This window comes from Cupriavidus sp. 22TCCZM01-5 (genome assembly GCF_057798915.1).
Window position 1 is genome coordinate 1 of sequence record NZ_JBYOJR010000014.1, and the last position, 115343, is coordinate 115343.

At 66.4% G+C, this 115343-nt stretch carries 90 protein-coding genes and 1 pseudogene (1 of these 91 running past the window's edge); 46 read left to right on the forward strand and 45 right to left on the reverse strand.

Annotation, left to right across the window (positions count from 1 at the left end; translation table 11 throughout):
- Positions 1 to 423: 423 nt before the first annotated feature.
- Genes AC3FNH_RS15060 through AC3FNH_RS15070 form a run of 3 tightly spaced genes read right to left on the reverse strand, consistent with a single transcriptional unit; the run spans position 424 to position 3037 of the window.
- Positions 424 to 1641 carry an MFS transporter gene (locus AC3FNH_RS15060; RefSeq protein WP_488720604.1) on the reverse strand — a complete coding sequence of 406 codons (1218 nt, stop codon included), beginning with the start codon at positions 1639 to 1641 and terminating at the stop codon, positions 424 to 426.
- 11 nt (positions 1642 to 1652) lie between these two features.
- Positions 1653 to 2270, reverse strand: coding sequence for an NADPH-dependent F420 reductase (locus AC3FNH_RS15065; RefSeq protein WP_488720605.1), 618 nt, complete (start codon positions 2268 to 2270; stop codon positions 1653 to 1655).
- A 14-nt stretch (positions 2271 to 2284) separates the two neighbouring features.
- Entirely contained in the window at positions 2285 to 3037 is a 753-nt protein-coding gene (locus tag AC3FNH_RS15070) for a 3-oxoacyl-ACP reductase family protein (RefSeq protein ID WP_488720606.1), read from the reverse strand.
- A 118-nt stretch (positions 3038 to 3155) separates the two neighbouring features.
- Here AC3FNH_RS15070 and AC3FNH_RS15075 point away from each other — a divergent pair, with 118 nt between their 5' ends.
- Positions 3156 to 4088: a LysR family transcriptional regulator gene (locus tag AC3FNH_RS15075; protein WP_488720607.1), complete on the forward strand. Its 933-nt coding sequence runs from the start codon at positions 3156 to 3158 to the stop codon at positions 4086 to 4088.
- Positions 4089 to 4191: 103 nt separating this feature from the next.
- Positions 4192 to 5361, forward strand: coding sequence for a transposase (locus AC3FNH_RS15080; protein ID WP_488720608.1), 1170 nt, complete (start codon positions 4192 to 4194; stop codon positions 5359 to 5361).
- A gap of 385 nt (positions 5362 to 5746) precedes the next feature.
- Here AC3FNH_RS15080 and AC3FNH_RS15085 read toward each other — a convergent pair whose 3' ends face one another.
- Complete coding sequence (locus AC3FNH_RS15085) at positions 5747 to 7060, reverse strand: Bug family tripartite tricarboxylate transporter substrate binding protein (RefSeq protein ID WP_488720609.1); 1314 nt, start codon at positions 7058 to 7060, stop codon at positions 5747 to 5749.
- A 141-nt stretch (positions 7061 to 7201) separates the two neighbouring features.
- Here AC3FNH_RS15085 and AC3FNH_RS15090 point away from each other — a divergent pair, with 141 nt between their 5' ends.
- Positions 7202 to 12403 carry a trifunctional serine/threonine-protein kinase/ATP-binding protein/sensor histidine kinase gene (locus AC3FNH_RS15090; protein WP_488720610.1) on the forward strand — a complete coding sequence of 1734 codons (5202 nt, stop codon included), beginning with the start codon at positions 7202 to 7204 and terminating at the stop codon, positions 12401 to 12403.
- A gap of 508 nt (positions 12404 to 12911) precedes the next feature.
- Here the strand turns inward: AC3FNH_RS15090 and AC3FNH_RS15095 are convergent.
- The 3 genes from AC3FNH_RS15095 to AC3FNH_RS15105 form a co-directional block, all read right to left on the reverse strand.
- On the reverse strand, positions 12912 to 13535 hold the full coding sequence (locus tag AC3FNH_RS15095; protein ID WP_488720611.1) for a tyrosine-type recombinase/integrase: 624 nt from the start codon (positions 13533 to 13535) through the stop codon (positions 12912 to 12914).
- 357 nt (positions 13536 to 13892) lie between these two features.
- Complete coding sequence (locus tag AC3FNH_RS15100) at positions 13893 to 14345, reverse strand: enoyl-CoA hydratase/isomerase family protein (RefSeq protein ID WP_488720612.1); 453 nt, start codon at positions 14343 to 14345, stop codon at positions 13893 to 13895.
- Positions 14269 to 15102: a FadR/GntR family transcriptional regulator gene (locus tag AC3FNH_RS15105; RefSeq protein ID WP_276101174.1), complete on the reverse strand. Its 834-nt coding sequence runs from the start codon at positions 15100 to 15102 to the stop codon at positions 14269 to 14271. Before AC3FNH_RS15105 ends, AC3FNH_RS15100 begins: the two co-directional genes overlap by 77 nt.
- A gap of 474 nt (positions 15103 to 15576) precedes the next feature.
- Here AC3FNH_RS15105 and AC3FNH_RS15110 point away from each other — a divergent pair, with 474 nt between their 5' ends.
- From AC3FNH_RS15110 to AC3FNH_RS15140, 7 genes are all read left to right on the forward strand, one after another.
- Positions 15577 to 16779, forward strand: coding sequence for an ABC transporter substrate-binding protein (locus AC3FNH_RS15110; protein ID WP_276101175.1), 1203 nt, complete (start codon positions 15577 to 15579; stop codon positions 16777 to 16779).
- A 113-nt stretch (positions 16780 to 16892) separates the two neighbouring features.
- Positions 16893 to 17750 (forward strand): branched-chain amino acid ABC transporter permease, encoded by an 858-nt coding sequence (locus AC3FNH_RS15115; protein WP_276101176.1) that lies wholly within the window; start codon positions 16893 to 16895, stop codon positions 17748 to 17750.
- Positions 17750 to 18745: a branched-chain amino acid ABC transporter permease gene (locus AC3FNH_RS15120; RefSeq protein WP_488720613.1), complete on the forward strand. Its 996-nt coding sequence runs from the start codon at positions 17750 to 17752 to the stop codon at positions 18743 to 18745. Before AC3FNH_RS15115 ends, AC3FNH_RS15120 begins: the two co-directional genes overlap by 1 nt.
- Positions 18742 to 19521 (forward strand): ABC transporter ATP-binding protein, encoded by a 780-nt coding sequence (locus AC3FNH_RS15125; RefSeq protein ID WP_488720614.1) that lies wholly within the window; start codon positions 18742 to 18744, stop codon positions 19519 to 19521. The genes AC3FNH_RS15120 and AC3FNH_RS15125 overlap by 4 nt, the downstream gene beginning before the upstream one ends.
- The gene (locus AC3FNH_RS15130; protein ID WP_276101178.1) at positions 19518 to 20222 is read left to right on the forward strand and encodes an ABC transporter ATP-binding protein; all 705 of its coding nucleotides are present in this window, start codon (positions 19518 to 19520) and stop codon (positions 20220 to 20222) included. Before AC3FNH_RS15125 ends, AC3FNH_RS15130 begins: the two co-directional genes overlap by 4 nt.
- A gap of 58 nt (positions 20223 to 20280) precedes the next feature.
- Complete coding sequence (locus AC3FNH_RS15135) at positions 20281 to 21555, forward strand: Zn-dependent hydrolase (protein ID WP_488720677.1); 1275 nt, start codon at positions 20281 to 20283, stop codon at positions 21553 to 21555.
- Between the two features lie 19 nt (positions 21556 to 21574).
- Positions 21575 to 23056 carry a M81 family metallopeptidase gene (locus tag AC3FNH_RS15140; RefSeq protein ID WP_488720615.1) on the forward strand — a complete coding sequence of 494 codons (1482 nt, stop codon included), beginning with the start codon at positions 21575 to 21577 and terminating at the stop codon, positions 23054 to 23056.
- Positions 23057 to 23116: 60 nt separating this feature from the next.
- On the opposite strand, the gene AC3FNH_RS15145 is transcribed toward AC3FNH_RS15140, so the two are convergent.
- Positions 23117 to 24070: a LysR family transcriptional regulator gene (locus tag AC3FNH_RS15145; protein ID WP_276101181.1), complete on the reverse strand. Its 954-nt coding sequence runs from the start codon at positions 24068 to 24070 to the stop codon at positions 23117 to 23119.
- A 127-nt stretch (positions 24071 to 24197) separates the two neighbouring features.
- Here AC3FNH_RS15145 and aptA point away from each other — a divergent pair, with 127 nt between their 5' ends.
- Complete coding sequence (aptA, locus tag AC3FNH_RS15150; RefSeq protein ID WP_488720616.1) at positions 24198 to 25553, forward strand: omega-aminotransferase AptA; 1356 nt, start codon at positions 24198 to 24200, stop codon at positions 25551 to 25553.
- A gap of 24 nt (positions 25554 to 25577) precedes the next feature.
- Here aptA and AC3FNH_RS15155 read toward each other — a convergent pair whose 3' ends face one another.
- The 7 genes from AC3FNH_RS15155 to AC3FNH_RS15185 all read right to left on the reverse strand — a co-directional run bounded on the left by AC3FNH_RS15155 (position 25578) and on the right by AC3FNH_RS15185 (position 33425).
- A complete protein-coding gene (locus AC3FNH_RS15155; protein WP_488720617.1) occupies positions 25578 to 27683 on the reverse strand; it encodes an acetate--CoA ligase family protein in 2106 nt (701 codons plus the stop codon).
- A 31-nt stretch (positions 27684 to 27714) separates the two neighbouring features.
- The gene (locus AC3FNH_RS15160) at positions 27715 to 28701 is read right to left on the reverse strand and encodes a tripartite tricarboxylate transporter substrate binding protein (RefSeq protein WP_488720618.1); all 987 of its coding nucleotides are present in this window, start codon (positions 28699 to 28701) and stop codon (positions 27715 to 27717) included.
- 69 nt (positions 28702 to 28770) lie between these two features.
- Positions 28771 to 29124, reverse strand: coding sequence for a Zn-ribbon domain-containing OB-fold protein (locus AC3FNH_RS15165; protein ID WP_488720619.1), 354 nt, complete (start codon positions 29122 to 29124; stop codon positions 28771 to 28773).
- A complete protein-coding gene (locus AC3FNH_RS15170; protein ID WP_488720620.1) occupies positions 29121 to 30266 on the reverse strand; it encodes a thiolase family protein in 1146 nt (381 codons plus the stop codon). The genes AC3FNH_RS15165 and AC3FNH_RS15170 overlap by 4 nt, the downstream gene beginning before the upstream one ends.
- Position 30267: 1 nt before the next feature.
- Positions 30268 to 31509 (reverse strand): ABC transporter substrate-binding protein, encoded by a 1242-nt coding sequence (locus tag AC3FNH_RS15175; RefSeq protein WP_488720621.1) that lies wholly within the window; start codon positions 31507 to 31509, stop codon positions 30268 to 30270.
- 40 nt (positions 31510 to 31549) lie between these two features.
- Positions 31550 to 32605, reverse strand: coding sequence for a cyclase family protein (locus tag AC3FNH_RS15180; RefSeq protein ID WP_488720622.1), 1056 nt, complete (start codon positions 32603 to 32605; stop codon positions 31550 to 31552).
- Position 32606: 1 nt separating this feature from the next.
- Positions 32607 to 33425 (reverse strand): IclR family transcriptional regulator, encoded by an 819-nt coding sequence (locus AC3FNH_RS15185; protein WP_488720623.1) that lies wholly within the window; start codon positions 33423 to 33425, stop codon positions 32607 to 32609.
- 442 nt (positions 33426 to 33867) lie between these two features.
- Here AC3FNH_RS15185 and AC3FNH_RS15190 point away from each other — a divergent pair, with 442 nt between their 5' ends.
- From AC3FNH_RS15190 to AC3FNH_RS15200, 3 genes are all read left to right on the forward strand, one after another.
- A complete protein-coding gene (locus AC3FNH_RS15190; protein ID WP_488720624.1) occupies positions 33868 to 35979 on the forward strand; it encodes a 3-hydroxyacyl-CoA dehydrogenase NAD-binding domain-containing protein in 2112 nt (703 codons plus the stop codon).
- An 87-nt stretch (positions 35980 to 36066) separates the two neighbouring features.
- The gene (locus AC3FNH_RS15195; RefSeq protein ID WP_276101191.1) at positions 36067 to 37317 is read left to right on the forward strand and encodes a CaiB/BaiF CoA transferase family protein; all 1251 of its coding nucleotides are present in this window, start codon (positions 36067 to 36069) and stop codon (positions 37315 to 37317) included.
- Between the two features lie 121 nt (positions 37318 to 37438).
- Positions 37439 to 38416, forward strand: coding sequence for a Bug family tripartite tricarboxylate transporter substrate binding protein (locus tag AC3FNH_RS15200; RefSeq protein WP_276101192.1), 978 nt, complete (start codon positions 37439 to 37441; stop codon positions 38414 to 38416).
- A 99-nt stretch (positions 38417 to 38515) separates the two neighbouring features.
- Here the strand turns inward: AC3FNH_RS15200 and tssE are convergent, their stop codons facing one another.
- The 8 genes from tssE to tssB form a co-directional block, all read right to left on the reverse strand.
- Positions 38516 to 38950: a type VI secretion system baseplate subunit TssE gene (tssE, locus tag AC3FNH_RS15205; RefSeq protein ID WP_488720625.1), complete on the reverse strand. Its 435-nt coding sequence runs from the start codon at positions 38948 to 38950 to the stop codon at positions 38516 to 38518.
- On the reverse strand, positions 38947 to 41652 hold the full coding sequence (gene tssH / locus AC3FNH_RS15210; protein ID WP_488720626.1) for a type VI secretion system ATPase TssH: 2706 nt from the start codon (positions 41650 to 41652) through the stop codon (positions 38947 to 38949). Before tssH ends, tssE begins: the two co-directional genes overlap by 4 nt.
- A gap of 92 nt (positions 41653 to 41744) precedes the next feature.
- Complete coding sequence (locus AC3FNH_RS15215) at positions 41745 to 42230, reverse strand: Hcp family type VI secretion system effector (protein WP_276101196.1); 486 nt, start codon at positions 42228 to 42230, stop codon at positions 41745 to 41747.
- 6 nt (positions 42231 to 42236) lie between these two features.
- Positions 42237 to 43976: an OmpA family protein gene (locus tag AC3FNH_RS15220; protein WP_488720627.1), complete on the reverse strand. Its 1740-nt coding sequence runs from the start codon at positions 43974 to 43976 to the stop codon at positions 42237 to 42239.
- 10 nt (positions 43977 to 43986) lie between these two features.
- Positions 43987 to 44622 (reverse strand): DotU/TssL family secretion system protein, encoded by a 636-nt coding sequence (locus tag AC3FNH_RS15225; protein WP_488720628.1) that lies wholly within the window; start codon positions 44620 to 44622, stop codon positions 43987 to 43989.
- Between the two features lie 11 nt (positions 44623 to 44633).
- The gene (tssK, locus tag AC3FNH_RS15230) at positions 44634 to 45980 is read right to left on the reverse strand and encodes a type VI secretion system baseplate subunit TssK (protein ID WP_488720629.1); all 1347 of its coding nucleotides are present in this window, start codon (positions 45978 to 45980) and stop codon (positions 44634 to 44636) included.
- Between the two features lie 120 nt (positions 45981 to 46100).
- A complete protein-coding gene (tssC, locus tag AC3FNH_RS15235) occupies positions 46101 to 47648 on the reverse strand; it encodes a type VI secretion system contractile sheath large subunit (RefSeq protein WP_488720630.1) in 1548 nt (515 codons plus the stop codon).
- Positions 47649 to 47679: 31 nt separating this feature from the next.
- Positions 47680 to 48195 carry a type VI secretion system contractile sheath small subunit gene (gene tssB / locus AC3FNH_RS15240; protein ID WP_276101200.1) on the reverse strand — a complete coding sequence of 172 codons (516 nt, stop codon included), beginning with the start codon at positions 48193 to 48195 and terminating at the stop codon, positions 47680 to 47682.
- Positions 48196 to 48478: 283 nt separating this feature from the next.
- Here tssB and AC3FNH_RS15245 point away from each other — a divergent pair, with 283 nt between their 5' ends.
- The 9 genes and pseudogenes from AC3FNH_RS15245 to tssJ all read left to right on the forward strand — a co-directional run bounded on the left by AC3FNH_RS15245 (position 48479) and on the right by tssJ (position 63411).
- Positions 48479 to 50944 carry a type VI secretion system Vgr family protein gene (locus AC3FNH_RS15245; RefSeq protein WP_488720631.1) on the forward strand — a complete coding sequence of 822 codons (2466 nt, stop codon included), beginning with the start codon at positions 48479 to 48481 and terminating at the stop codon, positions 50942 to 50944.
- A gap of 29 nt (positions 50945 to 50973) precedes the next feature.
- The gene (locus tag AC3FNH_RS15250) at positions 50974 to 52767 is read left to right on the forward strand and encodes a lipase family protein (RefSeq protein ID WP_488720632.1); all 1794 of its coding nucleotides are present in this window, start codon (positions 50974 to 50976) and stop codon (positions 52765 to 52767) included.
- Positions 52764 to 53660, forward strand: coding sequence for a T6SS immunity protein Tli4 family protein (locus AC3FNH_RS15255; RefSeq protein ID WP_276101203.1), 897 nt, complete (start codon positions 52764 to 52766; stop codon positions 53658 to 53660). The genes AC3FNH_RS15250 and AC3FNH_RS15255 overlap by 4 nt, the downstream gene beginning before the upstream one ends.
- Before the next feature lie 257 nt (positions 53661 to 53917).
- Complete coding sequence (locus AC3FNH_RS15260; protein WP_488720633.1) at positions 53918 to 55183, forward strand: hypothetical protein; 1266 nt, start codon at positions 53918 to 53920, stop codon at positions 55181 to 55183.
- A 181-nt stretch (positions 55184 to 55364) separates the two neighbouring features.
- The gene (locus AC3FNH_RS15265; protein WP_488720634.1) at positions 55365 to 58880 is read left to right on the forward strand and encodes an ImcF-related family protein; all 3516 of its coding nucleotides are present in this window, start codon (positions 55365 to 55367) and stop codon (positions 58878 to 58880) included.
- Between the two features lie 26 nt (positions 58881 to 58906).
- The gene (gene tssA, locus AC3FNH_RS15270) at positions 58907 to 60496 is read left to right on the forward strand and encodes a type VI secretion system protein TssA (RefSeq protein ID WP_488720635.1); all 1590 of its coding nucleotides are present in this window, start codon (positions 58907 to 58909) and stop codon (positions 60494 to 60496) included.
- A gap of 50 nt (positions 60497 to 60546) precedes the next feature.
- Positions 60547 to 62370: a type VI secretion system baseplate subunit TssF gene (gene tssF / locus AC3FNH_RS15275; protein ID WP_488720636.1), complete on the forward strand. Its 1824-nt coding sequence runs from the start codon at positions 60547 to 60549 to the stop codon at positions 62368 to 62370.
- Between the two features lie 66 nt (positions 62371 to 62436).
- A pseudogene (locus tag AC3FNH_RS15280) lies at positions 62437 to 62802 on the forward strand (type VI secretion system baseplate subunit TssG); the annotation flags it as partial.
- Between the two features lie 75 nt (positions 62803 to 62877).
- Positions 62878 to 63411, forward strand: a complete 534-nt coding sequence (gene tssJ, locus AC3FNH_RS15285; protein ID WP_488720637.1) for a type VI secretion system lipoprotein TssJ — start codon at positions 62878 to 62880, stop codon at positions 63409 to 63411.
- A gap of 16 nt (positions 63412 to 63427) precedes the next feature.
- On the opposite strand, the gene AC3FNH_RS15290 is transcribed toward tssJ, so the two are convergent.
- Entirely contained in the window at positions 63428 to 65194 is a 1767-nt protein-coding gene (locus AC3FNH_RS15290) for a sigma-54 interaction domain-containing protein (protein WP_488720638.1), read from the reverse strand.
- A 139-nt stretch (positions 65195 to 65333) separates the two neighbouring features.
- Between AC3FNH_RS15290 and AC3FNH_RS15295 the strand changes: the two genes are divergently transcribed.
- From AC3FNH_RS15295 to AC3FNH_RS15310, 4 genes are all read left to right on the forward strand, one after another.
- On the forward strand, positions 65334 to 66881 hold the full coding sequence (locus tag AC3FNH_RS15295) for an acyl-CoA carboxylase subunit beta (protein ID WP_488720639.1): 1548 nt from the start codon (positions 65334 to 65336) through the stop codon (positions 66879 to 66881).
- Positions 66882 to 66989: 108 nt separating this feature from the next.
- Positions 66990 to 70307, forward strand: a complete 3318-nt coding sequence (locus tag AC3FNH_RS15300; protein ID WP_488720640.1) for an acetyl-CoA carboxylase family protein — start codon at positions 66990 to 66992, stop codon at positions 70305 to 70307.
- Positions 70308 to 70349: 42 nt separating this feature from the next.
- Entirely contained in the window at positions 70350 to 72812 is a 2463-nt protein-coding gene (locus tag AC3FNH_RS15305; protein WP_488720641.1) for a CaiB/BaiF CoA-transferase family protein, read from the forward strand.
- A 45-nt stretch (positions 72813 to 72857) separates the two neighbouring features.
- A complete protein-coding gene (locus tag AC3FNH_RS15310; RefSeq protein ID WP_276101212.1) occupies positions 72858 to 73880 on the forward strand; it encodes a Bug family tripartite tricarboxylate transporter substrate binding protein in 1023 nt (340 codons plus the stop codon).
- A gap of 47 nt (positions 73881 to 73927) precedes the next feature.
- Here AC3FNH_RS15310 and AC3FNH_RS15315 read toward each other — a convergent pair whose 3' ends face one another.
- The 5 genes from AC3FNH_RS15315 to AC3FNH_RS15335 all read right to left on the reverse strand — a co-directional run bounded on the left by AC3FNH_RS15315 (position 73928) and on the right by AC3FNH_RS15335 (position 81064).
- Positions 73928 to 74590, reverse strand: a complete 663-nt coding sequence (locus tag AC3FNH_RS15315) for a DUF2894 domain-containing protein (RefSeq protein WP_276101213.1) — start codon at positions 74588 to 74590, stop codon at positions 73928 to 73930.
- Positions 74583 to 75233: an OmpA family protein gene (locus AC3FNH_RS15320; RefSeq protein WP_276101214.1), complete on the reverse strand. Its 651-nt coding sequence runs from the start codon at positions 75231 to 75233 to the stop codon at positions 74583 to 74585. The genes AC3FNH_RS15315 and AC3FNH_RS15320 overlap by 8 nt, the downstream gene beginning before the upstream one ends.
- Positions 75230 to 78367: a DUF802 domain-containing protein gene (locus AC3FNH_RS15325; RefSeq protein ID WP_488720642.1), complete on the reverse strand. Its 3138-nt coding sequence runs from the start codon at positions 78365 to 78367 to the stop codon at positions 75230 to 75232. Before AC3FNH_RS15325 ends, AC3FNH_RS15320 begins: the two co-directional genes overlap by 4 nt.
- A 10-nt stretch (positions 78368 to 78377) precedes the next feature.
- Positions 78378 to 79094: a DUF3348 domain-containing protein gene (locus tag AC3FNH_RS15330; RefSeq protein ID WP_488720643.1), complete on the reverse strand. Its 717-nt coding sequence runs from the start codon at positions 79092 to 79094 to the stop codon at positions 78378 to 78380.
- A 179-nt stretch (positions 79095 to 79273) separates the two neighbouring features.
- Positions 79274 to 81064 carry a cytochrome c biogenesis protein DipZ gene (locus AC3FNH_RS15335; protein WP_276101217.1) on the reverse strand — a complete coding sequence of 597 codons (1791 nt, stop codon included), beginning with the start codon at positions 81062 to 81064 and terminating at the stop codon, positions 79274 to 79276.
- Between the two features lie 206 nt (positions 81065 to 81270).
- Between AC3FNH_RS15335 and AC3FNH_RS15340 the strand changes: the two genes are divergently transcribed.
- From AC3FNH_RS15340 to AC3FNH_RS15360, 5 genes are all read left to right on the forward strand, one after another.
- Complete coding sequence (locus tag AC3FNH_RS15340; protein WP_488720644.1) at positions 81271 to 82014, forward strand: response regulator; 744 nt, start codon at positions 81271 to 81273, stop codon at positions 82012 to 82014.
- Between the two features lie 35 nt (positions 82015 to 82049).
- Positions 82050 to 83318 carry an ATP-binding protein gene (locus AC3FNH_RS15345; RefSeq protein ID WP_276103205.1) on the forward strand — a complete coding sequence of 423 codons (1269 nt, stop codon included), beginning with the start codon at positions 82050 to 82052 and terminating at the stop codon, positions 83316 to 83318.
- Positions 83319 to 84094: 776 nt separating this feature from the next.
- Positions 84095 to 84691, forward strand: coding sequence for a thioredoxin family protein (locus AC3FNH_RS15350; RefSeq protein WP_488720645.1), 597 nt, complete (start codon positions 84095 to 84097; stop codon positions 84689 to 84691).
- 51 nt (positions 84692 to 84742) lie between these two features.
- Positions 84743 to 84877 (forward strand): hypothetical protein, encoded by a 135-nt coding sequence (locus AC3FNH_RS15355; RefSeq protein WP_276101220.1) that lies wholly within the window; start codon positions 84743 to 84745, stop codon positions 84875 to 84877.
- 120 nt (positions 84878 to 84997) lie between these two features.
- The gene (locus tag AC3FNH_RS15360) at positions 84998 to 86014 is read left to right on the forward strand and encodes a zinc-binding alcohol dehydrogenase family protein (RefSeq protein ID WP_488720646.1); all 1017 of its coding nucleotides are present in this window, start codon (positions 84998 to 85000) and stop codon (positions 86012 to 86014) included.
- A 92-nt stretch (positions 86015 to 86106) separates the two neighbouring features.
- Here AC3FNH_RS15360 and AC3FNH_RS15365 read toward each other — a convergent pair whose 3' ends face one another.
- The 5 genes from AC3FNH_RS15365 to AC3FNH_RS15385 all read right to left on the reverse strand — a co-directional run bounded on the left by AC3FNH_RS15365 (position 86107) and on the right by AC3FNH_RS15385 (position 89548).
- Positions 86107 to 86400, reverse strand: coding sequence for a GYD domain-containing protein (locus tag AC3FNH_RS15365; protein WP_276101222.1), 294 nt, complete (start codon positions 86398 to 86400; stop codon positions 86107 to 86109).
- 289 nt (positions 86401 to 86689) lie between these two features.
- A complete protein-coding gene (locus AC3FNH_RS15370) occupies positions 86690 to 87202 on the reverse strand; it encodes a MarR family winged helix-turn-helix transcriptional regulator (protein ID WP_488720647.1) in 513 nt (170 codons plus the stop codon).
- Between the two features lie 291 nt (positions 87203 to 87493).
- Complete coding sequence (locus AC3FNH_RS15375) at positions 87494 to 87817, reverse strand: DUF2917 domain-containing protein (protein WP_488720648.1); 324 nt, start codon at positions 87815 to 87817, stop codon at positions 87494 to 87496.
- A gap of 16 nt (positions 87818 to 87833) precedes the next feature.
- Complete coding sequence (locus tag AC3FNH_RS15380; RefSeq protein ID WP_276101225.1) at positions 87834 to 88802, reverse strand: alpha/beta fold hydrolase; 969 nt, start codon at positions 88800 to 88802, stop codon at positions 87834 to 87836.
- Between the two features lie 137 nt (positions 88803 to 88939).
- The gene (locus AC3FNH_RS15385; protein ID WP_276101226.1) at positions 88940 to 89548 is read right to left on the reverse strand and encodes a TetR/AcrR family transcriptional regulator; all 609 of its coding nucleotides are present in this window, start codon (positions 89546 to 89548) and stop codon (positions 88940 to 88942) included.
- Positions 89549 to 89845: 297 nt separating this feature from the next.
- Between AC3FNH_RS15385 and AC3FNH_RS15390 the strand changes: the two genes are divergently transcribed.
- From AC3FNH_RS15390 to fahA, 4 genes are all read left to right on the forward strand, one after another.
- Positions 89846 to 90223 (forward strand): helix-turn-helix domain-containing protein, encoded by a 378-nt coding sequence (locus AC3FNH_RS15390; protein WP_276101227.1) that lies wholly within the window; start codon positions 89846 to 89848, stop codon positions 90221 to 90223.
- 448 nt (positions 90224 to 90671) lie between these two features.
- Entirely contained in the window at positions 90672 to 90935 is a 264-nt protein-coding gene (locus AC3FNH_RS15395) for a hypothetical protein (protein ID WP_488720649.1), read from the forward strand.
- Positions 90932 to 92251: a homogentisate 1,2-dioxygenase gene (gene hmgA / locus AC3FNH_RS15400; RefSeq protein ID WP_276101229.1), complete on the forward strand. Its 1320-nt coding sequence runs from the start codon at positions 90932 to 90934 to the stop codon at positions 92249 to 92251. Before AC3FNH_RS15395 ends, hmgA begins: the two co-directional genes overlap by 4 nt.
- Before the next feature lie 82 nt (positions 92252 to 92333).
- Positions 92334 to 93602 (forward strand): fumarylacetoacetase, encoded by a 1269-nt coding sequence (gene fahA, locus AC3FNH_RS15405; protein WP_488720650.1) that lies wholly within the window; start codon positions 92334 to 92336, stop codon positions 93600 to 93602.
- Positions 93603 to 93608: 6 nt separating this feature from the next.
- Here fahA and AC3FNH_RS15410 read toward each other — a convergent pair whose 3' ends face one another.
- The 9 genes from AC3FNH_RS15410 to AC3FNH_RS15450 are packed head-to-tail and all read right to left on the reverse strand — an operon-like array spanning position 93609 to position 103452.
- Positions 93609 to 94070 (reverse strand): ApeP family dehydratase, encoded by a 462-nt coding sequence (locus AC3FNH_RS15410; protein WP_488720651.1) that lies wholly within the window; start codon positions 94068 to 94070, stop codon positions 93609 to 93611.
- A 1-nt stretch (position 94071) separates the two neighbouring features.
- Positions 94072 to 94899, reverse strand: a complete 828-nt coding sequence (locus AC3FNH_RS15415) for a beta-ketoacyl synthase chain length factor (RefSeq protein WP_276101231.1) — start codon at positions 94897 to 94899, stop codon at positions 94072 to 94074.
- Positions 94896 to 96095: a beta-ketoacyl-[acyl-carrier-protein] synthase family protein gene (locus AC3FNH_RS15420; RefSeq protein ID WP_488720678.1), complete on the reverse strand. Its 1200-nt coding sequence runs from the start codon at positions 96093 to 96095 to the stop codon at positions 94896 to 94898. The genes AC3FNH_RS15415 and AC3FNH_RS15420 overlap by 4 nt, the downstream gene beginning before the upstream one ends.
- 40 nt (positions 96096 to 96135) lie before the next feature.
- Complete coding sequence (locus AC3FNH_RS15425; protein WP_488720652.1) at positions 96136 to 97005, reverse strand: polysaccharide deacetylase family protein; 870 nt, start codon at positions 97003 to 97005, stop codon at positions 96136 to 96138.
- A gap of 1 nt (position 97006) precedes the next feature.
- Positions 97007 to 99436 carry an MMPL family transporter gene (locus tag AC3FNH_RS15430; RefSeq protein WP_488720653.1) on the reverse strand — a complete coding sequence of 810 codons (2430 nt, stop codon included), beginning with the start codon at positions 99434 to 99436 and terminating at the stop codon, positions 97007 to 97009.
- The gene (locus AC3FNH_RS15435) at positions 99433 to 100041 is read right to left on the reverse strand and encodes a LolA-related protein (RefSeq protein ID WP_488720654.1); all 609 of its coding nucleotides are present in this window, start codon (positions 100039 to 100041) and stop codon (positions 99433 to 99435) included. Before AC3FNH_RS15435 ends, AC3FNH_RS15430 begins: the two co-directional genes overlap by 4 nt.
- Before the next feature lie 3 nt (positions 100042 to 100044).
- On the reverse strand, positions 100045 to 101016 hold the full coding sequence (locus AC3FNH_RS15440; RefSeq protein WP_276101234.1) for a lysophospholipid acyltransferase family protein: 972 nt from the start codon (positions 101014 to 101016) through the stop codon (positions 100045 to 100047).
- A complete protein-coding gene (locus AC3FNH_RS15445) occupies positions 101010 to 102731 on the reverse strand; it encodes an AMP-binding protein (RefSeq protein ID WP_488720655.1) in 1722 nt (573 codons plus the stop codon). Before AC3FNH_RS15445 ends, AC3FNH_RS15440 begins: the two co-directional genes overlap by 7 nt.
- A 13-nt stretch (positions 102732 to 102744) precedes the next feature.
- Positions 102745 to 103452, reverse strand: a complete 708-nt coding sequence (locus AC3FNH_RS15450; RefSeq protein WP_276101236.1) for a COG4648 family protein — start codon at positions 103450 to 103452, stop codon at positions 102745 to 102747.
- Positions 103453 to 103706: 254 nt separating this feature from the next.
- Between AC3FNH_RS15450 and AC3FNH_RS15455 the strand changes: the two genes are divergently transcribed.
- From AC3FNH_RS15455 to AC3FNH_RS15475, 5 genes are all read left to right on the forward strand, one after another.
- Entirely contained in the window at positions 103707 to 103967 is a 261-nt protein-coding gene (locus tag AC3FNH_RS15455; RefSeq protein WP_276101237.1) for a phosphopantetheine-binding protein, read from the forward strand.
- A 51-nt stretch (positions 103968 to 104018) separates the two neighbouring features.
- A complete protein-coding gene (gene fabG, locus AC3FNH_RS15460) occupies positions 104019 to 104768 on the forward strand; it encodes a 3-oxoacyl-ACP reductase FabG (protein ID WP_488720656.1) in 750 nt (249 codons plus the stop codon).
- 15 nt (positions 104769 to 104783) lie between these two features.
- Positions 104784 to 105584, forward strand: coding sequence for a glycosyltransferase family 2 protein (locus AC3FNH_RS15465; protein ID WP_276101239.1), 801 nt, complete (start codon positions 104784 to 104786; stop codon positions 105582 to 105584).
- 137 nt (positions 105585 to 105721) lie between these two features.
- Positions 105722 to 106225: a cupin domain-containing protein gene (locus AC3FNH_RS15470; RefSeq protein WP_276101240.1), complete on the forward strand. Its 504-nt coding sequence runs from the start codon at positions 105722 to 105724 to the stop codon at positions 106223 to 106225.
- Positions 106226 to 106493: 268 nt separating this feature from the next.
- Entirely contained in the window at positions 106494 to 107870 is a 1377-nt protein-coding gene (locus AC3FNH_RS15475; RefSeq protein ID WP_276101241.1) for an MFS transporter, read from the forward strand.
- A gap of 9 nt (positions 107871 to 107879) precedes the next feature.
- On the opposite strand, the gene AC3FNH_RS15480 is transcribed toward AC3FNH_RS15475, so the two are convergent.
- The gene (locus AC3FNH_RS15480) at positions 107880 to 109307 is read right to left on the reverse strand and encodes an aminotransferase-like domain-containing protein (protein WP_276101242.1); all 1428 of its coding nucleotides are present in this window, start codon (positions 109305 to 109307) and stop codon (positions 107880 to 107882) included.
- Positions 109308 to 109581: 274 nt separating this feature from the next.
- Between AC3FNH_RS15480 and AC3FNH_RS15485 the strand changes: the two genes are divergently transcribed.
- Genes AC3FNH_RS15485 through AC3FNH_RS15505 form a run of 5 tightly spaced genes read left to right on the forward strand, consistent with a single transcriptional unit; the run spans position 109582 to position 113618 of the window.
- A complete protein-coding gene (locus AC3FNH_RS15485; RefSeq protein WP_276101243.1) occupies positions 109582 to 111174 on the forward strand; it encodes a cbb3-type cytochrome c oxidase subunit I in 1593 nt (530 codons plus the stop codon).
- Between the two features lie 13 nt (positions 111175 to 111187).
- Positions 111188 to 111865, forward strand: coding sequence for a cbb3-type cytochrome c oxidase subunit II (locus AC3FNH_RS15490; RefSeq protein ID WP_276101244.1), 678 nt, complete (start codon positions 111188 to 111190; stop codon positions 111863 to 111865).
- Positions 111837 to 112427, forward strand: a complete 591-nt coding sequence (locus tag AC3FNH_RS15495) for a c-type cytochrome (protein ID WP_488720657.1) — start codon at positions 111837 to 111839, stop codon at positions 112425 to 112427. Before AC3FNH_RS15490 ends, AC3FNH_RS15495 begins: the two co-directional genes overlap by 29 nt.
- On the forward strand, positions 112427 to 113053 hold the full coding sequence (locus AC3FNH_RS15500; protein WP_276101246.1) for an SCO family protein: 627 nt from the start codon (positions 112427 to 112429) through the stop codon (positions 113051 to 113053). The genes AC3FNH_RS15495 and AC3FNH_RS15500 overlap by 1 nt, the downstream gene beginning before the upstream one ends.
- On the forward strand, positions 113040 to 113618 hold the full coding sequence (locus tag AC3FNH_RS15505; RefSeq protein WP_488720658.1) for a hypothetical protein: 579 nt from the start codon (positions 113040 to 113042) through the stop codon (positions 113616 to 113618). Before AC3FNH_RS15500 ends, AC3FNH_RS15505 begins: the two co-directional genes overlap by 14 nt.
- A 27-nt stretch (positions 113619 to 113645) precedes the next feature.
- Here the strand turns inward: AC3FNH_RS15505 and AC3FNH_RS15510 are convergent, their stop codons facing one another.
- Positions 113646 to 115343, reverse strand: the 3' portion of a protein-coding gene (locus AC3FNH_RS15510) for a nitrite/sulfite reductase (protein WP_276101248.1). The gene runs 9 nt beyond the window's last position; the window shows 1698 of its 1707 coding nt (coding positions 10-1707); the start codon falls outside the window, past its right edge; the stop codon is at positions 113646 to 113648.

The following is a 115343-nucleotide window of genomic DNA, read 5'->3' on the forward strand; positions in this document are numbered from 1 at the left end:
ACCGTACGTTTCTTCTTCATCGGCATATCCATGGTCATTACCTCTCATGATATGCCTCGTACACAAATTTCCGGATAGGTCCGTAGGATCTCCTGTAGCTGGCCGCAAGCCTGTTATCACTTTCCCGCACAGCAGTCAAAAGGAAGGGTCTGCTCGATGCGCTGCTTGGCTCCCGCTGGCTGTCCGTGAATTCTGTCGTTAGCTGCTTGCCCATGAAACGGGCTTCCGCATTTGCCGACGACGCGATGAAGGTGATTAGCGAGAGAGCGACTGCTGTCTACTGCGGAACGGCCATTTGAGTGCCTGCGGGCACACGCCAACGAGCGGCAGGAGATGGCCGGATTCGGCCCATGTAGTCCTTTCCCGAGTTTAGCCACCGTCGTCAAGGCATGCAGCGGCGAATCCCGCCACTGCATGCCAGTGTCAATGCGCAGCGCCTGTTGAAGCCACTGGGGACGCGTCTGTGACGCCAACAAGCAAACATGTCAGTAGCGCAGCCCCGGCTCCGAACCAGAGCGCACTCGCCACGCCAAGGTGGTCGGCAAGGCCGCCGCCGATCAGTGCACCGAACCCAAGGGCCGCTTGTGCAATCGACACGAACAAAGCAGCAATGCTCTCCATGTGCTCTGGTGCCGCACTGAACAGATAGGTCTGCATCGCGATCGGAAGCATTCCGAACGCAAAGCCCCACGCCACAACTGCGGCGCTTGCCGGCCAGGCATGTTCGCCCATCAGAATCAGCAACAGAATGGCGCTGCCCTGGATCGAACCCATCATCATCACCGCGACACGCCTGTTGCGCGCGGCAGTCCAACCGCCAAACAGATTGCCGCAGAAGCCTGCGATGCCATACCCGAGCAGCACGACACTCAGCGACGTGGCGTCGATGTGGGATACCCGAGTCAGGAAAGGCGCAATATATGTGTACGCGGAAAACTGTCCGAGGAATATCAGCACCGTGGCCAACAGGCCAACACGGGCCAGGGGACGCTTCAGGACCAACGGCACCGCACCTAGTCCGGATGACGCCTGCGGCGTGATGCGTGGTAGCAGGGCGATCAGGCCGATGACGACCAGGATTGCGATGGTCGCCGACCCGGCAAACGCCATGCGCCATCCCCACAGGTTGCCAAGCAGCGCGCCGGCAGGAACGCCTGCTACCGTACCCAGGGACACGCCCGAGAAGATCATGGCCGTTGCTTTTGGGCCTTCCACCGATGTGCGCAGACGCGGTCCGAGTGAGCCGCCGATTGTCCAAAATCCACCGACACCAATCCCGAGCAGTAGCCGGCCTACGAGCAGCATCGGGAAGTTCACGGCCGTTGCGACCAGCACATTGGAGGCTGCGAGCAACCCAAGCATAACCCAGAGGATCTTGCGGCGGTCAAAGCGCCCGGCTACCGCAATCGTCATTAGCGCGGAGAGTGCCGCAACCATGCCGGGCACACTGACCATCAACCCGGCCTGCCCTTCAGTGATGCCGACATCCCGTGCGATTTGCGGCAGCAGTCCCACGGGAAGAAATTCCGTGGTCACCAGCGCAAATGCACCCACGCCGACCGAGGCCACCGCTGCCCACGATGCCAGTGGTTGCTCGTGTCGGCCGCGGGATGCGTCCCGCCCATCGTGTTCGCCCATCATCGTCATGCTCCCTAGCTGAACTTGACGAAGTGGTGCGTGGGCAGGGGACCGCCGGGAAACTGAGCCAGCTTCCCACCTACCGCGAGCGGTCCGAGGTCCAATCCGAAGAAGCCGAGCTGATCCATCAGCGCACCGACATCGGCCTTGGCCGTCTGGTCGTCGCCGGAATAGAACAGGACGCGCCGGCCGCCATCGGCCTGCGGGTCCGAAGAAAGCAGGTGTGGCTGGAGATGGTTAAACGCCTTGACGACGCGTGCGCCAGGTACCAGGTCAGCAAAGATCTCGCTGGACAGCCGCCCAAGCAGGTCCACGGGCTTGAACAGCGGGGCTTCGATCGGATTGTTCGCGTCTATGACAATGCGGCCTCCGAAGTCGGGAAGCCCCGCCAGCGCGGTGGGGAGCTTGGACCAGTTGACGGCCACGATGACGATGTCCTCCGCGGCGGCTTCTTCCCGTGAGCCCGCCCGGATTGTGGGGGACAGGGTGGCGACGATGTCTTTTAGGCTTTCCGCCCCTCGGCTGTTCGCGATCACCGCCTGGATGCCGTGCCCGGCCAGCGCCTGTGCGATGGCCATACCAATGGCGCCCGCACCGACGATGCCGATCGACTTGTGAAATGAACTGGACATGATCTTCTCCTGATTCAGGCGGTAAAGCCGCCATCGGCCAAAATTTCGGCGCCGGTGACGAACGCGCTTTCCGGGCCTGCCAGGAACGCCACGACGCTGGCGATCTCGCTGGATTGGCCGTAGCGGCCCACCGCGATGCCCGGCCCGACGATTTCGCTGACCGGACCGCCATCGGGATTCATGTCCGTGTCGGTCGGGCCCGGATGCACCGTGTTGACGGTGATGCCGCGGGGGCCAAGATCGCGCACCAGGCCACGGCTGAACCCCGAGATGGCGCTCTTGGTCAGCGTGTACAGCGACGCGGTCGGGAAGGCCGCATAGCGCGTCATCGAGGAGCCGATGTGGATCACCCGGCCGCCGGTCTTCATGTGCCGGATGGCCTCCTGGGTGGCTACAAAGACGCCGGTGACGTTGACGGCGATCATCCGTTCGTAGGTCTCGAAGCTGAGTTCTTCGATCGCGCCGCCAGCGCCCAGCCCGGCGTTGTTGACCAGGATGTCGATGCCGCCGAACGTCTCGATGGTCGCCGCAACCGATGCGCGGACGGCGGCCGGATCGCCAGCGTCAGCCTGGATGGCAATGGCGCGGCCGCCATGGGCCTCGATGTCGCGGACCACAGAGGCGGCTTTGTCGGGGGATGCGCTATAGGTCAGCGCCACCTGGGCGCCGTCCGCTGCGAGGCGGCGGGCAATGGCGGCGCCGATGGATCGCGAGCCGCCGGTAACGAGGGCGGTTTTGCCGGCGAGGGGAAGGGTTTGCTGTTGCATGGTGATACTCCGTTGGTTGTGATGCGAAAGGTGTGAACGGAGTATGGTTGGCCTGATCTATTATGATTAGTCGTAAGTGGTTGGAATCATCTTCAAGCAATCGTGCAAACTGACCGTCATGGAAACCCTCGCCAACCTTGAATCATTTGTGCGCAGTGCCGAGACCGGCAGCTTTTCGGCAGCCGGAAGGCGACTGGCGCTGACGCCTTCGGCCGTGAGCCGGAATGTCGGGATGCTTGAGCGAAATCTCGGCGTTCGGCTATTCCAGCGATCGACGCGCAGACTGACGCTGACCGAAGCCGGCGAGCGCTTTCTGGCGGCCATCGGCGGGAATCTCGACAGCCTCCAGGCGGCCATTGCGGCCATGTCCGAGGAGGAGGGCGAACCGTCCGGCGTATTGAAGGTCAGCCTTTCCCCGGCTTTTGGGGTCAGCCACGTTTTGCCGCTGCTTCCTGCATTCCTTGAGCAATATCCGGCGATCCGACCGGAGTGGCACTTCGAGAACCGGCCCGTCGATCTCATCGGTGAGGGATACGACGTCGCGATAGGAGGCGGCTTCGAACTGGCTCCGGGGCTTGTGTCGCGGGCGCTGGCGCCTGCACACGTTGTCCCGGTCGCCTCGCCCGCCTACCTGCATGGCCGGACATTGCCCACGCATCCGTCGATGCTCGATGCCATGGCAGGGATATGCATGCGCGCAGCCCGCACCGGCCGCGTCAGGCAGTGGACGATGCGCAATGTCGCTGGAGACGAAGTCGCGGCCGTGCTGCCAGAGCGCATCGTCGTCAACGATCCGGTTGCCATGCGCGAATCAGCGCTCTTGGGATTGGGCGTGACCATGCTCGCGTTGCCCGACGTGTTGCCGTGGATCGAGCGGGGGCAACTCGTGCGGCTGATGCCTCAGTGGTACGCGGATGCCGGTGTCATCTCGCTTTATTACCCGACGCGGGCGTTGTTACCGGCGAAGACAAGGGCATTTATTGATTACGTGGTCGAAACTTTCCGACGCGAGCGGCTGGCTGAAAGACTGGCCGGCAGCCTCGGCGTATGAACGGGCGGCGTAGGCACTGAAGGAGCGTCGATTTTCGACCGAGGGTGTGTGAAAACGTCTCGATCACCTAGACTGGATCAACGCATTCAGATTGGGGGATCGGATGAAGCGATTCATAGAGGGAGAAGATCGCAAGCAAGCTACGCTGCTTCCAGAATGCCTCGATGACTTCATCGCCGAGGACAACCCCGCCAGGATCGTCGACGCGTTTGTTGAAGAGTTGGATCTCGAGTCGCTCGGGTTCGAAGGTGCCAATCCCTCGACTACAGGTCGCCCCTCATATCATCCGGCCGTCCTGTTGAAGATATACATCTATGGCTACCTGAATCGGGTCCAGTCCAGTCGCCGCCTGGAGCGCGAATGCGAGCGCAATGTTGAACTGATGTGGCTCACCGGCCGTTTGGCGCCGGACTTCAAGACGATTGCAGACTTCCGCCGGGATAACAGCACAGGCATTCGCAATGTCTGCCGTCGTTTCGTAGTTCTGTGCCGCGATTTAAAGTTGTTCTCGCAGTCGCTAGTCGCCATCGACGGCAGCAAGTTCAAAGCCGTCAACACGCGTGACCGCAATTTCACGGCGGGCAAGGTCGACAAGCGCCAGCAGCAAATCGAGGAAAGCATCCAGCGGTATCTCAGCGCCCTGGAGACTGCGGATCGCACGCAGCCGGCGGAACTGGAACTCAAGACAGCTCGACTGCGCGAGAAGATTGCGCAACTGCGCCAGCAGATGCATCGCCTTGACCAGATAAAGGCGTGCGCCGATACTGGCATCGCTGCCATCTTGCCTAAGCCCACGACATCCAGCGCGAAGGCGGGAGGTCGGTTTGATAGGGCGGACTTCATCTACATTGCCCGAGACGACGAGTATCAATGTCCCGCTGGTGAACGCGCGATATACCGCTTCACCAGAGAAGAACATGGACTGCGGCTACGCCGCTATTGGAGCAGTGCTTGTCCTCAGTGCGCCATGAGATCGCAGTGCACGCCAAGTCCCTACCGGCGCATCTCCAGATGGGAGCATGAGGAAGTGCTGGAGGCCGTCCAGCGCCGGCTCGATAAGACGCCGGATGCAATGACGGTTCGCAGGCGAACCGTCGAGCATGTCTTCGGAACCTTCAAACATTGGATGGGCTACACGCACTTCCTGACACGCAGGCTACCGAATGTAGGCACTGAAATGAGCCTGCATGTTCTGGCGTATAACCTCAAGCGCGTGCTTAGAATTCTCGGGTTCTCGAAAACAATGAAGGCAATGCGCCTGGTGGGTGCGTAAGCACCCATTTGCGCCCCAAAATGGGCTGAAGATCGCCCTCAGGGGCCCACTAGCGCTGTTCGCACCCGTTTCGACGTCGTCCCTCGACCGGATTGGCCGAAAATTCGATAAATCAGGCTCCGCCCTGGATGCGCATTGATGCGATTCGAGAGACGTTTCCACACGGCCTCGACCCACTGCCGTCATTCGGGTCGCGGCGAAGGCAACGGCCGCACTCAAAACTTCAGCGGTCACTCATGCTCATCGAACGGTGATCGGCCTATCGTCGCATCCCGTCCCAGAACAACGGGCTTTGTCATAGTCGACAGGGCCACGGGCTGGGTGTCGGTTCAGCGTCAACCGAAGGAAACGGTATTCTTTGGCCCGCCGCTGGCGGGAACTTCTTTTACCGTGGAACATTGCCGGCAACGCCGGCTTTTCCACCCTCTATCTCATCCGCAACAAGATTGCGGTCAACGATCAGCCTGCTCCAACGCGCAAGCTCCTGCTGAATAAACGCCTGGAAATCCGAAGGGCCCGCGTGCACGACTTTGAAACCGTAACCCGAGAGTACCTCGCTCTTCGACAACTCGGAAAGGACCTGCTTCACCGCTACATCAAGTTTCTCGACTCTCTCCTTCGAGGTCCCCTTGGGGGCCAGAATGCCATACCAGCCGGTGACGAACATATTTTGCAATCCGGCCTCTGCAAAGGTGGGCGTCTCGGGCGCTATCGTTAGACGCGCGTCGTTCGCAATCGCCAGTGCCCGCAACTTCCCGGACTTGACGTGTCTGAGGCTATCGGCTCCGGCGAAGACTGCGTCCACATCACCGCTAATCGCTGCCATGACCGCCTGGACGCCGCCGTGGTACGGAACATGTGTCACTCGAATCGAGGCAGATTGCGAGAGCAACTCTATGGCGAGATGGCTGGTATTTCCGTATCCAGACGATGCCACGGTAACCGGATGAGACTTCGCCCGCACGATAAGGTCGGATACAGACGTGATTCTCGAAGTGCCTCCCACATAGAGAACCAATGGTTGCTTTGCTATGAGAGAAACTGGTTGGAAATCGCTGACGGGGTCATAGCCCGCCGACCTACTCACGAGTGGCCCGATCGCGTAGGCAGCAAGGGCGAGCACGAGGGTATAGCCATCGTTCTTGGCGCGCTGTAGGTGTCGCAAGGCGATCTGTCCGCCTGCACCGGGCTTGTATTGAAGCACCACAGGCGTTCCCAAGGCCTTTTGCAGGCCATCGCTAAGTGGGCGCGCCATAAGATCCGCCGGCCCCCCCGGAGGATAAGGTATGACGATGGTGACTGGTTGGTCTGGGTAAGCTGCCCACGCTGGCTGAACGGACGTGATCATTCCTCCCAACAACAGCCATCCGCCAAACGCTGTCGCCCGTCGCACAATGGGCGCACGCTTTGGCTTGGCACGCTCCATCATGCATGTCGAGGTGCGTTCTACGATCGCGAGGACTTCGAATCGCATGATTTCTGCTAGTGTTTGCACAATAAAAAAAGAGACAACTAGGCTAGTTTGCAAGACGATTCTAGCAATCGGATCATACGCGGAAAAATTGACCTGCTCCTGACCATAGCAAATCCCGCCTTTGCCAGTCGCCTTCGTGACAGCAAAAGCATGCTGCCTTTTCAGGGCGTTGGACCGGTAGAGGTATTTAACGTGTTTACTGCGCGGCCCACCGAAGACTGACATGTGATCATGTCCAACCCAACCCAGCAGTCATCAGCCATCCACCATGTTTTGACAGGGGTGATTTGCTAAGATGTAGCCTCCCCGCTGCGCCTGCAAGCTAGGCGTTTTTTTGCACATTTGTTCCCGATAACGGTGCTTTCCATGCTTTTCCCCCAAGCAGGAGTACGCTCAGGCTTTGATTCCACATGGGAGGCAGGCGACCGGCTGTTTGGCCGCGGCTGGCTGATGCAGGACGATGGTCGCAAGGTACCCGTGCTCGGTGTCTGGCCTGCCGACAAGCATTGCACGCCGGCCGCGCTTGACCGGCTTGCTCACGAATATGCTCTTCGTGACGATCTCGATGCTACTTGGGCCGCCCGCCCGTTAAGTCTGCTGTGCGAGCGCGATACGGCAGTGCTTCTACTCGACGATCCGGGAGGTGAGCCACTCGCTCACCTGGTGGGTGGGCCGATCGACCCAGCGACGTTTCTCGACATTGCCGTGGCCATGACCACGGCCGTCAGTCATCTCCATCAACGCGGCTTGGTCCACAAAGATTTGAAGCCTTCCCATGTCCTTGTGGCTCCGGACCGGCGCCACGTCTGGTTGCTAGGCTTTGGCATCGCGTCGCGAGTGCAGCGCAGCGCCAAACCGCGAGCGGAAATCAGTGAGATCTCAGGCACGCTGGCCTATATGTCGCCAGAACAGACAGGCCGGATGAATCGCGCCATCGACGAACGAAGCGACCTGTACGCGCTTGGCGTGACCTTCTACCAGTTGCTTACTGGTGTGCTGCCCTTCGTCGCCAGCGGCCCCCTTGACTGGGTCCATGCACACCTGGCGCGCACGCCGTCCCCGCCGGCAGAGCGCACCCCGGGCGTGCCTGCGATGGTCTCGGCGCTTGTCATGAAGCTTCTGGCGAAAGCTCCTGAGGAACGTTATCAGACTGCCGCAGGGCTGGTGCGCGACCTGCAGCACTGCCGACAGGCGTTGTTGGCGCATGGGCGGATTGCATCGTTCGCGCTAGGGCAGCGCGACTTTTCGGACGCCTTTGTCATACCCGACCGCCTCTATGGTCGCGAGCAAGCCATGGCCACGTTGCTGGCAGCTTACGAGCGTGTGGCCTCCACGGGACGCAGCGAGATCGTGATGGTCTCCGGCCATTCTGGCGTCGGCAAAACGTCGGTCATGCGGACGTTTGCCCGCGCGGTTGCAGGGCGCGGCGGAATCCATGCCGCAGGCAATTCCGATGCGCCGGGTGACGTAGCGTCCGACACGCCCGTCGATGCGGGCGTACGGCTGCCCTATGCGGCGCTCGCCCGAGCGGTCAGCGGCCTGTTGCGGATCGGACTGGCTGATCACGCCGCCGGCATGGCACCTTGGCGCACTGTCATCGCGGAGGCGCTGGGGCCGAACGCCGGTGCGCTTGCGCCATTGCTGCCCGAACTGAAGACGTTACTTGGTCCGGTACCGTGGATCCGCGACACGCCGTCGCGCGAAACGCGTCCCCAAGTGCAGCTCGCGCTGCGCAACCTCGTGGCCGCTCTTGCGAAAACTGCGCGACCGCTGACGCTGTGCCTCGACGACATCCAGTGGCTCGACGACGAAAGCGTCACGCTGCTGCACCAGATGCTCACTGATCCGGGCACAGCAGACCTGCTGGTCGTCTGCGCCTATCGCAGTCACGAGGTCGGGGACGGCCAGGGCGTGATGCAACGCGTCGATGCGTTACGCGCGGATGGCGCCGCAGTGACCCAGGTCGAGCTGGGTTGCCTCGACGAACCCGACCTGCGGCAGCTCGTCGCCGACGCGCTCCATTGCGACACCGACACGGCTGCGCCGCTTGCGCGACTGGTGATGGAGAAGACGGCCGGCAACGCGTTTTTCGCCACGCAGTTCATCAGTGAACTATCCCACGAGGGGCTGCTGCACTTCGATAACGGTGCGGCACGCTGGACCTGGGATCTCGGCCAGATCGCAGCCAAGGCGCTGACCGACAACGTGGTATCGCTGATGGTTGGCCGGATCGACCGGCTGGCGGCCAGCACCCGCTCCGCACTGGCCCTGCTCGCCTGCTTTGGCAACGACACCACCGTCGACACCCTGGCGCGCAGTTGGACCGGCGACGCCGGCGAACTAGAGCCCGCAGTCCGGGAAGCCGTGCAGGCGGGGCTGGTTTCGTGCAGGGAGAATGTGCTGCGCTTCTCCCACGATCGCATCCTCGAAGCGGCCTATTCGCGCATCGCCGAGCCGACGCGGCAGGCGTTCCATTTGCGTGTTGGCCGACTGCTGCTGGAGCGCACGCCGTCCGACGAGGTTGACGCGAACGTCTTTACCATCGTCGGACAGTTGAACCGCGCAACCGACAACATCGAGGCACAGGAAGAGCGCGACAGGCTCGCGGAACTAAACCTGGCCGCTGCCCTGCGCGCCAAGTCCGCATGCGCCAACACCGCGGCGCTGCACTATCTGTCGCTAGGGCTTGCACTGCTCGGCGATGACGGCTTTTCCCGGCACGAGGCGCTCGCCTTCGCATTGACACTGCACATGGCCGAATGCGAGTTTCTCAGCGGGGACTCGGCGCGCGCCGAGCATCGGTTGGAGGCACTGGCCGCGCGCACCTCGTCGATTACCGCGCTGGCAGTCCTCACGCAGCTCCAGCTTGGCTTGCTGATGACCGGCGGGCGCCGTGCCGAAGCGGTCACGGTAGGCCTTGCCTACCTGAAGCGTACCGGGATCGAATGGGCATCGCATCCCAATGCAACGGCATTGGCGCACGAGGAGGCGCTGCTTGCCCGCCAACTCGGCGACCGCGAGATCGCCGAACTGGCCTCGCTGCCCCCGATGACGGACGCTGGCGCGCTCGCCACGATGCGCGTGCTGATTGCGCTCGTGCAGCCGGCCTGGTACACCGACGATCATTTGCGCAGGCTTGTGGTGCTGCGCATGGTCAACTTGAGCGTTTCGCATGGCAATAGCGACGAATCTGCCCTGGCCTATGCATGGGTGGCGATGCTGCGCGTGGCCGCGTCAACCCAGGAGCCGGCCGACGTCGCATTCGCGCGTCTGTCGATAGAGGTTGCGGAACGGCAGGGCATTGATCGGATACGCGCACGCGTATATCAAGTCGTCGGCGGAAATCTTCTGCACTGGTCCAAGCCGCTGCGGGTCGCGCGCTGCCTGCTACGTCAGGCATTGGAGTTGACACAGCAGATCGGCGATCTCACCTATGCCGCGTACATCCGTAGCAACCTGATGACGCATGCGTTGGCGATCGGCGATCCGCTTGGCAGTGTTCAGCGCGATGCCGACTCGGGCAGCGTGTTCGCATGGGGGCCGCGATTCACGCTTGTAGCAGACCGCCTTGCACCACAGCGCCAGCTCATACGTACGCTGCGCGGATTGACGCCGGTCTTCGGCCGCTTCGACGCCAAGGATTTCAGCGAAGCCTCGTTCGAAGCCCGGTTGCGCGGCGACGTGGGCCTGCTTCTGGTGTCATGCTGGTACTGGATACGCAAGCTTCAGGCACGCTATCTTGCTGGCGCCCCCGCAGAGGCGTTGGATGCGGCAGCGCAGGCGCACCCACTTCTGTGGACCTCGCCAGGCTATTTCGAGCAGGCCGAATACCATTTTTATGCCGCGCTCGCGCGCGCGGCGTGCTGCAATCCGGCCGTCGAAGGCGAACTGGCAGCGCACCTTCCCGCCCTAGCCGGGCACCATTGGCAGTTGGCACAATGGGCACGACGCTGTCCGGCGACGTTTGCGCACCGGGCCACGCTGGTCCAGGCGGAAATTGCCCGGCTCGAAGGACGCGACATCGAAGCGATGCATGGGTATGAGTCGGCTATCGCCTCGGCTCGTGAGAGCGACCTGATCCACATGCAGGCCCTGGCAAACGAGCTGGCGGCGCGCTTTTATCTGGATCGGGAACTGGATAACGTGGCGATGGTGTACTTGCGTCAGGCGCGTCACAGTTACATGCGTTGGGGTGCAGACGCCAAGGTCTGGCAGCTCGACATGCAATATCCCCTGCTGGCAGCCGAAGCGGGAGCCTCGCTTGCCTCAACGCCGTCGATGGGCACGATTGGCGCGCCGCTCCAGCATCTGGACCTGGCCACTGTCATCGCGATCTCGGAGGCGATTTCGGGCGAGACCGGGCTGGAGCGGCTCCTGGCGACGCTGATCCGGACCGCGATCGAGCAGGCCGGCGCGACGCGCGGGCTGCTCATCTTGCCCGAAGGCGCTGAACATCACGTGGCAGCCGAAGCTGCCGTTCGTGATGAAGCGGTCATGGTGACATTGTCCGTGCGCCCGCTTGACGCTGCCGATATGCCGATGGCGATGATCGAGCACGTGTTGGATTCTCGCGAGCACGTGGTGATAAACGATGGCTCCGCCAACGGGGCCTTCTCCGCTGACCCGTTTGTTTGCCAACGCCGCGCACGTTCGTTGCTGTGCCTGCCGCTGCTAAATCAAGGCCGGCTGGGCGGGCTGCTTTATCTTGAGAACGCACTTGCGCCAGGGGTATTCGTTCCGGCACGGATCGAAGTGATCAAGCTGCTGGCGTTCCAGGCGGCCAGTGCCATTGAGAACAGCCGGCTTTCCGAGCAACGCCGGCGCGCAGATGAATCCCTCCGCCAGGCGCAGGAGGAGTTGGCTCACGCAAGTCGCGTCATGACACTTAACGCGTTGACAGCGTCAATCGCCCATGAGGTAAGCCAACCCATTGCGGCATTGACCATCGAGGCACGCGCGGCGCTACGGTGGCTCAATCGCAAGCAACCGGACGTCGAGCAGGCGGTCGCAGCGTTTGGTGCCATTGTCGAACAAGGGGAACGTGCGGGCAGCGTTATTGCGGGCATGCGCGCGATGCTGCGCAAGACCGGGCCTCAAGCGCAGCGGATCAATCTTAACGAGATGATCGCCGAGACGCTTCCGCTCTTTGCTGGCGAACTGGAGCGCGCCAAAGTCATCCTGAAAACCGAACTCCCCCTGGTGTGGGCCGATAAGATCCAGCTCCAGCAAGTGTTGCTGAACCTCGTGATCAATGCCGTTCAGGCAATGCGCGAGATCGTCGAGCATTCACGCGAGCTCATTGTACGCACCGCGGTAAGTCCGGCGCGTGAGGTAGTGGTCACGGTCCACGACGTCGGTGTCGGCCTGCCTGGCGATACGGAGCAGGTTTTCCAGCCCTTCTATACGACCAAAGCCGAAGGTTTGGGCATGGGCCTGTCGATCTGTCGCTCGATCCTCGAGGCGCATGGCGGGCGCCTGCACGCCTGGCCGAACCGGCCGAGGGGCGCGGTATTCGGGTTCGTTTTAAAGGTCGCGGAAACTGCGCCCGAAGATAGTTGCGGAGCTTAGTCTTCCTAAAGAAATACCAATCCGGCCACTCGCTTTGAACCTTTCAGCCTTCGCCTCTTGCATCAAGGCGTGTGAGGCGACGCTCGACGCGCGGAAGGGCTGGTCGACCGGGTGAGCCAGGGCCTCGGTAGGCGCCCGCTACGCCTACAACCGCGTGTCGCCAGAGGGCCAGACAAGGTCCGACGGCGGTGAGTGGGGCGCTGCGCAGACCGTTCTGGTAAAAGAGGAGTTTGCCAGGAACTGGACAATGAACGGCATCGCCAGCTAGAACTTCGAGCCTAAGGCCGACTTACCGTAAGCGGTAGATCTCTGTTGTTCATTCCCCAAAGATGGCAGCGTTGCGGCCATCGTCGGACAATCGTACATCTGAAGAGTCTGAAACAAGCGGTGTCCGTCGATCGAACGTCCGTTTGCTGAACGATGCCGTCATGCGAATGTCTCTCGGACGCATCGGGTCAAGGTCCCTTCGTGGCCGGCAAGCGACCGCTGGCCGGCCAAGCTCACTCAGCTACACTTCCGTCTGTTCTGCCATTTCGAGCGCGTCGTCCACTTCGATACCAAGATAGCGCACAGTGCTTTCAAGCTTGGTATGCCCGAGAAGCAGTTGAACTGCACGCAGGTTCTTCGTGCGTCGATAGATCAGAGAGGCATTGGTACGCCGGATCGAATGCGTTCCATAGGCTGAATCATCCAGGCCGATAGAGGCGACCCACCGGTGGACGATCCGTGCATATTGTCGTGTCGAAAGATGCGGGGATGAATGCAGGCGACTCGGAAAGAGATAATCGGCGAGCTTCAGCCCTCGCGTTCGAATCCAGCATTGAACGCTTTCCCGTGTCTGTTCGGTGATCTCAAACTGTACGGGATGGTGCGTTTTCTGCTGCATCACCGTTGCACGGGCACCAACTTGGTTGCCGACGCAGATGTCCTGTACGCGCAGGCGAGTCAAGTCACGCGCGCGCAGCTTACTATCAATGGCAAGGTTGAACATCGCCAGCTCCCGAATGTTTGACGTGAACTGAAGTCGGGTTCGTATTGCCCATATCTCGTTCAACTTCAGCGGAGGTTTCTGGCCCGTCAACCGTCCCTTGTTCCAAGGGATCTGGCGCGTAGATTGGAGGGTGGTTTCCATGATGGCCTCCTTCCGGGTGAAGGGAAACCAAGTCTGCGCTGTCAGGTAGGGGGCCTTCCTGCCGTCGAAGAAGGTACGCCAGAGTTGGAATTGGGCAGAGCGGTCATTCGACGGTCTTCGCTCGACCCTTCTCAGGCATTGGAGGTGCCAGATCGAACATCCGCGCTGGCCGAAAAAGGGTCATTCGCCTCGGCCGCGCGTGGCGGCCCCACCGAACTCAATCGGATCGTACTTTGGTTGGCCCCCGTGATGGACATATTACGAGACGAAGCAGTTCGACCGAGGCCAAGATCAGTGAGGCAGCAGAGACCCTCAACTTTTCTAGACCAAGCCGCGAAGGTCGACGCAGCAGAAACATCAATCCCGGGTGAATCGTGGCGCACGCCGCTCTACAAAAGCCCGCACGCCTTCCTGTGCATCAGCGCTACTGGCCCGGGCTGTGAGTAGCTGATGCTCAAGTGCAAGGTGTGCCTGCAAGTCACGGGCAGGCAGGCCGCTGCACAAGGTCTTGATTCCGGCCAATGACGCGGTCGCGGCCTGCGCCAGGCGCAACGCAAGATTCTCGGCCGCACCGGCAAGCTCGGCATCAGGGTGCAGCGCATCTACCACACCATGTGCGAGGCAGCGTTGCGCGTCGATCGTTTCGCTGAGCATGAACCACTGTTGGGCCCGCACAGCGCCAACGCGGCGGGCCAGGAAGTAGGAGGTGCCGGCGCTGGCCAGCGCCGCCGGCTCATTCGGTCTCGTCGTCGTCCGCCGGCAGGATGCGGCCGCGCCGCGGCATTTCGGAGTCGAGCACCAGGCGGCCATGCACGCGGCCGTTCATGCGCGTGACGTAGTGCGTGCATTCTTCCATGTGGGCCGACATCAGCGCACGTACCGTCCCGGCGTCGCGCTGGCGCGCTGCCTCGACAATGCGCTTGTGGAAGACGACGTTGGCCGCGCCGAACTTCTCGTGCTCGCAGGCGGGGGTGTCGTTGCCGAACACCACCAGCTGGCGAATCATCTCGTTGATCAGCTCGCAGGAGAACCGCAGCATCGGGTTGGGATTGGCCGCCGCCAGGATGTCGTGGAAGGTCAGGTCTTCCTGGCGCTGGTCGAGCAACGGCGTCGCGGCCGCGGCCGATGCCGGGTCGCACAGGTCGATGGTGCGTTCCAGCGCCCTGAAGTCGTCCTCGGTCAGGTGCGGCACCGCGCCGGCCGCCAGCTCGGGTTCCAGCAGGCGGCGCACGGTATAGATGTCGGCAATGCCGACGTCCTTGAAGAACAGGTAGTTCTGCATCAGCTGGAAGGTGCGGTCCAGCGGCACTTCGACAATCGTGCCCCCGCCCGACGGCCCGGTGCTGACGCTGATCAGGCCCTGCACCTCCAGCGATTTGAGCGCCTCGCGGATCGTGCTCTTGCTGACCGAGAACATCTGCTGCAGCTTGAGCTCGTGCGGCAGCTTGTCGCCCGGGCGCAGGTTGCGCTGGGTAATCAGCCGCTTGAGTTCTTCCGCCACCAGGTCCGCGCGCTTCTGCTTGCGGATCTCGATGGCGCCGGTCTTGCCCTCCCGAAACGTCGCCATTGCCTCTTTCCTTGTCTTTCGCCACGCAGCCTGCCGGCCCGTGGGCGCCGCCATTCTAACCAGCGCCGTTGATTCCATCCGCATTGTGCGCGCACGCGGTGCCAGCGCGCTTCGCAAGCCGCCACCGGCTTGCCCCGGCTCGGTGCGTGCCGCCCGGCAACAACGCGTGCCTGCACCGTTCCTGTTACGCGTGAGCGCCGGTCCCGTACAGCGAAATACCCCGTCAGGCGCCGGTCCGGAGCGTGCGTAAACCCTGACTTTCCGTTTGTTGACAATGGTTCCGGCCGACTCCTAAGATAATTCTATTCTATTTATCATCATAAATAGAATAAACAGGTTCGATTCTTGCTCGGTCGGTATCGGAGCCGGGCGAAAGTCACCAGCATGTCGGGGAGACGGTGGAGCGCCGATGACATGGCGTTGTCCAGACTTTCGCCCCGTGCAGCCCGATCCCCACATACCGAGGAGTGAGCCTTGAATCGTCGTGACCTGCTGAAACTGGCGGCGCTGTCTGCCGTCCCCACTTCCCTGATCCATGCCCGCAGCGCCTTTGCCGCCGGCGAGGCCCTGGAGTTCGGCTGCCCCGTCCCCATGTCCGGAGCCTTTGCCGCCAACGGGAAATTCGCGGACCTGGGCATGCGTCTGGCCCTGGAGCAGTACGGCCAGGTGCTGGGCCGGCCGCTGAAGTACAGCGTGCTCGATACCGAAGGCAAGCCTGCCACCGCAGTGCGCAAGGTGCAGGAACTGGCCCAGCAGAAGTCCGCGCGCTACTTTGCCGGCGGCATCCTGTCGTCCGAGTCGCTCGCCATGGGCAAGGAGGCCGAGAAGTTCGGCGGCGTGTTCGTGACCACGGCCGGCGCTGACGAGATCACGGGCAAGGACTGTAACCGCGCCACGTTCCGCTGGTCGGTACCGACCTTCGGCGCGATCGAGCGCACCGTGCGGCCGCTGATCGAGTCGATGCCGAAGGCCAAGCGCTGGTACACGATCACGCCGCAATACGTGTTTGGCGAGGGCCTGTTATCGGCGGCGAAGACGATCTTCAAGGAAAAAGGCATCGAGCATGTCGGCAACAGCTACCACGCGCTGACCGAGAAGGAGTTCAGCGGCTATCTCACCAATGCGCTGGCGGCCAAGCCGGACGTCCTGCTGATCCTGAACTTCGGTTCGCAGTCCGCCGACACGCTGCGCCAGGCCGTCAGCTTCGGCATGAAGAAGAACACCACCATCCTGCTGGCGTGGGCGTCGGGCCTGGAGCAGTTTGAGTCGCTCGGCGCCGACCTGTGCGAGGGCGTCTACTTCGGCGCGCAGTACTGGCACGGCGTGGATACCCCGCTGAACCGCGAGCTGGTCAAGCGCAGCCAAGACAAGTTCAAGGCCAATCCCAACTACAGCCTGGCGGGCTCGTACATCTGCACCAAGATCCTGGTGGACGGCATGATCAAGGCCGGCAGCGCCGATCCGAAGGCCGTGGTCGCGGCGCTCGAAGGCATGAAGTACGAGGGCCTGACCGGTCCCGAGGAAATCCGCGCCGCCGACCACCAGGTGCTGAAGAACTACTACCTGCTCAAGGGCAAGGCCAGGTCGCGCATGAAGGACAAGGACGACTACGCCGACGTCGTCAGCGTCGGCAAGGCCTTCCTGCCGGTCGACCAGACCCAGTGCAAGATGGCCTGATGTCCTGAGGCCGTGCGGGGCAGCCGCCCCGGCGGACAGCACACCGAAGCACACAGAAGCACCATGCCGCGCGGCCGCGCGCGGCGTGGCGGCTTCCCACATTCGTACGACTCATGAACGTCTATCTGTTGCAGGTGATCAACGGCGTCGGGATCGGCATGCTCTACTTCCTGCTGGCGGTAGGGCTGTCGATCGTGTTCGGCTTGTTGCGCTTCGTCAATTTCGCCCATGGCGCGTTCTATGCGCTGGGCGCCTATCTCTGTTTCCAGGCGCTGCAGATCGGGCTGAACTTCTGGGTGGCGCTGGTCGTCGCGCCGATCGTGATCGGCGCGCTGGCCTGGCTCACCGAAAAGGTCATGCTGCGCCATGTCTATGCGCAGCCGCACGAGTTCCACATCCTGGTCACGGTCGGCCTGGCGCTGGCCGTGCAGGAACTCATCATCGTCGGCTGGGGTCCGCTCGGCGTCGACGTGCCGCCGCCGGACGCGCTGCAGGGTGTGGTGATGTGGGGCGACTTCATCTATCCCAAGTACCGCCTGTTCGTGATCGGCTTCACCGGGCTGCTGGCCATCGGCCTGTGGTGGCTGCTGGAAGGCACGCGCCTGGGCAGCGCGGTGCGCGCTGGCAGCGAATCCACCGAGATGGTGTCGCTGCTCGGCATCAATGTGTTCCGCCTGTTCAGCCTGATGTTCGCGCTGGGCGCCGCCACCGCGGCGATTGCCGGGGTGCTGGCCGCGCCGATCCGCGGCGCCGAACCCTTCATGGGGGTCGAGGCGCTGGGCGTGGCCTTCATCGTGGTCGTGGTGGGAGGCATGGGCAGCTTTACCGGGGCGCTGGTGGGCGGCCTGCTCGTCGGCGTCGTGCAGAGCCTGATGAGCACGCTGTGGCCGGAAGGCGCGCGGCTGATGATCTACGTCGCCATGGCCGCGGTGCTGCTGCTGCGTCCGCATGGCTTGCTGGGGAGGGGATGATGGCAATGGATAAACAAGGGCTCGTGCGTTACCGCTTCTGGTGGCTGGCACTCGGCGTCACGCTGCTGCTGCCGTTGACGATGCGCTCCGGCACGCTTGCCACCGAAGTGCTGGTCTACGCGATGGCGGCCATGGCGTGCAACCTGCTGCTCGGCTACACCGGCCTGCTGTCGTTCGGCCAGGGCATCTTCTTCGGCCTGGGCAGCTATGCGGTGGGGCTGGCGCTGACGCGCGCCGGACTGCCGATGCCGCTGGCGTTGCTGCTGGCGATCGTGATCGGCGCGGCCGCCGCCGCGCTGGTCGGCTGGTTCGCGATCCGGCAGCGCGGCACGTACTTCGTGATGCTGACGCTGGCGTTCGCGCAGATGTTCTACTTCCTGGCCTACACCGCGCCCGGCATTACCGGCGGCGACAACGGCCTGCTGGATATCCCGCGTCCGCCGCTGTCGGTGGCCGGTCAGGACCTGGTCTCGCTGGCCTCGCCGTGGCAGTTCTATGGCTTTGTCGCGGTGGTGTTCCTGGCTGTGTTCTTCCTGGTGCTGCGCGTGACCGAGTCCGTACTCGGCCGCACGCTGCTGGCGATCCGCGACAACGAGGAGCGCGCGCTCGCGGTCGGCTACAACATCAAGGCGTTCAAGCTGCTGGCCTTCATGGTCTCCGGCGCGGTCACCGGGCTGGCCGGCGCGCTGCACGCCATGCTGACCGGCATCGCGCCGCTGACCAATATCGACTACCACGCCAGCGAGATGATCCTGGTGATGACCGTGATCGGCGGCACCAGCAACATCTTTGCCTCGGTGCTCGGCGCCGCCTTCTATGTGCTGCTGGCGGATTGGCTGTCCACGCTCTGGCCGCGCTGGCTGATGCTGCTCGGCTTCCTGCTGATCGCGGTCAGCCTGTTCATGCAGCGCGGGCTGTGGGGGCTGGGCGCCTCGGTGTGGAATCGTCTGCGCGGCGTGCGCCGCGCTCCCGTCACGCAGGAGGAACGCGCATGAACCCCGGAAAAAAAACGCCCATTCTCGAAGCTACCGGCATCGTCAAGCAATATGGCAAGTTCATGGCCCTGGGCGGCGTCGACCTGCGCGTGATGTCCGGCACGATCCATTCGGTCATCGGCCCGAACGGCGCCGGCAAGACCACGCTGTTCCACATGCTGACCGGCACCAAGGCAGTCAGCGCCGGCCGCATCGTGTTCGACGGCAAGGACGTCACCGGCGAAACCGACTACCAGCGGGTCCAGCGCGGCATCGCCCGTTCGTTCCAGGTGACCAGTCTGTTCCCGAACCTGGCCGTGCGCGAGAACCTGCGCCTGGCCGCGCTGGGCACGTCGCCGCGCAAGGCGATGAACGGGTGGCGCCTGCCGGCCGGCGATCTGGCCTGCGCCGACGTCGTCGACCAGGTGCTGGAGCGGCTGGAGCTGACCCGGGTCGCCGACAACCCAGCGGGCGTGCTTTCGCACGGCCAGCAGCGGCGCCTGGAAGTCGGCATGGCGATTGCGGCGCGGCCGCGCGCGATTTTCCTGGACGAGCCGACTTCGGGCATGGGCGTCGACGACCTCGGCGCGATGAAGCGTTTGATCCGCGGACTCGCGCAGGACCACACCGTGGTCCTGATCGAACACAACATGGACATCGTGATGGACATCTCCGACACCGTCACCGTGATGCAGCAAGGCAAGGTGCTGATGGAAGGCGCGCCCGCGGTCGTGCGCAGCGACCCGCGCGTGCGTGCCGCCTATCTCGGCAACATGATTACCGGAGGCAAGGGATGATGCTCGACGTACAGGACATTCATGGCTATTACGACAAGAGCCATGTGCTGCAAGGCGTTTCGCTGGCGGTTGGCGAAGGCGAAGTGGTGACGCTGCTCGGCCGCAACGGCGCCGGCAAGTCGACCACGCTCAAGGCCATCGCCGGCGTGGTCCGGCCCCGGGGCGGCCGCGTCGTCTTCCGCGGCAAGGATGTCGCCGGCATGGCGCCGCACCGGATCGCCGCAGAGGGGCTGTGCCTGGTGCCCGAGCACCGCGGCATCTTCAAGCTGCTGACGGTCGAGGAAAACCTCAGGCTTGCGGCGCGCCGCGATTCGCCCTGGCAGCTGCAGGACATCTACCGCATCTTCCCGCGCCTGCGCGAGCGGCGCACCAATGGCGGCGCCCAGCTGTCCGGCGGCGAGCAGCAGATGCTGGCCATCGGCCGCGCCATGATGAACCATCCGCGCCTGCTGATGCTCGACGAGCCGGTCGAAGGCCTGGCGCCGGTGATCGTGGAAGAGATCGTCGCGCAGCTCAAGGTCATCAAGGCGGCAGGCGTGCCGATCCTGCTGGTGGAGCAGAACCTGGAGGTGTGCACGCAGCTGGCCGACCGCCACGTGATCATCGAACAGGGCAGGGTGGTCTACACCGGCAGCAACGACGCGTTCCGCGCCGATGAGGCGGTCAAGGATCGCTATCTCGGCGTCGGCCTTGCGGCCTGAACCCAATCTTGCAGGCCGGCGTGCCGGCCAACCGAATACGAGGGATTTCATGACTACCATGCAAGCCGCCCGCACGGCAGCTGCCACTGCCGGTGCGCGGGCCGACCTGCGCGTCGACGGGGACCGCCTGTGGGACACGCTGATGCGCCTGGCCACCATCGGCGCCACGCCCAAGGGCGGTGTATGCCGCCTGGCGCTGACCGACCTGGACCGGCAGGGGCGCGACTTCTTCGTCGCCGAAGCCAAAGCCGCGGGATGCGCGATCCGGGTCGATGCCATCGGCAATATCTTCGCGCGTCGCGCCGGGCGCGACGACACGCTGCCGCCGGTCATGACCGGCAGCCATATCGACACGCAGCCGACCGGCGGCAAGTTCGACGGCAACTATGGCGTGTTCGCCGGCATCGAGGTGCTGCGCACGCTGGATGACGCCGGCATTGTCACCGATGCGCCGCTCGAGGTCGCGGTGTGGACCAACGAGGAGGGCTCGCGCTTTGTCCCGGTCATGATGGGCTCGGGCGCGTTCATCGGCGAATTCGCGCTGCCCGACGTGCTGCAGCAGCTTGACCGCGACGGTATCTCCGTCGGACAGGCGCTGCAGTCCATCGGCTATGCCGGACCGGAGCCGGTCGGCGCGCGCCCCGTGGGGGCATACTTTGAAGCCCATATCGAGCAGGGCCCGGTGCTGGAAGCGAACGACACCACCATCGGCATAGTGACCGGTGCCCTCGGCCAGCGCTGGTACGACGTGGTGCTGACCGGCATGGAAGCGCATGCCGGGCCCACGCCGATGCACTTGCGCAAGGACGCGCTGCTGGCCGCATCGGAACTTGTCGGCATGGTCAACCGCATCGCGCTGGACCATCCGCCGCATGGTCGCAGCACCGTGGGCTGTCTGAGCGTGCATCCCGATTCGCGCAACGTGATTCCGGGCCGGGTCACGATGACGGTCGACCTGCGCGCCGCTGACGACACCGTGCTGTCCGCCATGGACACGGCGTTCCGTGCCGCCGCCGCGGCCCTGTCGGCACGCAGCGGTATCGCCATCGATCTGCAGCAGGTAGTGTATTTCCCGCCCCAGCCGTTCGAAGCCCGTCTGGTCGAAGCGGTACGGGACGGCGCACGCCGCCTCGGGCATTCCGCCATGGACGTGATCAGCGGTGCCGGGCACGACGCGGTCTACCTGGCCCGCGTCGCCCCGGCGGCGATGATCTTCGTGCCGTGCAAGGACGGCATCAGCCACAACGAAATCGAAGACGCACGGCCCGAGCACCTCGAAGCCGGCTGCAATGTGCTGCTGCACGCGATGCTCGATGCCGCCACGCTGCCCTGAACCCGAACGGACTGCCCCGATGAAGATCCTGATTGCCCGTCTCAACCACGAGACCAATACCTTTTCGCCGGTGCCGACGCCGCTGGCGTCGTTCGAGCCTAGCTACGGCGAAGCCGCCTATCGCGCCGCCAAAGGCACCCGTACCGCTGCGGCGGCCTTTATCGACCTGGCCGAGGCCGCAGGCGCCGAGATCGTGGTGCCGGTGATTGCCGCGGCCAACCCGAGCGGCCGCGTTGCCGCCGACGCCTACACCCACCTGTGCGACACCATCGTCGCGGCCGCAGCCGGCTGTGACGCCGTGATGCTCGACCTGCACGGCGCGATGGTGGCGGAGAACAGCGACGACGGCGAAGGGGACCTGCTGCGCCGCTTGCGCGGCGTGCTGCCGCATGCGCCGGTTGCGGTGGCCCTGGACCTGCACGGGAACATCACGCAGGCGCTGATCGACCATGCGGACATCGCGGTCAGCTTCAAGACCTACCCGCACGTCGACATGTACGAAACCGGCGCGCATGCCGGCCGCCTGCTGCTGGAGATGGTCGCCGGGCTCGTGCGGCCGGTGATGGCATGGCGGCGTCCGCCGCTGATCACGCATACCCTGCGCAGCCGGACCGACGAAGGCGCGATGCAGCGCGCCGTCGCGCTGGCGCGCGAGGCGGAGCGGGACGGCATGCTGGCGGTATCCGTGCTGGCCGGCTTTGGCCTGGCCGATATCGCCGCCCCATGCCTGAGCGTGATCGTAGTCGGCGACGGCGACCCGGCAAAGGCCGACGAGATTGCCAGCCGGATCGCGGCGCAGGCGTGGGGCGAGCGCGATGGCTTTTCGTACGAAGCGGAGCCGCTGGCCAGTTCCATCGCGCGTGCCGCGCAACTTGCCGAACGCGCTGGCGAAGGGCCGGTGCTGCTGCTCGATCACGGCGACAACTGCATGTCCGGCGGCACCTGCGACAACATGGCGGTGCTGCATGAAGCGCTGGCGCAGGGCTTGACCGGCATTGCGGTCGGGCCGGTCTGCGATCCGGAGGCGGTGGCGGCGCTGCTGGACGCGGGGGTCGGCGCCAGCATCACGCTGCCCGTGGGCGACAAGGTACCGTTGCCGCAGCTGGACGTCTATCCGCGACCGAAGCTGCTGACCGGCAAGGTGGCCGCCGTGAGCGATGGGGAGTACGTCATCAGCGGCCCCACGTACACCGGGCAGCGCATTCGCATGGGACGGACGGTGCTGCTCGATATCGGCGCGGCGCAGGTGATCGTGACCGAGACGCCGCAAGAGCACTGGGACGCGGGGATCTTCACCCACATCGGCATCGATCCGCACCGGGCGAGGTTCCTGCTGCTGAAATCGCGCATGTACTGCCGCCCGGTCTTCGTGCCGATGGCCAGGGCGGTGGTCGAGTGCGATGGGGAGGGCGTCACCAGTTCACGCTATGAGCGCTTCCCGTTCCGTCAGGTCGCGAGGCCGGTGTACCCGCTTGACGACAACACGTCCTGGGCAAGTTGATGTCCTGCGGCCGCGCCTTCGCGGGAAGGCGCGGCCCCGCGCAAACGCCACGCCGCCGGCTCACGCCTTGCCGTGCGCCTCCTGCAGGCATTGCTCGAACAGCAGCGCGACGCGCGACGGCTCCGGCGAGCGGCGCAGCAGGCTCACGAACCGGCACGCATACTGGAAGCGCCCGGGCTCGATGGCCTGCATCAGCTTCTGGCTTTCGAAATACGCCGCGTAGTGATCGGGCAGGAAGCCCAGGAACTGGCCGGACAGGATCAGTGTGGCAATCGACTCCTGGTCGAAGCCGGTCGCCTTGCGCAGCAGCTTGGCCCGATGGCTCAGTTCCATATTGGGCGAGTGATAGCCAAGCCCGGCAAACGGATACGCGCGCAGCTGGGCCCACGACAGCTTGCCGGTTGGCTTGCCGAACAGCGGATGGCGGGCGCCGCAGTAGAGCAGCATGGTCTCGTCGAACAGCTCGGTATAGGCCAGGCTGCGCGAGCTGCGGTGCACGGGGATGATGCCCACATGGAAGCGGCCTTCCATGACGCCCCGTTCCACTGCGCCAATGGTTGCCACATGCAGGTTCAGCGAGACGTCCGGCGCGGCTTCGCAGAACCGCGCGATCGCATCGCCCAGCCGCGCTTGCGGGTTGGTGGCGGTCTTGTCGAACACGGCCACGTGCAGTTCGCCGCCCATGCGGCTGTGGATGTCGTCAACGCTGCTGCGGAACGCTTCCACCGAAGCCAGCAGCCGCAACGTTTCCTCGTAGATGCCCTGGCCCTCCGGCGTCAGCGTGAAGCCGGCGCGGCCCCGGCGGCACAGCGTCAGGCCCAGCCGGGTCTCCAGGTCCTTGACGTGGCGGCTGATCGTCGAGATGCCGATATTCAGTTCCAGTTCCGCCGCGGCCATGCCGCCGCATTCGACCACCGCCTTGAAGACGCGCAGCAGCCGCAGGTCCATGTCGCTCAACTGCCCGAGCAGGGCACGGCTCTTCCGGGAGCGTGGCCCGGATACTTGCGCATTCATACAAGTAAAGATGGATATTTGAATATTCAAAAGACTAACGCCGTTGCCAATAATCGGCAACACACAAAGTTTCCTCCGCGCCCGGCGCAAAACCAGGGCGAAACCAACGCAGATCCACGCGAACACCATGACCACCTCGACGCTCCCATCTTCGCAAGACCCGGACATCCGCACCGATGCCGCCTGGCTCGATGCCCACTGGATGCCGTTCACGGGGAACCGCAAGTTCAAGGCTGACCCGCGCATGATCGTGGCGGCCAGCGGCGCCTATTACACCGATGCCGACGGGCGCAAGGTCTTCGACGGCTTGTCCGGCCTCTGGTGCTCGGGGCTGGGCCATGGGCGTCAGGAGATCACCGAGGCCATCAGCCGCCAGGCGGCGCAGCTCGACTACGCCCCGGCCTTCCAGCACGGGCACCCGCTGTCTTTCACGCTGGCCAACAAGCTGCGCGATATGACGCCGGCCGGGCTCGACTATGTGTTCTTCACCGGCTCAGGCTCCGAGGCGGCCGACACCTCGCTGAAAATGGCCCGCGCCTACTGGCGGGCCAAAGGTCAGGCCGGCAAGACCCGGCTGATCGGCCGCGAGAAGGGCTACCACGGCGTGAACTTCGGCGGCATCTCGGTAGGCGGCATCGCGCCGAACCGGAAGCTGTTCGGCCAGGGGATCGAAGCGGACTTCCTGCCCCATACGCAACTGGCGCAGAACGCGTTCTCGCGCGGCCTGCCGCCGCATGGCGCCGAGCTGGCCGACCGCCTGCTCGACCTGATCGCACTGCATGACGCCTCGACCATTGCCGCAGTGATCGTCGAGCCGTTCTCCGGATCGGCGGGCGTGGTGATCCCGCCGGCCGGCTATCTGGCGCGCCTGCGCGAGATCTGCACGGCCTACAACATCCTGCTGATCTTCGACGAGGTCATCACTGGCTTCGGCCGTGTCGGCGCGACCACCGCGGCGGAAGCGTTCGGCGTGGTGCCGGACATCATGAACGTGGCCAAGCAGGTTACCAACGGCGCGCAGCCGCTTGGCGCGGTGATCGCCAGCAAGGAGATCTACGACACTTTCATGCAGTCGGGCGGCCCCGACTACATGCTGGAGTTCCCGCACGGCTACACCTACTCCGCGCACCCGGTCGCCTGCGCCGCCGGCATCGCCGCGCTGGATGTACTGCAGAAGGAGGACATGGTCGGACGCGTGCGCGCGCTCGCGCCGATGTTCGAGGAAAGCGTGCACAGCCTGAAGGGCAGCAAGCATGTGCTGGACATCCGCAACTACGGCCTGGCCGCCGGCCTGACCATCGCGCACGCGCCCGGCGAACCGGGCCGCCGCCCTTACGAGATTGCCCAGCACTGCTGGAAGAAGGGCTTCTATGTGCGCTACGGCGGCGACACCATCCAGCTCGCGCCGCCGTTCATTGCCGACCCGCGCGAGATCGACGACCTGATTAATGCGCTGGGCGAAGCCCTGAACGCCGTCGACTGAAGCCGCTTCCAGGGCGATCGGTCGTCAACGGCCCTGACGCGGGGCTTCCGCCACCTCGAGCAGCGCATCCAACACCACCACACCGTCGGGGTTCGCCATGACCGGGTTGAGGTCGACGGAGTGAATGGCGCCACCGGCCTCGTGGACCAGCTCGCCCACCTGTACGGCCAGCCGGCACAGGGCTGCAATGTCCACGGCCGGCTCGTTGCGCACGCCCAGCAGCAGCGGGGCGATGCGCAGACCGGCCAGCGCCCGTTCTACGTCCGCCTCGCGGCAGGGGGCGAGCAGCACGGCAGTGTCGCGCAGCACCTCGACATACTTGCCGCCGTCGCCGACCACCAGCACCGCGCCGAACACCGGGTCCCAATGCGCGCCGATCATGCATTCGCGCTGGCCGCGCGCCATGCGCGCGACCACGACGCCTTCACACGTCACGCCCATCGACTGCAGCTTGCGGGTCTGTGCCGTGAAGGCGCCGGCAACCGCTTCCGGATCGTTGCAATGCAGGGCCACCAGCCCGTGCTCGCTCTTGTGCGGCACCTGCGGGGAGCTTGCCTTGACCGCCACGGGCGCGCCGATGCGTTGCCAGGCGGCCACCGCGGCATCGACGTCATGGCAGACGTAGTGCTCGACCACCGGCATGCCGGCCGCCACCAGCCGGGCGAGACTTGCGGCCTCGCTCATCGTCGTGCCTGCAGCAGCGATCGGCTGCGCGTGGCGCGCCGGCACCGGCGGCTCGCCTTCGGCGGCGATCTGCCGCAGGCGTTGCTGGTGCGAGACCAGTTGCGAGAACGCCGACAGCGCTTCGGCGCCGCTGGCGTAGGTCGGTACGCCGGCTTCGCGGAATGCCTCGGCCACCGGCGCCTGCCAGGCCGCGACCGCGATGGGCTTGCCCGCGGTGTCGGCAAACGCCGCGGCGTCGCGCGCGAAGCGCGACACGTCGTAGCCCATGCCGGAGACCGGGATGTCGAGCAGGAAAAGGTCGGCCGAAGGGTCACGCGCCACTACGGGCAGCACCTCGCCAAACAGTGCGCTGTTGGTGAGCAGCGCCGCGGTGACGTCGACCGGGTTCGTGGTCGTGGCAAAGCCGGGCAGGCGTTCGGCGAGCGCGGCCCGGGTAGTGCCGGACAGCGGCGCCAGCGTCAGTCCGAATGACTGCGCCGCGTCGGCCGCCATGACGCAGCTTGCGCCCGAGTTGCTTATCACCACCAGCCGGCGCCCGCCGGCATCCCAGCCACGCAGGTACATTGGCGCGCAGCGCGCCAGTGTGTGCGCATCGTCCACGCGCCAGATGCCATGGCGGGCAAGGAAGGCATCGACGGCGCGGTCTTCGTTGGCGATCGCGCCGGTATGCGAGGCCGCGGCGCGCTGGCCGTCCTGCGATCGTCCCGCCTTGACCGCCACGACCGGCACGTTGCGGGCCCGCGCCACGCGCGCGGCTTCGGCCAGCACCTCGGGATCGGTCAGGCTCTCCAGGTACAGCAGCACCAGCCGCACGCCGGGATCATGCGCGACGGCCAGCGCCAGTTCGCTGACCGTGACATCGGCCTGGTTGCCGGTGGCGTGCATATGTCGCACGCCGATGCCCTGTCCGCGCAGCAGCCCGTAGACCATGGCCGCCACGCCGCCGCTCTGGCTGACCACGGCCACCGGACCATCCTGCGGCGGCACCTCGATGAACATGGTGGAGAAGCTGGCGATCGCGCCGCTGCCGAAGCTGGCCAGGCCCTGGCTGTTCGGGCCCACCAGCCGCAGGCCGGCAGCGCGCGCGGCGCGCACCATCTCGTCCTGCTGGCGGAGGCCTTCCGGGCCCGCCTCGCCGAAACCGGAGGCGATCACGATGGCCGCCGCCACGCCGAGCCGCGCGCAGTCGTGCACGGCCTGCACCGCGGCCTCGCCGGCCACGATGATGATGGCCAGCTCCGGGACTTCCGGCAGCGCATCCAGCGTGGGGTAGGCGCGCAGGCCCTGGATAGCATCGCGCTGCGGATTGACGGGGTAGAGGGTACCGGCGTAGCCGTGCGTCTTCATGTAGTGGATGGGCCGGCCGCCGATCTTGTGGATATTGTCGGAGGCACCGATCACGGCAATCGAGCGAGGGGAGAGCAGGGGTTGGAGTGGGGCGGTCATGAGCAAGGCAATAAGCGGGATTCGTGAGAGTTCAGTCGATGGTGGCGCCCGAGGTCTTCACGACCCGGGCCCACTTGTCGATCTCCTGCCCGATGAAGCGGGCGGTGGCGGGGGGCTCGGTCCATTCGGCGGCGAAGCCCTGCGAGGCAAAGCGCGCGCGGACGTCCGGATCCTGCAGGACGGCCTTGAGTGCGCCGTTGAGCGTGCCGAGGACCGCGGGCGGCGTGCTGGCCGGGGCCAGCAGCGCATTCCAGGCGCTCGCCTCGTAGCCAGGCAGTCCGGCCTGCGCGATGGTCGGTGTGTCTGGCGCGGCCGGCGAGCGCGTGGCACCCGTGATGGCGAGCGCCTTGAGCTTGCCGTCGCGCACGAAGGGCATGGCCGAGAGCATGGTGTCGAACATCACCGTGGCCTGGCCGCCCATCACGTCGGTCAGTGCGGGAGCGCTACCCTTGTACGGTACGTGCGTCATGTGGATGCCCGCCATGCTGTTGAACAGTTCCGCGGCGAGATGGGTCGACTGACCGTTGCCGGAGCTGGCGAAGGTGACCTGTCCCGGCCTGGACTTGGCCAGCGCGATCAGCTCGGCCACGTTGCCGGCCGGCGTGGCTGGCGCGGTCACCAGCACCAGCGGGCCGCGCGTGAGCATGCTGACCGGCGCGAAGTCCTTGCGCGTGTCATAGCCGGGCTTGCTGAACAGCGTCATGTTGATGGCGTGCGCGGTGGTGGCGACCAGCAGCGTGTAGCCGTCCGGCGCGGCCTTGGCCACGGCTTCGGCGCCGATATTGCCGCCGGCGCCCGGCCGGTTCTCCACCACCAGCGGCTGGCCGAGTTTGTCGGTCAGCTTCTGCCCGACCACGCGGGCGACGATATCGGTGGGACCGCCGGGCGGATAGGGCACCACCAGCCGGATGGGCTTGTTCGGGAACGTTTGTGCGTGCGCCGCCGGCAAGGCCGTAGCGGACAGGGCCAGACAGGAAAGCAAGGCGAGCGCGTGCCGCCGGGATCGTTTCGGTGCCAAGGAGTACTCCGGTTGTGGATGCCGGTTGGGACGGGGCGGGCGCTTGCCGGCAAGGCGCCAAAGGTGGCGCTATTCGCGCCGGAAACGCAGCAGCGTGCCCTCGCCGAAGCGCAGGAACCTCGCCCGCACCCGGTCGCCGATGGCCACGCCGGGCTCGGCATGGCCCATCACGCGCGGGCCTTCGTCGAGCGTGGCCAGCACCAGCGTGTAGGGCGCGAGCGCGCGGAAAGCTTCGTCCGGCGCACGGCTGATCTCGGTCACGGCGTGGACTGTCGCCAGTCCGACGGCATCGCGCCAGCGTAGTTGCACGCCGCCGCAGGCGCGGCACGCGTGGCGCTCCAGCGGCTGCCATGCCCCGCAGTCGTCGCAGCACTGGTAGCGCACGACGCCGGCGTCCAGGCCGGCGGTGTAGGGATGGGTCATGGCATGGCCTCCAGCACCAGGCTGACGTGGGACGACAGCACACCGCCATCGGCGTGGAACAGCGCGCGCCGGCGTGTGCCCGCCTGGCGTGCGCCGGCACGGCCCGCGAGCTGGCGCGCGGCTTCGGCCAGGTGCATCAGGCCGCCGGCCACGCCCGAGTGCCCGAAGGCCAGCAAGCCGCCATGCGTATTGAGCGCCAGCGCGCCGTCGGAGCCGAAGTCGCCGGCGCGCAGCCGCGCATGCGCCTGCCCGCGTCCTGCCAGCCCGAGTTCTTCCAGCAGCATGACCAGCGTGATGGTGAACGAGTCGTAGATCGCCAGGTAATCGATGCCTTCCACACCGCCGCCCGCCTCGGCAAACGCGCGCCGCGCGGCGTCCGCGGCGCCAGTCTGCATGACGTCGTCGATCGCACTCAGGTGCTGGTGCCGGTGCGCCTGCCCCGCGCCGGCGATGCGCACCGGCGTGCCGGGGCCGGGCTCGGCCGACACGATCACAGCGACCGCGCCATCGGAGATCGGACAGCAATCCGACAGGCGCAGCGGCGTGGCGATGGCACGCGCTGCACGTGCATCGGCCAGCGACAACGGTTCGCGCAGATGCGCATCCGGATGGCTGGCGGCGTGCTCGCGCATCAGCACGGCAAAGTCCGACAGCGCATCGGCATCCATGCCGGCTTCATGCAGGTAGCGTGAGGCCAGCAGCGCGTAGTAGGCCGGCACCGATGCGCCATTGGGCACCTCGGCATGTGGTTCGCCGACCTGCGCCAGCGTCTGGATCGACTGGTCGCGGCTCTGGCCGCTGAGCCGGTTTTCACCGGCCGCCACCAGCACGTGGCGGCAGCGGCCGGCGTGCACCAGCTCGTGCGCGAGCATCGCCATCACGCCGCCGGTGGCGCCGCCCGCAGCCACGCCGTGCGCATAGGCCGGCGTCAGCGAGGCGTACTCGCAGAAGCGGTCGGCCAGCATCAGGTGCGGCACCGTGGTGGCATAGCCGCACAGCACGCCGTCGATGTCGGCGCGCGACAGGCCGCTGTCGGCCAGCGCGGCATCAGTGGCCTGCGCCATCAGCGTCAGCGGCGTGCTGCCCTCGATGCGGCCGAAGCGCGTGTTGCCGGTGCCGCGTACGTAGCTCTTGTTCGCCATGTCAGCGCTTGAGCAGCGGGCACTGCGACTTCGACACCGGCATGAAGGCCTGCTCTCCGGGCACCGTTGCCAGCACCTTGTAGTAGTCCCACGGATATTTCGATTCGGCCGGGCTCTTCACTTCGAACAGGTACATGTCGTGGATCATGCGGCCGTCTTCGCGGATGCGGCCATTCTTCGCAAAGAAGTCGTTGATCGGCATGGACTTCATCTTCTTCATCACCGCGGCGGTTTCGTCGGTGCCCGCGGCCTGCACGGCTTTCAGGTAGTGCATGACCGATGAATAGGCGCCCGCCTGGCTCATGTTCGGCATCTTCTTCACCTTCTCGAAGTAGCGCCGCGACCAGGCCCGCGTGGCGTCGTTCATGTCCCAGTAGAAGGCCTCGGTCAGCACCAGCCCGGCGGCCGTCTTCAGGCCGATCGCATGGATATCGTTGATGTAGAGCAGCAGGCCGGCCATGCGCTGCGCGCCGTTGCGGGTCAGGCCGAATTCAGATGCAGCCTTGATCGCGTTGACGGTGTCGCCGCCCGCATTGGCCAGGCCTACCACCTGCGCCTTGCTGGCCTGTGCCTGCAGCAGGTAGGACGCGAAGTCGCTCGCGCCGATGGGGTGGCGCGCGGCGCCCAGCACCTTGCCGCCGGCTTCGTTGATCACCGCGGTGGCCGACTCCTGCAGCGTGTGCCCGAAGGCATAGTCGGCGGTCAGGAAGAACCAGGTCTTGCCGCCACGCTGCACCATGGCGCGCGCGGTGGTATTGGCGAGCGCATAGGTGTCGTAAGCATAGTGCACCGACACCGGCGTGCACAGGTCGTTGGTGATGCGCTCGCTGCCGGGGCCTGAGAACACCACGATGTGGTTTTTCTGCTTGGCTACGTCGAGCACGGCCAGCGCCGGCGCGGATGCCGCCACGTCGAGGATGGCATCGACATGGCCCGTGTCGAACCATTCGCGCGCCTTGTTGGCGGCGATGTCCGCCTTGTTCTGGTGGTCGACCACCACCAGCTCGATCTTCTTGCCCAGCACCTTGCCGCCGAAGTCGTCGATGGCCATCTGCGCCGCGGTGGCGCTGCCGCGGCCGGTGACGTCGGCGTACAGGCCGCTCATGTCGAGCAGCATGCCGATCTTGACCATGTCGTCAGAGATTACTGCCGCTGGCTGGGCCTGCGCGGCGCCGCAGGCAAGCGCGGCAGCCATGGCGAGCGTGCCGGCGGCCTTGCGGAACATCGAATGGCGTAGCTTCATGTCGTCTCCCTGGCTCGTTGTGTAGTGTCGTGTGATGTGGTCAGACCGCGGCGATCGGTGTCACCGGCGAGCCCACCGCCCCCGGCAGGCGCAGCGGCGGCGCGGTGAGCTGGAAGCGGGTGCGGCCATTGGCGCGCAGCCAGTCGGCAAGTTCGCGCAGGTACCACAGCTCGCCCAGCGGCAGGCCCAGCTTGAACAGGCAGTGGTGGTGCAGCGGCAGCAGCGGGTGGTGCTTGTCGCCATCGGGCGCGGGGCGGGCCGGGTAGCGCTCGACCGCGTAGTTGTCGGCGGCCAGCGCGGCAATGCCGGCATCGGTGATCCATTGCAGCAGCTTGTCGTCGCGCCCGTCGAGCGCGCAGCAGCTGTGGTGCAGCACCGCTTCGTCGGGCTCGCGCTGCATCGACAGCACGATTTCGGCAAAGCCGGTGCGCAGCAGCAGCATGTCGCCGGGCTCGACCTCGGCCTTGGTGGCGTCCATGGCCTGCATCAGGTCGTCATAGCCGACGTTGCGGAAGTCCATGCCAAAGGTGTGGGCCAGGTCCACCAGCACGCCGCGGCCCTGCATGCCACTGACCGCGAAGTTCTCAATGCCCAGCGCCTGTGCAGCGCTGTGATCGTGGCCGCAGGGGTGGGCCGCGAAGTGGTCGTCCTCGGCGTAGTCAACGGGGCCGACGATATGCTCGTTGGCGCGGTAGCCGTTGTAGTAGACGCGCTCGGGCCTGCCGTCGCCGTCGGCATCGAACAGCGCGCCCACGTGTGCCAGCGAATCCCATTGCGTGCTGTACTGCAGGCACATCAGCACCTGGTCGTCGCTGAGGACATCGATGGCGGCCGGATCGATCTTCGCCAGCGGGAAATTCACATACGGGATGTCATCGCGGAAGGTCGAGCGCAGCACCGGCGGGTGGCGGCGCGGGTTGAGCTTGTTGCCGCCCGGGTAGTCGAGCGGCAGCGACAGGCAGAAGCTGAGTCCGGCCTGCACCTCGCGCGCGCCTTTCACGACCTGCTCGGGGCCGATCAGGTTGATGCGGCCGAGCTGGTCGTCGGGCCCGAAATCGCCCCAGTTGGAACCTTGCGGACGTTGCTTCCAGCGCATGTCATGCCTCCTCTCGGGCGCGTGGCCGGGCGGCCGGCCGTTCTCGTTCTGTGTCGGGGGAAGCGCCGGTGTGCGGGCGCCAGGTCTGGTCGAAGGCTTCGGCTTCACGCCGCAGCGCGCGCGCCATGGCGGCTTCGCGGTCGGTGATGCGCTCATCGAGTGCGGCGATGCTGATCGCGCCGAGCGGGTAGCCGTCGGGGCCGCGCAGCGCGATGGCGATGCCGCCCATGCGCTCTACCACCACATCCAGCAGCACCGCGTAGCCGCGTTCGCGCGTGGCCTGTATATGGCCGAGCAGCATGGGCCGGCTGAAACGCGGATAGCGGCGCATGGCCGGCGCGATGCCGTCGAGCACGGCCTCTACCTCCGCATCGGGCAGGGCGGCCAGCAGCGCCAGGCTGCCGGCGCCGATGCCCAGTGGCCGGCGGCTGCCGATCTCCAGGTAATTGGCGCGGATCGGGAAGGTGCCCAGGCGCAGCTCGATGCAGACCGATTCGCAGCCGCTGGGCACGGACAGGATGGCGCTGTCCTGGAAGGCATTGGCCAGCCGGATCAGCGCGGGCCGGACCAGCGGGCGCAGGTCGGTGCGCTGCACGGTGGTGGCATGCAGCGTCAGCCATTCCGGGCCGGGCATGAACGCCTTGGTGGCCGGGTCGCGTTGCACCATGCCTTCCGCCACCAGCGTTTCCAGCAGGCGCAGCGCCGACGCCTTGTCGACGCCGGCGGCGTTCGCGAGGTCGGTCAGGCGGCTGTTGCGGGCATCGGTCAGCGCGCGCAGCAGGCGGCAGGCCTTCTGCAGCGAGGTGCTGGGAGTGGTCACGCCGGTTGTCTCCTTTGTCAGGCTTTCATTTAGTGAAACCTGTAGGAGGGGTTATAGGCCAGGCAGCAAGGCTGGTCATTCTGCGGCGCGGAAAAATTTCGCCGGCTGAAACTGCGGGCCGGGCTGCTTCTGCTGGGAATGCGGGTATGCCGCGGAATCCGCGCGATGCGGCGGCGTGCCGGGGTGCGCGGGAAGAATTTGCTCTTTGGGAAGCGAAGGACTGAGATACCGTTTGGACGCATCGCAGCCTGATATTGCTGTCCAGCGGCACTGATTAGTGCTCATCAACGCACCTGAAGGACAGATATCATGTCGCAAACGCCTCCCTTCGGAAGGATCGAGGCAGCGTCAAATTATGTTTGACATTTTGTCAATGGCCTTTGGGATTGTATAGCCAGCTTATCGAGGCAAAATGCCGGGTTGACCTCAATCGGAGACAACCATGACCAACGAAGCTTCCGTCGTTCGCGCTCTTCGCCACGGCGACGTGCAGGTGATCAGCCTCTGCAACCCGCCGGTCAATGCGCTGGGCGTGGCGGTGCGCCAGGGCTTGAAGCAGGCGATCGAGCAGGCGCAGGCCGATGCCGGCGTGCGCGCCGTGCTGGTCGTGGGGGAAGGCAAGGCCTTCATCGCCGGCGCCGATATCCGTGAATTCGGCAAGCCGCCGATGCCGCCGTCGCTGCCCGAGGTCTGCAATCGGATCGAAGCGAGCGGCAAGCTCATGGTCGCCGCCATCCATGGCCCGGCGCTTGGTGGCGGACTGGAAGTCGCCATGTCGGCGCACTATCGACTGGCGCTGCCGGCCGCCAAGCTGGGCCTGCCCGAAGTCAACCTGGGCCTGCTGCCCGGTGCCGGCGGCACGCAGCGCGCGCCGCGCCTGATGGGCGCGAAGGCCGCTGCCGAACTGATGCTCAGCGGCAAGCACCTGTCGGCCAAGGCCGCGCAGGCCGCCGGGCTGGTCGATCGCCTGGCTGACGGGGATGATCCCGTGGCAGCCGGCCTGGCCTACGTCAACGAACTGCTCGGCCAAGGCGCGCCGCTGCGCCGCACGCGCGACCTGGCCATTGCCGATAAGGCGGCCGCTCTGGCCGAACTCGATGCGCTGCAAGCCGATACCGCGAAGAAGAGCCGCGGCCTGTTCTCGCCGCTGAAGATCGTCGAGTGCGTGCGCGCGGCGGTGGAACTGCCGTTCGACGAAGGCCTGGCGCGCGAACGTGCGCTGTTTGTCGAATGCCTGAACAGCCCGCAGCGCGCGGGCCTGGTCCACGCTTTCTTCGCCGAGCGCGAAACCGCCAAGGTGCCCGAGGCGCAAGGCGCCGCGCCGCGCGCGCTCAACCGCGTCGCCGTGATCGGCGGCGGCACCATGGGCGCGGGCATCACCGTGGCCGCGCTGGACGCGGGCCTGCCAGTGGTGATGATCGAGCGCGACGCCGAGTCGATCGCGCGCGGCCAGGCCAACGTCGAGAAGGTGTACAACGGCCTGATCGCCAAGGGCCGCATGACCGAAGAGGGCAAGGCCGCGATCCTGGCGCGCTACACGCCGAGCACGTCGTATGACGCCATTGCCGACGTGGACCTGGTGATCGAAGCCGTGTTCGAGGACATCGAGGTCAAGAAGGCCGTATTCCAGCAGCTGGACCGCGTGTGCAAGCCCGGCGCCGTGCTGGCCACCAATACTTCGTATCTCGATATCGACGCGATTGCCGGCAGCATCTCGCGCCCGCAGGACGTGATCGGCCTGCATTTCTTCAGCCCGGCCAACATCATGAAGCTGCTGGAGATCGTCGTGCCGGCGAAGGTCAGCCCCGATGTCGTGGTCACCGCGTTCGAGCTCGCCAAGCGCATGAAGAAGATCCCGGTGCGCGCGGGCGTGTGCGACGGCTTCATCGGCAACCGCATCCTGGCCGTCTACAAGCAGGCCGCCGACTACATCATGGAAGACGGCGCCAGCCCCTACGAGATCGACGAGGCCGTGCGCGGCTTCGGCTACCCGATGGGCCCGTTCCAGGTGACCGACCTGGCCGGCGGCGACATCGGCTGGGCCACCCGCAAGCGCCGCGCCGCGACGCGCGACCCGAAGGCGCGCTATGTCGAGGTCGCCGACCGCATCTGCGAGCGCGGCTGGTTCGGCCAGAAGACCGGCCGCGGCTTCTACCTCTACCCGCAGGGCGCGCGTGTCGGCCAGCCCGACCCGGAAGTGCTTGCCATCGTCGATGCCGAGCGCCAGAAGAAGGGCATCGTGCCGCGCAAGTTCACGGCCGAGGAAATCATGCGCCGCTATATGGCGGCCATGGTCAACGAAGGCGCCAAGGTGGTGGAAGAGGGCATCGCGCTGCGTCCGCTGGATGTCGACGTGACGTTCCTGTCCGGCTATGGCTTTCCGCGCTTCCGCGGCGGCCCGATGAAGTACGCGGACATGGTCGGCCTGCCGAAGATCCTGGAAGATATCCGGACCTTCGCCAAGGAAGACCCGCTGTTCTGGAAGCCGGCGCCGCTGCTGGAAAAGCTGGTGGCGGAAGGCAAGGATTTCGCCAGCCTCAACCAGGCACGCTGATATGCGCGGCGCATGACGCCCGCCTGGCCACAGTAGTTCATTGCGACGAGGCCGACCCTGCCTCGTCGCAGCCCATGGAGACGAGCAATGCAAACTACAACGGAACAATCCCAGGGCATCGACTTCCCGCTGGAAGGGGTGCGTGTGCTGGACCTGTCGCGCGTGTTCGCGGGGCCGCTGTGCGGCCAGGTCCTGGCCGACTTCGGTGCCGAAGTAGTCAAGGTCGAACACCCGGGCCGCGGCGACGATACGCGCGACTGGGGCATGCGCATCGGCAAGACCGAGACCACGTACTTCAACAGCATGAACCGCAACAAGCGGTCCATCACGCTGGACCTGCAGAGCAAGGAAGGCGTGCAGATCGTCTATGACCTGCTGCCGCAGTTCGACGTGGTCATCCACAACTTCAAGACCGGCGGCGCCGAGAAGCTGGGCCTGGGCTATGAACAGCTCAAGGCGATCAAGCCCGAGCTGATCTACTGCGCGGTGTCTGGCTACAACACCAGCGGCCCAGAGGCCAAGCGCCCCGGCTACGACCTGGTGATCCAGGGCGAGGCCGGCCTGATGGCGCTCAACGGCGAAGCCGACACGCCGCCGCTGAAGTTCGGCGTGGCCGTGGTGGACCTGATGACCGGCATGTACGCGGCGCAGGCGGTGCTGGCCGCGCTGTTCCGCCGCGAACGCAAGGGCAAGGGCCAGCTGATCGAAATGGCGCTGTACGACTGCGGCCTGATGGTCACGGGCTACTATGGCCTGGACGCCATGCTGCTGGGCCGCGACCCGGCACGCTATGGCAATGCCCATCCGTCGATCGTGCCCTACGGTATGTTCGAGTCCGCCGACGGCCCGCTGATCATCGCGGTGGGCAACAACAGCCAGTTCGACAAGTTCTGCCGCCAGGTCATCGAGCGCCCGGACATCGTCGAGGATCCGCGCTATGCGACCAATGTCGAGCGGGCGAAGAACCGCGAGACGCTGACCCCGCTTATCACCGGCCTGATCCGCAGCTTTAAGCGCGACCTGCTGCTCGAGCGCATGACGGCCTGCGGCATCCCTTGTGGCAAAGTGGCCGGCCTGCACGAGGCGCTGACCAGCGAGCGGACCCGCCAGGGCGGCCTGCTGCGCGAGATGCCGCATCCGGTGGCCGGCAGCACGCATGTGTTCGCGCCGCCGTACCGCCTCGACGGCCAGCGCCTGCCGATCCGCAGCGCGCCGCCCACGCTGGGCGAAGGCACGCGCGCCGTGCTGCAGAACCTGCTTCAGCTGAGCGATGAGCAATTGCAGGACCTGCAGGCGCGTGGCGTGCTGACGCTGCCGGAGACCCCGGGCAACGCCTGAGTATTTGCGCCGCGCGGACGTCATGACCGTTGGCGCGGCCAGGCCCGGCAAGGGGGCCCAATGGAGACCTTGCACTGACTCAAACCGGAACAATAAAGTGCGCATTCGAAATTTCACCCGTATGGTCCACTCCCGCCGCCGCGCCATCCTGGCACTGGCCGCGGCACCGCTGCTGGTCAGCAGCGCGTTCGCGCAGGCGTGGCCGAGCAAGCCGATCAAGCTGGTCGTGCCGTTCCCGCCGGGCGGCCCCACGGACACCGCGTCGCGCATCGTCGGCCTGAAGCTAGGCGAGGCCCTCAAGCAGCCCGTGATCGTGGAGAACCGCGCCGGTGCGTCGGGTTCGATCGCGGCCGCGCAGGTGGCCAAGAGCCCGGCCGACGGCTACACGCTCATGATGCTGGCCACGCCGACGCTGCTGGCCCCGCATCTGTACCGGAAGGCCGGTTACGACACGATCAAGGACTTCACGCCGGTGGCCACGGTCTATGACCTGCCCATCGTGGTCGTGGTGAACCCCACGCTGCTGCCGAACGTGACGGACCTGCCGAAGCTGATCGCGCAGGCCAAGGCCCAGCCCGGCAAGCTCAACTACACCAGCTCGGGTGCCGGCAGCTTCGGCCACCTGAGCATGGAACTGCTCAAGCAGATGGGCGGCTTCGAGATGCAGCACGTGCCGTACAAGGGCGGCGTGCCGGCCATCAGCGACACCATCGGCGGCCAGGTGCCCATCATGTATGCCGACCTCGTCGCCGCGCTGCCGCACATCCAGGCTGGCAAGCTGCGCGCCATCGCGGTCGGTTCGCCGCAGCGCGTGGCCATGCTGCCGGACGTCAAGACCATCGCCGAGCAAGGCTTCAAGGGCTATGACGCGGTGTCGTGGGGCGGCTTGCTGGCGCCGCCGGGAACGCCGAAGGATGTCGTGGATCGCGTCTCGACCGAAGTCGGAAAGATCCTGGCTGACAAGGATGTCCAGGACAAGCTGCTGAAGGCCGGCGCCATCGCCAACTATCAGGCGCCGGCGCAGATGGGCCAGCGTATCCGCCAGGATTACGCCAAGTGGGGCAAGGTGATCCGCGAGAAGGGGATCGCGGTCGAGTAAGCGCGGTTGGGAGCGTTCTCCCACAACGCGACAGAGGTTGCCCGCATGTTTGCGCCCGTCTCCCGCTTGCGGGGGACGGGCGCGCTATCGGTCGTGGAGTCATTCACGATCGCGGTCGGCCTTCAGCAGTTTGAGCCGCGTCTGTCCGTCAGGTGTGAAGTGCGTGCCGAACCGCACCAGCCCGGCCTGGTGCAGGTGGCAGCTCATGGTGAAGCTGAGCAGCATGCCCGGCTCGGTCTCCTCGATCGTGAGGTCGACCGCCTTCAGCCTCGGTTCATAGCGCAGCAGCGTGGTCTCGATTTCGCGCTTGAGCGTGTGCGCCGAGGCCGGCAGGTGCCGGTAGATGCGGGACAGATCGCCGAGGCCATAGTCCGGCAAGTGGGCCAGGCCACCGCGGCGGCTGTTGAGGATGCGCTGGATGTTGTCCTGTATCGACAGGAAGGTCTGCGTGGCAGCGTCGAACTCGTCGATCGCGAACCCGTTCGCAAAGAATCCGGTCACCGCCTCGAAGAGGCCCGGCCCGCCCCTTGTCACGCGCTCGCCTCCGTGGTGACGGATGCTTCCTCGAAGATCAAGCCGATGCCGTCTTCCTCGGAGAACGACAGATGGATCGGCGCCGGCGCCTGCCTGTCGGCCATACGCACCAGCAGCTCGCGCGACAGTACCGGCAGGATCTGCTGGTCGAGCAGGCTGTCAATGTTGCGCGCGCCCGAATCGGGCAGCAGACAGGCCCGCACCAGTTCGGCCACCAGGGAATCATCACACCGTAACGGCACGCCATAGCGACGCGCGATCCGGTCGGCCACCTTGCCAAGCTTCATCCGCACGATCGTGCCCATGGCCTCGGCCGACAGCGGGCGGTACACGATGGTCTGGAAACGTGCGAGCAGCGCTGGCTGGAAATGGTCGACCAGCAGCGGACGGATCGCTTCCATCAGGGTGCCGGCCGGGAGTTCGGCAGCGGCCTGCGCCGCGGCATCGGCCGCTGCCAGAAGCTGTTCGCTGCCCAGGTTCGAGGTCATCAGGATGACGGTATTGCGGAAGTCGATCACCCGGCCTTCGCCGTCGCGCATGAAGCCGCGGTCGAAGACCTGGTAGAACAGGTTCAGTACGTCGCGGTGGGCTTTCTCGACTTCATCCAGGAGAACGATGCTGTAAGGGCGCTGACGGACCGCCTCGGTCAGCACGCCGCCTTCTCCGTATCCGACGTACCCCGGCGGCGAACCCTTCAACTGCGAGACCGTGTGCGCTTCCTGGTATTCCGACAGGTTGATGGTGATCAGCGAGCGCTCGCCGCCAAACATCAGATCCGCCAGTGCACGGGCTGTTTCCGTCTTGCCGACGCCGGAAGGCCCGACCAGCAGGAACACGCCCAGCGGCGCATCCCCGGATTTGAGTCCCGCCTTGGCCGCCCGCAGGCTCTTGCCAAGCGCGGCCAGCGCCTCGTCCTGGCCGACCACTACCCGGCCCAGACGCGCTTCCAGCTCCAACAGGTTGGCCAGCTCGCTGGACAGCAGACTATCGACCGGTACCCCAGTCCAATCGGCAATCACCTGGGCAATGGCCGTCTCGTCGACCTCCGCGTGCAGCAGCGCGGGGTGGCCCTGCCTGGCTAGCGCCTGGTGCGCGGCCTGGATCGACGGCACCAGATCCCGGCGGACCGACTCATCGGTGGCCGCGTGCCATTGAGCGCGCAATGCGATCAGGTTCCCGGCGGCGCGTTTCTGTTCGGTGAAGGCGTGCGAGAACGCGTTCAACTCGCTGGCCAGCGCGGCCAGCCGGGCATCGATGGCCGCCAGCCTTGCGCCGGCCTCGGCACCGGTGGCGTCGCGGTCCTGCAGCAGGGCAGTGCGCTCGACCTCGAGGGCCGCGCGCTCGGCTTCGCAGGCGGAAATGGCGACCGGTGTGGCCTCCAGGCTCATGCGCACGCGCGCGGCGGCGGTGTCGAGCAGGTCGACGGCCTTGTCCGGTAACTGGCGCCCGGTGAGGTAGCGGTGCGACAGCCGGACGGCTGCGGCGACGGCCGCATCGGTGATGTGTACGCCGTGGTGTCGGGCATACCGCTCCTTCAGGCCGCGCAGCATCAGGCAGGCGTTCTCCTCATCGGGCTCGTCGACCTTGACCATCTGGAAACGACGTTCGAGCGCGGCGTCGCGCTCGAAATACTGCTTGTATTCGGACCAGGTGGTGGCCGCAATGGTGCGCAGTTCACCCCGCGCGAGCGCGGGCTTGAGCAGATTCGCGGCATCGGCGCCACCGGCGGTATTGCCCGCGCCGATTAGGGTGTGGGCCTCATCGATGAAGAGCAAGGTCGGGGTCGGGGATTGCTGCACGGCCTCAATCACATTCTTGAGGCGCTGCTCGAATTCGCCCTTGACGCCTGCACCGGCCTGCAACAGCGCCAGGTCCAGCGTCAGCACGCTGACGTCCCGGATGACGGCGGGCACATCCCCTTCGGCGATCTTGAGCGCCAGCCCTTCCACGAGCGCGGTCTTGCCCACCCCCGGCTCGCCAACCAGGATCGGGTTGTTCTTGCGCCGCCGTGCCAGGATATCGACCATCTGGCGAATTTCGACATCGCGGCCAAACACAGGGTCGATCTTGCCGTCGCGCGCCTTCTGCGTGATATCGGTGGTGAAGCGGGCCAGCGCGGAGGTGTCAGCCTGACCCGGCATCGGCCTCGGCGGGGCTGGCTCCGGCATTGGCGAATCGGAAGCTTTCCCATCGGCACCATGGGCAACGGGCGTAACCGCCTCGACGGAGATCTTGTTCAGTTCGTGCGTCAGGCGCTCGATCTGCGCGGCCGACACGGACAGGAGCGGCCACGCATCGGGTGCGCGCAGCAAGTACGGCGACTCGGCCAGCGCGGCGAGCAAGTGCGCGGAACGGATGGATTTCGACTCGCCGGGTGCCGTCGCTTCGAGCGATGCGCGCATCCAGGCGATCTCGAGCCACTGGCCGACGCGCTGCGAGAGGCCGGGCTTGCCGCGCAGATCGTGTGGCAGCCGGTCGATGGCGGCCAGCAGCGCGTTCCAGATGCCGTCGACATCCAGTTCATAGCGCCGCAGGATCGCTAGCAGGTCGCCATCGCCCAGCTCCAGCAGCTTGATCAGCCAGTGCTCGACCTCGATATCCCGGTGGGCACGGGCTTCGCAAAGGCTGGCGGCATCGGTGAGGGCGCGGGCGCAGTGGTCATTCAGGCGACGCAGGAACGGGGATAGATCGCGGGCAGTCATGGGCGAAGCGGGGAGAGGACTGGGGGCGCGCGGACCACGACATGTCGTCCGCGCGAGATGACCAGCCGGTTGCAGGCACCGGCAGCAGCGTCTTACGAGCGCTCGTTCCAGCTGTCGGCGTGGATGATGTTGCCGTCCTTGTATGACCAGGTGATTTTTTCGTAGCGCAGTTCGATGTCTTCGAGGTGGTTGTGCTTCTCGTAGGCCGGGTTCTTGATGTCCAGCATCTTGGGCGTGACGCCGACCACCTTCACGTTTTCCAGCTTGGTGTTGAAGTACTCCTTTTCCTTGCCCGCGTCGTCGATCTTGTACCACTTGATCTCGATCGACTTCAGGGTCTGGCCGCTGGTGACCGCCTTGTACAGGTAGGGGGTCGAGGCGTCGGTTTCCTTGGTGAACACGATCGGCTTGTGTACGCGGGTGCCGGTCAGCTTGCCGGTGTTGGAATCGGTCGGGATGTTGACAGCGTGGTCGAACGCGACCACTTCGACGCTGCCTTCGCGGCCGGACACGGTGACCGAACCCTTGACATCGGCGCCGCCATCGTCCTTGATCCACATGTATGCGGGAATTGCCATTGCTTTCTACTCCTTTTGCTGGAATGAACAGGCCGACTGGCCAGAGGTTGTCCGATTGTCGCGATGACCATCGCGGCAATCGGGGATAAGCGTGATCTCGACCCGGCGGTTCGCGGCGCGCCCCGCTTCGGTGTCGTTGGCGGCCGTGGGACGAGTGTCGCCATAGCCTTGAATTGCAAAGTGGGTGAGCGGCAGGTCGGCTGCATCCGCCAGCCAGTCGCGCACCGAGGCGGCACGTGCCTCGGACAATTTGAGGTTGCTGTGCGGGTTGCCGATGGTGTCAGTGTGTCCGGCCACCAGCACGCGCTTGTCCGGGTGAGCCTTGATCATCTCGAGCGCGCCGATCAGTACCCGGTTCGATCCGGGGTTCAGCACGGCGCTGCCGCTCCTGAAGAGCGACAGGCTGTCGAGCTCGATGGTTGCAGGCGGCGGCGCTGGCGGCTGATATGCGGCGATCAGGGCATTGAGCGGGGACAGCAACGGGGCGCCGCGATAAAAGCCCAGGCCCAGACGCGGTGGTACACCGGCGTGGCCATACTGCTCGAGCTCGTCACGATCGCGCTTGATGGCCTGCAGCGCATCGACCCGCGCGGCGTCGTGCTCGGGGCCGATCGCGCGATAGCGGGCCATATCGGCCATGACGCGCGCGACCAGTGCCCGGTTCTGCCAGGCCGAGGCCGCGCAGGCGGCGCAGAAGGCCACCGACAGCCAGGCAAAGGCATGCGCCAGGGCGCGCGGAAATGTCCGCCGCACTGGCTGCAGGGCGATGCCCTGGATCAGGGGCGCTGGCAGCGGGTAAGCGGCACGGCTGCCGTCCCTGGGGAGCCGGGCAAGCGCTGTCGTTTGTTCGCTGAAGCGGGCAAGCAGCGAGTCCGCAGCGGGGACGCCGGCGACGCAGGTCACGCCGAAGGCCGTGACGTGCACCGGGCGCCCGTATCGAATCCCATTGCGGAAGCTATTGCGCTGGCTGTCGACAAGGGCCGGCAGCAGCGCGCCAGCGGCCCAACGTGCCAGGGCATCAAGTCGCGCGGCGCGGTGCATTCGGGCCTCGCGGTCGGCAGGCCCTGCGGCCTGCGCATACAGCAGAGCGTGCGCGGCGACGAAGTCCGGCAGGGCATCCCCCGGCACCGCCTCCGTGCCCGACATTCCGAACCAGGGACAGTCGTCAGGCGTGCAGTTGGCCTCCTCGGCATACACGGCGAGGCAGACCGGCAACGCATGGCCGAGCGCACGGCTGGCCTCGTCGACGGCCGAGCGCCAGCGCCTGAGGCCGGCGTTCAGCGCACCCGCATCGTTCGCCTGGTCGGCGCCAATCAGGCAGGCGACGGCATCCGGGCCCTGCCCCTCGCGCCATCGCTTGAGGGCATCCGCCACGTGTGCCAGCCGGGTCGGGTCGTCAACACGCACCCAGATCGCGGTGTCGGTGATGCGAACCAGAGCCTCGCCGAAGGCCAGCGCCGGGGCGCCGGCCGCATCTCCCACGGCCAAAACCAGTGGCGTATTGCGCCGGGTGTCTCCCGGCAGCGCGTCCAGTGAAGCCCTGACAGAATGCAGGACCGGCTCCGCGGCGCGGCGCCGTGCACGCCGCCGCCGGGTGGCCGCAAGGATCGCCAACAACGCCATGACGATTGTGAAGGCGGCGAGCAGCAGATTCCATTTCGACGCCCAAGGCGAACTGAATGCCAGCCAGGCGAGCGCCAGTGCCGCGAGCCAGGCAAACAGCGTACGGTAGGGGTAGCCGGTCACGAATGCCCTCTCAGCCTGCAAGGCGGGCGATCGCCGCGGCCAGCCACCGGTCCAGAGCAACATAGACAAGGCCCGAGCCAACGCATGCGATGGCCACCCAGGCAAGCGGCGACAGGTGGCGCCACCGGGACGTCTTGCCGACGGTCACCAGCACCGGGCCGGATGCCTCCTGCACGCCGGCGTAACCAAGGCGCTCATCGATGGCGCGCATGAGCGCGGCGCGGGCACTGGCTCCCTTCAGCGCAAACCGGCCTTGAAAACCCAGCCCGAGGACGGCGTGGAACACGGCGAGCAATGGCAGCACCGGCTGCGGCTCGGCCAGGCGCCGCTCGATGCGGGTGATCAGCGCTTCACCGGCGTCATGGCTCTGGAACTGCGCCACTTGCAGGGGCTCGCGCTCCCAGGCGTCGCGGTCGGTGCCTTGCAGCCAACGCAGCGCGACCTCGTCCAGCAAGGCGCACTGGGCATAGGCGGCATCCTCGACGACATCGGCTGGCTGGCCCTTCGCCGAGAATTCCTCGCGCAGACGGGACACTTGTTCCAGACACCTCGTACGGAACGTCTCGAAGCCAGGTGCTGGCCTGGCAGCGTCGGCGAGCGCCGTCACGGTCAGCGCAGTGTCGCGCAGGGCGAGCGGGAGCATCATGGCGGAAGATCTCATGCCGGCAATACCGCGAAGAGTTCGAGCGACACGTCCGGCAGGGAGGCCGGCACGTAGAACTGGCAGGCCCGCGCGTCCAGCATGCGCTGGAAGGCCGGGTGGCCGCTGTCGAGTGCAAAGTACTGGTTCTCGATGCGCACGGGGATCGCAGCCGGCAGGCGCGACATCGCGCGCAGCGGGATACCCGGCAGGGCGGAGTTGACGATCTGTGCCACCTCGTCCGGCGCCCCAGCCTTGCACAGCCGAGGCAGTTGTTCGAGCAGCGCGTGGGCGGGCAGCCCGGCTTGCACGGACAGGTAGTACTCGGCACCTTCGACCAGGCGCTCGTCAAGGATCTTGCCGACCCAGACCGTGGGCCGGGTGCGCTCCAGAGCCACTGGCACCACGCGTGACGGGATCACCGTGTCAAGCAGCGCGCGGATCAGCGATTCCAGTTCCGAGAAAACCGGCTCGGGGGCGAGGTGATCATAGGCCGGGATGGCCTGCAGCGTCTCGGTGGTGGAGAAGGTCAGCAGCGCCCCGGCCAGGCGCGCCAGGACGCCGTAAAGCCGTTCGGGATGCTGCTGTGGCGCGGTGCACAGGCGCGCCAGCTCCGGCCAGCTGCTGTTCACGCTGTGCAACAGCCAGAAGAGGGCCACATCGGCGACCGCGTAGTCGGCGATCTGGTCGGAGCGCTCGCGCCGGCGCACGGCCAGGCTCGCGCTTTTGGCGATCAGGATTTCTGACAGCCGGCTCATCCGCTCTGTAAGCCGGTCGCTGGCCGACAGGAAGAGGCAGGGCGGTACAAAAGCCGGATCGACTTCGAAGCGCCCCTGCGGGGTGCGCACCAGCCGCGCAATCGGGCAGGTCACATAATCGCCGTGTTCCTCGAAGTCGAAGAGAAGCGCGAGCGCATGCCGCTCGACGCTGATTTCTTCCTTGCCTTCCCCGTGCAAGTCGGAGACTTCCAGGTATTCGCGCACGAAACGCCGCGGCCGGGCGGGCCGTTCCCGCGCCTCCACGCAGTTGCCGCCTTGTGCGTCAACGAGTGCCAGGCCGACCAGCACCACCACGGCGTCGACGGTAGCCGGGACATCGCCCAGGTCACGCGCCGGGGGCGTCAGGTCGGCAGTTTCCGTATCGATGACGGTGCCGTCCGGCAGCCGCAGGACGAGAGAATTTGCCGACAGCCGATGGATGGGCAAAGCCTCTCGGTCGAACGCGATGCGGACAATGCCCCACGGGTCGGGACTCGCCATGCGTGCGACTTGCTCGTCGGCATACCGGTCCCACAGCGCCTGTTGCTGGAAATGCTGCGGGGTCATGAAAATGCCCTGTGCCCACAGCGGTCTTGTTATCTTCATCGTGCTCGGCTGGTACGCGGAAAGGAACCCTTTCCGCATGGGAGGTGCCGCACGGTGGCTGTAGAGCCAGCGTGCGTCGGAACGTCGTCATGTCAGCGTTTCAGGAACGGCCGCGGCCGTTCAGTTCTTCGCCTTGGGCATCTGCGATACGAGCGACAGATTGATGTCCATGCCCTCGATCTGGAAGTGCGGCACGATGAAGAGCTTCACGCGGAAGAAGCCGGGGTTGTCCTCGATATCCTCGACCAGAACCTTGGCCTCGCGCAGCGGGTGCGAGGCCTGCAGCTCGTCGCCGGGATCGGTCATCTCGGTGACGAGCGTCTTGATCCAGGTGTTGAGTTCCAGTTCCAGCAGGCGGCGATCCTTGGTGGTGCCGATGTTCTCGCGCTGAATCAGCTTCAGGTAGTGCGCGATCCGCGACAGCAGGAAGATGTATGGCAGGCGCGCATTGACGCGGCTGTTGGCGGTCGCTTCCCTGGTGTCGTAGAGCGCCGGCTTCTGGGCCGAATGGGCGGAGAAGAAGCACGCGAAGTCGTGATTCTTGTAGTACGACAGCGGAATGAAACCCAGATTGGCGAACTCGAACTCGCGCGTTTCCGGGATCAGCACCTCGGTCGGGATCTTGGCCTGGTTGCCGGTACCCAGGTCATAGAGGTGAATCGGCAGGTCCTCGACCAGGCCGCCGGCCTGCGGGCCGCGGATCTGCACGCACCAGCCGTTCTTGAGAAAGCTCTGCACCATGTTCGCGGCAAAGGCGAACGAGGCATTGGCCCACAGGTAGCGGTTGTGATCCGGACCCTTGACGGCTTCGGTGTAATTGAAGGCGCGCACCGGCACGGTCTCGGGACCGTAGGGCAGGCGGGCCAGGAAGTTTGGCAGCGTCAGGCCAATATAGCGCGCGTCGTCCGACTCGCGGAAGCTCTTCCACTTCAGGTATTCGGCGCGATCGAAGTAGTTGCCGATGTCGCGGATGCTGGCGACTTCTTCCATCGACTCCTTGCCGAAGAATGCCGGCGAGACCGAGCCGATGAACGGCATGTGGGCTGCGGCCGAGACCTTGGAGAGGTTGCGCAGCAGGGCGATATCCTGGGCGCTGCGGTCGAACGCATAGTTCGAGATGATCGAGCCGATTGGCTCGCCGCCCGGCGTGTCGTATTCCTGGATGTAGGTGTGCAGGTACAGGCCGCTCTGGATGACCTCGGGGGTGTCTTCGAAGTCCTGGCGCAGCGCGTCCTTCGAGACATCCAGCACTTCGATCTTGACGTTCTTGCGGAAGTCGGTGCGATCGACCAGGAACTTGAGACCGCGCCAGGCCGATTCGATCTGCTGGAACGTGTCGTTGTGCATGATCGCGTCCAGCTGGCGGCTGATCTGCTGGTCCAGATGCGCGATATGGAAATCGAGCAGGCTCTTGTCGAGGCGGTCCACTTGCTGCGACGAGTCCTGGATCATCTTCAGGAAGACGTTCATCGCCTGGGCGACGCGTTCATCCAGCGACGATTCGGAGAGCGCATCGGCGCTCTGGAACGACTCCATCGGACGCGTGGTCGTGACCGGCATCAGGTGGATCTTCTCGCACAGGGACTCGTAGACGCTCTTGCCTGGCGCATCCAGGACGACGGTGCCGGTTTCGCCATGGGCGCTCGCGGCGATTTCATGCTTGGTCATGGGGCTGATTCCTCAAGGAAGACGGTGACAGTTACTGGGCGGACGGGGAAGCCGGAGCGGCCTGGCCGATCTTCTGCAGGTCGGCGCGCAGCCGCTCGGACAGGGTCGGGTCCTTGAGGATTTTTTCGAGTTCGCGGCGGAACATTGCGTTGTCGAGCAGGTTCGACTTCAGGTCGCGCAGCAGATTACGTGCGGCCATCAGGGCGCGCAGTTCGGGCACCTTCCCCGCCACCACCTCCGGCCTGAAGTCGTCCATCGACTTGAAGTCGAGATCGACCGGCAGTTCGGTGCCATCGCCAACGAGGGTGTTCTCGACTGCGATCTTCGCCCTGGGGTTGAAGTCGGCGAGGACCGAATTGAAATTGTTCTTGTTGATGGACACCTTCTCGCGCTCCGCGAGCGCCCGCGTGTCCTGACCGTTGCTGTAGTCGCCCATCACCAGCAGCTTGAGCGGCAGTTCGACCTTCTTCTGCGCACCGCCGGTATGCAAGTCCAGCTTGATATTGACGCGTGCCTTGGGCACTTCATTCTGAAAACTTTCAGCCATTCTTCGGATCCTTTTTAATTCTGACTCTAACGATTGCTAAGGCCTCAACAACGGACAGTACGGCGAATTTTTTCGATTAGTACCACGCTGTGTGCTGCGGAAATATAGGACTTTTTCCAATCTGCGCGGAATGTTGATTTAGATCGAGAATTTGTGCGAGGACGATGGCAAATGGATTTCCGCTGTAAGCAAAAGCGTTTACCGTGCGTCGCGAGGCGTTGTGTTTCGAGCGATGCACGGCCCGTGCAGTAAGTTCGACCACGCTGATAACGGAGCGTAACCTATGGCCGATCTGGGAAAGGAACTGAAGAGCTACGGCGATCCCCTGCTCAAGGGACTGACCGGGCGGCAGGCTTACTTTCTGGAGGTGCCCGGCACGGCCAGCGCCGCGGCTATTTCGGTGGTGTCATTCGCGGCGGTGGAGCGGATGGGCGAGCCTTATACCGTCACTGTCCAACTGACGCACCCGCTGGCACTCGACCGCGCCGATTATCTGGGCAGGGAAGCGACTTTTCTGATCGATCCCGCCGACGGCAGCGAGCCGCGCAAGTTTGCCGGCTGCATCACGCACTTCAGCGAAACCAAGCAGACCCGCGACTTCTGCAGCTACGAGATGGTGGTCGAGCCGCTCATCGCGCGGATGCGCCTCACACGCGCGAGCCGCATCTACCAGCAGCAGACCGCGCCGCAGATCATCGAAGCGATCCTGCGCCGGCATGGGTTGAAAGGCCACCAGTTCGTCTTCAAGCTTTGCCGAAAGTACCCGCAGCACAAGTTCCGGTTCCAGTATCAGATGACTGATCTGGCATACGTTCGGCTGCTGTGCGAGCAGGAGGGCCTATATTTTTACTTCGCGCCGGGCAAGTTTGGCGAGATGGTGGTGTTTGGCGACGACATCGACCACTACCTCTACCAGCCGGAACTGCGCGTGCCGTATCGCGAGACGGCGGGACTCGAGTCGGGCCAGGAGACGGTCTTCTCGATCAAGACCCATGCCAGGACGATCCCCGAATCGTTCCGGGTGGCGGACTTCAATCCAGACAAGGCGTGGGAACGCCCCACTGGCGAAGCCAATGTCGCGCGCAAGGAGAAGACGACCTACGGTCAGTCCTATGTGTATGGCACCCACCATCTGGAATTCGACGACGCCAAGTGGGAGGCGCAATTGCGCCATGAGGCAGAGTTTGCCGGCCAACTTGTCTATGCGGGGGAGAGCAATGTCCTCGCACTGTGTCCGGCGCGCATCCTGCGTTTGGACCTGGCGCTGCCCGACGCGCCAAACGGGCAGGTCATCACGCAGGTCATCCATCGCGGCGCGCGCGACGCGGCCCGCAACACCTACAAGGCCATTCCTTCGGACCGGCGCTTCCGCCTGCCGCTGGACGAAGACAAGTGGCCGAAGATCCAGGGGACGCTGAGCGCCCGCATTACCTCGCCGGGCCAGTACAAGTATGCCTACCTGACCCAGGACGGCCACTATGTCGTCCGCTTTGATTTTGACTTTGACGCCTGGCCGAACGGCGGCGAGAGCGTTCCACTACGACTGGCCAAGCCGTTTGCCGGGGCGCTGCAGATGGGGTTCCACTTTCCGCTGATCGACGGCACTTATGTGGACGTGGCCTTTCGTGATGGCAATCCGAACAAGCCGTACATCGCCAGCGTGCAGCACAACAGCCAGCACCCTGACTTGATTACCAATGAGGACCGGTGGCTGTCGCGCAACGTGATTCGCACGCAGAGCAATAACAAGCTGCGCATGGAGGACTGGGAGGGGCAGGAGGGGATCAAGCTTTCGACGGAGTATGGCGGCAAGTCACAGCTCAACTTGGGATACCTCGTTGACCATCAGAAGAAGAAACGGGGAGACGGCTTCGAACTGCGCACCTCGGGCTGGGGTGCGATCCGGGGTGGCAAGGGGCTGTTCCTGTCGGCCGATGATCAGCCGAATGCAGGGGGGCAGCAACTTGATATGGACGCCGCACAGGGATTGCTGCAGCGGGCGCTCCAGCAAAGCGAAGCGCTGGCGTCTGCCGCGAAAGCCGCACAAGCCATCGCAGCCGACTACGACAGGCAGAAGGTCCTGCTCGACGACACGCTGAAGGAACTCAAGAAGGCCGGGATCCTTGTCAGCGCACCGGCTGGCATGGCGCTGGCATCGGGCGCCGACTTGCAGTTAAGCGCGGCAGGGAATTTGATCGCCACATCGGGCGGCAACGCCGATCTCAGCATACTCAAGCGCTTCACAGTCGCGGCAGGCGAGCTGGTGTCCATCTTTGCGCAGAAGATGGGCATCAGATTGTTTGCAGCAAGAGGGAAGATCGAGATCGAGGCACAGAGCGACGAGATGCGGCTGCTTGCAGACAAGAATATGACCATCACCAGTGCAAACGGGCGTGTCGTTATCGAGGCCAAGGAAGAACTGCTGTTCAAGTGTGGCGGCTCTTATCTTCGCATGTCATCGACGGGGATCGAGGATGGCACGCGAGGGGAGCGGACGATCAAATCCGTTGCATTCAGCCGCCAAGGGCCGAGTTCACTGGCCCAGGAAATGAATACGTGGAAGCACGCGAACTTCCATGACAGCTACGTGATTCGCAACCCTTCCACGGGGGAGCCGCTTGCCAATACGCGTGTCGAGATCCTGCGTGGTGACGGCATCAAACTCAAGATGATGACGGACTCGGCTGGGAAAACGCCGCTCCAGAAGAGTTTGTTTGTCGAACCCCTTCGTATCAGACAGATGGACTGATCCGCCTAACCGTACACCCGAACAACACCATGGCCGAAGCGAGTCCCGTTTTTATCCATAGCGTCGTCGACGACAATGGCGACCTGTACAGTTCAGTAACCCTGACGCCGGCAGAGGATCAGCGCGAAAAGATCATTCTTGCCAAACCTTACGTGATCCCCGTCCTCTTCCTGCCCGGCATCATGGGAACCAATCTCAGAAAGAGGAAAGGGAAGAACATCGCCTGGCGACCACCCAATGCAGACCTGCGGGGAGCGGCCGATCTGATTTGCCAGCTTTTCAGCTATGTATTCAAGAATACGAAGGATCGGGCCAATGATCTGGCCACTGAGACCGTTGAGGTTGACCCCAGTGGTCCAATTGATGCGGGGCAGAGCGGACTACCAAAGAATGTGCTGGTGGCGCGCGGCTGGGGTGCGTTGATGCGTTCGTCCTATCACCCGTTCATGGGGCAACTGCAACACCTCCTGAACTCGCTGGCGGAGTATGACTTCACGCGTTGCCAGGCCGACTTGAAAAACTGGGCAGCGGAGTTTGGGCAGGACCCACCTGGGGACTGGGGCGCGGAGGGTGGCGAGGCGTTGACCCGCGAGGAAATCCTCCATGCCGCCAACTACCAGTTCGACGTGTGGGCCGGTGGCTATAACTGGCTGCAAAGCAACCGCGACTCTGGTGCGGCCATCAAGGATCTGATCGAGAACACGATCCTGCCGTACTACAACGAAGGTAAGACGGTTGTGGTCGAAGACACCCCGGATGGCCAAGGGAACAATCAGTGCAGCATCCGACGCAAGAGGCCAAATCGCGCGATGGCGGAACAGGTCATCGTCGTCACGCATTCGATGGGCGGGCTGGTGAGCCGCTCGCTCACTGAAATCCACCAGTGCGACAAGGTACTCGGTGTTTCGCACGGCGTGCAGCCAGCTACGGGTGCGCCGGCCACGTACAAGCGCATGCGTTCTGGCTTCGAAGGAGCGGAACAGCTCTTTCTCGGCCGGAACGCGGCGGATGTGGTTGCCATCCTTTCGCAAGCACCCGGGGGATTGGAACTGTTGCCCACTGCGGACTACAACGATGGCAAGCCGTGGCTCAGGTTGCGTGACAAGAGGACCGGTGCAGATCTCATGCGGCCGCTGCCGATCAATGGTGATCCCTATAGCGAGATTTATCTCTCGCCGGAATGGTATGGGTTGGTGCCGGAGGGGAATCTCGGACTGATGAATCCAGACGGCAAGAACGCGGAGTTACGGTCGGCGAATGGCATTAAGTCAGAGAGAGAGACGCCCCGCGAGGCCCTGAGTCGGACAATCGTTAAGTTGAGAGAATTTCATGAGTCTATCGATAAACGATACAAGGTACCTACCTATGCTCACTATGGCGTACAAGGTCGGCGCGATGCCGACAGCGACAAGGGCGGCCTGTTCGGGACGGGCGTGATGGCGAGTAAGGATCGGTTCACCTGGGGCGAGGTGGCCTGGGAAGGGGCAGGCATTGGTGCTCTGGAACCGAGCGGAGTCATCATCGCCAGCGACGATGGCAATGGAACATTGAGGACATCAAGCGGGCTTACCCTGACGATTGGCGGGCCCGATTGCCCAGGCGACGGTACCGTGCCGAGGTACTCCGGCGCGGCCCCAGGCAAGGCGGGGATTGCGATGAGTTTTGCACATGGGCAGGGTAGCCCTGGGCTGCACAACTCAGATTTTTGTTATGACCACCAGGGCAGCTACGGAGACAAACATCAGCGTTCGCTTTATGCAACGATGTTTGCCATCGTCAAGATCGCTCAGCAAGCGCAATGGCACAAGAAGGAGTCGGCATGAAAGCGGGATGGAGAACACGGGCGATTGGCCGGCACCTGGTTGACTTGCAGGGCGACGCGCGAACGATTGAAAGCTATAGGTTTAACAAGGTGCCGATTGAACTGCTGCCGGCAATCCGGACAGGTCAACACTTCAATGATTTGGTTGCTCGAAGGGAGCAGGAACTTCGAGCAATGCGAAAGAAATCGGGAGGCAGCCTGTTCATTGAGCGTGTGACCCACGCGAATGGATCGGTGACGCTTGTCTCTTGGCTGGACTTGGGCGTGGAGTACTACCATTTCGATTCCTACATTCGAGCAGGGTCGAGAGCGTTGCAGTACTCGGGAGACGTGTCGCCGAGCCGCAAGATATCTGCATTGTCAGCCTGTGACGAGTTGGCGCGGGAATGGCGAGAAGTCGCGCCCGGAGAGATGCCAACGGGCCTTGGTTACGTGGCGGATGACACGATTCTGATGGACAGGGACATGAACCGGGAAAGCTGGGAGATGGTCATTCAGTTGGCCGGTAAGCCCGATGTGTCATTCAAGATTTCCGCCTACGCGCAGTATCAGGTGGAGCCAGGCCTGCGACAGCGTGCCGGTGGCATCCTGGCCGGATTGCTGGGCGCGGTGGCCGGCGTCTCGCAACTACGAAACCGAGAGCGTCCGGTTGGCCCAATACAAGGCGATGAGATCCTGGTGGCGGGAACGCAGGATGGCAAGCGGACCTATGGGTTCAAATGGGAGGCGCCAGGCAAGGCAAATTCCCTGGCCGAACCTAATCTGAATGCGTCGTTGCAGGTCGGTGAAAGCGCCTACCTTACCAATAAAGAATCGTTTGCCAGTGACGATGAAGCACTGGAATTGTGGGATGCCGTGGTGGGCTCCCTGCGTTTGCGCCCGGGGGCCGTATGAGCAAGTTCTTCTCTCGCCGCCGCATGCTTTTGTCCATGGCAGCCGCGTCGGTTTCGATGGCGGCTTCGGAACTATCGCTTGCGTCGTCTCCTAACCTATCAGTTGGGGAGGCCATGCGCTATTTGTGTGAGGATGTCTTCCCATCGATTCACCAGAAGCGCCACGAATCCAGTGATGGTGCTGCAGGCTGGAGCCACCGCGCTCGTGCCACCACACATCCTCTCGTCTTGTGGAGGACGGAATGATCGGAGCGAGGCATGGCGGTTGATTTCTCGCTTCTGCCGGCAGAAGAGCAGGAGATTGCCGAGCGGCCGTCACGGGTGGCATGGGCGATCGCGTTCCTGGTCATGGTGCTGGGAGGCGTATTGGCGGTCCTCCTGTCATGGCCGAAGCATTTGCCGACCCACACCTGGAAATTCTGGGCAACGTTGATCGTCTTTCCTGTGGGAGTACCGGTCTGGATCGTGCTGCGCAGGTATGGCCATCACGAAGGCCGCAAGCTCGACGTTCTAATGCGCAACGAGGCGATTCGCAAGTACAACGAGCACGTGTTTGCTGTCGCGGCGCGTCCGTTGGCAGTGCTCGGTGTGGCTCATCGGATCTCGTCAGATCGGAATGTGAACGCCCTGGCCAGCATACAGGCTGGTACTGTCAGGATCGGTACTCAGGAGCCTATCGCCAACGAAGGTGATCCAGTGAGGGCCCGCTGGTTGGAAGTGCCTGGCGTAGAGCTTGTGCCCGGTGGAAAAGAGAAAGATGATGATCGTCAGCGCAAGGCGATGCAATGGCTGTATTCAGAGTTGCTTGACGACCTTGCAGAACGAATTCGAGCGTTGCCTTTGCAAACAGGTTTCGGCGTTAGCCTATGGATCTCAGGTGGATTGCATAGGCAGGACCATGTGGCGCTCTGGGAGAAAGCCTGGCAAGAACGTCAGTTCCGAGCCATGGACCTCATTGAGGAGGCTGAGCCAGCCGGTCTTCATGTCGTTGATGGCTGGCTTGACGAGATTGCTGGCCAAGGCAAGCGCGACGCGAGGCTGATCGTGGCCATTCAACTGCATCCGGTGCTGAGCGACACGCCGCCCCCTGATACGGCCGAAGCCGGTGTGGCGGTTCTGCTCATGCCGGATGAAGCGGCAAGCAGGCTGGCCGTGGAGCGTGAGGCCAGCCTCCATCGTCCAGTGCGCGGTCCTGTTGACCAGTCGAACGGCGCCCTGTTACATGCCCTCAAGTGGGGCGATACCAAGGCCTCGGACATAACGAAGGGTTGGCAGACCGGCTTTGATGCCGCAATGGCTGGAGTTCTGCACAGGGCAGCTATGCAGATTGGACTCGAAACACAGCCGATAGACCTCGATCAGACTGTCGGGCATGCCGGGGTTGCGGCATCTTGGCTGGCAGTCGCGTGCGCTGCTGGATCGTTGTCCGGCGATGCCCCAAGTCAGATCATTCTTGTCGGCGGGCCGGACGGCGTGGACGCCGCGGTCATTCGGCGGCAATCACATGAGACGCGGCCCGTCTAGGCAGACGGTGTGGGTCCGGATCTACCGCTGCGGGCCAACTCAGTTGGTACAGCCGAGCCCGAGACTGATACCGTCACAGCACTCGTCGTACATGGATGCTTAAGTTCATAAGGACGGTTGACATCCACGTCGGCCACTCCAAATAGGCTCGATTCACGGGCATATAGGTTTTTCCCGAACAATGAAGAAGCTGAGGATCGACCTGGCCTCAATACTCGTTCTTGCACTAGTGTTTGCCGGTGCCATCGGGTTATGGGGCGAGACCATCGGTATTAAGACGCCAGAAGCACGAAGCTATTGGTCATCGGCAATAGCTGTTGGCGCGCTTGTGCTAGCCATATTCGCGTCGTTTGATCGCCTGAGCCGCTGGTGGGACGCATTGAATGCGCTGAGGAAGTGGCTGGGATTCCGTACATCAGAGATGGCTGGCACAACGCAAGGCAGCATTGTTGCCGTCGATGCTCGACCAGGTGTGGCATCGGAGCCCCTGGAGCGACTCCGTCGGACAGCAAGGCAGCAAAATGGCTTTCGTTGGCACTACCGCCAACCTTGGCTACTTCTGACCGGCGATGACCATGCCATCGCCAAACTCCTTCCTGGTCTCGCCGAGTCAGGTTGGCTGATCACCCCCGACGTCGTACTCCTGTGGAGCAGGACCGACAAGAGCGGACAGCCGGATGCCACTTGGCTTAGGCAGCTCTACAAACTGCGCCGCCGCCGTCCGGTCGATGCGATAGTTCTCGTGTCTGACGGCGATGCGAAGGTTTCGTCGCAGCGGGGAAGTCATCTGCACGGCCTCCGCCTGGCCCGCATTGCCGAGGTATTGCACTGGTCCGCGCCGGTATATCTGCTGGATGTCGCGCAGACCAATGCAGCCGCCAATGGCCATACGCCGGTGATCGGCTGCGAGCTGCCACGTCCTGCAGATGCCGAAGTCATCGACCATGTCCTGCAAACCTTGCGCGACCAGTTGTCGGATCGCAGCGTCGAGCAGCTGATCCAGAACGGGCGCGATTGCTACATGGGCGAACTCTCGCAGCGGCTCGATACCCGCGGACCGGCGCTGGCTGACTGGATCGCGGGACTGCACGGCACCCAACGCCGGCGTCTTCCGCTGCACGGCACCATGTTCGCCCCATATCCAACCTCTACTGCCAATGCGAACGCCGAACCCAGCGCCGACCTGCCGCTCTGGCAATACCTTGGCGAGGCCGCGAGGCGTCAGCCGGGTCGGCGCATCGGCTGGCACCCGGTCACCGTGTGCTCCATCCTGGCGCTGACAGCCATTGGCCTATGGAGCGCCGGCATGCTGGTATCGGGGGCGCTGAACGCGGGGGACGTGCATGCCGCCCAGCAGGCCGTGACCGAGATCCAATCGGCCCCCGATCCCGCCGCCCGCCTGCGCGCGCTGCTGGCCTTGCAGCAGCAGATCGAACGCTACGAGTACCGCAAGCAGCATCATGCGCCGCTGCTGACCCGCTTCGGGTTGAACCGCGACTCCGAGGTGCTGGCCGCTCTGTGGCGACCCTACGCACAGGCTAGCCGCCCGCTGCTGACCACGCCCGTACAGCAGGACCTCGAAGCCTCGCTCGTCGATCTCACACAGATGCGCACCGACACGCTGGATAAACAGACCAGCCGCTGGGCGCTGGGCGGTCACCAGGGCCTCAAGACCTACCTGATGCTGGCCCAACCCGAGCGCGCCGAGCCTGGCTTCCTGGCCCAGCAACTGGTGCAGCACTGGTCCACCGACGCCCGGATTACGCCGGGCGAGAAGCAGGACCTGGCCGAACGTCTGCTGAAGTTCTACGCCCAGCACCTCAAGGCCAACCCTGCCTGGCGCATCGAGCCTCGGCCCGAACTGGTGACCGGCGCGCGCCAGACCCTGCTGGCGGTCATAGGCGAGCGCAATGCCGAAGACACGATCTACCAGGGCATCATCAACGCCTTCGGCGACAACGGCGGCAACAAGTACCCGGACGCGACCCTGGTGTCGCTGACAGCCGGCACCGATCCCCGCGGGCTGGTGCGCACTGCGGCGAACGTGCCCGGCGTCTTCACCCGCCAGGCCTACGAAGGGTACATCGCTCCCGCCATCGAGGCCGCCGCCAGGCGCACGGAGATTGCCAGCGACTGGGTGCTGACCGACGGCAAGCCGCAGGGCGCTCAACAGACGACCAGCCGCTCCGCCGAAGCCCTGCAGGCCGCCCTGACCGCGCAGTACTTTGCCGATTATGCGGACCGCTGGCAGGGCTTCATGAACAGCCTGCAATGGGAACCGGCGCCGACGCTGCCGGCCGCCATTGACCAGCTCAAGCTGATGGCCGACGCGCGCCAGTCGCCGGTGATCGCGTTGATGAAATCGCTCGAGTACCAGGGCGGCGCCGGCGCCCGCAAGGACTCCCTGTCCGATACGCTGGTGGCCAAGGCCCAGGATTTGCTGGGCAAGAAGGCGCAGGGGCCGGAGGGCCTCAGGCCGGATGCGGCCGGACCGCTGGGCGCCGCCTTCGGCCCGGTGCTGCGGCTGTTGGCTCAGACCCAGGCAGGGCAGGGCACCAGTGGTGACCTGAGCCTGCAACGCTTCCTCGACCGCGCGACGGCGCTGCGCCTGCGCCTGCAGCAGGTCAGCAACAGCGCCGACGCCGACGCACAGGCCCGCCAGATGGCGCAGGCGCTATTCCAGGGCAAGGGTTCGGAGCTGGCCGATACCCAGGCCTATGCCCAACTGATGTCCGCCAGCCTCGGCAACCAGTGGGCGGGCATGGGAGAGACCTTGTTCGTGCGGCCGATCGCCCAGGCGACACAGACCGTGCTGCAACCCGCGCAGGCGAGCCTGAACGACGCGTGGCGGCAGGGTATTGCCATGGCGTGGGGCAGGTCGTTCGCCGGGCGCTATCCGTTCGCTGACAGCGCCAACGATGCCTCGCTGCCCGAGCTGGCGCGCTTCCTGCGCCCGCAGACCGGGCTGATCGGATCGTTCCTTGGCACGCAGCTGGCCGGCGTGCTGGAGCTGCAGGGCGATCGATGGGTGCCGGCGGCCACCGGCGGCCAGGCACTGGCCTTCGACCCGGCCTTCCTCAAGGCGGTCAATGCCCTGCAACGTATCGCCACCCACCTGCTGGCCGAGGGGGAGCCCCAGTACCGCTTCGAGGTCAAGCCGATTCCCACCCCGGGCCTGACCGACACGGTACTGACGCTCGACGGCCAGAAGCTGCACTACTACAACCAGCGCGAGACCTGGCAGGCAATGACCTGGCCGGCCAACAACCTGCAGGACCTGGGCACCCGGCTGCAATGGCAGACCGAGCGCGCGGGTACCAACAAGAGCTATGAGTTCGGCGGCCGCTGGGGACTGGTGCGGATGCTGGAGCGGGCGCACATCGAGCCGCTTGACAGCGCTACCTATCAACTGACGTGGCGAGGCATAGCGGACGGCAAGGGGCCGGAAGGCGTGGCCGAGGCGAACGGTCTGTCCGCCGGCGCGATCGACAGCGATCCCGACAGACTGACGGCCCGCGCCGCGAAGCTCCCGCCACCGCCGGAGGTGACATATCCGCTCAGCTATCAGATGCGCACCGAGGTCGGCCAGGGGCCGCTGGAGATGCTGGCGCTACGGGGCTTCGTGCTGCCGTCACGCATTTTCGTGGGCCGGGAGCGGCAGGCCGTGGCATACACCGCGCCCGGGCCGCACCAATAGCGCCATCGCCAATGGAGAACGAATCCATGTTCAGCAAGCTTCTCAATGCGCTGTTCGGCTCGCGCGCACCCGCGGACCTCGCGCGTTCGACACAGGCCCTCTGGGAGCCGTGGCTGCTGCCGATCCGCCCGGAGGCTCCGGTGGGCGACGATCCCGGCTACCACGACGACTTCCTGGCCATCAAGGAGGAAGTCGCCAGGCTGTCCAACATCAACGATACGCTAATCGTGGAGTCCGCAAGCGAACTGCTGAAGAACGTCACAAAAGATGTGCGTGTGGCCGTTTACTATGCCTACGGACGTATGCGGCGCGACGGCGCGGAAGGGGTCGCGTGCGGCTTCGAATTGCTGTCGGCGCTCATCGACCGCTTTGGCCCCCAGTTGCTGCCCGCCCGCGCCGAGAGCCGCAAGGCTGCGCTCGAATGGCTGGCTGGCGCCACCTTCACCGACCGGCTCGACCGGGTACCGGACCTGACTGGCGCGCCCCTGGAGCGCACGCTGTCCGCGCTCGCCCTGATCCAGGAGCGCACCGGGCAGTGGCCGGAGCCGGCGCGCCCGGCGCTCGACGGGCTCTTCCGCCGGTTTGAGGACCGTTTGGAAGGGCGGCTCGCGTCACCATCGGCTGACGAGGGTGCTGGCATCGCCGAACGATCAAGACCGTCCCCCGCCTCGTCGGCGGTCCTGCCGGCCGGCGAGGTGGCCTCTGCGCGCGACCTGCTCGAGCGGGCACGCCAGATGGCGCTCTTCCTGCGCGAGCAACCCCACGGTTATCTCGCCGCCTATCGCCTGATGCGCTGCGTGCGCTGGGATACCCTGACCGACGTGCCGCCGCATGAGGCGAGCGGCAAGACCCGCCTGGTGGCGCCCCGCGCCGAACTGCGCGCCCAGCTCAAGCGCCTGCTGCTGCAAAAGCAGTGGCCGGAATTGCTCGACCGCGTTGAACAGGCCTTCGCCGAAGGGGCAAACCACTTCTGGCTGGACTTGCAGTACTACGCTTTCACCGCCCAGGACCAGGCGGGCGGCGAGTACGCGCGCGTGCGCGACCTGCTGGCGACGGATTGCGCGCTGATGCTGGAGCGCCTGCCCGGCCTCGATCAGCTGGCCTTCACGGACGGCACGCCGTTCGCGGACGACACCACGCTGGCGTGGATCGCCCGACATGCCACCGTGCGAGACGTCGAGCGCGGCGAGGCGGTTGCGCCGGTGTCGGTTGCCTCCGCCAGCACCGACTGGGCGGAGACGGAAGCCCAGGCGGCCGACCTGGCCGCCCAGCAAGGCCTCGATGCCGCCTTCGCCTGGCTGCAGGGACTGCCCCTGCCCGACGGCGAACGCGACCGCTTTGTCCGGCATCTGGTGATGGCGCGCGTCGCGCAAAGCGCTGGCCGGGCCGATACGGCCCTGCACCTGCTGTCCGCCCTCGACCTCTGCGCCCAGCGCTTCCTGCTGGCGACCTGGGAGCCGTCGCTCGCGTTCGAAGCCAAGCAGCAACTGCTGCGGCTGCTCAAGGCCCGCCTGGCCCGCAAGGACGTGGACAAGGCCGTACTGGCCCAGCGTATTGATGGGCTGGCGGGCGACCTGACCGCCATCGACCCGGCCCGCGCCGTGTCCCTTGCCTGACTGCCCTCGCCTGACTCCCTCGCCAAACTGCCGAGCCAACTGCAACCTTCATGAATCACCCCACCCAAGACAACGATATCCTGCGCTACTACGAGGCGGAAATGCGCTACCTGCGCGAGGCCGGCAAGGAATTCGCCCAGGCCTTCCCGGACCGCGCACGGATGCTCAACATCGACCGCATTGGCGAGCGCGATCCCCACGTCGAACGGTTATTTGAGGGCTTCGCCTTCCTGATGGGGCGGCTGCGCCATAAGCTCGACGACGAATTGCCCGAATTGACCGAAGGGCTGGTCAGCATGCTGTGGCCGCACTATCTGCGCATGATTCCGTCGCTGGCGATCCTAGAACTGACCCCAACCGCCGGCGCGCTGCAATGCCACGAGACGTTGCCGGCCGGACTGGAGGTCACGTCCGACCCGATTGCGCTGGGCATTCAGGCGGCCCATGGAGGCGACAGCGTCGAGTGCATCTACCGGACCACGCAGCCGGTCGATCTGTACCCGCTGCGGCTTACTGAAGCCAATGCCTATGCACGCGAGGATGGCCGCTCGGTGATCCGGCTGCGGCTTGCCCTGCAGATGCAGGGGCGCCGCGAGCGACTGGCGGTGCCGCGCCTGCGCCTCTATCTCCATGCCGACCGGCCATTGGCGCTGGCGCTTTACGCGGCGCTCACCGCCGAGCCCGTGGCCATGCAGGTGCGAGTTCCGGGCTACCCGGCCGACCGTGCTGGTGCACCCCAGCCGATGGCGAGCCTGCGCCTGGAACCAGCCGGATTTGCCGCCGGGGAGCGCCTGTGGCCGAAGCCTGACAATGCCTTTGGCGGCTACCAGTTGCTGCTGGAGTACTTCACCTTTCCCGAGAAGTTCATGTTCGTGGACCTGGTGGGGCTGGACCTGGACGCCATCCCTGAAGGTACCGGGCACTTTGACGTAGAGGTGGTGCTCAAGCAGCCGTTCCCGGAGGACATGCGCTTCTCGGCCGTGAATGTGCGGCTCTTCTGCACCCCGATCATCAACCTGTTTGACCTGGAGGCCGATCCGGTCACGGTCACCCACTTCGAGACCGAGTACCGGGTGCGGGCGATGGAGCAGCACGGGCAGCATGTGGAGGCGTACTCGGTCGATACGGTGCGGGGCTTCGAAGCCGGCAGTGGCAAGCGCTTCGAATACGCGCCGTTTGCGGCTTTCCGCCACCGGGGCGGCATGTTGCGTCACGAGATGCCGGAGCGCTACTTCCACACCCGCGTGCGTCGCGGCCCCTCGGGCAGGTTCGACACCTGGGTCGTGCTCGGGGGGCATGCCTGGGACCAACAGCAGATCTTGCCCGAGGAAACGCTGTCGCTGTCGGTGACCGGCACCAATGGCATGCTGCCGCGCAAGGGCCTGCGCGAGGCGGGCATCACCCGCATGCGCGGCGGCTTCACCAATATCGGTACGGTGCGCAACCTGACAGCGCCGTCCCTGCCGGTGTATCCGCCCACCGGCGACCGCTTTCACTGGCGCGTGCTGTCGCACCTGGCGCCCAACTACCTGTCGCTGCTTGACGCCGAGGTCTTGCGCGGCAGCCTGGCGCTGTATGACTGGACAGACGGAGAACTGAACCGCCGGCGCATCGACGCCATCACGGACGTGCGGCACCGGCCGCTCCAGAAGCTCGTCAAGGGTGGCCTGCTGCGTGGCGTGGAGATTACCGTGACACTGGACAGCACGCGCTTTGCCGGGGAGGGCGACGTGGAACTGTTCGGCGAGATGCTCAACCGGTTCCTGTCGCTGTACGCCACCGTGAATCTCTATACGCGGCTGGTGATCGTGTCGCAGCCGACGGGCAAGCGGCTCGCATGGGCCGACAGCAAAGCGGAGGGAACACCGTTTTGAGCATGCCAGACCAGGCTAACAAGTCCTCCCCGGCCGGTGCCTTGCTGCCGGCCCTGCTACACCCCCGAGCCGATGCCGCTCGGGGAAAACTGCGTACTGGGACGCGGCTTCTACGACCGTGCCAACGCTGTGCGCGTTGTGATTACGCCGCAAACACGCGAATCGGTGCTGGGGCTGATGCCTGGCAGGAACATGCATGGAGAGCTGATGGCGTTGCTGCGCTTCTATCTCGGCTTCACCGCGCATGCCCGGCTGGAGATGGAGGTACGACCCGAGCTGATGCCGGCCCCGGCCCTGAACTCGGAGCAGGTGAGCCTCGGCTACACCACGCAACTGAAGCCTCCGGCGGCAGGAGCCGACGCCGACGGCAGCGGCATGCCGCGCATGACGCGCGTGCAACTTGGAACATGGAACGGAACCGGCGCAGCTTAGCGGCAGCAGGGCTGCGATTTCCAAATGCAAGACGAATGCCACACAGAAACTTGTTATCGCGGGAGGATCAACACCATGAGGCGACAGCTTCAAAACGGAGCCGGACTGCTGGTCGCCACCCTTATAGCCGGCTGCGGCGTTGGGCAGGCGGTAAAGGACAGCACGGTGGAGGCGGCCAAGTGGGCCTTTACGACGCAGGTCAAGACCATGAACCTCGACCTCATCAGCCGGTCGTCGTTGAATACAAACGGCGCCGGACAATCGCTGTCGACGGTGGTGAGGGTCTACCAGCTGAAGACGCCGCAGGCCTTCGAGCAACTGAGCTACGTGCAATTGCAGACGAATGATCTGGAGTCGCTCAAGCCGGATCTGCTGTCCACCCGGGACGTCATCTTGCGCCCCGATGTGAGCGTGAGCCTCAGTGAGCCGATGCACGCCGATGCCGAATATGTCGGCGTGGTGGCGTTATTCCGGAATGCCGGCAAGGAGACGGTCTGGAAGCTGGTGGTGCCGAAGAAGCAGTGGAAGAAGACAGATCCGGTGAAGATCGAAGTCCGGGACAGCACGCTGCAGTTGGCGGGCGTTGCCGGTAGCGCGCAAGCACGATGAAGACGGCCATGCCAGATCACCGCCCCGGCCCGCGCTCCAGAATCTTGTACAGATGCGAGCGCGAGATCCGCAGTTGCTCGGCAGCACGCTTCTTGTTGCCGCCATGGCGCGCAATCGCGTCGACCACCGCCGCGTAGGCAAGCTCGCTCATACCCGCAGCCGTTTCGCTAACCGGCAACGCGGCCGCCGAGGCAGGCACGCTGCCCGCGCCAGCCTCTTCATGCGGATAGGCCCGCGCCAGCGGATGCACCGGCGCTTCACTCTCCACCCCCACCAGCCCGCGCGCCGCTTCCCCGCGCGCGAAATCCGCGACGCGCAGCATGCGGCCATCGCAGAACACCAGCGCTTCCTCGATGCGCTGGCGCAACTGCCGCACGTTGCCGGGCCAGGGCTGGCCCGCAAGGTGACGCGCCACATCAAGATCGATCTTCGGCAAAGGCACGCCGTTGCGCGTGCAGAATGCGCTGACGAAGTGCTGCAGCAGCGCGGGAATGTCCTCGCGCCGCTGTCGTAGCGCGGGAATGCGCAGCACCACGCCACTGAGCCGGTAGTAAAGATCGAGCCGGAATCTTCCGGCATCGATCAACGCCGGTATATCGCGGTTGGTCGCTGAAATCAGCCTGAAGTCCACCCGCTGCGCGCGCCGGCTGCCAAGGCGTTCGACCATGTGGTCTTCCAGCACGCGCAGCAGCTTGACCTGCATCTCCATCGGGATGTCCGCAACCTCGTCGAGGAAGACGGTGCCGCCGGCCGCGAGTTCGAGCTTGCCGGCCTGCCCCTGCCGCTGGCTTCCGGTGAAGGCGCCGGGCGCGTGGCCGAACAGTTCCGACTCGATCAGCGTCGCCGGCAGCGCGGCCAGGTTGAGGCTGACCAGCGGCCGTTCGCTCGCCGGTTCGCGTCCCGCGCCGTGGATCGCGTTGGCCACCAGTTCCTTGCCCGTGCCGCTTTCGCCGAGGATCAGCACCGGTACATCCAGCCGTGCCACGGTCTGGATCTCGCGGCGCAGGCGCTGCATCGGCGCGCTATCGCCAATCAGGCCTGACGCCGGCTGATGCTCGCGCAAGCCGTCCAGCTCGCGCTGATAGCGCGCGACCTGCGAGCGCAGTTCGCTCAGCTCGTCGTGCATGCGGACCATGGCCTCCGGCCCCTTGAACAGGATCTGGCCGATGGCCCCGACCACCTCGCCGTCCTGGCGGATCGGAATGCGGTTGACCACGCGCGTGACGCCGTTCATCTGCTGCAGTTGCCCGATCTCCGCCTTGCCGCTCGCCACGACCTGCGGCAGACGGGAATTCGGAATGACCCTGGCGGCGGGGCGCCCGATGCCTTCACCGGTATCCAGGCCCAGGAACTTCTCGTGCACGGGACTGATGAAGCGGACGCGGCCGTCCCGGTCGGCCACGGTGATGGCCTGGTACGGGTCGGTCAGGAAGTGATCGAGGATCGCGCTGGCGAAAGGAACCGTGCCAAGGAAGTCGAACAGCACCGTGTGCGTGTCCGCGCGGTGCAGCAGGATCAGTTGGTTGCCCTCGTCTTCCAGGCAGAGACCGATGTAGCGGCGCGCGCCGGCCTCGACCGGAAAAAGCCGGCTGCCATTGGCGCGGTCGGTGGCCTGGTCGCAGGCGGCTTCCGCCGCATCGGCCGTGATGGGATCGGTACAGACGCCGACTGTTGCTGCGCGGCTCCCATCGGGTCCGCGCACCACGGCGCCTACGTGGCTTGTTCTTTGTGTTGCTGCTGAGGACACAAACTGTCTCCACGTGTGTCCTTGTGGTGGACACATCCTGTCTTTATTGCGGACATCATAGAGGCGAATACAAGAATCCTCAATCAAATCAAGGGGAAGTCAGCTGTCTTCCACATGGCATGGCTTGTGCGGTGATGAACCCGACTCATAGCCCGAAGACAGCCGGAGACACGCCATGACCTGGCAACCCGAAATCGATGAACTGGCCTACCGGCGGCGTCTTGCCGAGCGCATGGGCGGCGAAGACAAAGTGGGCCGCCACCGCGAGGCCGGCAAGCTGACGGTGCGCGAGCGCATCGCCGCGATTGCCGACCCGGGATCGTTCCGCGAAGTTGGCGGCCTCAGCGGCAGCGGCCGCTATGACAGCAATGGCCGCCTGATGGACCTGGTGCCGTCGAACCTGGTGATGGGCCGCGCGCAGGTCGGCGGCCGCCCGGTCGTACTGGTCGGCGATGATTTCACCGTGCGCGGCGGTGCCAATGACGGCGCCGTGGGCGACAAGCTGATCCACGCCGAGAAGATGGCGCACGACCTGCGCCTGCCGATGATCCGCCTGGTGGACGGCACCGGCGGCGGCGGCTCGGTGCGCAATATCGAGATCAAGGGCCACACGCTGATCCCCACCATGAGGGTCTGGCAGCACGTGGTGGAGAACATGTCGGTGGTGCCGGTGGTATCGCTGGCACTCGGATCCGTAGCGGGCATGGGCGCGGCGCGCGTGGCCGCGAGCCACTACTCGGTGATGGTGAAGGAGACCTCGCAGCTCTTCACCGAAGGTCCGCCCGTGGTGGCGCGCATCGGCCAGCAGCTCACCAAGAACGAGCTGGGCGGCAGCCACATCCACACGCGCAACGGCGTGGTGGACGACGAAGTCGCCACCGAGCAGGAGGCCTTCGACCATGCGCGCCGCTTCCTGTCCTACCTGCCCGCTTCGGTCCACGAGCTGCCGCCGCGCAGCGCGCCGGCCGATGATGCCGCGCGCCGCGACGAGTGGCTGCTCGCCGCCATTCCGCGCGACAGCCGGGCGGTCTACAAGATCCGCCCGATCGTGCAGGCGCTGGTGGACGCCGGTTCCTTCTTCGAGACCGGCCGGCAGTGGGGCTGCGCCATCGTCACCGGGCTAGCCCGGCTGGACGGCTGGCCGGTGGTCGTGATCGCGAGCGATCCGTACTTTCATGGCGGCGGCTGGGACAGCGAGAGCGCCGAGAAATTCACGCGCTTCGTCGACCTGGCGCAGGCCTTCCACCTGCCGGTGGTCAACCTCGTCGATACCGCCGGCTTCCAGATCGGCCTGGAGGCCGAGCAGGCGGGAATCATGCGCCATGGCGTGCGCGCGCTGGCCGCGGTGTACCAGGCGACCGTGCCCTGGTGCTCGGTCATCCTGCGCCGGGCGTATGGCATGTCCGCCGCCGCGCACCAGCATATGGGCCGGTTCAATTGCCGCTACGCGTGGCCTTCGGCCAACTGGGGCGCGATGCCGATCGAAGGCGGCCTTGAGGTCGCCTACAAGGCGGAGATCGAAGGTGCCGACGATCCGGTGCAGAGGCGCGCCGAGATCGAACAGCGCGTGCGCAGCCTGACGTCGCCGTTTCGCAGCGCCGAGGCCTTCGCCATCGAGGACATCATCGACCCGCGCGAGACCCGCACGCTGCTGTGCGAGTTCGCCAACCTGGCGGCGCCGCTGCGCGAAGCCGGCATCAGCCGTTTCGGCATCAGGCCCTGAACACGATGCAACGAGCAACGACATGCCGTGGCGACGGCCACGGCATGACCCGAACCTTTGGACTGGCCGCAGAAGCCAGACCACCGCAATCTGAACGAGGAGACTGAATTGAAGAAGCTGCTGATCGCCAACCGGGGAGAGATCGCGCTGCGCGTCCTGCGTGCCGCACGCGACCTGGAGATCACCACCGTGGCGGTGTATTCGCAGGACGACGCGAGCGCGCGGCACCGCCTGCTGGCCGACGAAGCGATTGCCCTCGACGGTTCCGGGCCGGCCGCGTACATCGATATTGCGGCGATCATCGCCGCGGCGAAGGCCTCCGGTTGCGATGCGATCCACCCGGGCTACGGCTTCCTGAGCGAGCGCGCGGATTTCGCGCACGCATGTCTCGATGCCGGCATCACGTTTGTCGGACCGGCGATCGAGCAGCTTGCCCTGTTCGGCGACAAGGGCAGGGCGCTCGAACTGGCGATGGACAGCGACGTGCCGGTCATGCCGGCAACAGGCGGCGGTGCGTCGCTCGAAGAGATCACTCGCTTCTTTGATGCGCAGGGCGATGCCGGCGTGGTCATCAAGGCCGTCGGCGGTGGCGGTGGCCGCGGCATGCGCGTGGTGCGCCGGCGCGAGGACCTGGCCGAAGCCTATGCGCGCTGCCGGTCCGAAGCGGCGTCCGCGTTCGGTGTCGACGCGCTCTATGCCGAGCGGCTCGTCGGCCGTGCTCGCCATATCGAAGTGCAGATTGCCGGCGACGGTGTCCATGTCATCGCACTTGGCGAGCGTGACTGCACGGTGCAGCGGCGCTTCCAGAAGCTCGTGGAGATCGCGCCAAGCCCGGTGCTGCGGCCGCAGTTGCGCGAGCAGATCATCAAGGCCGCGCTGCGGCTCGCGCGCCGCGTGAACTACCAGAGCCTGGGGACGTTCGAGTTCCTGGTCGAGGAAACGGCATCGGGCGAGCAGAAGGACTTTGTCTTTATCGAGGCCAATCCGCGCCTGCAGGTCGAGCACACCATCACCGAGCAGGTCACCGGCGTGGATCTCGTCGCGCTGCAGATCGGCCTGGCGGCGGGGCGCACGCTCGGCGAGCTTGGCCTTGACGCCGCCGCGCCGCCGCAACCGAAGGGATTCGCGATTCAGGTTCGCGTCAACGCGGAGATCACCGATGCGCAAGGACTTGCGCGGCCGGCGTATGGCCGCCTGGAGCGCTTCGACCCGCCGTCCGGGCCCGATGTGCGCGTCGACTCGCACGGTTATACCGGCTACGAGCCGTCGCCGAACTTCGACACGCTGCTGGCCAAGCTGATCGTGACCAGCGCCACGCCGAAATTCGACGCCGCCGTGCGGCGCATGCAACGCAGCCTGGCGGAGTTCCGGATCGTCGGCGTGCCGACCAATATCGATCTGCTACGTGCGCTGGTGCAGCGTGACGATTTCCTCCGGCAGGACGTCCATACGCGGCACTTCGAAGCGATTCTGCCCGAGCTGGCGGCGTCGGCCGGCGCGATTGCGGAAGCCGGCCGAGCGCAGGAGGCGATGCTCGGCGGTGCGGCGCGGCCCTCGGCGGCGCACGCGCAGCGCTCATCCGAGCCCGAGGAGGAGATGGAAGAAGGACTGGTAGCGATCCGCGCACCTCTGACAGGCCGCGTGGTGGAGATCTCCGTCGGACTCGATGACGTCGTCAGGCCGGGGCAGACGGTAGCGGTACTTGATGCGATGAAGATGGAACACGCGATTTCCGCTGAATGCGGCGGGCGCGTGGTCGACCTGCGGCTGGAGAAGGGCGCGCTGGCGTCCGAAAGCCAGATCCTGATCGTGCTGGAGCAGGCCGAGGCCGATGGCGTATCGGTCGCGGCGGCCCAGAAGGTCGACCCGCACGCCATTCGCGCGGACCTGCAGCGCGTGCTGGACCGGCATGCCATCCTGGAAGACGCCGCACGTCCCGACGCCGTCGCCCGGCGCCGCTCGCGCGGCCAGCGCACGGCGCGCGAGAACGTTGCCGACCTGTGCGATGCCGATACCTTCGTGGAATACGGCGCGCTGGCGCTAGCCGCGCAGTCGACCCGCCGCACGAAAGAAGACCTGATCGCGAATACGCCCGCGGACGGCCTGATCACAGGCATTGGCGACATCAATGGCACCCTGGTCGGCAAGGACCGCGCACGCAGCGCGGTGATGGCCTACGACGCGACGGTGCTAGCGGGTACGCAGGGCAAGCGCAACCATATCAAGACCGACCGCATCGTCGAGGTGGCGCTGCGCGATGAACTGCCGCTGGTACTGTTTGCCGAAGGCGGCGGCGGCCGGCCCGGCGACGTGGATTTCCCGTCGGTGTCCGGGCTATACCAGCCATCGTTTGCCGCGTTTGCGGAGCTGAGCGGCGAGGTGCCGGTGGTCGGCATCGTGTCGGGCCGCTGCTTCGCCGGCAATGCGGCGTTCTTGGGCTGCTGCGATGTGATCATTGCCGACAAGTCCGCGAACATCGGCATGGCCGGGCCGGCGATGATCGAAGGCGGCGGTCTCGGTATATTCCGCCCTGAAGAGGTAGGACCCGCGCCCGTGCAATTTGCCAATGGCGTGATCGACGTGCTGGTCGAGAACGAGGCCGAAGCCGTGCAGGTCGCGAAGCACTACCTGTCGATGTTCCAGGGACGCGTCGAGCACTGGAGCGCGCCGGATGCGCTGGCCCTGCGCCATGTCGTGCCAGAGAACCGCCTGCGCGTATACGACACGCGCAAGGCCATCGAGGGCATTGCCGATGCCGGCAGCGTGCTGATGCTGCGCGGCGGCTTCGGCGCCGGCATCCACACGGCGCTGGCGCGCGTGGAAGGCCGGCCCGTGGGCATCATGGCCAACAACCCCTATCACCTCGGTGGCGCCATCGACGCGGATGCCGCGGACAAGGCCTCGCGCTTCATGCAGCTGTGCGACGCGCACGGCCTGCCGATCGTCTCGCTGATCGATACCCCGGGGTTCATGGTCGGGCCCGAGTGCGAAGCGCGCGCGCAGGTGCGCCATGTGTCGCGCATGTTCCTGACCGCGGCCAAGCTGCGCGTGGCGCTGCTGGCGGTGACCTTGCGCAAGGGCTATGGCCTGGGCGCGATGGCCATGGCGGGCGGAGGCTTCCGCTCGGCGAACTTCACCGTATCGTGGCCGACCGGCGAATTCGGGCCGATGGGGCTGGAAGGCGCGGTCCGGCTCGGCTTCAAGAAGGAACTCGAAGCGGTGCCGGACGGCCCCGAACGCAAGGCGCTGTTCGAGCAACTGGTCGCGCAGTCCTATGAGCGCGGCCATGCCATCAACACGGCCGCGGCGGTGGAGATCGACGCCGTGGTCGACCCGGCCCAGACGCGCAAATGGATCGCCCAGGGCATTGCGTCGGCCGGGGTGCGCAGCCGCCGCGAGCGCCGCGCGTTCGTCGATGCGTGGTAAGCGCCCGCGCAGGGAATCCGTCCATCACAGCAGGGAGTATCCATGATCACGAAGGATCCTGACCCGGCGCAGCTCGCGCTCGGTGGGCTGCGCGTACTCGAAATCGGCACCGGTCCGGCGCTGGCGTACGCGGGCAAGCTGTTTTCCGACTTCGGCGCTGAAGTCATCAAGGTCGAAGATCCGGCGGGCGATGCATGGCGGCAGATGCCGCCCTTGGTCAGCGCGCCTGGCGCTGCGCAGCCGGAAAGCGCGCTGTTCGCATGGCTGAACACCAACAAGCGCAGCGTCACTGCCGATGCGGAGAATGTCGACGACCGCGCATGGCTCGCACAGCTCGCGCGCACTTGCGACGTAGTACTCGACGCCCGCGCGCTGAACGGGGGGCCGGGCAAGGCCGCCACGCCGGTCTGGTCCGGCGCGGCCGGCGCGCACGAACCGATCGAGGTGGTGCTGACCTGGTTCGGGGAGAGTGGTCCCTACAGCGAGTATGCCGGCGCGGAGGCGGTGTGCCGGGGGCTTGCGGGCGCGGTTCACGGCAGTGGCCCGGCGGATGGCGCCCCCCATATGCCGCATGACGTGCAGACGGCGATCGTCGTCGGGCTCAGCGCATTCTCGGCCGCGGTCGCGGGCCTGACCGGCAGCCGGCAGGGCAGCCGCCGCTATGTGCTGAGCGAGCACGAGTGCGTCTTCAGCGTGGTCGAGATGGAAGCCGGCATGGTGCCCGACAAGCGCCACCCGCTGCGGCGCCTTGGCGTCAACCGCTTCTGCGGCACGCATCCGGCCGGCATCTTCGAGACCGCGCAGGGCTGGATCGGCATCTTCACGCACACGCTGCCGCAGTGGAAGGCCCTGTGCGACGCGATCGGGCGTCCCGAGCTGGGCAGCGATCCGCGCTTCGCGAACGGGCAGGAACGCATGGCGCGCGCGGACGAGATCGACGCGCTGCTGATCCCCGCATTCCGGACGCGCACGGCGAAAGAGTGGTTCGAGATACTTGGAGACAAGAAGCATCCGACGGTCATCGTGCCGACCATGGCGGAGCTGCTGCGCCAGGACGTGCATCGCCAGCGCGATGCGTTCGTGCCCGTTGAGGCCGGCGGCGTTGCGTTCGAAGGCCCGGTCGTGCCGCTGCGCCTCGACGCGGCGGGCCCGATGCTCGGTGGTCCGGCGCCGGAGAAGGGCGCCCATGATGCCTTCTATCGGGCCGCCGGGCTCGATCACCAGCCCCACCGGCAACTCGCAAGAACATCGTCCCCGGAGCTTCCGCTGCAGGGCATCCGCGTCGTCGACCTGACGATGGGGTGGGCGGGGCCGCTCGCGTCCCGGACGCTGGCCGATTTTGGCGCGGAAATCATCAAGGTCGAAAGCACCGGCTATCCCGACTGGTGGCGCGGCGCCAACTTCACCGAGGAGTTTTACCGGGATCGGCTGTACGAGAAGAACTCCAACTTCCACCTGATGAACCGCAACAAGTTCGGCATCACGCTGGACCTGACGCGGCCGGAAGGCAAGCAGTTGCTGCTCGATGTGGTGGCACGCGCCGATGCGGTGATCGAGAACTACTCGGCCGAGGTCCTGCCGAAGCTCGGCCTGGACTACGAGGCACTGCGCGCCGTCAACGAGCGCCTGGTCATGGTGTCGATGCCGGCCTTCGGGCTGGGCAACGCGTGGAGCAATACGCGCGCCTATGGCGGCACGCTGGAGCAGGCCAGCGGACTGCCGCTCCATACCGGGCATCCGGACGGGCCGCCGGCCATGACGTCATACGCCTATGGCGATCCGGTCGGCGGACTGAATGCCGGTGCGGCGATGCTGTTGGCCCTGTACGTGCAGCAGGCGACCGGCAAGGGCCGGCATCTCAACCTGTCGCAGGTCGAGGCCATGCTGCCGATGGCCGCGCCGTTCATCATCGAGCAATCGGTTTGCGGCACGGTCGCGCCGCGCCGGGGCAACCGCCATCCCGTGAACGTCCCGCACGGCTGTTTCCGCTGCGCAGGGGACGATGCCTGGATCGTGCTGACCGCCACGGACGCGGAGTGGCGCGGCCTGTGCCGCGCAATCGGCAGGGAAGATCTTGGTGCGGAACCGCAGCTTGCCCACGCTACGGGGCGCCGCGCGCAGCAGGAGAGGATCGAAGCAGCGATCGCGTCGTGGAGCGCCGGCCTCGATGCGGAAGATGCCATGCGCCTGCTGCAGCGGGCCGGAGTTGCCGCCGGCGTGGTGCGTCCGATGTCGCAGGTGCTGCAGGATGCCCACCTGCGCGCACGTGGCTTCTGGCGTGAACTGGACCGTGACCACAGCGGCCCCTACACCGCCAGCACACCGTGGTTCCGCACCAGCCGCGACGCTATGCCGATCCGCAGCCCGTCGCCGACGCTCGGCGAGCACACCGAAGACGTGCTGGCACGCGTGCTCGGACTCAGCGCGGCGCGGATCGCGGAACTCGAACGGATGGGCATCACCGGCAAGACGGCACAGCCCAAGTCCTCGGGCAAGGCCGCATAGGTCTACAAGGCTTTCACGAACTATCAGCAGGAACAGGAGACAAGCATGCAGGAACGCAACATTGCTTCGCGCCGACAACGGACCGCGGGCCGGTTCGGACTCGCCGCCGCCGCGCTGGTCGCGCTGGCTTGCGCCATCTCGGGTCCGGCCGCCGCGCAGAGCGCAAACTGGCCGAACAAGCCGATCCGGATGATCGTGCCGTTCCCGGCGGGGTCGTTCACTGACACGGTGGCACGCGTCTTGTCCGAGCACCTGAGCAAGTCGCTCGGACAGTCCGTGATCGTGGACAACAAGGCCGGTGCGAACGGACTGATCGGCGTGGCCGAGGCCGCCAGGGCGGCGCCGGATGGCTACACGCTGCTGGTCACCAATTCGAGCAGCATCACCATCAACCATCAGGTCTACAAGAAGAGCAATTACAAGCCGAAGGACTTCACGCCGGTCACGCTCGTGCTCGAGGCGCCATTCATACTCGTGACGAACCCGGAGTGGTCGCAGAAAAATGGCGTCGGCACGGTGCCGGACCTCGTGAAGTTCGCGACGCAGAATCCCGGCAAGATCAGCTACGGCTCGGCGGGCCCCGGCAATATCGCGCACCTGAGCTTCGCCATGCTGAACAACCGGACCAGGATCAAGACGACGCATATTCCGTACAAGTCCGCCGCGCAGGCGGAGATGGCCGTGATGAGCGGCGAACTGGAAACCGCCTTCGACACCTGGAGCGCGCTGCCGCAGATCAGGGTCGGCAAGCTCAAGGCGCTCGCCGTCAGCTCGCCGAAGCGCATGGCGCAGTTGCCGGATGTGCCAACGCTCGAGGAACTCGGCATCGCGCCGTTCAACGTGTCGTTCTGGATCGGCATGCTCGCGCCGGCCGGCACGCCGCCACAGATCGTCCAGAAGCTGGATTCGATCACGCGTGGGGTGCTCGATGACAGCAAGGCGAAGGCGGCGCTCGGGCAGCAGGGCGACGTGGTGATGATCGATTCCGCCACGTTCGCGAAGCGCATCGAGAAGGAGGATGCGAGCTGGGGGACCGTGATCCAGCGCGAGGGGATTACGCTGGATTGAGGCGCGCAGTGTTTGGCCCGGCCCGGCACCGGCGACGACCGGTGCCGCTACTTGCGCGTCCTCGTGCGAACGACTTTCTTCACCACGCCGGCGCGCGGCGCTTCCTTGACGGGCGCCGTGCCGCTGCCATTCATCTGTTCCAGCCACGTCAGCGCGTCCACGTAGGACAGGAACTGCTCGAAGTACGCCGGCGACATCTCGCGCATCAGCGTCAGCGAGCGATGCACGAGATGGCTGGAATTGAGCGGCCCCGCATGCTCGGGCACCCGCTCGAGCGACTGCTGCAGCTGCTGGCTGGCGCTGACGCGCGTCCAGGTATCCCGAAAATAGTCGATCAGCTTCGGCTCGACGCATGGCGTGCTGCGCGGCGTGCCGCGTGGCACCGGTGCACCGGGGGCAGGAGCGGCATCAGGCGGCGGCGCCTGCCTCGCGATGTAGTCGACCACCTCGGCCAGTGCACCGCGCGCGGACTGGCGTGGCCGCGGCGCCGTGCCGGCGGCGTCCTGGGGGGCGGCGGCGCGCGCCACGGCATCGCCGTAGGCGCTGAGCAGCGCCGACAGCCTGTCGTCGAGCAGGCGGCGCGCATCGCCCCCGTGGCCCGCCGCGCGCCGGGCCATCGCTTCGATCAGGCGAAACCGGACCGGGTCGATGCGGTCGGCGCCGCTCTCGCGCCAGGCGGCCAGCGTGTCGTGCACGGCGTCGCTAGCCACGGGGTTTCACCGTCCCCGTGGACACGCGCGGCACCGGGGCGATCTCCACGCGCCGGTTGCGGGCCCGCCCGGCTTCGTCGGTGTTCGATGTGACCGGCTGCTCGGCACCGAACGCGGCCGAGAATACGGACGCGGCCGGGATCCCCGCATCGATCAGCGCACGGGTCACCGTCAGCGCGCGCTGGGCGGATAGTTCCCAGTTGTCGGCGAAGCGGCGGTTGCCTTCGCGCACCTGCTGGTCGTCGGTAAAGCCGCTCACCATGAGGATCTCGTCGCGCGCGCGCAGGTAGGCCGACAGCGGACCGGCCAGGCTTTTCAGCACCTCGCGCCCCTGGGGCTGGAGCTGGTCCGAGTTAAGCGCGAACAGCACGCTGCCATTGATGCCGATGCGGCCGTTCACGAGCGTCACGCGGCCGGCGGCCAGCGGCGCCGCCAGCGCCTTTTCCAGGCTCTCGCGGCGCTGCATTTCCTCCTGGCGCTGCCTGGCTTCCTTCTCCAGCCTGGACGTGAGTTCCATCTGGGCGCCGATGACGCCCAGCAGGATCAGCACGAAAGCCCCCAGCACCACGGACATCAGGTCGCCGAAGACGGCCCAGGCCGGCACCGACGGCTCGACGCCTGCGTCGATGTCGTCGTCTCTCATGCGGCCTCTGAGTTGGATGCCTGCTGTCCGGCAAGCTGCTGCAGGTCGTCGAGCACCTGCTTCTGCGAGCGCATGCTGAGGTCGACGACCTCGCGCGCCTGCGCCACGTAGTAGGCAAGCTGCTCGTCGCTGCGCGTCATCGACTTGTCGAGCGCGGTCTCGATGCGTTCCAGGTGGGCCATGAGCTTGTCGTTGGACTCGCTGAACATCTGCACGGCAACGCCAAGCGCCTCGCCCAGGCTGGCCACTTCGACGGCGCTGCCCGTGACCTGCGCGGCCACGCTCGCTAGCTTGCCGGTCTCGGATTCGACCTGTTCATGGAAGCGCGTGCCGACGCGGTCAAGCAGGTCGGCCGTGGTGGCGACGAGGCTGTCGACGGCCACGCGCTGCTCGGTGGAGGCATGGTTGACCGCATCAAGCAGCGTGCCCAGCGTTTCCAGCAGGCGGCCGCGCTCTTCGAGCATCGCGTTGTCGCGCGCCATGCTGTCGGTGAGCTTCTGGCGCAGTTCGGCGATGACCTCGGCGGCGGCCTTGGGCGCTTCGGTGGCGGCCTGCACCAGGCGGGAGACTTCGGCGATAGTGTGGCTGGCTTGTGCTTGTGTCTGGGCCGAGATGTCGCGCGTGGTCTGGGCCAGCGTGGCGCAGATTTCCTGCTGACGGCTGGTCGTATGCGCGGTGGCCTGCTCCCATTCCTGTCGCAGCGACGCGGCTATGGCGCCGAGCGTCCCGGCCCAGGCCGTCATGCGCTGTTCCTCGCGCGCGGCCATTTCGGCCTGCAGCGCCACGGCGGCCTTGGGCGCCTGTTCGGCCGCCTGTACGAGGCGATCGATTTCCGCGATGGTGGTGCTGGCGTGTGCGCGCGCTTCGGTCGAGATATCGCGTGCGGTCTGCTCCAGTGCGTCGGTGATGGCCTGCTGGCGGCTGGCCGATTGTGCGCTTTCCTGGTCGATTTGCGTGCGCAGCGTCGCGGCCATGCCCGCCAGTGCCTCCGTCCATGCGGCCAGGCGCTGCTGGTCGCGGGCGGCCAGTTCTTCCTGCAGCGCGACGGCGGCCTTCGGGGCCAGCTCGGCAGCCTGCACCAGGCGGTCGATTTCCGCGATGGTGCTGCTGGCGTGCGTACGCGCTTCAGCGGACATTTCGCGCGCGGTCTGTGCCAGCGCTTCGGTGATCTGCTGCTGATGGCCGGCGGCGTTGGCGCTGGCCTGTTCCATCTGCGTGCTCAGCGTTGCGGCCATGCCGGCCAGTGCCGCGGTCCAAGCGGCCAGGCGCTGCTGGTCGCGCGCGGCCAGTTCTTCCTGCAGTGCGACGGCAGCCTTTGGAGCCAGTTCGGCGGCCTGCACGAGGCGGTCGATCTCGGCGATGGTACTGGTGGCGTGGGTGCGCGCTTCAGCGGACATCTCGCGCGCGGTCTGTGCCAGCGTTTCAGTGATCTGCTGCTGATGGCCGGCCGCGTTGGCGCTGGCCTGCTCCATCTGCGCGCGCAGCGTCGCGGCCATGCCGGCCAGTGCCTCGGTCCATGCGGCCAGGCGCTGCTGATCGCGCGCGGCCAGTTCTTCCTGCAGCGCGACGGCAGCCTTCGGGGCCTGCTCGGCCGCCTGCACGAGGCGTTCGATCTCGCCGACGGTGCTGCTGGCATGTGCGCGCACTTCGGCCGACATTTCGCGCGTGGTCTGCGCCAGGGCTTCGGCGATTTCCTGGTGGCGGTTCGCCGTGTGCGCGCTCGCCTGTTCCAATTCGCTGCGCAGGGTGGTGGTGATGGCGCCGAGCGTTTCCGCCCAGGCCTGCAACCGCTGCGAGTCCTGCGCGGACAGTTCCTGCTTCAGCCCGGCATGCGTGCTGGCCACGGCCTGCACCATCGACGCCGCGTGTTGCTCGAACGCCGCCGCCGCGCTTGCCATGGCCTGCTGGTTGTCGCCGGCCATCTTCTCGCTGATGCGCGCTTGCTGCGCCAGCGCGTCGTTCCAGGTCCCGGCGGCGCTGGCCGTCGTGGCGTCCAGCCGGGCGGCCACGCTTTCCAGCAGGCCGGCCGAGCGTTGATCGAAGGTCCGGGCAAAGCCGTCGAGCGTGGCGCGCAGGTCGCTGGCCTGGGCTTCGCTCGTGCGCTGATGCCCGGCCAGCGCCTGCTGCCACAGGTCCGCGACGGTGGCCGTGGTGCCCTCGAAACGGGCCGACAGGCCGTCGAGCTGCTGCTTCACGGCGTCGGTGACCGTTGTGTGCAGGGCCGCCGTTTCGCGGGCGATGCCTGCCATGGTGAACTCGACGGCCGGCTGGATGGCTGCGCTGGCGGTGCGCGCGCTGTCGGCGATGCTCTGCGTCAGCGACTGCTGCACGGAATCGGCGAGCCGCCCATACGCCGCGTCGGTGCGCTCATGGAACGCCGCCTGGCTGGCGGCCAGCCGGTCCGACATGGCCTGGTGCTGCTGCTCCATGGTGGTCATCATGGCCTGCAGCCGGTCGACCAGCGCGGGCATGACGTCCGCCTGCCGCTGCAGCAGCCGGAACGCCTCTTCGCGCTGGTGCGTGCGCGAGTACGGGCGCAGCGTGGTGGCGATGCGGGCGTCGAGCGCCTGCGCGGCCTCGATGCGCTCGCGCCGGCACAGCGTGGCAAGCAGGCCCAGCATCGCCGAGGTGGCAACGCCGGCGACCGACGTGCCGAACGCGAAGCCCAGGCCCTTGACCGGGGCGGCCAGCGAGGCGCGGATGGCATCGAGGTCCGCAGCGCCTTCCAGCGCGATGCCGGTGCCGCGCAGCGTTGCCACCATGCCCAGGAACGTGCCGAACATGCCCAGCAGGACCAGCAGGCCGACCAGGTATGGCGTCAGGGCCGGACCGGGCAGGGCGGCGCGCTCGCCTTCGATGCGCAGGCGCACGGCATTGCGCAGGCTCGGAGGCAACGGCTCGATCCACGCGCCAAGGCTGGCGGGGGCGCCGGACAGCCCCGCAATGGCCTGCGCCAGCGTGCCCGTGGCCTGGTGGTAGCGCTTGAGTTCGAACGCACCGGCCAGGTAGAAGCCGCCGATCAGCAGCGTGACCGCCAGGGCCAGCGCATTGGTGCCCGCGTAGCCGGCGCCGATCCAGCCCACGACGGCCAGGCCTGCCAGGAAAACGACGATTTGGATGAGGGTTCTGGTCATAGTGGTTGGGTTAGCTGTCACGCAACGCGGCGAGCAGTGCCTCGACGGGCTGGAATCGGATGTCGAGTTCGGCGCGCAGCACGTTCTGCATATCGTTCTGGAATACCGTGAGCCATGCGCCGGACGTCACTTGCGCCGGCACGCCCGCCAGCGCGGCTTCCTCGGCCTGGCGCAGGCGCGTGAAGTGCGCTTCGAGCATCCCCGGGATGGTGGCCAGCAGTGCCTGTTCGCGCGCGACGAGCACGCGTTCCATCACGGCATCCACCATCGCCAGCCGCGCCATGCCGGAGGCCCGCGCCGCGAGCGCCGTCCGCAGGCGGGCGCGCAGGCTGGCGATCTCCGTTTCCATGGTCTGCTGCAAGGTGACGTACCGCTGGCGAAACGCCGCATAGTCCACGACGGCGTCCATGGGATCCGGGACGGATGGACGCGGCCGCCCGCGCTGCCGGCCGCCGGCCGCCTTGTCATCGGCGATGGCCGCCGCCAGTGCGGTCCGCACGCGGGCGCAGTCGGCGTCCTCGGCGCCGGCCGCGCGCGACCCCGCCGAGGCCGGCGGATTGCCGTTCAGCGCCGCGGACAGGGCGATCGCGTCCGTCCAGCCGAGCCATTGGCTGAGCTGGGCCGAGAGCGACTGGCCGGATTCGGGGGCGTCGTTGCCTGTCAGGCGAACCAGCAGGCGGATCAGCGTCGGGCCGCTGAACCCTGCGCGCCGTGGTGCTTGGAGCATATCGCCAGAGCGAAAAATCCAGCAGTTTACACGGACGCGCGGGCGATTTCGCCGCATTTGTGGCCAAACCGGGCAGGCCGGCCTCAAAGCGGCACTTTGCTGGCAAGGATCGGGCAGGCTTTGCCCTCGCGCGGCGCCCGAAATCCGGCGCCGTTCAGCTGGGCGCAGGGGACCGGCGGCTAGCCGAAGGTGAAGGCATAAGCCTGTGCGCCGGGGTCCAGGAAGCGGATCTCGAACGTATGCTCGCCCACCTCGCCGGCCTGCCGCGCCAGCTGGTAGAGCCGCGTTTGCGTGACGGCGCCGTTGCCGCCCGCGTCGGTGTCCGCGCCGTGGCTCGCGCCGGGCGGCTTGCCGTCGATCGTCACGACGAAGCGGACCGCCTGGCCGTTGGCCGCCGGCCCCAGCACCAGGTGCAGGTCGCGCGCGTGGAAGCGGTAGCGGATGGCGCCGCCGGCGCGGTCGAGCGTGGCGTGCTCGGCGCCGATGGTCCATTGGCCGGACAGGCCCCACTCGTTCAGGAGCAGCTTGCCGACGGTGTATTGCCGCGACGCGTCGGGCCGCATATCGCCCGGCGAGGCGAAATTCACCGCCTGGCTGTAGCCGATATAGGTTTCTTCGGAGCGGACATTGCGCAGGTCCGGCGCCGCTTGTGCGCCGCCGGCATCGGGCGCGACGACATCGCCGGCAATGGCGCGGTTGCCGGTCTCCGCCAGCAGGGTCTGGATGACCCGTTCCGAGTACGCGTAGTCGCCCTCGCCGAACTGGTGGTGGCGGATATTGCCGCGTGCATCGACAAAATAGGCGGCCGGCCAGTAGCTGTTATGGAACGCGCGCCAGATCCGGTAGTCGCTGTCCACGGCCACGGGAAAGCCGATGCGGAAATCCGCGACCGCGCGGCGCACGTTGTCCGGCGACTTCTCGAACGCGAATTCGGGCGTGTGCACGCCGACCACCGTCAGGCCCTGGTCCTTGTACTTGTCCGCCCACGCGCGCAGGTAGGGCAGGGTACGGATGCAGTTGATGCAGGAATAGGTCCAGAAGTAGACCAGCGTGACCTTCCCCTGCAAGGATTCGCGCGACAGCGGCGGGGAGTTGATCCACTGGGCGGCGCCGTCCAGTGGCGGCAACTGGCCTTCCACGCGCAGGGAGCCCGGGAAGCCCGCGCGCATGTCATTGGCGGCCAGCAGCAGCCCATTGCCGTGGCTTGCATCGGCGCTTTCATTGGCCGTCTGCGGGGCGGGGCGATCGTTGCGCAGCGCCTCGACCAGCGCCTGCTCAAGCCGCACCGGGCCGCTGGCGGACAGCCGGGCGAGCAGGCCGGTATCGGCGCCGAGCCCGATCGCCAGGACGCCGCCCAGCACGCCCGCACCCAGGCCACGGCGCAGCCACTGGCTCGCGCCCATGGACCGCTTCATGGCCGCGAAGACGCGGCCGCCGAGGCCCAGCGCCGCGGCGAGCGAGGTCGCCGCGCCGGCGGCATAGGCCGCGAGCGACAGCGATGTCGAGACACTGGCGCCGTTCAGCGCGGCGCCGGTCAGGACCAGGCCAAGGATCGGCCCGGCGCAAGGCGCCCACAGCAGGCCGGTGGCGATGCCGAGCAGCAGCGAACCCCACGGTGAACCGGGCGCTCCGCCGGACGCATCTGCGCCCGCCAGCCGGTTGCCCAGCGCCACGGCCGGGCGCGCGAGCGTGTCCGCGACGCGCGGCAGCAGCAGCGACAGCCCGAACACGGCCAGCAGCGCCAGGGCTCCGATCCGGCCATAGGCATTGGCGCGCACGGCCCACGCGCCGCCGGCCGATGCCAGCGTGGCCACCGCGGCGAACGTCAGCGCCATGCCGGCCAGCATCGGCAGCCGGCCGCGCAGGAACGGCTGCCCGGCCCGGCTGAGGACAAAGGGCAGGACCGGCAGGATGCAGGGGCTCAGGATGGTCAGTACTCCGCCCAGGTAGGCAAGGATCAGCAGGGTCATGATCGGTGTCCTTTCGCTCAGGATTGGCTTGCCCCGATCAGACACCGCCGGCATCGCCGCCATGTGTCGCCATCGGCCGGTTTTGTACCGGTTTGTGCGGCTGCGGCCGCCAGATACATGGAGATACACGCGTCGCGGCCGACCCCCATACAATGCTGGCAAAGCAGGCTGCCCGTTCACTTCCACTATTTGCCGAGGCAACAACGATGGACGCACACGTCGACCACATCCTGATCGTCGATGACGACCGTGAGATCCGCGAACTGGTCTCCGCCTATCTCACCAAGAACGGCCTGCGCACGACGGTCGCGCCGGACGGGCGGCATATGCGGGCGTTCCTGGATGCCAATACGGTGGACCTGATCGTGCTGGACGTGATGATGCCCGGCGACGACGGGCTGGTGCTGTGCCGCGAGCTGAGGGCGGGCAAGCACAAGGCTACGCCGATCCTGATGCTGACCGCCCGCGACGACGAGACCGACCGCATCATCGGACTCGAAATGGGCGCCGACGACTACCTGGCCAAGCCGTTCGCGGCGCGCGAGCTGCTTGCGCGCATCAAGGCCGTGCTGCGCCGCACGCGGATGCTGCCGCCCAACCTGCAGATCACCGAGGCCGCGCAGGTGCTCGCGTTCGGCGACTGGCAGCTCGATACCACGGCGCGGCACCTGATCGACCGGGACGGCACCATCGTCGCGCTGAGCGGCGCGGAGTACCGCTTGCTGCGCGTATTCGTGGACCATCCCCAGCGCGTGCTGAACCGCGACCAGCTGCTCAACCTGACGCAGGGCCGCGAGGCCGAGATGTTCGAGCGCTCGATTGACCTGCTGGTCAGCCGCTTGCGCCAGCGCCTCAATGACGATGCGCGAGAACCCAAACACATCAAGACCGTGCGCAACGAGGGCTATGTGTTTTCCATGCCCGTCGAGATCCGGGAGGCACGCCAGTGAACTTGACCGCGCGCCGCTGGACCTGGCCCCGCACGATGGGGGCGCGGCTGTTCCTGATCCTGCTCGCCGGGCTGTTGGTTGCCCACGGCCTGTCGTTCGGCGTGCTGTTCTCGGAGCGCTACATCTCCGCGCGCCAGGTGATGCTGGGCACGCTGGAAACCGACGTTTCCACCTCCATTGCCATCCTGGACCGGCTGCCGGCCGGCGAGCGGCCGCAATGGCTGCCACGCCTGAATCGCGGCAATTATCAATACATCCTGGGGACCGGCCTGCCTGGCGTGCCGGAGATGTCCCAGCGCGGCCAGGACATTGCCGACCGCATCATGGAGGCGAGTGGAGGCCGCTTTGCGGTCCGGGTGGAGTCGATTCCAGGCGACGGCAAGCAATTGCAGGCGCACCTGACGCTCAGCGACGGCAGCCCGCTGACCATCGACGTGCATCCGCGCATGACGCCGATCGCGCAGTGGCTGCCTTATGTGCTGCTGATCCAGCTGCTGCTGTTGGTGCTGTGCTGCTGGTATGCGGTGCGGCTGTCGATCCGTCCGCTGGTGCAGCTGGCGGATGCCGCCGATGCGCTCGACCCGAACGCGAAGACGCCGCCACTCGACGAGAATGGCCCCACCGAGCTGGCGCGCGCGGCGCGCGCGTTCAATGCCATGCGCGAGCGCATCGCGAGATTCGTGGAGGAACGCGTGCAGATTCTGGCGGCAATCTCCCACGACCTGCAGACGCCGATCACGCGCATGAAGCTGCGCGCCGAGATGGCCGAGGAATCCGAGGAGAAGCGCAAGATGGTGAGCGACCTGGCGGAGATCGAGACGCTGGTGCGCGAAGGGCTAGCGTATGCGCGTTCGGCTCATGGCGGCGGCGAGAAGGCGTCGCGGATCGATCTCGGGTCATTTGTCGAGAGCCTGGCGTATGACTACCAGGACACCGGCAAGGCGGTCACGGTTCAGCAATGCGTCGGCTGCGCCATTGAAACCCGCCCGCAGGCGCTGCGCCGTATCCTGACCAACCTGATCGATAACGCGATCAAGTTCGGCGGGGCAGCGGAACTGAATGTGCGCCGCGAGCAGGATGCCGTGGTCATTGAAGTGTTGGACCGCGGTGCGGGTATTCCGGAAGACAAGCTGGATGCCGTGCTGCAACCGTTTGTCCGGCTGGAGAATTCACGCAGCCGCGAGACTGGTGGTACGGGGCTGGGCCTGGCCATTGCTCAGCAGCTTGCGGTGGCAATTGGTGGCACGCTGCGGTTGCGTAATCGTGAAGGGGGTGGGTTGGCGGCGGAAGTGAGGTTGGGTTGAATGGGGGCGATGGCATAGCCGGCGGGGGGCTTTGTGGTGGTGACTGGCTCGTCGTGCTTGGCAGGCGCCGCTGTTTCGCCGGCGTAGCCGGCGACTTACTCTTTTGTCCGAGCGACAAAAGAGTAAGCAGAAAAGCGCGTCGCCTGGCGGCTGGCCATCAACGAGGCGCTCCTTGTGTTCGAAGGGCTTTGGTCTCGCGATGCTTGGTTGCCCGTTCGAGCCTGCTACGCATTGATTCAGAACCAGTGCCTGCGATAGCCGGTTCTTGTACGATCCCCATGTAGGGCTCGGGTACAGCGTTCCAAAAGCTTTCGCCGTTTCGGTCTTCTCGCTGAGCCGCGCGCAGCGCAGCCGTAGGCGTCCAACCGATGGCATGGTTAGCAGGGGCCACCAAGTAATCCGGGTTCGCTCATCTGACGTCTCTATCCTGATCATCTACGCGGCAGGCAGTCTGGCTATGCCCTATACCGTCTTCACCACCCCGGCCCGGTTCGTCGACCACGAAAACGCGTTTTTGGTTACTTTTGTCGCGAGACAAAAGTGACTCGCCGGCTACGCCGGCGAAACAGCCACGCCTGCCAAGAGCCACAGCCCAATCCCGCGATTCGGCGATGAACTCTTTGTATATCTCTGTATCACCTCCGCGCGAAGATACGTAAGCACGCGCACCGGCCCCCAATGCAATAAGGCCGCGATACACGAGTCGACTTAAATGCAGCTGTGGCAGCGCGATGGACGCGTCTGCCACATCCATTGCCCAACGACCAGCCCCTATCATGCGCACCTTCATTCGCGCCGCCGTGGCGGCGGCTATCCTTATCGCCATCTATGCCTTCAGCGCCGGGTTCAGTGCCTCTGCCGGCCCGGCAGTGGCCGACCAGGGCAAGGCACCTGAGTTCACCGGCATCGACCACTGGCTCAATTCGCCCCCGCTTTCGATGCGCGAACTGCGCGGCAAGGTCGTGCTGGTCGACTTCTGGACCTACTCGTGCATCAACTGCATCCATACGCTCCCCTACGTGAAGCAGTGGCACGAGAAGTACAAGGACCAGGGACTGGTCGTGGTCGGCGTGCACACGCCGGAGTTCGCGTTCGAGAAATCGACCGCCAATGTGCAGGAGGCCATCAAGCGCTTTGGCATCCGCTATCCGGTCGCGCAGGACAACGCGTATGCCACGTGGTCGGCATTCCGCAACCAGTATTGGCCGGCCACCTACCTGATCGATGCACAAGGCCGCATCGTCTACCACCACTACGGCGAAGGGAACTATGCCGAAACCGAGGCGGCCATCCAGAAGCTGCTGGCGCAGCGCGTGACGCCCGAGGATGCAAAGTCGAAATCGGTCGTTGGGCCGGGCGCCGATCGTTCATAGACTTCAGGCAGGGCCGGCGGATTGGCCGTCCGGCCGTTGCAAGGAGTCTCCATGGCGGATCTGCTCGACTGGATGACCGCGATCGGCGCGGCCGTGGTCGTGTATGCGGCCCTGCGCTATCCGATCTACCCACCTGGCTTCTACGACGACGAGCCTGTCCGGTCGAAGGCGCGGCAATCCCATTAGCGTTTTGCGCGGGATTTTCCTGATATCCGGGAAAGTGATTGCCGGATCATGCTGCTAATCAAGCAGGTCAATGGCGGCTAAGCTACAGTCCATTCTCCCTTCGCTCTCCGGACTGTGACCATGAAAGCCATCGGCCTGACCCGCTACCTGCCCATCTCCGATCCTGCCTCGCTGGTCGACATCGAGATCGAAATCCCCGCCGCGGCGGGCCATGACCTGCTGGTTAAGGTCGAGGCTATTGCCGTCAATCCGGTCGACACCAAGGTGCGCGCGCCCAAGCCGCAGGTGGAAGCGAATCCGCGCGTACTGGGCTGGGACGCGGCAGGGACGGTCGTCGCCGTGGGGCCGGATGTCACCCTGTTCAAGGTGGGCGACCCGGTCTACTACGCGGGCAGTATCACGCGCCCCGGCGCCAACGCGGAATACCACCTCGTGGACGAGCGCATTGCCGGCCACAAGCCGGCTTCGCTGGATTTCGCGCAGGCCGCAGCCTTGCCGCTGACGGCCATCACGGCGTGGGAAGCGCTGTTCGACCGGCTCGGCGTGTCGCCCAAGGGAGATGACGCGGGCAAGTCCGTGCTGATCATCGGCGGCGCGGGTGGCGTGGGCTCCATCGGCATCCAGCTGGCCAAGACACTGGCGGGCCTGACGGTGATCGCCACGGCGGCGCGGCCAGCCTCGCAGGCATGGTGCCGGCGACTGGGCGCCGACCATACCGTGGATCATCGCGGCGACATGGCGGCGCAACTGAAGGCGCTGGGGTTTGCGCAGGTGGACTACATCCTGTGCTTCAACGATACCGACGGCCACTTCCCGGCCATGGCGGACCTGATCGCGCCGCAAGGCAAGATCTGCACGATCGTAGAGAACGCGGCGCCGCTGCCGGTCGAACGGCTCAAGAGCAAGAGCGCGGCGCTGATCTGGGAGTTCATGTTCACGCGCGCCATGTTCGGCACGCCCGACATGATCGCGCAGCACCGGCTGCTCAATGAGGTGGCGCGGCTGGTGGATGCCGGGCGGCTCCAGACCACGGTCGGGGAGAACCTCGGTACGATCAACGCGGCCAACCTGCGCCGCGCCCACGCCATGCTTGAAGGCGGGCAGACCATCGGCAAGCTTGTGCTGGAAGGATTCTGAGTCCGGCCGGCACACAAGCTTCCGCCAGCAGAAAGCGCCTGCCGCACGCAAGTGCCGGCAGGCGCTTTCCGTTTGATGCCTGCATCCGCGTATCAGCGAACCTTGCCGAGAATGCCCTGCATCTCGTCGGCATTGAATGCGCGCAGCGTTTGCGTGCGCACATTGCCCTGCGCGCCGATCGTCATGCCGAAGGCGGTCATCGCCGCCTCATCCGATGCTTCCGCTACCAGCACTACGTCATAGGCGCCGAGCGTCCAGTAGATGTCCTTCACCTGCACGCCGAACTGCGTTCCCATTTCGCGCACCGCGGCGGCGCGCTTGGTGGTGTCCTTCACGGTACGGATGCCCTGGTCGGTGAAGGTTGCCAGTACGAGATATCGGATCATGTTGATTCTCCGGCAAGATGGATCGGCACTGTCCGCGCGGCTGGCGCGGACGGTGGTTCAGGGCTTCGGGGCATTGCGTGCGCGGCCCGGCTATCGGAGCCGGAACCGTGGTCGCGGGAGGCGGGGTGGCGAAGCACTCGCGCTTCCGGAACAAGGCGCCCTTGCATCTGAGCAAACCTGCGTTCACGCAAGTTGCGCGCCATTCGCCGCGCAAGGCGGCTTTCCGGCATTCCGGAGTGGCGCAGGGCACGGCCGGTGGCTCGCGCCGTTGCAAAGGCGATACGGCGGGTCAGTCGCTTTCAGTATCCGCCGCGCCGGTATCCAGGGCCTGCATATTGTCCAGCAGCTTGAGCAGGTAATGCAGCGTGTGCGTCAGGTCGTTCGTGGAGAAGCCGTCCAGCGCGCGCTCGTAGTAGTCGCGGATCTTCGGCTGAGCCTGGTACAGCCACACCTGCCGTCCCGTTTCGCTCATCCGCACCAGTCTTGAGCGGCGGTCCCGCCCGTCCGGCGCCAGACTCACGTGGCCATCCCGTTCCATGCGGCTGACCAGTCCCGACAGGTTCTGGCGGCTCACCATCAGGTAGCGCGCCAGGTCTCCCACGCTCATGCCATTGCCGGCCTCCGGCCGCGACAGGGCGCCCAGGACGGCCCATTGCTGGGTGGTCAGCCCTTCGGCTTCCACGGCGCGCGATCCGGTCTTGTGCAACATGTTTGCGCATTGATAGAGGCGAAAGAACAGCCGGTTGGCTAGTTCCATCCGTACGTCTGGGGAGATCTTGTCGCCAAATTCCGGGCTAACCATTTTCCTGATTCGGTAGTGACGCGTGATGCGATGGCGGCACGATAGCACCGGAGACCTCATGGGAGAAGGCTCAGCAAGGACTCAAGGGCGAGATGGCCATCGTGACCGGGTGGCGGCGGTATCGGCGGCGCAACGTATTTGCGCTTCGCGCGTGCGGGCGCAACAGTGGTCGTGCTGGATCTCAGAACCTAGGCGGCAGGCGGCTGAAGGTAAATTAAGCAATTAACTGACAGTCGACCCAAGCCTCCCAGAGAAGCGGGGCGACGCTTTGCGTCGTCCCGCTACCAGGCGTTAACCGCCAGTCCGCAAAGGATTGGCCAGCCCCAGCAGGCGGCTGAGCCGGCCAGGCCAGCCACTTGCGGCAGAGCCGCCTGAACGGCAGCGTGTCACGCGCAGGGTGGCCGGGGTGACAGCATAGAGTTCCACGCGGCTGGCTTCGGGCAGCGTAAAACTCTCGCTGACGGCCAGCGAGGTGTCTTTCGGATCGCCGTCGCGGATCAGCCAAAGCTCGCCTTCGGTGCAGCGCACCGCGACGCGTTCGCCCGGGTCCGCCACCACGCGCAGCGAGGCGCGAGCGGGCAGGGTGGCTGTCATGTCGTTGCTGACGAGGAACATATCGGTTCTCCCACTTTCACTGCAAAGCCAGGTCCGGCGGCGCCAGTCCCGGCAAAGGCTGTTCGGCCGCCGGCCGGATGAAGCCGGTGATGCGGGCGATGACGCTGGCGTCCTGCAGGATGCGCCGGTGACCCAGGCCTTCGGTCGTTACCAGTTGCGACTGCGGCCATGCGCCGGCGATGGCGGCGCCATCCTCCCAGCGCACCTCGCGGTCGTGCCGGTCATGGACGATCAGGGTTGGAGGTACGGGGCGCGTGCGGCCCACCTCCGGCACGTTGAAGGCGGACCAGGGCATGCCCAGCCATTGCTCGCTGTCGCGCTGCATGCGCGCAAGCACGCGCGGACCGATGCCCAGCTGCCAGGCCATGGTTGCGCAGGCGGCGTGCATGTCGGCCGGCGGGCCCACCATGACGGCAGCGCGCACGGGCAGGCCTTCGCGAATGGCGAGCGCTGCCGCGGCACTGCCCAGCGAGTGCGACACCACGGCGTGCACGGGACCAGCGTGCCAAGCCGCCGCCAGCAGCGAGCGCGACATCTCGAGCACGGAGGTCTGGGCGCTGCCTCGCACTCCAGCATCCGAGGCGCCATGCGACAGCGCATCGAATGCCACCACGCGCATGCCGGCTGCCAGCAGCCCGTCGATCAGCGCATGCCACTGCCCCGCATGACCGCCCCAGCCGTGGGCCAGCAGCACGACAGGGCCCTTGTTGCCCCAGCGGTAGACGCGCACGCGCCGGCTGGGGCCGTGGCCAACAACCAGCGCCCAGTCGGCGCGCGCGCGCTCGATCACGCGCAGCGCGGCGCCGTTCGGAATCGCATGCCGCGGGCCAAACCACAGCCTTTCCAGCGCCCGCGCGGTGCCCGCCGGGTTGAGCAGGCTGCCGACCTGCCAGCGCAGGCGCGTCAGGGCGCCCGTTGTCCCCTGGTCCGGAGCCGCTAGCTTCGCGGCGGGGCCTGGGGCGATGGATGAAAGTCCTTGCCTCACAACAAACACCTCCAACTGATTTGGCGCGCGATCCGTCTGGCTGAGGCAGTCGGGCTGTCTGCGCTTCTATTAAGAACGACCAGTCGTGCTTTTTTTGGTAAAAATCAGGCCGTCATCCTGAATCCCTCGCGGTTGCGTCAGCCTGCCGTGGACGTGCGCTGGCGAGCGCGCTCAAGCAGGCCGGCAAATGCCCGTCGCGCCATCGCTTCGGCGTCGGCGCGGCCGAGCAGCTTGAACGATTGCTGGAAGGACATGCCGATGCCCACCATCTCGAATGCGAACTGGCGCGCATCGACGTCCGCGGCAAACTGGCCTTCCTCGATGCCGTCTGTCACCACACGGGCGATGGTGCTGTGCCAGTCCTTCAGCGACTGCACCACCTGCTCGCGGATCGCGCCGGGTTTGTCGCGGTATTCCTGCCCAAGCGCCATGAAAAGGCAGCGTCCCTGGGTCACGGTACCGCCCAGCCATTCCAGGTAGCCTTCGAACAGCGCCTCCAGCCGTGGCACGCCACGCGGCTGCCGCATGGCGGGACGTGCAACAACCGCGGCGAAGCGTTCCGTGGCCAGTTCCAGCACGGCCTGCTGCAGCGCCTCCTTCGACTTGAAGTGGGCGTACAGCCCGCTCTTGGACATATTCGTGTCCGCCGCCAGGCTCGCCAGCGACAGTTGTTCGAATCCGACCCGGGCGGCTGTGTCGAGCGCCTGCTCGATGATGGCGTTGCGCGTGAGTTGGCCTTTTTGCATGGAATGCAGAATAGCACGACCGGTCGGTTTGTCAAAGAGCGACTCCTGCTGAAGCAGGAGTGAAATCATGCCGTGTGCCTTTCACGTCAACGCAATCGGTACATTGTCGTTAGTGTCAGGGCGGTGCGACGATGCGGTGCAGTATCCGGCCCATAGACAGCCGGCTTTGGCCCCGGAAAATCTCGTTGCAAGAAATCTGCACAAAGTGTTTCGACGGCTACATACGGAATGCTTTGCGTGCTCTATACTCGAATGCACGTCCGCGCACTTTTTTTTCACTGGTGACTGGAGACCGACATGAACAGTACAGCCGTGCCAAGAGGCGCTAGCGAACCGTTCCGGCAACTGCGGGCGTTGCGTCGAGCGCGCAAGCTGAAGCAGGAAGACGTTGCCCGAAAGGCGGGGATTTCGCGAGAAGCCTACCTGCGGGCAGAGTCTGGCCAGGCCGATCCCCGCATGTCGACCTTCCTGGCCGCATGCGAAGCCCTGGGGCTTGAGGTCGTCCTGGCGCCGCAGCATCTCGCTGCCGACGTAAACGCATTCATCGCCAGCCGCAATGGCGGCGTCACGGCAGCCTCGATGGCCGGCCAACCGGCCGCCGCCCCGAGTGCGCCGGCGACAGCGGCCAATCCTGGCACCGGCAGCTTCGGCTCCGGTACAGGCGAAGGCCACTAACCAGCCTCCTCACGATTCTGCCTGGCCGGACACATTCCAGATGTGGCCGGTTCAGGCGGATTAACGGCGGAGAGGGAGGGCAGCAACCGGCACAGTGCAGACGCGCTGTGCCGGTTGCTGGTGTCTGGTGATAGGTGGCCGCACTGGCGCATGCATCCACCACGCCCACTCGCTTTTTGGTCACTTTTGTCGCCAGGGCAAAAGCGACTCTCCGGCTGCGCTGGCGAAACAGCCACACCGCCTGGCGCCCAAGACTTCCCGCCTTCCCCCGTTTCCCGACTAAAACAAATTGAAGCCACGCTGACGGCATCGATTTGACACGTCCGTCCTCAATGATTACGATATAGTAAATGCATTACGCATTCCGTAATTCTTCCTGAGAAGCCGAACAAAACACAAAGCTCCCAGGCCCGCGGCAAGCCGGATACCGGCGTGACATGGAGACACCGTGGACACCAGCGACCAGACCCGTACTGCGTACCAGCCATGCGCCGAGCAGCGCATGCCGCTGCGTCCGCGGGCAGATGGCCTGGGTTGCGGCGAACGCATTGCCGCCAGGGGCTCGAGCTGGATCAGTTTTTCCGCGGATGCCGTGCTCCGCGCCATGCAACAGGCGATCTGTTCGCCGACCGTCCTCCATGCCGCCGCCTGGCACGGCATGCCCGCCCATTCCGCCAAAGAACTCCCGACCCCGACGCTGACCCGATCATGAATCTCACGCACACCCAACTGGCCGAACACGGCTACATGTCCGGCTTTGCCAACGAATTCGCCACGGAAGCGCTGCCCGGCGCATTGCCGGTTGGTCAGAATTCACCCCAGCGCGCGCCGTACGGCCTGTATGCCGAGCAACTGTCCGGCACGGCCTTCACCGCGCCGCGCGCCCATAACCGCCGTTCGTGGCTGTATCGCATCCGCCCGGGCGCGATGCACAAGCCGTTCACGCTGGTGGAGCAGTCGCGCTTCCTGAGCCGCTTTGACGAAATCGCGGCATCGCCGAACCAGATGCGCTGGAGCCCGCCGTCCATGCCGGCCACGCCGACGGATTTCATCGACGGCATCGTCACCATGGCCGGCAACGGCGGCCCGGAGGCCATGACCGGCTGCGGCATCCACCTGTACCTGGCCAACCAGTCGATGCAGGACCGCTTCTTCTACAACGCCGATGGCGAGATGCTGGTCGTGCCGCAGCAGGGCCGCGTGCGCTTCGTGACGGAGATGGGCCGGCTCGATGTGGAGCCGCAGGAGATCGTGGTGATTCCGCGCGGCGTGCGTTTCCGCGTCGAGCTGCCGGATGGCGAGGCGCGCGGCTATATCTGCGAGAACTACGGTGCGCAGTTCAAGCTGCCCGACCTGGGCGTGATCGGCTCCAATGGCCTGGCCAACCCGCGCGACTTCATGACGCCGGTGGCCGCGTACGAGGACCGCGAGGGCGATTTCGAACTGGTGGCGAAGTTCCAGGGCAACCTGTGGCGTGCCGATATCGGCCATTCGCCGCTCGATGTGGTGGCGTGGCACGGCAACTTCGCGCCCTACAAGTACGATCTGCGCCGCTTCAATACCATCGGCTCGATCAGCTTCGATCACCCGGATCCGTCGATCTTCCTGGTGCTGCAGTCGCCGTCGGACACGCCGGGTGTCGACACCATCGATTTCGTTATCTTCGGGCCGCGCTGGCTGGCGATGGAGAACTCGTTCCGCCCGCCCTGGTTCCACCGCAATATCGCCAGCGAATTCATGGGCCTGATCACCGGCGTCTACGACGCCAAGGCAGAGGGCTTCGCACCGGGCGGGGCCAGCCTGCACAACTGCATGAGCGGCCACGGCCCCGATGCTGACACGTTTGCCAAGGCTACCTCGGCCGATACGTCCACCCCGCATCACATCACCGACACCATGGCGTTCATGTTCGAGACCCCGGGCGTGATCCGGCCTACGCCTTACGCGGCCAACTCGGCCTCGCTGCAGCAGGACTACTACACCTGCTGGCAAGGGCTGAAGAAGCATTTCAACCCGAACGAGCGCTGAGCACAGCGGCGCAAAGCCACACAAAACAAGTAGACGGCGCGCGGCACGGTCCGCGTGCCACAGACATTTTCCGGAGTAACTGATGACCGCCCCGACCACCAGCTGGATTGAATCCGCCAACGACGGCAAGACCCATTTCCCCTTGCAGAACCTGCCGTACGGCATCTTTTCCGTAAAGGGCCAGCCCGCGTGCGTTGGCGTGGCGATCGGCAAATTCGTGCTGGACCTCGCCGCGCTCGACGAAGCGGGCCTGCTGCCTGCGGCGGCCAAGGGCAGCTTTGCCGCCGCGAGCCTGAACCGCTTCATCGCGCTGGGCAAGCCGGTGTGGTCGGAAACGCGCCAGCGCCTGACGGCGCTGCTGTCGGGCGCCGACGCCGCATTGCGCGACAACGCCGCGCTGCGCGACCGCGCGCTCGTGCCGTCGGACCAGGTCACGCTGCACCTGCCCGTCGAGATCCCGGGCTACACCGATTTCTATTCGTCGAAAGAGCACGCCACCAATGTCGGCCGCATGTTCCGCGACCCCGAGAATGCGCTGCTGCCGAACTGGCTGGAAATCCCCATCGGCTACAACGGCCGCGCCAGCTCCGTGGTGGTGAGCGGTACCGACCTGCGCCGCCCGAACGGCCAGATCAAGCTGCCGAACGAGGCGCGCCCGGTCTTCGGGCCGTGCCGCAAGCTGGACTTCGAACTCGAGGTCGGCTTTATCGTCGGCAAGGAATCCGCGCTGGGCGAGCCGGTGAGCACTGCCGATGCGCCGGACCATATGTTCGGCATGGTGCTGCTCAATGACTGGAGCGCGCGCGACATCCAGCAATGGGAGTACGTGCCGCTTGGGCCGTTCAACTCCAAGACCTTCGGCACTTCGATTTCACCGTGGGTGGTGACCATGGAAGCGCTGGAGCCGTTCCGCCGCGACAATCCCGCGCAGTCGCCGGAGCCGCTGCCGTACCTGCAGCAGCACGGCAAGAACGCCTATGACATCGCACTCGAAGTGGCGCTGCGCCCGCAGGGTGCCGCTGCGCCGAGCACAATCTGCCGCACCAACTTCAAGGCGATGTACTGGACCATGGCGCAGCAGCTCGCGCACCACACGGTGTCGGGCTGCAACGTGCGCGTGGGCGACCTGATGGGGTCGGGCACGATCAGCGGTACCACGCCGGATTCCTACGGCAGCCTGCTTGAACTGACGCGCAACGGCGCCGAGCCGCTGAAGCTCGCCGACGGCAGCAGCCGCGCGTTCCTCGAGGACGGTGACGAGATCGTCATGACCGGGTTTGCAGCGGGCGACGGCTTTGTCGTGGGTTTTGGCGAGGTATCGGGCAAGATCCTGCCGGCACCGAAGCCTTGAGTTGCGTCAGGCGCCGGGTGGTGGTGCTACGTCGAGAATGACTGCCGCCCGCCCGCAAAGCAGCCGCTTGCCACTACCGCTGACTTCGAACGCATAGAGCACGTTGGCGCCTTCGCCGCTGATGCGATGCGCTTCGATTGTCAGCGATCCGTCGATATCGTCGAGCCGGTCGACGTCAAGCACCAGCTTGCGCACGCTGGCCAGGTAACCCATGCGTGGACGCTGCGTGCCTTGCTGCGAGGCAGCGCCATGCGCGGCCATTGCCTGCGCTGCGTATTCCACGCCGCAGACGGCGGCCAGCCGGCCGTGCGCGCGTAGCGGGTTGTCGGCGCTGTGGTGGCTCGTGGCCACGCAGCGGATGAAATCCGCGTCCCAGTCGATCACGCTGTCGAGCAGGCACATGCTGCCCTGGTGCGGAATCCTGGCGGCGATCCAGGCGTGATCCAGCGGCGTGTGTGGAGCCGGCACGCTATCCGCCATTCCCGGGCCGCGCCTGCGGGTGCACGGCGACCTGCAGCTGCAGGTCTTCCAGATAATCGATCACTACCGAGCTGGCCGATTGCATGGCAACGGCGTGCAGCAACGGCAGTGCGCGCGCGGTCGGTACCGAACGGCGCAGTGTCTCCAGCGCGGCGTCGTCCATCGGCGTCGCCGCTGCGTGTGCCAACGCCACTTCGATCCGTGCCAGCGATCGTTCCGACGCTTCCGGCGACAATAGCAGCGCCACCCCGAACGGGGCGGCAATCGGGCGCAGCGTTCGCAGTGGCTCCGGGTAATCGGAGTCGTAGGCGATCAGCAGGCAGGGCTCGCGGTCCGCCGATACCTGGGCAGCCGCTTCCAGCAGGCCGGCACCGAAGCTCGCATCCAGCGCGCTCAGCACATTGGCCGGGCGCATGGCGCGCGTGGCAATCGACCAATACCCGGCCGCGACGTTGTGCACCGAGTTGTGGAAGCGCGTGGGCGACATCAGCGGATCGGGCTGCGCCAGGGCTTCGCAGATCGCATGGAAGTTGTGCCCGTCCGCGCTCGACGAGGTGAATACCGTTGGCAGGCCGGCGGCCTCCATGCCAGCGGCGGCCACGGCCTGTTGGCCGATGCCCAGCGCCAGCCTGACAGCCGTGCCGCTGCGCCGCCGCTCGGCCGGTGGCAGGATGGCCGGCGGCGCGAGTTCGGTCGGGGCAGGCTGGTAGGGCTGCCGGCCGGCGAGCACGTCGACGGCCTGGGCCCAGTTGCCGAGCCCAGGGCCCAGCACGCCGATGCCATCGATAAAGCAGAGAAGCGGTGCGCCCATGGTCATTGCCCGCCAGTTGCGCGCCCGAGCAGCAGGCTGCAGTTGGAGCCGCCGAATCCGAACGCGTTGCTGAGCACGTGGCGCAGCGGCTGTTCGCGGCTGGCGAGGCGATAGTCGACCGCCAGCGCCGGATCCACCTGCGTAGTGTTGATGCCGCCCGGCAGCAGTCCATGGCGCAGGGCCAGCGCGCAGATCATGGCTTCCAGCGCGCCCGCGGCGCCGAGCGTGTGCCCGGTGGCACCCTTGGTGGAGCTGCAGGGCGTGCCCGGCAACAGCGCGTCCATCGCGCGCGCTTCGGCCGCGTCATTGGCGCGCGTCGCGGTGCCGTGCAGGTTGACATAGTCGACCTGTCCCGGCGCGATGCCGGCCCTGGCCAGCGCCTGCTCCATGGCCATGCGCGCGCCCAGGCCTTCCGGGTGCGGCGAGGACATATGGTGCGCGTCGCTGGATTCGCCGATGCCGAGCAGCAGGATGGCGCCTTCCGGTGCCGGTTGCGGCGCACGTTCCAGCAGCGCGAAGGCAGCGGCTTCGCCGATCGAGATCCCATTGCGATCGGCGTCGAACGGCCGGCAGGGCTGGTCCGAGAGCAGCTCCAGCGAGCCGAAGCCATACAGTGTCGTGTGGCAGAGCGAATCGACGCCTCCGACCACGGCCGCGTCGATCAGGCCGGCTTCCATCAGCCGGCGCGCCGAGGTGAATACCTTGGCACCCGACGAGCATGCCGACGAGACCGTGCCCGCCGGTCCCCTCAGCCCAAAATAAGCGCGCACGAAGCCCGGCAGCGAGTACGGGCTGTGGGTGCCGGCATAGCTGAATCCCGCCGGCAGCGCACCGGTCTGCGGGTCGCGCTGGCGGTAGGCAAGTTCGGTCTGCAGCACGCCTGCGGTACTGGTGCCGAGAAAGACCCCGATACGATCCGCGCCATAGCGTGCCACCGCCTCCCTGACGCGATCGGCGAATCCGTCCTGTTCGAGCGCTAGCAGCGCGAGGCGATTATTGCGGCAGTTAAAGCCTGCGAGCGCAGCGGGAAGGGCGACGTCATCGACGCCCTTTACCTCGCCGACCCAGGTATCCAGGCGGACGTCGCCGAAACGGCATGGCGCCAGGCCGCCGCGCTGTTCGCGCAGGGCGCTCAGCGTGTCGTCAAGCCCGGTGCCGATACAACTGGTGGCAGTGAAATGCGAGAGATGGAGCGGCGACACTGGGTGCGTGGGTGAGGTGCGCGGGGGTGAAGGCATTGTATCAAGCCGTGCGCCCGGCCTCCGCCGCCATGCCGGCGCGCAGGGTCACGCACTGCAGCCCGGCATCGGCAATGGCCGCGAGCAGTCCGGGCAACACCGCCGTGCAATGCGGCTTGCCGGCGGGGTCGACGCCGCTGTTGCCGTCGTGCAGCAGCAGGATGTCGCCGGCGGCAAGGTTGTGCGTGAGGCGCTGCGCGATGCGAGCCGCGCGGTCGCCGTTGCGCGTGTCGAAGCCGCGCCGCGTCCATGCGGCAAGCTGCAGGCCTTCCGTGCACAGCACCGGTTCGAGGAATGGGTTGCGCAGGCCGGCCGGCGCGCGGAAATAGCGCGGTGGCTGTCCGGTGAGGTCGGCCAGCAGTTGCTGGGCGTCGCGGATCTCCCGCCGCATGCGCCAGGGGCCGAACACCGAGAAATCCAGCCGGTGATGCATGCTGTGGTTTTCCACCGCGTGGCCCCGGCGCGCAATCTCGCGCACCAGGCCGGGGTAGCGCGCCGCGCGCTCGCCAACGCAGAAGAAGGTGGCGCGAGCGCCGTGACGGTCGAGCAGGTCGAGCACGCGCGGCGTGAGTTCCGGATGCGGGCCGTCGTCGAAGGTCAGGGCCACGCTGTTGCCGGCCGCGCGCGGCAGCCGCAGCGCGTTCGGTCCGAGCCAGGTGCTGCGCGGCCAAAGTCCCACCGTCGCCAGGGTCGCATGCGTGGCGCCAACGGCTGCTGCGGCCCATGCCAGGGTCGACGGGTCAGCCAGCACGGCCACGGCGGCACCCGCGTGCACCAGCCCGGCACCATACAGCAGCTTGCCGGGCCGCCAGGTGCGCGAGACGGGCGGCGCCTGGTCCCGCGCCGGGACGGGCAGGGGTGTCGCGGGTTTCATCTCAGGCGTCTTCCTTTCGCTTGCCATGGCCGCCGCTCGCCGGCGCCAGGATCGCCGAGAACCACAGTGCGAGTACCGCACCTGGCCCCACGGTCAGCCCGAATGCCTTGAGCAGCGGCAGGTCCGACCAGGCCAGGAGACCGAAAGCCGCCACGGTGGTCAGGTTGGCCAGCAGCAGCGATACCAGTGTATGCGCCGAAATGGCTGTCGTCGGGCCCGTACTGCCCGCGCCATTGAAGAACAGCGCGTAGTTCGATCCGACTGCCACCAGCAGCAGCATGCCCACCAGGTGCAGCAGGTTCAGCGGCTGCCCCATGGCGGCCAGGCCGCCCATGACAGCCAGCGCCGCGGCGGCGAGTGGAAGTACGGTCGCCAGCACGCGCCGGGGCGAGCGCAGCGCGACCGACAACAGCACGAGGATGGCGAGCACGCCACCCAGTGACAGGTGCAGCGCCTCGCGCATATAGCCACCGTAAAGCTGGTCCGACTCGCGCTTGAGGTCGACAAAGAGCGCGTGGCTGACACCGGCCCGGTCCAGCGCCGCGCGCACTGGCCGGCTGTCCAGCACGTCCGTAGCCTTGGCCGATGCCGGCGCGCGCAAGGGCAGGGTGGCGTTCCAGTGGTCGCCATGCGGCGTGAGCAGGGCGTCGATGGCCAGCGCCATCGACGTGCCCTTCAGGTCGTTACGCTGCAGCGGGGCGGCGGTACGCGCCTGCCCGGCCTCCGCCAGGAACGGTGCGAACAGTTCCGGGCGCACCGGCTGCTGCGCGACGGCGGCGCGCAGGCGCTGCGCCAGTTCGTCAGGCGGTGGCAGGCTGGCCTGGCGCGCGCGCTGCGTGGCGGCGCTAGGCAGATAGCGCGCCGGGCTTTCGTAGCCGCCGATGAGGCCTGACGCAACCAGCGGGTCGAGTTCCCGCGCCACGCGCTCGGCACCCTGCAGCACGGATTCCTGGTCTGGGCCGGACAGGACGATCAGGTAGCGCACGTCAGGCGCGCCGAGGTCGGCGCGCAGCGAGGCGTCCAGCGCCTGGTCCGCGGCAGGCACCGGGCTCAGCGCCGACAGCTCGCGTCCCCACAGGGTGTCGTGGCGCGCCCACAGCACGGCACAGGCGGCGAGGGCCACTACCGCGACCACCCAGCGCAGGCGGCCGGCCCTGGCCAGCGGCGCGGCCAGGCGCGTGCCGAGCGGCGTCACATCGCGCAGGTGCAGGTTGGCCGGGACCAGGTGCGGCAGCACGAAGCGCGTGACCAGTGCGGCCGTGGCCAGGCCGGCAATCGAGTACAGGCCGAGCTGCGCCAGCCCCGGGAAGCCTGACAGCAGCAGCGAGGCAAAGCCGCACACCGAGGTCAGCACGCCGAGCCGCACGGTCGGCCAGAAGCCGGCAATCCATGCGCGGTTGTCGCGCTGCCCGCCGCGCGTGTACTGCGCCGACTGGACGAACAGGTAGATCGAGTAGTCCACGGCTTCGCCGATCAGCGTGGTGCCGAAGCCGAGCGTGAGCCCGTGCACCGTGCCGCCAAAGCCAAGGCTGACCGCCGCCACGCCGGCCAGCGCGCCGGATAGCACGGGCACCAGCCCGAGCACCAGCAGCGGCACCGAGCGGTACACCAGCAGCAGCAGCGTGACGATGATGGCGATACCGATGCTCGACAGCCGCTCGACGTCGTGCCGGATCGTGTCGCGCGCCTTGACCGAGAACACGCCGGGGCCGGTCATCACGAGCCGGTATGGACCGGCCTTTGCCGCGCCGGCAAAGGCCTCCCGGATGGCGTCGATGGCCCTGGCCTGGCCGTCGGTATCGGAACCGGCGCTGGCCGTCTGCGCCAGCAGCACGGCACGCCGGCCATCGCGCGAGACCCAGGCGCCCGCATGCAGCGGCACGCGCTGCTGGGCATCTAGCTGCGACATGACCGACATCACCTCGCCGGTAGGGTCGCGTGGCAACAGCGACTTGGTGAAGAGCCCGGCGGGGGATGCCAGCAGGTCGAAGGTGTCGGCGACGGCTGCGGCAAGCCCCTGCGGCGAGAAGCGTTCGGGCGTGACGGTCGGACTCAGCAGGTAGCGGTGGTCGTAGAGATAGCGCTGGTCGGCGGCCTGGTTGACCGGTTCGCCGTTGCTGATGGCCGAGAACGCCGCATTCTGGCGCAGGTGCGCGGCCATGGCGCGCGACACCGCCGCGCGCCCGTCCGCGTCGCCGCCTTCCACGCCGACCAGGATAAGGCGCGAGACCAGCCCTTCGCGCAACTGGTCCACCAGCAGCTGCTGTTCGGCGGTGGGCAGTCGCGGCAGGAAGGCCGACAGGTCGGCGGTGAAACTGGTGCGCGTGACGACCGCCGCGCAGGCCAGCAGCCACGCCAGCCAAAGCGCCACGGCCAGGCGCGCTGCCGGCAGGGCGGTTGTACGCGGCCCCCCGCGCGGCGCGAACCTCATGGCCGGGTGGCGGGGCGGATCTTCATGACCGAGCGGTCGCCGTCGGCCTGGCGGATTTCCACGCTGTCGAGCGCATCATTGGCGCCGTCGATGCGCACCTGGCTGACCATGGCGGCCATGCGCGAATCGGCTGGCGTGAGCGTCAGCGTCCAGCGGCTGGCGCGCCCTTCGAGTCCGAGCTTGTAGTAGCGTTCCAGCGCGCTGCGGTTGCCCGCGAGCGTGCCGCGGATGCTCTCGATAAAGGCGGCGATTTCCGGGTAGTTCTGCAGCGGCATGGTGTAGCGCTTGCCGCCACGCTCCACGGTCATCATGTCGCCGTCCAGCACCAGGTTTTCCGGCTTGGGCGTGACGGTGCGCTTTTCCAGATGGTCAGGCGCGACGAAGACAAGTTCGCCGCTCGATTCCACCGGGCGCTCCAGGATGGCCAGGTACTTCGTCTCGGTGAACTGCACGCGCCCTGACTTGCGTTGCGCGAGCGCCGACATGAGCTGGTCGACACCCCAGGCAGCCGGGCCGCTGCCGGCGGCCAGCGCCTGGGTGGCCATGCCGGGCAGCAGTGCGGCGCCCAGCAGCAGGGCTGGAAGGGTCAGGCGGATTCGGCGCATGGATCAGGGCTCGTTGCCGGGCGGCGGCTGCTCGGACAGCGGCGGGCCAGCGTGCCAGAAGTCGTAGAAGTTGAACCAGTTGTAGGGGGCGCTGCGGCAGAACTGCTCGAGCAGCGCCACGTAGCGCTGCAGCGCGGCCTGTACCTCGGCCTCGCGGCGCCCGCGCGCCACCTGCGAGAAATCGGCCAGCCGCACGAAGTGCACATCATAGCGGTTGCCGCCGCGATACAGCCCGGTGATGAAGAATACGGGCCGGCGCAGCATGGCCGCCATGCGCAGCGGCCCGGTCGGGAAGCCCGTGGGCGCGCCGAGGAAATCGCACTGCTGGATCGGGTCGGTGGCGCGCTGCGACAGCGTGCGGTCGGCCAGCATGCCGATCATGTAGCCGCGGTCGAGGTAGTCGCGCACCTTGAGCATGGCGTCGACCTTGCCGAGCGTGATCAGGTCGCGCCGCATGGCCGGGTTGATCGACTGCAACACGTCGTTGAGCTTGTGGGCGTTCTCTTCGTACATGGTGATCGCGACCCGCATGTCGGGACGCTGGCGGCCCATGGCGCGGATCACCTCGAAGCTCCCCAGGTGGGCGCCGAGCAGGAACGCGCCATGTCCTTGCGCGATGGTCTCCTCGAGCTGCTTCGCACCGTGCAGGCGGATATCGAACAGGTCGAAGCGTCCGTTGAGCAGGTAGATGCGGTCATGGATAGTGGACGCGAACGTGAAGACATGGCGGAAGCCATCGAGCCAGCCGGCTTGTCGGCCGAGCGCACGGTCCAGGTACGCGCGCGACGCATGGCGCGCCGTCGGCGAGAACAGCGTGAAGTAGGCGGCGATCAGCCGCAGCACCACGCGTCCGGCGGGACGGCCCAGCTTCAGCGAAATCCCCGTCATGATGCGCAGCAGCGTGACGTTGCTGCGCTCCTGCCGGCTGGACCAGTCCGCGTCCAGCGATTGCGGCTTGCGTAGCCAGGTCAGCATGGCGATGCCTCCTGGCCTGCCTGTGCCGGCCGCGGGCTCAGCGTGCCGCTGGCCACGTCGCGCCCGCCCGCGCTCAGGGTGAAGCGGATGGTCGCCATGTCCGCCCCGGTGCTGCCGCCTTGCCACTGGTGCGCCACCTCGACCCGTTCGCCGGGGCGGACCGGGCTGAGGAACTTGACCGTGCCGACCTGGCTGACCTCAAGCGCATGCCCGAGCGCCGCGCCGATCTGCAGGATCGCGTGGTCCAGCAGCACCACGCCGGGCACCACGGGATTGCCCGGGAAATGGCCCGCCAGTGCCGGGTGCCCGGCGTCGATCACGAAGCCGGGCGCATGACGTTGCGCAAGCTGGGCCGCGACCAGCCGCGCCAGCGGCTCGCGCGGCAGCTTGCCGGCGGCGTTGCGCGGCAGCCGTTCGACCAGGCAAAGCGGGCGGGGCAGGAAAGCGGCATCGATGCGCGCGCGCAGCGCCTGCAGGATCTGCGCCGCCGGCACGCCGGGGGCCACGGCCAGTGCTGCCAGCCGCACCACGCGGCCGGCGGCCTCGTCTTCGTGGACGTCGTCGGGCAGGAAGAAGGTGCCGTCTTCCACGCCGTCGATGTTCGCGAGCTGCTGGTTCAGGTAGGCGAGCGAGGTGCGCTTGCCCGCGATCTTGATCATGTCCGCCTTGCGGCCGTGGAGCAGGAAGCGCGTGGCGTCGATCGGCCCGATGGCGTCGCCGAGCGCGACCGGCTGGTCGAGGTGGCCGCCCGCGGCCCAGGTCATCGTCCCGGTGTCGCCGTCGGCGCAGGGGGCAGGGCGGTGGGCCAGCGTGATGCCGGGCAGCAGCGTCCATGCCTCCGTATCGGCCGTCGCGCGCGTGGCGAGCGCACCGGTCTCGGTGCTGCCATAAATCTCCCGCACGGGTGCTGCCAGGCCAGTCTGCGCCTGTCTTGCCAGGGCACGGCCCAGCGGGGCCGTGGCCGAGAGCACCAGGTCGGCCGGCGGCAGGCTGCCGGCAGCCTGCAACAGCGCGCGCAGGTGCACGGGGGAAGTCACCAGCGCACGTGGCTGCGGGACACCGTGCAGGGCGGCGCGGATATCGGCCGGATAGAAGGCCGCGGCCGCGGCGAGGGCGGCGCCGCCTTGCAGCACCAGCATGACGGTCGCCTCCAGGCCGAACATATGCTGCGGCGGCAGCGTACCGACCAGGGTCCAGGCACGGCCGTCGAGCAGGCCGAGGCGCTGTGCCGTGGAGCGCGCGCCGCGTACCATCGCGCCCCAGGTCTTGGCGTGGGCGACAGGCTGGCCGGTCGAGCCCGAGGTGAATACATAGGCCATCAGCCGTTCGGCGGGAATCTCGGGCACCGTCAGTGGAGCAGCAGGTATCGCCTGGTCTGCCGGCGCCTCATAGAAGAAACGGGGCAGCGCCACGTCGCAATGCGCATCGTCATGCAGGCAGAAGACGTCCGGCGCAAACGCAGCCAGTTGCTGCACCAGGTCTGGCGTCTGCGACGACGGCAGCAGGCTCACCTTGCCGCGCAGCAGCGCGGCGCACAGCCCGACCGCGAAGCGGTAACGGTCCGTGCAGGCATTGAAGACGTGGTTGCCGGCAGGCAATCGCGCGGCGAGTGCGTCGACGTCGGCCAAGAACCGGCTGGCCGTGATGGCCCGGCCGCCTTGCCAGGCGATGACGCTGTCCGGCCCGGGGTGCGAGAGCAGTGGGAACGTGGTCATGGGCACACCACCTTCAGCGCGTGCCGGCGCGGCTGGCGCGCTCGGTCATCACAGCCCGATAGCCGCGCACGGCATCGAGCACGCCCGTGTGCTGCGCCGCCGGCAGGACGACGCGGCGGCAGGCGGCTTCGGCCACGAACATCAGCGCCACCAGGGCTGGCGTACCGAGGTTGGCGAAGGTCGACCACGCGGGCATCGGCGCAAGCGCGAACAGGACCAGCGACGCCGCCGCCGTGAGCGCGAAGAACAGGGTCCAGGCCTGGGTGACGCGCCGTGTGTAGCGCCGCATGTCCGGCGTCAGCGGCCCATGCACGGCAGCCGCGAATTCGGTGCACAGCGGCATGCCGCCCGGGCGCAGCGTGCGGCCGAACATGGCGGCCAGCGCCGCATTCGCGCCAAAGTGCTGCAGGAAGTAAGTCCAGCCGAAATGTGCGGCCAGCGGCATGCGGCCTACCCACAAGGCAAGGCCGCACGCGGCCAGCAGGAGAAGCCAGGGAAGGCGCGGGGCCGACCGCCACGCGGCGACCAGTGCAATCAGCAAGAACGGCGCGAGGCCTAGCCACAGCGCGCTGACTTCGGCGCCCGGCGTATGCGCCGCGTGATGGAGAGCCGACTCGTAGGCCACGAAACCCACGGGCGCGGCCATCCAGCTGACGCGCTGTAGCAGCGGCGCGGCGCCGGCGGATGTGACAACGGAGTGGGGAGACTGGCTCGAAGGCATGTGGTGGCTATTGTGGTGCAAAATGCTCTTTTCTTGCCACCGAACCGGCACATGGAACATTTCCAGCGTGCCCCGGCGGCAAAGCGAACGTTTTATACCTTAAAAGACCCCGCCGGCGCAGCGATGTTTCAGCAAAGTCGCTCCCAATGTTGTTACTAAACTTCTCGCAGGTAGTGCGATGTGCCGCGCTTTGGTAGCATCGCCCCGCCATCCTCCGGCGCCTCTTTTGGGCGTGGAAGAGGACAATGACGACCATGAACGAACTTCAAACGGAACTCGCCAGCCTGATCCTTGGCGAACTCGACATCGCGGACCTGAAACTGGAGGACGTCAGCGCCGATACGCCGCTCTATGGCGACGGTTTCGGGCTGGATTCCATCGACATCCTCGAAATCGCGCTGCTGGTGTCGCGCAAATACGGGGTCGAACTGCGCTCGGACAACCCCGACAACAAGACGATCTTTGCCTCGCTGGGCAGCCTGGCCGCCTACGTCGCGGCCAACCGGTCGCTCTGAACGCGGCTCTCGGGCCACCGCACGGGGTATCCGGCAGACAGGGAGCAGCATATGGCGCAGCACGGCAGGCCGCAGATCACGCGCAGGGTGGCGCTCGTCACCGGTGCAAGCGGCGCCATCGGCAGTGCCGTCAGCCACGCGCTGGCGGCGGCCGGGCACGAGGTCTGGGTCCATGCCAACCGCAACCTGGCGCAGGCGGAAGCCGTGGCGGCCGCCATCCGCGCCGCGGGCGGCGTTGCCACCGCCATCGCCTTTGACGTGACCGACGCCGACGCCACCGAAGCGGCGCTGCAGGGCATCCTCGCCCATGGAACAGTCCAGATCCTGGTCAATAACGCCGGCATCCACGACGATGCGCCGTTGCTCGGCATGAGCCGCGATCAATGGCGCCGCGTGATCGATGTCTCGCTGCATGGTTTTTTCCACGTCACCCAGCCCTTGCTGATGCCCATGATGCGTACGCGCTGGGGCCGCATCATCAATATGGCCTCGGTGGCGGGCGTGATGGGCAACCGCGGGCAGGCCAACTACGCCGCGGCCAAGGCGGGCCTGATCGGCGCCACGCGTTCGCTGGCGATCGAGATGGCCTCGCGCGGCGTGACGGTCAATGCCGTGGCGCCGGGCGTGATCGAGTCGCCCATGACCGAACTGGCGTTTCCCGCCGAACGCATCCGCCAGATCATTCCGGCGGGCCGCGCGGGCACGCCCGAGGAGGTGGCGGGCATGGTGGCCTACCTGGCTTCCGACGCAGCAGCCTACGTGACCGGCCAGGTGCTGTCGGTCAATGGCGGCATGGCCTGAACCGAGCGCGCCGCCATGGCCGTGCAGCCATCCCCGACCCATCTGGTCCTGATCCCCAGCTACAACCCCGGCGCCATGCTGCGCGAGACGCTGCGCGCCGCGCGCGAGGCCTGGTGTCCGGTCTGGGTGGTGGTCGATGGCAGCACCGATGACAGCGTGGCGTGGTTGCGGGAGCAGGCCCGGACCGATTCCGGCCTGCGCGTGCTGGTCCTGGCCGAGAACCAGGGCAAGGGCGCCGCGGTGCTGCACGGCATCGAGGCCGCCGCCGCGCAAGGCTTCACGCACGTGCTGGTGATGGACTCCGACGGCCAGCACCCGGCGCACCTGATCGGCCAGTTCATGGCGGCGTCGATGCGCGACCCGGACGCGATGGTGCTCGGGCGGCCGGTGTTCGACGCGAGCGCTCCGCTCGAGCGCGTGTACTGGCGCCGCATGTCCAACCTGTGGACCGATATGGAGACGCTGTGGGCCGGCATCGGCGACTCGCTGTACGGCTTTCGCGTCTACCCGATTGCGCCGCTGCGCGCCGTGATGCGGGAAAGCCGCTGGATGCGCCGCTTCGACTTCGACCCGGAAGTCGCCGTACGCCTGTGCTGGCGCGGCGTGCGGCCGCTCAACCTCGACGCGCCGGTGCGCTACTTCGATCGGCGCGCGGGCGGCGTTTCCCATTTCCGCTACCTGCGCGACAACCTGCTGCTGGCGTGGATGCACCTGCGGCTGACGGCGGGCTGCCTGGTACGCCTGCCGCGGCTGGTCTGGCGACGGCTGCATGCGCCGGCAGGCGGCAACTCGCATCCGCCGAACCGGGCCGCCTGACGGGCGGCGAGCCGGACTATCGCTGGCTCCATCCGCTATCGCGCTTCTGCACTACGATGGTCTGAGGCATCTCTCGCAGGCAACGATGCGGCTGCCATGCCGCGTGCGGGTGGTGCCGATACAAGAAGGGGAAGACCATGGAAACGCATGCTTCAGCGCACCGGGTCCGGCTGGCATGGCTGGCGGCCGCGACGCTCGTGTCATCGCTGGCAGCCGGGCTGGCCAGTGCCCAGGAGCCGGCCGCGGCCGGCATGGAAATGATCAATCCCGCTACGCTGAAATGGGGCGACGCACCGCCCTCGCTGCCCAAGGGGGCCAAACTCGCGGTGCTCTACGGCGACCCGGGCAAGGACGCACCGTTCGTCATCCGGCTCAAGACACCGGCCGGATACAAGATCGCCCCCCACTGGCATACCCAGGCCGAGAACCTGACGGTGATCTCCGGCACGCTCTACCTGGGCGCCGGTGACAAGATGGACATGGGCCATGCCCACGCCCTGAAGACGGGCGGCTTCCACTACCTGCCGGCCAAGGCGCATCACTACGCGTTCAGCAAGACCGAGACGGTCGTGCAGATCCACGGCACCGGCCCGCTGGATATCAACTACCTGGACCCGAAGGACGATCCGTCCGGCAAGTGACACGTGCCAGGCCGGCGGGCCCGACTGCCGGCCTGGGCTGTCTCCATGTATACCCTGAATGACAGAGCTTCGATGCGGCCACCCGTCAGGCCGCGTCAGTCTGCGGGCGCCTTTGCGGCCAATACCTTGCAGGTATTCCGGAAATACCCATTCGGTGTTGGACTGCCGGCTTGCCGCACTCCTATTCTCCACGCCAGAAGACGTGCCGCCGGCAACGTCGCGATCCCGACGCAAGAAGCGGGACCTTTCGACGACAGGAGACAGGGTAGTGAGACAAATCAATGTGTATGCGGTGGCGGACGGCGCCACCTTCAACCGCTTCCATGCCGGCGTGCTGTTCTGGTGCGCCTTGATCATCATCTTCGATGGCTATGACCTGGCGGTCGCCGGCATTGCGCTGCCGGCCATCATGAAGGATATGGGCGTGTCGGCGACGCACGCGGGCTTCATGGTCAGTTCGGCGCTGTTCGGCATGATGTTCGGCGCCATCTTCCTGGGCACGATCGCCGACCGTATCGGCCGGCGCAAGGCCATTGCCATCTGCATCCTGCTGTTCAGCGTGTTCACTGCCGCGGCCGGCCTGACCCATGACCCGATGGTGTTTGCCGCAAGCCGCTTCCTGGCCGGCCTGGGCATCGGCGGCGTCATGCCCAACGTGGTGGCGCAGATGACCGAGTACTCGCCGCGCCGCATCCGCGGCACGCTGGTGACGCTGATGTTCAGCGGTTATTCCGTCGGCGGCATGCTGGCCGCGCTGCTTGGCAAGCAATTGCTGGAGCAGAACGGCTGGCAGTCCGTGTTCCTGGCGGCCGGTGCGCCGGCGCTCCTGGTGCCGCTGATCCTCGCCAAACTGCCCGACTCCATGCCTTTCCTGCTGCGCACCGGGCAGCACGGCGCAGTGCGCAAGATCCTGCGCGCGATCGACCCGGCGCGCCCCTGCCGTGACGACGACCACCTTGTCCTGCCGGGTGCCGGCACAGGCGGCAAGGCCGCCGTGGGCGAGCTGTTCCGGGAAGGACGCGGCTTCAGCACGCTGATGTTCTGGGTGGCCTTCTTCATGTGCCTGTTCATGGTCTACGCGCTCAGCTCGTGGCTGACCAAGCTGATGGCGTCGGCCGGCTACAGCCTGGGCTCGGCGCTGACCTTCGTGCTGGTGCTGAACATCGGCGGCATGCTGGGGGCCATCGGCGGCGGCTGGCTGGCCGACCGCTTCAGCATCAAGTACGTGCTGATGGGCATGTATGCGCTGGCTGCGGTGTCGATCGCGCTGCTCGGCCACAAGGTGCCCACGCCGGTGCTGTTCGTGCTGGTGGGCCTGGCCGGTGCCTCGACCATCGGCACGCAGATCGTCACCTATGCCTATGCGGGGCAGTTCTACCCGGTGGCCGCGCGCTCGACCGGCATCGGCTGGGCCTCGGGCGTGGGGCGGGCCGGCGCAATCCTCGCGCCGATCGTGATCGGCGTGCTGGTTGGCATGGCCCTGCCGCTGGAGCAAAACTTCCTGGCGATCGCGGTACCCGCCGTGGTGGCCGTGCTGGCGGTGGGTGGCATCGATCACCGGCGCGCGGCAACGGCGGGGGCGCCGGCTCAGGAGCAAGCGGAGCTGGCACCGAAGGCCTACGCAACTTCACGCGCCAAGGGTTGATCCCGACCGCTACGGCCGAGCGCCGGCCACAGCGCCGGCCAGCCGGCCCAGCGTGGCCAGCGCGGTCTCGGCGCGCTTGTCCCACTCATGCCCGTAGTTGAGCCGGATGCAATGGCCGAAGCCATGCCGCGCCGAGAAGATCGGCCCCGGCGCAATGCTGATGCCGTGCGACAGCGCAAGCTGGTGCAGTGCCAGCGTGTCGGTGCCTTCGGGCAGTTCGATCCACAGGAAATAGCCGCCCGCGGGGCGCGTGGCGCGCGTGCCGGGCGGAAAGTGGCGTGCCACGGCCTGCGCCACTGCGTCCTGCCGCAGCATGAGCGCGTGCCGCAACTGGCGCAGGTGGCGGTCATAGCCACCTTTCTCGAGGTAGGCGGCAATGGCCGCCTGCGCGGGCGCGGAGCCGGCCAGCGTGGTGGTCAGCTTGAGCCGCGCGACCTCGCGCGCGAAGCGGCCCGGCGCGGCCCAGCCCACGCGGTAGCCCGGTGCCAGGCATTTCGAGAATGACGAGCAGTGCATGACCAGGCCGGTCTTGTCGAACGCCTTGGCCGGTGTGGGGCGGCGCGTGCCGAAGTAGAGCTCGCCATAGACATCGTCTTCGATCAGCGGTACCTCATGGCGCGCGAGCAGTTCCACGAGCGCCTGCTTCTTGGCGTCGGGCATCAGCGAACCGAGCGGATTCTGGAAGTTGGTCATCAGCCAGCATGCCTTGGGGCGGTGCCGCTGCAGGGCCTGCTCCAGTGCGCCGAGCTCGATGCCCTCGCGCGGATGCGTGGGCACCTCGATCGCCGACAGGCCGCAGCGCTCCAGTGCCTGCAGTGCCGCGTAGAACGTGGGGCTTTCGATCACCACCGCATCCCCGGGCCGCGTGACGGCCATCAGGCACAGGTTCAGCGCCTCCAGCGCGCCGTTGGTGACGACGATCTCGTCGGCCTGCACGGTCAGCCCGTCGGCCAGGTAGCGCAGCGCGATCTGGCGGCGCAGGCTCGCGTTGCCCGGCGTCAGGTCGTCCACACTGCTCCACGGGTCGAGCTTCTGCACGGTCGCCGCCATGGTCTTGGCCAGCCGCTGCAGCGGGAAGAGCAGGGGACTCGGGAAGGCCGAGCCGAACGGCACCACGTCGCGCCGCATGGTCGATTCGAGCACCTTGAAGACCAGTTCGCTGACATCGACGGGGCCGGACTCCTCGGCCGGTGCCGACGGCGTCTCCGCTTCCGGCGCAAGCTGGCGCGAGCCCGTGGCGACGTAGTACCCCGAGCGCTCGCGCGCGCGGATCAGGCCGCGCGCCTCAAGCAGGTAATAGGCCTGGAACACGGTCGACTGGCTGACGCCGCGGCCCGCGCTGGCTTGGCGCACCGACGGCAGGCGGTCGCCCAGCCGCAGCACGCCGGCATGGATCGACTGGGCGATGTCCTCGGCCAGTTCTTCATAGCGTGTCATCTGTCGCGTGCCGCCTGTCATCTGATCTTGTCCTTTTTGCGATTTCATCAACTGTAATGGATGAAAGGGGCAAGTACCAGATTGCACTTATCCTTTAACAAGCCATTGGGCTGGAAAGGCGGGACTGCGACAAATGGTCGCGCTCTGGAAGGCACTGCTCTGGTCATTTCCGACTATTTTGCTTCTGTTGCACGGCTAGAGGCGCGTCTAGCATTGGCCGGCCAATTCCCGGAAGCGGGCCGCAACGGACCGCTCCTGTCTCGCCCCCAATGCCATGGATCCCACCAGCCTGCTGCTGCTTACCTTCCTGCTGTCGATTGGCGGCCTGTTCGCCTTTATCTGGTCCCTGAGAAAGGGCCTGTTCGACCTGGAGTCGAGCGGTGCCCGGACCATCTTTGCCAGCGGCGAGGTCGGTCGGCCCGAAGACCCTTCCGGGTCGGCCGACACGGCCGCCCCGGATGCCGACCTCGCCGCGGAACTCGCGGCACGCGCCAGAGCCGACCGCTCCAGCGCCATGCCGGCCCTGATGCTGCTGAGCTGTGCCGTGGTCTGGCTGGTGGTGGCCTCGTTCGCCGGCCTGGTCAGCTCGCTCAAGCTGCATCTGCCCGACTTCCTGACTGCGCAGGCCTGGCAGTCATTCGGCCGCATGCGCGTGCTGCACCTGAATGCGGTGGCCTATGGCTGGGCGCCGATGGGCCTGCTGGGCCTGGCGATCTGGATGATGCCGCGCCTGTTGCGCACGCCGCTGAGCGGCGGCCGTTTCGCGCTGGTCGGCACGCTGATCTGGAACGCGGGGCTCGTGGCGGGCCTGGGCGCGATCGCCAGCGGCATCAATGCCGGCATGGAATGGCTCGAGATCCCCTGGCAGATCGGCCTGCTGTTCGCCGTGGGCGGCATGCTGATCGGCGTGCCGCTCGTGCTGATGCTGCAGCGCCGCCAGGTGCATCACCTCTACGTGTCGGTGTGGTACATGGGCGCGGCGCTGTTCTGGTTCCCGGTGCTCTACATCGTCGCCAAGGTGCCGGGCGTGCATTTCGGCGTGGAGCAGGCCACCATGAACTGGTGGTTCGGCCACAACGTGCTCGGGCTGTTCTACACGCCGCTGTCGATTGCGGCCGTGTACTACTTCCTGCCCAAGGTCATCGGCAAGCCGGTGCAGTCGTACAACCTGTCGCTGCTCGGTTTTTGGACGCTGGCCTTCTTCTACGGGCAGGTCGGCGCGCACCACCTGATCGGCGGACCCATTCCCGGCTGGCTGATCACGCTTTCCATCGTGCAGAGCGTGATGATGATCATCCCCGTGGTGGCGTTCTCGGTGAACCAGCACCTGACGCTCAAGGGGCATTTCGGCGCGCTGAGGCATTCGCCGACGCTGCGCTTCATTGTGCTCGGCGCCATCATGTACACGCTGGCCTCGGTGCAGGGCTCGTTCGAAGCGCTGCGCTCGCTCAACGCCATCACGCACTTCACGCATTTCACCGTGGCGCATGCGCACCTGGGCATGTACGGCTTTGTGTCGATGGTGATCTTCGGCGGCATCTACTTCGCCATGCCGCGCATTGTCGATGCGCCGTGGCCCAGGCCGGCCCTGATCTCCGTGCACTTCTGGCTGGTTGCGGGCGGGTTTGCCATCTACCTCGTGACGCTGACGATCGGCGGCGTGCTGCAAGGCCTGGCGCTGCTGGACCCGGCGCGGCCGTTCATGGAGTCGGTCGCGGTGACCTTGCCCTGGCTGCAAGGGCGCTCGATTGGCGGCGCGCTGATGACACTGGGCCACCTGGTGTTCGCCTGCCACTTCGCGCTGATGGCGTTCCGGCCGGCCACGCTGCGCCAGGGCGATCGCGTGGTTTCGGAATCCCTGGCCTGATCGAGCGACGACGATGGAAAACGAACTGAAGCTCGTAGGCGGCGCCATGGTGACGCTATCGCTGGCGACCTGCGCGATGATCGTGGTGCCCTTCCTGCAACTGAAGGATGTGCCCGCGCCGAAGGAACTCGCGCCCTATACCAGCGCGCAGCTGCGTGGCCGGCAGGTCTACATGGCCAACGGCTGCATTGCCTGCCATACGCAGCAGCCCAGCTCCACGGGCGCCGGCATTGCCGACGCGCAGCGCGGCTGGGGCCGGCCCTCGGTCGCGGCGGACTATCACTATGACGACCCGCCGCTGCTCGGCACCATGCGCACCGGGCCCGACCTGTTCAATATCGGCGTGCGTCAGCCCAGCGCCGACTGGCACCTAGGGCACCTGTACCAGCCGCGCGCGTATGTGCCGGGCAGCATCATGCCCGCCTATCCGTTCCTGTTCGAGGTGAAGGACAGCGACGCCGTCGGCAAGGACGATCGCGTGGTGTCGCTGCCGCCCGGTGCGGCACCGGCCGGCAAGGCCGTGGTCGCCACGCCGCAGGCGCTGGACCTGGTTGCCTACCTGACCGGGCTGCGCCACACCTATCCCGTCCTGACCCCGACCGAGGCGAGCCTGGCCAAGGGCCTCGCGCTCGCCGCCAGCACCACGAAGAGCCATGCCCCAGATGAAGCCTCAAAGCAGCCACAAGACTGAACACGCCGACCCGCACGAGCAGTACAATCCGGTGCCGAAGATCGTGCTGGGCCTGGTCGCCGGACTGGTAGTCTGGGCCGCCAGCTACATCTGGACCGAGCGTGCCGATGGACTTGCGCAGCTTGGCGACCGGCGCGACACGCAGGCGCTGGCCCAGGGCGCTGCCGGTAGTGCGCGCGTGGCCGACGGCAAGCAGCTGTTCGCGGCGAACTGCCAGGCCTGCCACCAGGCCACGGGCCAGGGTCTGCCAGGCGTCTTCCCGCCGCTGGCGGGATCGCCGCTGGTGACGGGCGATCCGGTGGTGCTGTCGCAGATCGTGCTGCACGGGCTGACCGGGCCCATCGAGATCCTCGGCGCGACCTATAACGGCGCGATGCCGGCCTTCGGCGAGCAACTGAGCGACACCGAACTGGCCGCGGTGCTCACGCATATCCGCAGCGCGTGGGGCAACCAGGCGCCCGCCATCGACGCCGTGGCCGTTGCCGCGGCCCGCAAGTGGAGCGCGTCGCGCAAGGACCCGTGGCATAGCGACGAACTGCACAAGCTGGCCGGAGCCCAGTGATGGCGGGCGGCTGGCGGGCCACCCTGGTTGCGACGGCCCTCGTCAGCGCGCTGGCACTCTTTGCCTTCGGCCATGCGACGCGCGGCTTCCGCGTGGTGACGTCGGATGGCACCAGGCAATTTGACCTGGCGCGCGCGCCGCTTGCCCTGCCCGACATGGCACTGGCCGATGCTTCCGGGCGCCGCTTCCCCTTGCGCGAACCCGGCAATGCGCAACGGCAAACGCTGGTCACATTTCTCTACACACACTGCGTCACGGTCTGTCGCAGCAGCGCGTCCGGGCAGGCCTACCTGCAGGCCGAACTTATCGCGCGCGGCCTTACCGGGCACTACCGGTTGCTGGCTATCAGCTTCGATCCGGAACGTGACACCCCCGACGTACTCCGCGCTTATGCCCGCAAGCAAGGTGCCGACCCCGCCGTCTGGCGCATGGCTACGGTGGCGGATGCCGCCGACCTGCCGGCCCTCCTGAAGGCGTTTGGCATCGTCGTGCTGCCGGACGGCCGCGGCGACTACGTCCACAACGCCGCGTATTTCCTCATCGACGGTCAGAGCCGGCTGGCCCGTGCCTACGACATCGACCGGCCGGATGCCGTGCTGGCCGACATCGTCCATGCGCAGCGCTGAGCGGCCCATTCTGGCCTGGCTGCCTGGCGCGGGACTGGCCGTGCTGGCGTTGCTGCGCGGGTGGCTGGAGGCCTCGATGGCCCGGCACATGGCGATCGAACTGCCATTGCTGCTGGGGATCGGCATTGCCGCGGCCACACTCCGAGGCAGGGATACATCGGCCTTCCCCGGCTGGAACCGGCGCGGGCTGCCGGGGCTGGTAGCCGCCATGGCCATCGTCAGCTACTGGATGCTTCCGGTTGCGCTCGACCTGGCGGTGCTCGATGCGCGCTGGTCCGTCGCGAAGGTGGCGAGCATGATCGTGGCCGGCGCCGTGCTGGGCGTGTCCTGGCCGCGTGCCGGGGTTGTGTTGCAGGCGTTCTTCGCGATCAACTGGAGCGCGATGACACTGGTGGCGGGCCTGCTCTACCAGGACGCGCCGCAACAGCTTTGCAGCGTGTACCTGGCCGACCAGCAGGGCGCGGCCGGACGCGCGCTGGTGCTCTATGCCGCAGTCGGGCTGGCGCTCTGGATGGTATCGGTGATGCGCAGGCTCGGCCGCGACGAGGCTGGCCTGCGGATCTGAGCGCCGTGCATCGGCCGCAGGCAGGCTTCAGGCGCGCGCGGCCTCCGCTTGCTGACGGCGCCGGGCGATCGTCGGGTTCTGGTAGACCGCGGCCTTGAATGGATCGATGCCAACCCGCTCCACCACGTCGATGAAGCGTTCGGCTTCGCTGTCGCGCATGGCGAGGTAGCTCTTGATCAATTGCTCGATTACCTCCGGAATCTCGTCCTGCGCGAACGACGGCCCGATGATGCGGCCGATCGCGGCCCCGGCCTGTCCGCCCTGGCGTCCGCCGATGGTGACCTGGTACCACGCCTCGCCGGCCTTGTCGACGCCGAGGATGCCGATATGGCCGACGTGGTGGTGCCCGCATGAGTTGATGCAGCCGGAGATGTTCAGGTCCAGCTCGCCGATCTCGTAGAGATAGTCGAGGTCGTCGAAGCGCTGCTGGATCGCCTCGGCCAGCGGAATGGACACGGCATTGGCAAGCGAGCAGAAGTCGCCGCCCGGGCAGGCGATGATGTTGGTCAGCAGTCCGATATTGGGCGTGGCGAGGTTCCACGTCTGCAATTGCTGCCACAGTTCATGCAGGCGCGTACGGCGCACGTCGGCGATGATCAGGTTCTGTTCGTGCGAGACGCGCAGTTCGCCGGAGCCGTAGCGGTCCGCGAGGTCGGCCGCGGCTTCCATCTGGTCGGCGGTGATGTCGCCGGGCGGCGTGCCGGTTGCCTTCAGTGACACCGTGACGGCGGCGTAGCCAGGCACGCGGTGCCCATGCACGTTGCTGCGCAGCCAGCGCGCATAGCGCGGGTTGGCGGCGGCTAGTGCCGGGTTGGGGTCGTCGTCGTGCGCGGCGGAGGAGTCGTAGTCCGGCGTGGTGAAGCGCGTGGCGATGGCGCGCACGAACCCGGCATCGACGGTATCGGGGCCGCCGCGAATGGGCTGCCAGTGTTCGTCGACCTGTTGCGCGAAGACTTCCGGCGTAAGGTCCTTCACCAGGATCTTGATGCGCGCCTTGTACTTGTTGTCGCGCCGGCCGTGCAGGTTATAGACGCGCAGGATGGCCTGCAGGTACGTCAGCAGGTCGGACCAGTGCACGAATTCGCCGATCACCTTGCCGACCATCGGTGTGCGTCCCATGCCGCCGCCCACCCAGACGCGGAAGCCGGTCTCGCCGTCGCGCTCGACGGCCTGCAGGCCGATGTCGTGCACGCCCACCGCGGCGCGGTCCGTACGGGCGCCACTGACTGCGATCTTGAACTTGCGCGGCAGGAAGGCGAATTCCGGATGGAGCATGGACCACTGCCGGATGATCTCGCACCACACCAGCGGGTTCACCACCTCGTCCGGCGCAATGCCGGCGAAGTGATCGGTAGTGGTATTGCGGATGCAGTTGCCGCTGGTCTGGATCGCGTGCATCTGCACCGTGGCCAGCTCGGCCAGGATGGCGGGCGCGTCTTCCAGGCGCGGCCAGTTGAACTGCATGTTCTGGCGCGTGCTGAAGTGGCCATAGCCGCGGTCCCAGCGCCGCGAGATCTCGGCAAGCTTGCGCAACTGCCGCGACACCAGCATGCCGTAAGGGATGGCGACGCGCAGCATCGGCGCATGGCGCTGGATATAGAGCCCGTTCTGCAGGCGCAGCACGCGGAACTCGTCTTCCGGAAGCTGTCCGTTCAGGAAGCGTGCGGTCTGGTCGGTGAACTGCGCAACGCGCTCGTCGACCAGTTGCTGGTCGGTGGAGTCATA

What these genes read in the sequence shown, in the direction of transcription:
- AC3FNH_RS15295 (WP_488720639.1), top strand. Translation starts at nt 65,334, where the DNA reads ATGACCTGGCAACCCGAAATCGATGAACTGGCCTACCGGCGGCGTCTT.
- AC3FNH_RS15070 (WP_488720606.1), bottom strand. Translation starts at nt 3,037, where the DNA reads ATGCAACAGCAAACCCTTCCCCTCGCCGGCAAAACCGCCCTCGTTACC.
- AC3FNH_RS15195 (WP_276101191.1), top strand. Translation starts at nt 36,067, where the DNA reads ATGCAAACTACAACGGAACAATCCCAGGGCATCGACTTCCCGCTGGAA.
- AC3FNH_RS15505 (WP_488720658.1), top strand. Translation starts at nt 113,040, where the DNA reads ATGCGCAGCGCTGAGCGGCCCATTCTGGCCTGGCTGCCTGGCGCGGGA.
- fabG (WP_488720656.1), top strand. Translation starts at nt 104,019, where the DNA reads ATGGCGCAGCACGGCAGGCCGCAGATCACGCGCAGGGTGGCGCTCGTC.
- AC3FNH_RS15435 (WP_488720654.1), bottom strand. Translation starts at nt 100,041, where the DNA reads ATGCGCCGAATCCGCCTGACCCTTCCAGCCCTGCTGCTGGGCGCCGCA.
- AC3FNH_RS15325 (WP_488720642.1), bottom strand. Translation starts at nt 78,367, where the DNA reads ATGACCAGAACCCTCATCCAAATCGTCGTTTTCCTGGCAGGCCTGGCC.
- AC3FNH_RS15470 (WP_276101240.1), top strand. Translation starts at nt 105,722, where the DNA reads ATGGAAACGCATGCTTCAGCGCACCGGGTCCGGCTGGCATGGCTGGCG.
- AC3FNH_RS15335 (WP_276101217.1), bottom strand. Translation starts at nt 81,064, where the DNA reads ATGACCCTGCTGATCCTTGCCTACCTGGGCGGAGTACTGACCATCCTG.
- AC3FNH_RS15255 (WP_276101203.1), top strand. Translation starts at nt 52,764, where the DNA reads ATGAAAGCGGGATGGAGAACACGGGCGATTGGCCGGCACCTGGTTGAC.
- AC3FNH_RS15290 (WP_488720638.1), bottom strand. Translation starts at nt 65,194, where the DNA reads ATGTGTCCACCACAAGGACACACGTGGAGACAGTTTGTGTCCTCAGCA.
- AC3FNH_RS15445 (WP_488720655.1), bottom strand. Translation starts at nt 102,731, where the DNA reads ATGACCACGTTCCCACTGCTCTCGCACCCCGGGCCGGACAGCGTCATC.
- AC3FNH_RS15100 (WP_488720612.1), bottom strand. Translation starts at nt 14,345, where the DNA reads ATGGCCGCCTGGTGCTCGACTCCGAAATGCCGCGGCGCGGCCGCATCC.
- AC3FNH_RS15490 (WP_276101244.1), top strand. Translation starts at nt 111,188, where the DNA reads ATGGAAAACGAACTGAAGCTCGTAGGCGGCGCCATGGTGACGCTATCG.
- AC3FNH_RS15500 (WP_276101246.1), top strand. Translation starts at nt 112,427, where the DNA reads ATGGCGGGCGGCTGGCGGGCCACCCTGGTTGCGACGGCCCTCGTCAGC.
- AC3FNH_RS15115 (WP_276101176.1), top strand. Translation starts at nt 16,893, where the DNA reads ATGAACGTCTATCTGTTGCAGGTGATCAACGGCGTCGGGATCGGCATG.
- AC3FNH_RS15355 (WP_276101220.1), top strand. Translation starts at nt 84,743, where the DNA reads ATGGCGGATCTGCTCGACTGGATGACCGCGATCGGCGCGGCCGTGGTC.
- tssA (WP_488720635.1), top strand. Translation starts at nt 58,907, where the DNA reads ATGTTCAGCAAGCTTCTCAATGCGCTGTTCGGCTCGCGCGCACCCGCG.
- AC3FNH_RS15225 (WP_488720628.1), bottom strand. Translation starts at nt 44,622, where the DNA reads ATGATGCTCCCGCTCGCCCTGCGCGACACTGCGCTGACCGTGACGGCG.
- AC3FNH_RS15480 (WP_276101242.1), bottom strand. Translation starts at nt 109,307, where the DNA reads ATGACACGCTATGAAGAACTGGCCGAGGACATCGCCCAGTCGATCCAT.
- AC3FNH_RS15265 (WP_488720634.1), top strand. Translation starts at nt 55,365, where the DNA reads ATGAAGAAGCTGAGGATCGACCTGGCCTCAATACTCGTTCTTGCACTA.
- AC3FNH_RS15495 (WP_488720657.1), top strand. Translation starts at nt 111,837, where the DNA reads ATGAAGCCTCAAAGCAGCCACAAGACTGAACACGCCGACCCGCACGAG.
- tssH (WP_488720626.1), bottom strand. Translation starts at nt 41,652, where the DNA reads ATGACTGCCCGCGATCTATCCCCGTTCCTGCGTCGCCTGAATGACCAC.
- AC3FNH_RS15060 (WP_488720604.1), bottom strand. Translation starts at nt 1,641, where the DNA reads ATGATGGGCGAACACGATGGGCGGGACGCATCCCGCGGCCGACACGAG.
- AC3FNH_RS15370 (WP_488720647.1), bottom strand. Translation starts at nt 87,202, where the DNA reads ATGGTTAGCCCGGAATTTGGCGACAAGATCTCCCCAGACGTACGGATG.
- AC3FNH_RS15180 (WP_488720622.1), bottom strand. Translation starts at nt 32,605, where the DNA reads ATGCGCTGGAAGCAACGTCCGCAAGGTTCCAACTGGGGCGATTTCGGG.
- AC3FNH_RS15450 (WP_276101236.1), bottom strand. Translation starts at nt 103,452, where the DNA reads ATGCCTTCGAGCCAGTCTCCCCACTCCGTTGTCACATCCGCCGGCGCC.
- AC3FNH_RS15075 (WP_488720607.1), top strand. Translation starts at nt 3,156, where the DNA reads ATGGAAACCCTCGCCAACCTTGAATCATTTGTGCGCAGTGCCGAGACC.
- AC3FNH_RS15340 (WP_488720644.1), top strand. Translation starts at nt 81,271, where the DNA reads ATGGACGCACACGTCGACCACATCCTGATCGTCGATGACGACCGTGAG.
- AC3FNH_RS15170 (WP_488720620.1), bottom strand. Translation starts at nt 30,266, where the DNA reads ATGGCGAACAAGAGCTACGTACGCGGCACCGGCAACACGCGCTTCGGC.
- AC3FNH_RS15415 (WP_276101231.1), bottom strand. Translation starts at nt 94,899, where the DNA reads ATGACCATGGGCGCACCGCTTCTCTGCTTTATCGATGGCATCGGCGTG.
- AC3FNH_RS15375 (WP_488720648.1), bottom strand. Translation starts at nt 87,817, where the DNA reads ATGTTCCTCGTCAGCAACGACATGACAGCCACCCTGCCCGCTCGCGCC.
- tssJ (WP_488720637.1), top strand. Translation starts at nt 62,878, where the DNA reads ATGAGGCGACAGCTTCAAAACGGAGCCGGACTGCTGGTCGCCACCCTT.
- aptA (WP_488720616.1), top strand. Translation starts at nt 24,198, where the DNA reads ATGACCACCTCGACGCTCCCATCTTCGCAAGACCCGGACATCCGCACC.
- AC3FNH_RS15425 (WP_488720652.1), bottom strand. Translation starts at nt 97,005, where the DNA reads ATGAAACCCGCGACACCCCTGCCCGTCCCGGCGCGGGACCAGGCGCCG.
- tssK (WP_488720629.1), bottom strand. Translation starts at nt 45,980, where the DNA reads ATGAAGATAACAAGACCGCTGTGGGCACAGGGCATTTTCATGACCCCG.
- AC3FNH_RS15250 (WP_488720632.1), top strand. Translation starts at nt 50,974, where the DNA reads ATGGCCGAAGCGAGTCCCGTTTTTATCCATAGCGTCGTCGACGACAAT.
- AC3FNH_RS15310 (WP_276101212.1), top strand. Translation starts at nt 72,858, where the DNA reads ATGCAGGAACGCAACATTGCTTCGCGCCGACAACGGACCGCGGGCCGG.
- AC3FNH_RS15485 (WP_276101243.1), top strand. Translation starts at nt 109,582, where the DNA reads ATGGATCCCACCAGCCTGCTGCTGCTTACCTTCCTGCTGTCGATTGGC.
- AC3FNH_RS15085 (WP_488720609.1), bottom strand. Translation starts at nt 7,060, where the DNA reads ATGTCAGTCTTCGGTGGGCCGCGCAGTAAACACGTTAAATACCTCTAC.
- AC3FNH_RS15465 (WP_276101239.1), top strand. Translation starts at nt 104,784, where the DNA reads ATGGCCGTGCAGCCATCCCCGACCCATCTGGTCCTGATCCCCAGCTAC.
- tssF (WP_488720636.1), top strand. Translation starts at nt 60,547, where the DNA reads ATGAATCACCCCACCCAAGACAACGATATCCTGCGCTACTACGAGGCG.
- AC3FNH_RS15065 (WP_488720605.1), bottom strand. Translation starts at nt 2,270, where the DNA reads ATGTCCAGTTCATTTCACAAGTCGATCGGCATCGTCGGTGCGGGCGCC.
- AC3FNH_RS15095 (WP_488720611.1), bottom strand. Translation starts at nt 13,535, where the DNA reads ATGGAAACCACCCTCCAATCTACGCGCCAGATCCCTTGGAACAAGGGA.
- hmgA (WP_276101229.1), top strand. Translation starts at nt 90,932, where the DNA reads ATGAATCTCACGCACACCCAACTGGCCGAACACGGCTACATGTCCGGC.
- AC3FNH_RS15215 (WP_276101196.1), bottom strand. Translation starts at nt 42,230, where the DNA reads ATGGCAATTCCCGCATACATGTGGATCAAGGACGATGGCGGCGCCGAT.
- AC3FNH_RS15190 (WP_488720624.1), top strand. Translation starts at nt 33,868, where the DNA reads ATGACCAACGAAGCTTCCGTCGTTCGCGCTCTTCGCCACGGCGACGTG.
- AC3FNH_RS15390 (WP_276101227.1), top strand. Translation starts at nt 89,846, where the DNA reads ATGAACAGTACAGCCGTGCCAAGAGGCGCTAGCGAACCGTTCCGGCAA.
- AC3FNH_RS15145 (WP_276101181.1), bottom strand. Translation starts at nt 24,070, where the DNA reads ATGAATGCGCAAGTATCCGGGCCACGCTCCCGGAAGAGCCGTGCCCTG.
- fahA (WP_488720650.1), top strand. Translation starts at nt 92,334, where the DNA reads ATGACCGCCCCGACCACCAGCTGGATTGAATCCGCCAACGACGGCAAG.
- AC3FNH_RS15455 (WP_276101237.1), top strand. Translation starts at nt 103,707, where the DNA reads ATGAACGAACTTCAAACGGAACTCGCCAGCCTGATCCTTGGCGAACTC.
- AC3FNH_RS15305 (WP_488720641.1), top strand. Translation starts at nt 70,350, where the DNA reads ATGATCACGAAGGATCCTGACCCGGCGCAGCTCGCGCTCGGTGGGCTG.
- AC3FNH_RS15165 (WP_488720619.1), bottom strand. Translation starts at nt 29,124, where the DNA reads ATGACCCATCCCTACACCGCCGGCCTGGACGCCGGCGTCGTGCGCTAC.
- AC3FNH_RS15320 (WP_276101214.1), bottom strand. Translation starts at nt 75,233, where the DNA reads ATGAGAGACGACGACATCGACGCAGGCGTCGAGCCGTCGGTGCCGGCC.
- AC3FNH_RS15345 (WP_276103205.1), top strand. Translation starts at nt 82,050, where the DNA reads ATGGGGGCGCGGCTGTTCCTGATCCTGCTCGCCGGGCTGTTGGTTGCC.
- AC3FNH_RS15155 (WP_488720617.1), bottom strand. Translation starts at nt 27,683, where the DNA reads ATGACCGCCCCACTCCAACCCCTGCTCTCCCCTCGCTCGATTGCCGTG.
- AC3FNH_RS15130 (WP_276101178.1), top strand. Translation starts at nt 19,518, where the DNA reads ATGATGCTCGACGTACAGGACATTCATGGCTATTACGACAAGAGCCAT.
- AC3FNH_RS15365 (WP_276101222.1), bottom strand. Translation starts at nt 86,400, where the DNA reads ATGATCCGATATCTCGTACTGGCAACCTTCACCGACCAGGGCATCCGT.
- AC3FNH_RS15200 (WP_276101192.1), top strand. Translation starts at nt 37,439, where the DNA reads ATGGTCCACTCCCGCCGCCGCGCCATCCTGGCACTGGCCGCGGCACCG.
- tssC (WP_488720630.1), bottom strand. Translation starts at nt 47,648, where the DNA reads ATGACCAAGCATGAAATCGCCGCGAGCGCCCATGGCGAAACCGGCACC.
- AC3FNH_RS15125 (WP_488720614.1), top strand. Translation starts at nt 18,742, where the DNA reads ATGAACCCCGGAAAAAAAACGCCCATTCTCGAAGCTACCGGCATCGTC.
- AC3FNH_RS15430 (WP_488720653.1), bottom strand. Translation starts at nt 99,436, where the DNA reads ATGAGGTTCGCGCCGCGCGGGGGGCCGCGTACAACCGCCCTGCCGGCA.
- AC3FNH_RS15245 (WP_488720631.1), top strand. Translation starts at nt 48,479, where the DNA reads ATGGCCGATCTGGGAAAGGAACTGAAGAGCTACGGCGATCCCCTGCTC.
- AC3FNH_RS15175 (WP_488720621.1), bottom strand. Translation starts at nt 31,509, where the DNA reads ATGAAGCTACGCCATTCGATGTTCCGCAAGGCCGCCGGCACGCTCGCC.
- AC3FNH_RS15360 (WP_488720646.1), top strand. Translation starts at nt 84,998, where the DNA reads ATGAAAGCCATCGGCCTGACCCGCTACCTGCCCATCTCCGATCCTGCC.
- AC3FNH_RS15090 (WP_488720610.1), top strand. Translation starts at nt 7,202, where the DNA reads ATGCTTTTCCCCCAAGCAGGAGTACGCTCAGGCTTTGATTCCACATGG.
- AC3FNH_RS15105 (WP_276101174.1), bottom strand. Translation starts at nt 15,102, where the DNA reads ATGGCGACGTTTCGGGAGGGCAAGACCGGCGCCATCGAGATCCGCAAG.
- AC3FNH_RS15330 (WP_488720643.1), bottom strand. Translation starts at nt 79,094, where the DNA reads ATGCTCCAAGCACCACGGCGCGCAGGGTTCAGCGGCCCGACGCTGATC.
- tssB (WP_276101200.1), bottom strand. Translation starts at nt 48,195, where the DNA reads ATGGCTGAAAGTTTTCAGAATGAAGTGCCCAAGGCACGCGTCAATATC.
- AC3FNH_RS15135 (WP_488720677.1), top strand. Translation starts at nt 20,281, where the DNA reads ATGCAAGCCGCCCGCACGGCAGCTGCCACTGCCGGTGCGCGGGCCGAC.
- AC3FNH_RS15260 (WP_488720633.1), top strand. Translation starts at nt 53,918, where the DNA reads ATGGCGGTTGATTTCTCGCTTCTGCCGGCAGAAGAGCAGGAGATTGCC.
- AC3FNH_RS15120 (WP_488720613.1), top strand. Translation starts at nt 17,750, where the DNA reads ATGGCAATGGATAAACAAGGGCTCGTGCGTTACCGCTTCTGGTGGCTG.
- AC3FNH_RS15440 (WP_276101234.1), bottom strand. Translation starts at nt 101,016, where the DNA reads ATGCTGACCTGGCTACGCAAGCCGCAATCGCTGGACGCGGACTGGTCC.
- AC3FNH_RS15385 (WP_276101226.1), bottom strand. Translation starts at nt 89,548, where the DNA reads ATGCAAAAAGGCCAACTCACGCGCAACGCCATCATCGAGCAGGCGCTC.
- AC3FNH_RS15140 (WP_488720615.1), top strand. Translation starts at nt 21,575, where the DNA reads ATGAAGATCCTGATTGCCCGTCTCAACCACGAGACCAATACCTTTTCG.
- AC3FNH_RS15350 (WP_488720645.1), top strand. Translation starts at nt 84,095, where the DNA reads ATGCGCACCTTCATTCGCGCCGCCGTGGCGGCGGCTATCCTTATCGCC.
- AC3FNH_RS15080 (WP_488720608.1), top strand. Translation starts at nt 4,192, where the DNA reads ATGAAGCGATTCATAGAGGGAGAAGATCGCAAGCAAGCTACGCTGCTT.